At 60.7% G+C, this 112876-nt stretch carries 107 protein-coding genes (2 of these 107 only partly in view); 44 read left to right on the top strand and 63 right to left on the bottom strand.

The window, feature by feature from the left end:
* On the top strand, window positions 1–232 hold the 3' portion of the coding sequence (locus tag QRN60_RS13870) for an FGGY-family carbohydrate kinase (protein WP_162691907.1). Its footprint begins 1343 nt before the window's first position; the window shows 232 of its 1575 coding nt (coding positions 1344–1575); the start codon falls outside the window, past its left edge; the stop codon is at window positions 230–232.
* Between the two features lie 210 nt (window positions 233–442).
* Here QRN60_RS13870 and QRN60_RS13875 read toward each other — a convergent pair whose 3' ends face one another.
* Complete coding sequence (locus QRN60_RS13875) at window positions 443–1276, bottom strand: MurR/RpiR family transcriptional regulator (RefSeq protein WP_111834944.1); 834 nt, start codon at window positions 1274–1276, stop codon at window positions 443–445.
* A 298-nt stretch (window positions 1277–1574) separates the two neighbouring features.
* On the opposite strand from QRN60_RS13875, the gene QRN60_RS13880 reads away from it, so the two are divergent.
* Entirely contained in the window at window positions 1575–2312 is a 738-nt protein-coding gene (locus tag QRN60_RS13880; protein WP_111791378.1) for a sulfate transporter family protein, read from the top strand.
* On the opposite strand, the gene nth is transcribed toward QRN60_RS13880, so the two are convergent.
* A complete protein-coding gene (gene nth / locus QRN60_RS13885; protein WP_111791379.1) occupies window positions 2274–3056 on the bottom strand; it encodes an endonuclease III in 783 nt (260 codons plus the stop codon). The genes QRN60_RS13880 and nth overlap by 39 nt on opposite strands.
* Window positions 3057–3093: 37 nt before the next feature.
* Here nth and QRN60_RS13890 point away from each other — a divergent pair, with 37 nt between their 5' ends.
* A complete protein-coding gene (locus QRN60_RS13890) occupies window positions 3094–3576 on the top strand; it encodes a DUF2244 domain-containing protein (protein ID WP_020809873.1) in 483 nt (160 codons plus the stop codon).
* Window positions 3577–3822: 246 nt separating this feature from the next.
* On the top strand, window positions 3823–4695 hold the full coding sequence (locus tag QRN60_RS13895) for a methylated-DNA--[protein]-cysteine S-methyltransferase (RefSeq protein WP_020809874.1): 873 nt from the start codon (window positions 3823–3825) through the stop codon (window positions 4693–4695).
* A gap of 264 nt (window positions 4696–4959) precedes the next feature.
* Here the strand turns inward: QRN60_RS13895 and QRN60_RS13900 are convergent, their stop codons facing one another.
* Complete coding sequence (locus QRN60_RS13900; RefSeq protein ID WP_003505414.1) at window positions 4960–5934, bottom strand: sugar-binding transcriptional regulator; 975 nt, start codon at window positions 5932–5934, stop codon at window positions 4960–4962.
* Window positions 5935–6139: 205 nt separating this feature from the next.
* Between QRN60_RS13900 and tal the strand changes: the two genes are divergently transcribed.
* Window positions 6140–7105, top strand: coding sequence for a transaldolase (gene tal / locus QRN60_RS13905; protein ID WP_003505415.1), 966 nt, complete (start codon window positions 6140–6142; stop codon window positions 7103–7105).
* A 106-nt stretch (window positions 7106–7211) separates the two neighbouring features.
* Here tal and QRN60_RS13910 read toward each other — a convergent pair whose 3' ends face one another.
* Window positions 7212–7985, bottom strand: a complete 774-nt coding sequence (locus tag QRN60_RS13910; protein ID WP_087746748.1) for an IclR family transcriptional regulator — start codon at window positions 7983–7985, stop codon at window positions 7212–7214.
* Window positions 7986–8184: 199 nt separating this feature from the next.
* Between QRN60_RS13910 and QRN60_RS13915 the strand changes: the two genes are divergently transcribed.
* Window positions 8185–8916, top strand: a complete 732-nt coding sequence (locus tag QRN60_RS13915) for an SDR family oxidoreductase (protein ID WP_003499083.1) — start codon at window positions 8185–8187, stop codon at window positions 8914–8916.
* A 58-nt stretch (window positions 8917–8974) separates the two neighbouring features.
* Here the strand turns inward: QRN60_RS13915 and QRN60_RS13920 are convergent, their stop codons facing one another.
* From QRN60_RS13920 to QRN60_RS13940, 5 genes are all read right to left on the bottom strand, one after another.
* Window positions 8975–9148 (bottom strand): DUF1328 domain-containing protein, encoded by a 174-nt coding sequence (locus tag QRN60_RS13920; RefSeq protein WP_003499086.1) that lies wholly within the window; start codon window positions 9146–9148, stop codon window positions 8975–8977.
* 109 nt (window positions 9149–9257) lie between these two features.
* Entirely contained in the window at window positions 9258–10112 is an 855-nt protein-coding gene (locus tag QRN60_RS13925; protein ID WP_003505418.1) for a metal ABC transporter permease, read from the bottom strand.
* Window positions 10109–10969, bottom strand: coding sequence for a metal ABC transporter permease (locus QRN60_RS13930; protein ID WP_003505419.1), 861 nt, complete (start codon window positions 10967–10969; stop codon window positions 10109–10111). The genes QRN60_RS13925 and QRN60_RS13930 overlap by 4 nt, the downstream gene beginning before the upstream one ends.
* Window positions 10950–11858, bottom strand: coding sequence for a manganese/iron ABC transporter ATP-binding protein (locus tag QRN60_RS13935; protein ID WP_060727311.1), 909 nt, complete (start codon window positions 11856–11858; stop codon window positions 10950–10952). The genes QRN60_RS13930 and QRN60_RS13935 overlap by 20 nt, the downstream gene beginning before the upstream one ends.
* On the bottom strand, window positions 11855–12745 hold the full coding sequence (locus QRN60_RS13940; protein ID WP_003505422.1) for a metal ABC transporter substrate-binding protein: 891 nt from the start codon (window positions 12743–12745) through the stop codon (window positions 11855–11857). The genes QRN60_RS13935 and QRN60_RS13940 overlap by 4 nt, the downstream gene beginning before the upstream one ends.
* A gap of 314 nt (window positions 12746–13059) precedes the next feature.
* Between QRN60_RS13940 and QRN60_RS13945 the strand changes: the two genes are divergently transcribed.
* Window positions 13060–13971, top strand: coding sequence for a hypothetical protein (locus QRN60_RS13945; protein WP_162691908.1), 912 nt, complete (start codon window positions 13060–13062; stop codon window positions 13969–13971).
* A 53-nt stretch (window positions 13972–14024) separates the two neighbouring features.
* Here QRN60_RS13945 and QRN60_RS13950 read toward each other — a convergent pair whose 3' ends face one another.
* From QRN60_RS13950 to QRN60_RS13975, 6 genes are all read right to left on the bottom strand, one after another.
* The gene (locus QRN60_RS13950) at window positions 14025–15728 is read right to left on the bottom strand and encodes a patatin-like phospholipase family protein (RefSeq protein ID WP_411955849.1); all 1704 of its coding nucleotides are present in this window, start codon (window positions 15726–15728) and stop codon (window positions 14025–14027) included.
* A 428-nt stretch (window positions 15729–16156) separates the two neighbouring features.
* Window positions 16157–17656 (bottom strand): lysine--tRNA ligase, encoded by a 1500-nt coding sequence (lysS, locus tag QRN60_RS13955; protein ID WP_129565212.1) that lies wholly within the window; start codon window positions 17654–17656, stop codon window positions 16157–16159.
* A gap of 224 nt (window positions 17657–17880) precedes the next feature.
* A complete protein-coding gene (gltX, locus tag QRN60_RS13960; RefSeq protein ID WP_111834949.1) occupies window positions 17881–19338 on the bottom strand; it encodes a glutamate--tRNA ligase in 1458 nt (485 codons plus the stop codon).
* Between the two features lie 245 nt (window positions 19339–19583).
* A complete protein-coding gene (locus QRN60_RS13965; RefSeq protein ID WP_020812091.1) occupies window positions 19584–21356 on the bottom strand; it encodes an SLC13 family permease in 1773 nt (590 codons plus the stop codon).
* Window positions 21357–21642: 286 nt separating this feature from the next.
* Window positions 21643–22404 carry a TerC family protein gene (locus QRN60_RS13970; protein WP_020812092.1) on the bottom strand — a complete coding sequence of 254 codons (762 nt, stop codon included), beginning with the start codon at window positions 22402–22404 and terminating at the stop codon, window positions 21643–21645.
* Between the two features lie 182 nt (window positions 22405–22586).
* Entirely contained in the window at window positions 22587–23267 is a 681-nt protein-coding gene (locus tag QRN60_RS13975; RefSeq protein ID WP_111834945.1) for a TetR/AcrR family transcriptional regulator, read from the bottom strand.
* A gap of 160 nt (window positions 23268–23427) precedes the next feature.
* Here QRN60_RS13975 and QRN60_RS13980 point away from each other — a divergent pair, with 160 nt between their 5' ends.
* The 6 genes from QRN60_RS13980 (at window position 23428) to xylA (ending at window position 31393) form a co-directional block, all read left to right on the top strand.
* On the top strand, window positions 23428–24642 hold the full coding sequence (locus QRN60_RS13980) for an HlyD family secretion protein (protein WP_111792703.1): 1215 nt from the start codon (window positions 23428–23430) through the stop codon (window positions 24640–24642).
* Window positions 24643–24676: 34 nt separating this feature from the next.
* Window positions 24677–26260, top strand: coding sequence for a DHA2 family efflux MFS transporter permease subunit (locus QRN60_RS13985; protein ID WP_003505432.1), 1584 nt, complete (start codon window positions 24677–24679; stop codon window positions 26258–26260).
* Between the two features lie 232 nt (window positions 26261–26492).
* Window positions 26493–27143 carry a pyridoxamine 5'-phosphate oxidase family protein gene (locus QRN60_RS13990; RefSeq protein ID WP_111834946.1) on the top strand — a complete coding sequence of 217 codons (651 nt, stop codon included), beginning with the start codon at window positions 26493–26495 and terminating at the stop codon, window positions 27141–27143.
* 118 nt (window positions 27144–27261) lie between these two features.
* A complete protein-coding gene (locus QRN60_RS13995; protein WP_111794686.1) occupies window positions 27262–28284 on the top strand; it encodes a LacI family DNA-binding transcriptional regulator in 1023 nt (340 codons plus the stop codon).
* 105 nt (window positions 28285–28389) lie between these two features.
* Window positions 28390–29844: a xylulokinase gene (gene xylB, locus QRN60_RS14000; protein ID WP_129565218.1), complete on the top strand. Its 1455-nt coding sequence runs from the start codon at window positions 28390–28392 to the stop codon at window positions 29842–29844.
* A 238-nt stretch (window positions 29845–30082) separates the two neighbouring features.
* Window positions 30083–31393, top strand: a complete 1311-nt coding sequence (gene xylA / locus QRN60_RS14005) for a xylose isomerase (RefSeq protein ID WP_129565213.1) — start codon at window positions 30083–30085, stop codon at window positions 31391–31393.
* A 212-nt stretch (window positions 31394–31605) separates the two neighbouring features.
* Here xylA and QRN60_RS14010 read toward each other — a convergent pair whose 3' ends face one another.
* Window positions 31606–31746: a hypothetical protein gene (locus QRN60_RS14010; protein WP_020812098.1), complete on the bottom strand. Its 141-nt coding sequence runs from the start codon at window positions 31744–31746 to the stop codon at window positions 31606–31608.
* A gap of 358 nt (window positions 31747–32104) precedes the next feature.
* Here QRN60_RS14010 and QRN60_RS14015 point away from each other — a divergent pair, with 358 nt between their 5' ends.
* The 6 genes from QRN60_RS14015 (at window position 32105) to QRN60_RS14040 (ending at window position 39799) form a co-directional block, all read left to right on the top strand.
* A complete protein-coding gene (locus QRN60_RS14015; protein WP_112965095.1) occupies window positions 32105–33484 on the top strand; it encodes a GH1 family beta-glucosidase in 1380 nt (459 codons plus the stop codon).
* A gap of 364 nt (window positions 33485–33848) precedes the next feature.
* The gene (locus QRN60_RS14020; RefSeq protein WP_003505443.1) at window positions 33849–34478 is read left to right on the top strand and encodes an NAD(P)H-dependent oxidoreductase; all 630 of its coding nucleotides are present in this window, start codon (window positions 33849–33851) and stop codon (window positions 34476–34478) included.
* Window positions 34479–34846: 368 nt separating this feature from the next.
* The gene (locus QRN60_RS14025) at window positions 34847–35887 is read left to right on the top strand and encodes a methionine ABC transporter ATP-binding protein (protein ID WP_113007805.1); all 1041 of its coding nucleotides are present in this window, start codon (window positions 34847–34849) and stop codon (window positions 35885–35887) included.
* Window positions 35877–36545 (top strand): methionine ABC transporter permease, encoded by a 669-nt coding sequence (locus QRN60_RS14030; RefSeq protein ID WP_020009081.1) that lies wholly within the window; start codon window positions 35877–35879, stop codon window positions 36543–36545. The genes QRN60_RS14025 and QRN60_RS14030 overlap by 11 nt, the downstream gene beginning before the upstream one ends.
* Before the next feature lie 33 nt (window positions 36546–36578).
* Window positions 36579–37358, top strand: coding sequence for a MetQ/NlpA family ABC transporter substrate-binding protein (locus QRN60_RS14035; protein WP_114836135.1), 780 nt, complete (start codon window positions 36579–36581; stop codon window positions 37356–37358).
* A 197-nt stretch (window positions 37359–37555) separates the two neighbouring features.
* Entirely contained in the window at window positions 37556–39799 is a 2244-nt protein-coding gene (locus tag QRN60_RS14040) for a bifunctional diguanylate cyclase/phosphodiesterase (RefSeq protein ID WP_162687233.1), read from the top strand.
* 137 nt (window positions 39800–39936) lie between these two features.
* On the opposite strand, the gene trhO is transcribed toward QRN60_RS14040, so the two are convergent.
* From trhO to QRN60_RS14055, 3 genes are all read right to left on the bottom strand, one after another.
* Entirely contained in the window at window positions 39937–40881 is a 945-nt protein-coding gene (gene trhO, locus QRN60_RS14045; protein WP_065695063.1) for an oxygen-dependent tRNA uridine(34) hydroxylase TrhO, read from the bottom strand.
* A 214-nt stretch (window positions 40882–41095) separates the two neighbouring features.
* Window positions 41096–42004 carry a CHAD domain-containing protein gene (locus QRN60_RS14050; protein WP_080864530.1) on the bottom strand — a complete coding sequence of 303 codons (909 nt, stop codon included), beginning with the start codon at window positions 42002–42004 and terminating at the stop codon, window positions 41096–41098.
* Window positions 41988–42476 (bottom strand): CYTH domain-containing protein, encoded by a 489-nt coding sequence (locus QRN60_RS14055; RefSeq protein ID WP_003505452.1) that lies wholly within the window; start codon window positions 42474–42476, stop codon window positions 41988–41990. The genes QRN60_RS14050 and QRN60_RS14055 overlap by 17 nt, the downstream gene beginning before the upstream one ends.
* 170 nt (window positions 42477–42646) lie before the next feature.
* On the opposite strand from QRN60_RS14055, the gene QRN60_RS14060 reads away from it, so the two are divergent.
* From QRN60_RS14060 to QRN60_RS14075, 4 genes are all read left to right on the top strand, one after another.
* Entirely contained in the window at window positions 42647–43285 is a 639-nt protein-coding gene (locus QRN60_RS14060; protein WP_080864529.1) for a 2-dehydro-3-deoxy-phosphogluconate aldolase, read from the top strand.
* A gap of 108 nt (window positions 43286–43393) precedes the next feature.
* Entirely contained in the window at window positions 43394–44089 is a 696-nt protein-coding gene (locus QRN60_RS14065; protein ID WP_003505454.1) for a tellurite resistance TerB family protein, read from the top strand.
* A gap of 297 nt (window positions 44090–44386) precedes the next feature.
* Window positions 44387–45073: a GNAT family N-acetyltransferase gene (locus tag QRN60_RS14070; protein ID WP_129567253.1), complete on the top strand. Its 687-nt coding sequence runs from the start codon at window positions 44387–44389 to the stop codon at window positions 45071–45073.
* Complete coding sequence (locus QRN60_RS14075; protein WP_111791384.1) at window positions 45066–45296, top strand: hypothetical protein; 231 nt, start codon at window positions 45066–45068, stop codon at window positions 45294–45296. The genes QRN60_RS14070 and QRN60_RS14075 overlap by 8 nt, the downstream gene beginning before the upstream one ends.
* Here QRN60_RS14075 and QRN60_RS14080 read toward each other — a convergent pair.
* The 3 genes from QRN60_RS14080 to QRN60_RS14090 all read right to left on the bottom strand — a co-directional run bounded on the left by QRN60_RS14080 (window position 45287) and on the right by QRN60_RS14090 (window position 48257).
* Window positions 45287–46336, bottom strand: coding sequence for a nickel/cobalt transporter (locus QRN60_RS14080; RefSeq protein ID WP_080864526.1), 1050 nt, complete (start codon window positions 46334–46336; stop codon window positions 45287–45289). The two genes, QRN60_RS14075 and QRN60_RS14080, sit on opposite strands and share 10 nt — an antisense overlap.
* Window positions 46330–46971, bottom strand: a complete 642-nt coding sequence (locus tag QRN60_RS14085) for a DUF1007 family protein (RefSeq protein WP_003505458.1) — start codon at window positions 46969–46971, stop codon at window positions 46330–46332. The genes QRN60_RS14080 and QRN60_RS14085 overlap by 7 nt, the downstream gene beginning before the upstream one ends.
* Window positions 46972–47078: 107 nt before the next feature.
* Entirely contained in the window at window positions 47079–48257 is a 1179-nt protein-coding gene (locus tag QRN60_RS14090) for a hypothetical protein (protein ID WP_080864525.1), read from the bottom strand.
* A gap of 270 nt (window positions 48258–48527) precedes the next feature.
* Here QRN60_RS14090 and QRN60_RS14095 point away from each other — a divergent pair, with 270 nt between their 5' ends.
* From QRN60_RS14095 to QRN60_RS14105, 3 genes are all read left to right on the top strand, one after another.
* Window positions 48528–48815 carry a hypothetical protein gene (locus QRN60_RS14095; protein ID WP_003505460.1) on the top strand — a complete coding sequence of 96 codons (288 nt, stop codon included), beginning with the start codon at window positions 48528–48530 and terminating at the stop codon, window positions 48813–48815.
* A 523-nt stretch (window positions 48816–49338) separates the two neighbouring features.
* Window positions 49339–49986 carry an outer membrane protein gene (locus QRN60_RS14100; RefSeq protein WP_003505461.1) on the top strand — a complete coding sequence of 216 codons (648 nt, stop codon included), beginning with the start codon at window positions 49339–49341 and terminating at the stop codon, window positions 49984–49986.
* A 323-nt stretch (window positions 49987–50309) separates the two neighbouring features.
* A complete protein-coding gene (locus tag QRN60_RS14105; RefSeq protein ID WP_162691022.1) occupies window positions 50310–51491 on the top strand; it encodes an MFS transporter in 1182 nt (393 codons plus the stop codon).
* A 100-nt stretch (window positions 51492–51591) separates the two neighbouring features.
* Here the strand turns inward: QRN60_RS14105 and QRN60_RS14110 are convergent, their stop codons facing one another.
* The 3 genes from QRN60_RS14110 to QRN60_RS14120 all read right to left on the bottom strand — a co-directional run bounded on the left by QRN60_RS14110 (window position 51592) and on the right by QRN60_RS14120 (window position 54862).
* Window positions 51592–52584, bottom strand: a complete 993-nt coding sequence (locus QRN60_RS14110; protein WP_003505463.1) for a WD40 repeat domain-containing protein — start codon at window positions 52582–52584, stop codon at window positions 51592–51594.
* A gap of 248 nt (window positions 52585–52832) precedes the next feature.
* The gene (locus tag QRN60_RS14115; RefSeq protein WP_080864522.1) at window positions 52833–53948 is read right to left on the bottom strand and encodes a CobW family GTP-binding protein; all 1116 of its coding nucleotides are present in this window, start codon (window positions 53946–53948) and stop codon (window positions 52833–52835) included.
* Window positions 53949–54061: 113 nt separating this feature from the next.
* Entirely contained in the window at window positions 54062–54862 is an 801-nt protein-coding gene (locus QRN60_RS14120; RefSeq protein ID WP_003505465.1) for a creatininase family protein, read from the bottom strand.
* A 79-nt stretch (window positions 54863–54941) separates the two neighbouring features.
* Between QRN60_RS14120 and QRN60_RS14125 the strand changes: the two genes are divergently transcribed.
* The 3 genes from QRN60_RS14125 (at window position 54942) to QRN60_RS14135 (ending at window position 57933) form a co-directional block, all read left to right on the top strand.
* Window positions 54942–55451: a MarR family winged helix-turn-helix transcriptional regulator gene (locus QRN60_RS14125; protein ID WP_060724477.1), complete on the top strand. Its 510-nt coding sequence runs from the start codon at window positions 54942–54944 to the stop codon at window positions 55449–55451.
* Between the two features lie 133 nt (window positions 55452–55584).
* Complete coding sequence (locus QRN60_RS14130) at window positions 55585–56607, top strand: LacI family DNA-binding transcriptional regulator (RefSeq protein ID WP_003505469.1); 1023 nt, start codon at window positions 55585–55587, stop codon at window positions 56605–56607.
* 363 nt (window positions 56608–56970) lie between these two features.
* On the top strand, window positions 56971–57933 hold the full coding sequence (locus QRN60_RS14135) for a 2-hydroxyacid dehydrogenase (RefSeq protein WP_111791385.1): 963 nt from the start codon (window positions 56971–56973) through the stop codon (window positions 57931–57933).
* Between the two features lie 183 nt (window positions 57934–58116).
* On the opposite strand, the gene QRN60_RS14140 is transcribed toward QRN60_RS14135, so the two are convergent.
* From QRN60_RS14140 to QRN60_RS14190, 11 genes are all read right to left on the bottom strand, one after another.
* On the bottom strand, window positions 58117–59244 hold the full coding sequence (locus QRN60_RS14140) for a Gfo/Idh/MocA family protein (RefSeq protein ID WP_111791386.1): 1128 nt from the start codon (window positions 59242–59244) through the stop codon (window positions 58117–58119).
* A 237-nt stretch (window positions 59245–59481) separates the two neighbouring features.
* On the bottom strand, window positions 59482–60294 hold the full coding sequence (iolB, locus tag QRN60_RS14145; RefSeq protein ID WP_111791387.1) for a 5-deoxy-glucuronate isomerase: 813 nt from the start codon (window positions 60292–60294) through the stop codon (window positions 59482–59484).
* Window positions 60295–60389: 95 nt separating this feature from the next.
* Complete coding sequence (iolE, locus tag QRN60_RS14150; RefSeq protein ID WP_111791388.1) at window positions 60390–61298, bottom strand: myo-inosose-2 dehydratase; 909 nt, start codon at window positions 61296–61298, stop codon at window positions 60390–60392.
* Between the two features lies 1 nt (window position 61299).
* Entirely contained in the window at window positions 61300–63126 is a 1827-nt protein-coding gene (gene iolD / locus QRN60_RS14155; protein WP_129565216.1) for a 3D-(3,5/4)-trihydroxycyclohexane-1,2-dione acylhydrolase (decyclizing), read from the bottom strand.
* The gene (locus QRN60_RS14160) at window positions 63123–65039 is read right to left on the bottom strand and encodes a bifunctional 5-dehydro-2-deoxygluconokinase/5-dehydro-2-deoxyphosphogluconate aldolase (RefSeq protein ID WP_111791390.1); all 1917 of its coding nucleotides are present in this window, start codon (window positions 65037–65039) and stop codon (window positions 63123–63125) included. Before QRN60_RS14160 ends, iolD begins: the two co-directional genes overlap by 4 nt.
* Window positions 65040–65242: 203 nt before the next feature.
* Window positions 65243–66058 carry a MurR/RpiR family transcriptional regulator gene (locus QRN60_RS14165; protein ID WP_020809640.1) on the bottom strand — a complete coding sequence of 272 codons (816 nt, stop codon included), beginning with the start codon at window positions 66056–66058 and terminating at the stop codon, window positions 65243–65245.
* Between the two features lie 253 nt (window positions 66059–66311).
* Window positions 66312–67028: an ABC transporter ATP-binding protein gene (locus QRN60_RS14170; RefSeq protein ID WP_111791391.1), complete on the bottom strand. Its 717-nt coding sequence runs from the start codon at window positions 67026–67028 to the stop codon at window positions 66312–66314.
* Entirely contained in the window at window positions 67009–67773 is a 765-nt protein-coding gene (locus tag QRN60_RS14175; protein ID WP_111791392.1) for an ABC transporter ATP-binding protein, read from the bottom strand. Before QRN60_RS14175 ends, QRN60_RS14170 begins: the two co-directional genes overlap by 20 nt.
* Window positions 67770–68777, bottom strand: a complete 1008-nt coding sequence (locus QRN60_RS14180; protein ID WP_111791393.1) for a branched-chain amino acid ABC transporter permease — start codon at window positions 68775–68777, stop codon at window positions 67770–67772. Before QRN60_RS14180 ends, QRN60_RS14175 begins: the two co-directional genes overlap by 4 nt.
* Before the next feature lies 1 nt (window position 68778).
* Complete coding sequence (locus QRN60_RS14185) at window positions 68779–69642, bottom strand: branched-chain amino acid ABC transporter permease (RefSeq protein WP_060727299.1); 864 nt, start codon at window positions 69640–69642, stop codon at window positions 68779–68781.
* Window positions 69643–69731: 89 nt separating this feature from the next.
* Window positions 69732–70904 carry an ABC transporter substrate-binding protein gene (locus QRN60_RS14190; protein ID WP_060727298.1) on the bottom strand — a complete coding sequence of 391 codons (1173 nt, stop codon included), beginning with the start codon at window positions 70902–70904 and terminating at the stop codon, window positions 69732–69734.
* Between the two features lie 396 nt (window positions 70905–71300).
* Here QRN60_RS14190 and QRN60_RS14195 point away from each other — a divergent pair, with 396 nt between their 5' ends.
* Window positions 71301–71675 (top strand): hypothetical protein, encoded by a 375-nt coding sequence (locus QRN60_RS14195; protein WP_080867288.1) that lies wholly within the window; start codon window positions 71301–71303, stop codon window positions 71673–71675.
* A gap of 76 nt (window positions 71676–71751) precedes the next feature.
* Here the strand turns inward: QRN60_RS14195 and QRN60_RS14200 are convergent, their stop codons facing one another.
* The 7 genes from QRN60_RS14200 to QRN60_RS14230 all read right to left on the bottom strand — a co-directional run bounded on the left by QRN60_RS14200 (window position 71752) and on the right by QRN60_RS14230 (window position 80051).
* On the bottom strand, window positions 71752–72576 hold the full coding sequence (locus QRN60_RS14200; protein ID WP_080867289.1) for an AraC family transcriptional regulator: 825 nt from the start codon (window positions 72574–72576) through the stop codon (window positions 71752–71754).
* A 191-nt stretch (window positions 72577–72767) separates the two neighbouring features.
* Entirely contained in the window at window positions 72768–74501 is a 1734-nt protein-coding gene (locus QRN60_RS14205) for a M14 family metallopeptidase (RefSeq protein WP_080867290.1), read from the bottom strand.
* Window positions 74502–74506: 5 nt separating this feature from the next.
* Window positions 74507–75355 (bottom strand): ABC transporter permease, encoded by an 849-nt coding sequence (locus QRN60_RS14210; RefSeq protein WP_111782092.1) that lies wholly within the window; start codon window positions 75353–75355, stop codon window positions 74507–74509.
* Between the two features lie 6 nt (window positions 75356–75361).
* A complete protein-coding gene (locus QRN60_RS14215) occupies window positions 75362–76285 on the bottom strand; it encodes an ABC transporter permease (RefSeq protein ID WP_003505487.1) in 924 nt (307 codons plus the stop codon).
* 89 nt (window positions 76286–76374) lie between these two features.
* Window positions 76375–77910: an ABC transporter substrate-binding protein gene (locus QRN60_RS14220; RefSeq protein ID WP_026363370.1), complete on the bottom strand. Its 1536-nt coding sequence runs from the start codon at window positions 77908–77910 to the stop codon at window positions 76375–76377.
* Between the two features lie 44 nt (window positions 77911–77954).
* Complete coding sequence (locus QRN60_RS14225) at window positions 77955–79775, bottom strand: ABC transporter ATP-binding protein (RefSeq protein WP_129565217.1); 1821 nt, start codon at window positions 79773–79775, stop codon at window positions 77955–77957.
* A 138-nt stretch (window positions 79776–79913) separates the two neighbouring features.
* Window positions 79914–80051, bottom strand: coding sequence for a hypothetical protein (locus QRN60_RS14230; RefSeq protein WP_162993086.1), 138 nt, complete (start codon window positions 80049–80051; stop codon window positions 79914–79916).
* 327 nt (window positions 80052–80378) lie between these two features.
* Here QRN60_RS14230 and QRN60_RS14235 point away from each other — a divergent pair, with 327 nt between their 5' ends.
* Entirely contained in the window at window positions 80379–80681 is a 303-nt protein-coding gene (locus tag QRN60_RS14235; protein ID WP_111791398.1) for a putative quinol monooxygenase, read from the top strand.
* A 62-nt stretch (window positions 80682–80743) separates the two neighbouring features.
* On the opposite strand, the gene QRN60_RS14240 is transcribed toward QRN60_RS14235, so the two are convergent.
* Window positions 80744–82645 (bottom strand): bifunctional sugar phosphate isomerase/epimerase/4-hydroxyphenylpyruvate dioxygenase family protein, encoded by a 1902-nt coding sequence (locus QRN60_RS14240; RefSeq protein WP_284765674.1) that lies wholly within the window; start codon window positions 82643–82645, stop codon window positions 80744–80746.
* 119 nt (window positions 82646–82764) lie between these two features.
* Between QRN60_RS14240 and QRN60_RS14245 the strand changes: the two genes are divergently transcribed.
* Window positions 82765–83457, top strand: a complete 693-nt coding sequence (locus tag QRN60_RS14245; protein ID WP_111791399.1) for a TetR/AcrR family transcriptional regulator — start codon at window positions 82765–82767, stop codon at window positions 83455–83457.
* Here the strand turns inward: QRN60_RS14245 and aroQ are convergent.
* The 12 genes from aroQ to pcaD all read right to left on the bottom strand — a co-directional run bounded on the left by aroQ (window position 83432) and on the right by pcaD (window position 92701).
* Entirely contained in the window at window positions 83432–83875 is a 444-nt protein-coding gene (gene aroQ / locus QRN60_RS14250; RefSeq protein WP_111791400.1) for a type II 3-dehydroquinate dehydratase, read from the bottom strand. The two genes, QRN60_RS14245 and aroQ, sit on opposite strands and share 26 nt — an antisense overlap.
* Window positions 83872–84741 (bottom strand): shikimate dehydrogenase, encoded by an 870-nt coding sequence (locus QRN60_RS14255; RefSeq protein ID WP_111791411.1) that lies wholly within the window; start codon window positions 84739–84741, stop codon window positions 83872–83874. The genes aroQ and QRN60_RS14255 overlap by 4 nt, the downstream gene beginning before the upstream one ends.
* A gap of 72 nt (window positions 84742–84813) precedes the next feature.
* Entirely contained in the window at window positions 84814–85572 is a 759-nt protein-coding gene (locus QRN60_RS14260) for an amino acid ABC transporter ATP-binding protein (RefSeq protein ID WP_026363367.1), read from the bottom strand.
* A gap of 29 nt (window positions 85573–85601) precedes the next feature.
* The gene (locus tag QRN60_RS14265; RefSeq protein WP_111791401.1) at window positions 85602–86441 is read right to left on the bottom strand and encodes a transporter substrate-binding domain-containing protein; all 840 of its coding nucleotides are present in this window, start codon (window positions 86439–86441) and stop codon (window positions 85602–85604) included.
* A gap of 30 nt (window positions 86442–86471) precedes the next feature.
* Complete coding sequence (locus QRN60_RS14270; RefSeq protein WP_003505503.1) at window positions 86472–87311, bottom strand: transporter substrate-binding domain-containing protein; 840 nt, start codon at window positions 87309–87311, stop codon at window positions 86472–86474.
* 40 nt (window positions 87312–87351) lie between these two features.
* Window positions 87352–88002 (bottom strand): amino acid ABC transporter permease, encoded by a 651-nt coding sequence (locus QRN60_RS14275; protein ID WP_111791402.1) that lies wholly within the window; start codon window positions 88000–88002, stop codon window positions 87352–87354.
* Between the two features lie 10 nt (window positions 88003–88012).
* On the bottom strand, window positions 88013–88681 hold the full coding sequence (locus QRN60_RS14280; protein WP_003505505.1) for an amino acid ABC transporter permease: 669 nt from the start codon (window positions 88679–88681) through the stop codon (window positions 88013–88015).
* A gap of 365 nt (window positions 88682–89046) precedes the next feature.
* Complete coding sequence (locus QRN60_RS14285; protein ID WP_111791403.1) at window positions 89047–90108, bottom strand: 3-carboxy-cis,cis-muconate cycloisomerase; 1062 nt, start codon at window positions 90106–90108, stop codon at window positions 89047–89049.
* 12 nt (window positions 90109–90120) lie between these two features.
* Window positions 90121–90741, bottom strand: coding sequence for a protocatechuate 3,4-dioxygenase subunit alpha (gene pcaG, locus QRN60_RS14290; protein WP_080864506.1), 621 nt, complete (start codon window positions 90739–90741; stop codon window positions 90121–90123).
* A gap of 2 nt (window positions 90742–90743) precedes the next feature.
* Entirely contained in the window at window positions 90744–91484 is a 741-nt protein-coding gene (gene pcaH / locus QRN60_RS14295; protein WP_003505508.1) for a protocatechuate 3,4-dioxygenase subunit beta, read from the bottom strand.
* Window positions 91481–91900, bottom strand: coding sequence for a 4-carboxymuconolactone decarboxylase (pcaC, locus tag QRN60_RS14300; RefSeq protein ID WP_060724453.1), 420 nt, complete (start codon window positions 91898–91900; stop codon window positions 91481–91483). The genes pcaH and pcaC overlap by 4 nt, the downstream gene beginning before the upstream one ends.
* Before the next feature lie 3 nt (window positions 91901–91903).
* On the bottom strand, window positions 91904–92701 hold the full coding sequence (gene pcaD, locus QRN60_RS14305; protein ID WP_111791404.1) for a 3-oxoadipate enol-lactonase: 798 nt from the start codon (window positions 92699–92701) through the stop codon (window positions 91904–91906).
* Between the two features lie 94 nt (window positions 92702–92795).
* On the opposite strand from pcaD, the gene pcaQ reads away from it, so the two are divergent.
* A complete protein-coding gene (gene pcaQ / locus QRN60_RS14310; protein ID WP_080864504.1) occupies window positions 92796–93737 on the top strand; it encodes a pca operon transcription factor PcaQ in 942 nt (313 codons plus the stop codon).
* Between the two features lie 128 nt (window positions 93738–93865).
* On the opposite strand, the gene pobA is transcribed toward pcaQ, so the two are convergent.
* On the bottom strand, window positions 93866–95038 hold the full coding sequence (pobA, locus tag QRN60_RS14315) for a 4-hydroxybenzoate 3-monooxygenase (protein ID WP_284765667.1): 1173 nt from the start codon (window positions 95036–95038) through the stop codon (window positions 93866–93868).
* A gap of 117 nt (window positions 95039–95155) precedes the next feature.
* On the opposite strand from pobA, the gene QRN60_RS14320 reads away from it, so the two are divergent.
* On the top strand, window positions 95156–96079 hold the full coding sequence (locus tag QRN60_RS14320) for a helix-turn-helix domain-containing protein (protein ID WP_003505515.1): 924 nt from the start codon (window positions 95156–95158) through the stop codon (window positions 96077–96079).
* On the opposite strand, the gene QRN60_RS14325 is transcribed toward QRN60_RS14320, so the two are convergent.
* On the bottom strand, window positions 96049–96810 hold the full coding sequence (locus QRN60_RS14325) for an IclR family transcriptional regulator (protein WP_003505516.1): 762 nt from the start codon (window positions 96808–96810) through the stop codon (window positions 96049–96051). The genes QRN60_RS14320 and QRN60_RS14325 overlap by 31 nt on opposite strands.
* Before the next feature lie 136 nt (window positions 96811–96946).
* On the opposite strand from QRN60_RS14325, the gene QRN60_RS14330 reads away from it, so the two are divergent.
* The 10 genes from QRN60_RS14330 (at window position 96947) to QRN60_RS14375 (ending at window position 107455) form a co-directional block, all read left to right on the top strand.
* A complete protein-coding gene (locus tag QRN60_RS14330) occupies window positions 96947–97654 on the top strand; it encodes a 3-oxoacid CoA-transferase subunit A (RefSeq protein WP_111791406.1) in 708 nt (235 codons plus the stop codon).
* Window positions 97651–98346: a CoA transferase subunit B gene (locus tag QRN60_RS14335; protein WP_080864500.1), complete on the top strand. Its 696-nt coding sequence runs from the start codon at window positions 97651–97653 to the stop codon at window positions 98344–98346. The genes QRN60_RS14330 and QRN60_RS14335 overlap by 4 nt, the downstream gene beginning before the upstream one ends.
* A gap of 10 nt (window positions 98347–98356) precedes the next feature.
* Window positions 98357–99562: a 3-oxoadipyl-CoA thiolase gene (gene pcaF, locus QRN60_RS14340; protein ID WP_111829593.1), complete on the top strand. Its 1206-nt coding sequence runs from the start codon at window positions 98357–98359 to the stop codon at window positions 99560–99562.
* Window positions 99563–99997: 435 nt separating this feature from the next.
* Window positions 99998–101026, top strand: coding sequence for a LacI family DNA-binding transcriptional regulator (locus QRN60_RS14345; protein WP_112493844.1), 1029 nt, complete (start codon window positions 99998–100000; stop codon window positions 101024–101026).
* Between the two features lie 281 nt (window positions 101027–101307).
* Window positions 101308–102249 (top strand): sugar ABC transporter substrate-binding protein, encoded by a 942-nt coding sequence (locus tag QRN60_RS14350; RefSeq protein WP_113100845.1) that lies wholly within the window; start codon window positions 101308–101310, stop codon window positions 102247–102249.
* 137 nt (window positions 102250–102386) lie between these two features.
* Window positions 102387–103316: a substrate-binding domain-containing protein gene (locus QRN60_RS14355; protein WP_112998125.1), complete on the top strand. Its 930-nt coding sequence runs from the start codon at window positions 102387–102389 to the stop codon at window positions 103314–103316.
* A gap of 164 nt (window positions 103317–103480) precedes the next feature.
* Entirely contained in the window at window positions 103481–104380 is a 900-nt protein-coding gene (locus QRN60_RS14360) for a sugar phosphate isomerase/epimerase family protein (RefSeq protein ID WP_129565290.1), read from the top strand.
* A gap of 10 nt (window positions 104381–104390) precedes the next feature.
* Entirely contained in the window at window positions 104391–105401 is a 1011-nt protein-coding gene (locus QRN60_RS14365) for a Gfo/Idh/MocA family protein (protein WP_111791534.1), read from the top strand.
* An 8-nt stretch (window positions 105402–105409) separates the two neighbouring features.
* Window positions 105410–106195, top strand: a complete 786-nt coding sequence (locus QRN60_RS14370) for a TIM barrel protein (protein ID WP_113101029.1) — start codon at window positions 105410–105412, stop codon at window positions 106193–106195.
* A gap of 213 nt (window positions 106196–106408) precedes the next feature.
* A complete protein-coding gene (locus QRN60_RS14375) occupies window positions 106409–107455 on the top strand; it encodes a LacI family DNA-binding transcriptional regulator (protein ID WP_284765668.1) in 1047 nt (348 codons plus the stop codon).
* Between the two features lie 9 nt (window positions 107456–107464).
* Here the strand turns inward: QRN60_RS14375 and QRN60_RS14380 are convergent, their stop codons facing one another.
* The 5 genes in view from QRN60_RS14380 to bglB are tightly spaced (at most 2 nt apart) and all read right to left on the bottom strand, a layout consistent with a single transcriptional unit that may run on beyond the window.
* Window positions 107465–108514 (bottom strand): carbohydrate ABC transporter permease, encoded by a 1050-nt coding sequence (locus tag QRN60_RS14380; protein WP_129565172.1) that lies wholly within the window; start codon window positions 108512–108514, stop codon window positions 107465–107467.
* Between the two features lie 2 nt (window positions 108515–108516).
* On the bottom strand, window positions 108517–109512 hold the full coding sequence (locus QRN60_RS14385; protein WP_107676856.1) for a carbohydrate ABC transporter permease: 996 nt from the start codon (window positions 109510–109512) through the stop codon (window positions 108517–108519).
* A gap of 1 nt (window position 109513) precedes the next feature.
* The gene (locus QRN60_RS14390) at window positions 109514–110617 is read right to left on the bottom strand and encodes an ABC transporter ATP-binding protein (RefSeq protein ID WP_111791532.1); all 1104 of its coding nucleotides are present in this window, start codon (window positions 110615–110617) and stop codon (window positions 109514–109516) included.
* Window positions 110617–111969, bottom strand: coding sequence for a polygalacturonase PglB (pglB, locus tag QRN60_RS14395; RefSeq protein WP_113101031.1), 1353 nt, complete (start codon window positions 111967–111969; stop codon window positions 110617–110619). Before pglB ends, QRN60_RS14390 begins: the two co-directional genes overlap by 1 nt.
* Window positions 111966–112876, bottom strand: the 3' portion of a protein-coding gene (gene bglB / locus QRN60_RS14400; protein ID WP_113101032.1) for a beta-galactosidase BglB. The gene runs 184 nt beyond the window's last position; only the last 911 of its 1095 coding nucleotides appear in the window; its start codon lies beyond the right edge, outside the window; it ends in the stop codon at window positions 111966–111968. The genes pglB and bglB overlap by 4 nt, the downstream gene beginning before the upstream one ends.

Consider the following 112876-nt stretch of genomic DNA (forward strand, 5'->3'; position numbering starts at 1 on the left):
GACGGGCAAGCGCATCGTGGTTCCCGCAACCGCCGACGCGGTGCTTCTCGGAACGGCAATGACGGCGGCGACGGCTGGCGGGGTGCATGCGAGCCTTGCGGCCGCCGGGGCCGCCATGTATCCGGGCAATGCGGAAATATCAGGCAACCGGGCGCTCGCCCCCCGTTATGAGCGGGATTATCGTCGTTTCCTCGCCATGTACCGGCATCGGCAGGAACTGGAGAGCCTTTGATTTTCTGAAGGAAAATACAAGGCCGAGTGGGTGCCGCGCGTTTCTTCTCCCCGCCGGGGAGAAGGTGGCCCGAAGGGCCGGATGAGGGGGAACGCGAGCGATGAACGCACTCTAGCCCCCTCATCCCGCTGCCGCGGACTTCTCCCCGGCGGGGAGAAGAAACGAGCGGCAACCGCTCGATCCATATGCTGCCGCTGCTGTTAGCCGCAATCAACCACGCAGCGAGCGTTTCAGGGCGGTTAGGTTCTTTGCCCTTGCCCTGCCGCTATCATCAGCGTTGGCGCCAAGCGCACAGAGGGTGAATTCCAGCAGGGAAACCAGTTGAAGCAGGCCCTGGCCGCCATTCTGCGCCTGCGGCATGGCAAGACAGAGATCGGTGCTTTCGGGGCCCCATTCATAAAAGCGTGTGGTGATCAGCAATGTCCTGTAGCCGCTCTTGCGCGCCATTGCCGACAGGCGCTGCAGCGGCGACAGGCTGCCGCCGCAATCCATGATGACGAGCAGGGTGTGAGCGGGGTCGAAATCCCACAGGGCGACATAGGCCGCGCTGTCGCTGCCGAGATAATGGATGTGGCCTCGGCTCTCCAGAAGCCGCCCGTAAAAATGACGCCCGGCGTCGAGACCTTCCGGGGAGGTTGCCAGAAAGACATCGCCCGCCGTGGCGATCTCGTTCATGGCAAGCCGCCAGATCGACTGGGTCGTCATGTCGAAGGCGGTCTGGATGGCCTGGATCTGCTGGGACAGAAGCTGCGAAAACGGGTTGGACTGGCGTTCGCCGCCTTCTGCCGTTGCTGGCTGGTCCACACCGGCGGTTTCTTCGGCATGGCGCAGATCGGCGCGGATATCGCTGAATTGCCGGTATCCCAGCGAACGCAGGAAACGTCCGACCGTCATCGGGCTGAGACTGAGCTTGGCGGCCAGTGTCTGCGCCGTCTCGAACGGCAATTCGTCCAGATGTTCGATCAGATATTTAGCGATCTTGCGCTCGGAAGGCGTCCCTGCCTTCATGGCGCGTGTAAGGTTCAACAGCAGCTTTTCCACCAACGCCTCATTCTTTTATCTTTATTGAACGATGATGCATGCGCGCGCGCAAACGAGCGTGCGAACCGCAATTTGACGGTGGGGGATAGCTTCTCCGGCCTTGTCCTCCACCGGACCGGTATGCGAATTATAATAGATAGATTATTATATTTTAGAGATACCTTTTATTCAAGAGAAATTCCATCTGCGGTTTAAATCCAGACATCTGGCGCCTTTCCGTCCGTCTTGCAGAGCGGGCGGGCAGCGCTTATCTCTCGCCTGATAAGAGTGTTTCAATGCTAAAGGCGTCGAGGAGTTCCGAATGATTTTTGATGCGGCGAGGCTTGCCTTTCACAATCTCTTTGCCGCCGAAACCCGGTCAGTGTTCTGGAAGGTTCTGGGGCTCACGCTTCTCGTGCTGGCGGCGCTCTGGTTCGCTATTCGCTCGATCTTCATTTATTTCGCCCTGCCGTGGGTGGATACGCTGATACCCGGCGTGCCTGACTGGGCGGGCTGGCTGAGCTTCGTTTTCGCCATTTTCGCCGGAATAGGCCTTGCACTGGCGCTTGCGCTGCTCATCTCGCCGGTCACCGCCGTCATTGCCGGCCTGTTTCTCGATGATGTCGCCGAAGTGGTTGAAAAAAAGAGCTATCCGAACGATCCGCCCGGCGAGGCGATGCCGATCGGCGAGGCCGTGCTGTCGTCCATCAAGTTTTTTGGTGTCGTCATTGCCGGCAACCTCGTCGCGCTGTTGCTGCTTCTGGTGCCGGGCGTCAACCTCATCGCGTTTTTCCTGGTGAACGGTTATCTGCTCGGCCGGGAATTCTTCGAATTTGCGGCGATGCGTTTCCGAACACCCCTGGAAGCTAGGCAGTTCCGCTCAAAACACCGCGCCACCGTCTTCATGGCCGGGCTGGTGATCGCGGCCTTTCTGGCGGTGCCGTTCCTCAATCTGTTGACGCCGCTTTTTGCCGCCTCGATGATGGTGCATCTGCACAAGGCCGTCAGCCGGCGCGATCCCTCACTCGCCGCCGGCCGCACCGAACAGCTGCGCGGGTAGTTCCACCAGCGGCGCCGGAATATCGAAGGTCTTTTCCGGCGACTTGCAGATATCGGCAATCACGCAGCGCTCGCATTCCGGCTTGCGCGCCTTGCAGCAATAACGCCCGTGCAGGATCAGCCAGTGATGGGCGTGGAACAGATATTGTTCGGGAATGATGCGGATCAGCCGGTCTTCAACCTCGTCAGGGGTTTTGCCCGGCGCAAGACAGAGCCGGTTGGCAATGCGGAAGACGTGGGTATCCACTGCAAGGGTGGGCACGCCGAAGGCCATGGACATCACCACATTGGCCGTCTTGCGGCCGACACCAGGCAGGGTCACCAGTTCCTCGCGGGTTTTCGGCACCTCGCCGCCGAAATTGTCGATCAGGATCTGCGACAGGGCAATGACGTTTTTGGCCTTGTTGCGGTAAAGTCCGATGGTCTTGATATAGCCGATCAGCTGTTCCTCGCCGAGCGCCAGCATTTTTTCCGGCGTATCGGCCACCTTGAACAGCGCGCGCGTGGCGCGGTTCACGCCCACATCGGTCGCCTGTGCGGAAAGCGCCACGGCCACCAGCAGGGTGAAGGGATTGGTATGTTCCAGCTCGCCTTTCGGCTCCGGCCGCTGAATGGAAAAGCGGCGAAAGATTTCGGTCAGCTCATCCTTCGAATAGGCTGTTTTCACCCGCGCCGGCTTGCGGGCGGATGCCGGATTTGACTTTTTCAATGTTTGGGTGCTGGATCGTTTTTTGGCGATTGTCATGGTCTATCTATAGCCAGCCCGCCCAAAGGAAAGCAACGTGGATACGCTCAACGACCAGCCGATTTTCGCGGCGGAACTCGTTCCGCACCGTTCGCTTGGCAGAAGGGGTTTCCGGCTGCTCCTGCTTGTCTCCGGTCTGGCCTGCCTTGTCTATGGCGGCTTTTTCCTCGCCACCGGGGCATGGCCCGTCGGCCTCTTCTTCGGGCTGGATTTTCTGCTGCTTTATGTCGCCTTCCGCGCTAATTACCGGGCCGCGAAGGCGCGGGAAGAGGTCAGCGTTTCGCACACCAGCCTGTCGATCCGCAAATTTTCTCCGGCCGGGCGTATGGTGGAGCATCGCTTCAACCCCTTCTGGGCGCGCTTCAGGGTCAGGCGGCATGACGAGATCGGCATCGTCTCCATGCATGTGACGGGCGAAGGCCGGGCGACCGATATCGGGTCGTTTCTCAATCCCGATGACCGTGAAAGCTTCGCCAAGGCTTTCGGCGGTGCGTTGGCGACCGTCAGGCGGCGGATGTGAGGGGATGCTCTGCCGCCCTCATCCCCGTGCTTGTCACAGGGATCCAGCCAGCCCAAGTCCCTGGGCTGAAAGAACTCCTCCTGCCACGCGGACGCGTGTATGCTGGATTCCTGTGACGGGCACAGGAATGAGGGTGAGTGCGTGTTCGGGCTAACGAACATTCCTTGCGTATCGTGATGCCGCGCAAGAAACGGGTGGAGACGAAGTCGCTTTAATGGTTTTCTCTTACCCGTTAGGAGATTTGCGATGAACGCCAATATTACGCTGAACGAAGACATTACCCCCATCGGATCGGACTACGACACGGTGCGCGGGGTCATCGAGCTTTTGACGCTGGATTATCGCGAGCAGCCTTCCCTCGAAGCCATTGCCGCAGAGCTCGGCCAGTCGCCGACGCAATTGCAGAAGACCTTCACCCGTTGGGCCGGTCTGTCGCCCAAGGCCTTTTTGCAGGCCGTGACGCTCGATCATGCCAAGCGGCTGTTGCGCGAAGAGGATCTGCCGCTGCTGGAAACCTCGATTGAGGTCGGCATGTCGGGGCCGGGACGCCTGCACGATCTGTTCGTGACCCATGAAGCCATGTCACCCGGCGAATGGAAGGCCAAGGGCGGCGGGCTGACGATCCGTTACGGGTTTCACGCCTCGCCCTTCGGCCTTGCGCTGGTCATGGTGACTGATCGTGGCCTTGCCGGCTGCGCCTTTGCCGATCCGGGCGAGGAAAGAGCCTGTTTCGAAGATATGGCCGGCCGTTGGCCGAATGCTGACTATGTCGAGGATCGCGAAGCGACCGCGCCCTATGCTGCCCGCATCTTCGATCCGTCCATGTGGTCGGCGGACAGGCCGCTGCGCGTCGTGCTGCTCGGCACGGATTTTCAGGTGCGGGTCTGGGAAAGTCTTCTCAAAATCCCGATGGGCCGCGCCGTCACCTATTCGCACATCGCCTGCGATATCGGTCAGCCCACGGCTTCCCGCGCCGTGGGTGCAGCAGTCGGCGCCAATCCGGTGTCCTTCGTCGTTCCCTGCCACCGTGCCGTCGGCAAAAGCGGGGCGCTGACGGGTTATCACTGGGGCCTGACCCGCAAGCGGGCGATGCTCGGCTGGGAAACGGGGAAGGTGTGAGTTTGGTCGACCGTTCGAGCCCCGCAACAAAACGCACTAAAGAAGATGCGTTGCCGGAGAGTTCGTTACTGCAGAAGAGATCGGCGTTGTTTTGAGCAAATATGCCAAGGCATGAAATGCCCGGAGTTCTCGCGTATCGTCATCCTCGGCCCTGTGCCGAGGATCTAATCACGTAGAATAAAATCAATCGGTTGCAGATCCTCGGGACAAGCCCGAGGATGACGGTGGAGGTTGGATGACTGCCCGAGAATGGCCCGACGAGGCTTAAACCAATTCCATCAACGCCCGGGCCGCTGCCTCGTCCGTTATCAGCGTATTGCACCCGATGCGCTTGATCGTGGCGCGGATGGCGATGGCGCGGTGGGCGCCGCCGGAGGCCAGCACGATGTGTTTGGCCTTGCGCAGCGTATCGAGATCGATGGCCATGGCGCGCTGATTGATCGGGTGATCGACGGAGCGGCCTTCCGCATCGATGAAGTTGAACATGGTGTCGCAGACGCAGCCGGCGTCGATGAGTTCCTGCAGCGTCGCCTTGGAAATGAAACCCTCCGACAGCGAGGTCGAATGCGGGCCGATATCGCCGCAGGAGACGATGGCGAGGTCGAGCGTTTCGGCCAGATCATAAAGCGTCGCCAGCCCGCATTTTTCGATCAGCGCCCGTTTGGTCTCGACGGAATCCACCAAAAGCGGCGCGAGGAACATGTAACATTCCGCCCCGAGCGCGCTTGCCAGCCGCCAGGTGTAATCGAGCGGGTTGGTCTGGTGCACGGCGACGATACCGCCGAGCAGCGAGACGACCTTGCAGTTTTCCCGGCGCGGCGGGCGGAAGCTGGAAAGCGAAGCGGTCATGGTGCGGCCCCAGCCGACGCCGATGGTGGCGCCGTTCGGCACCGCTTCGGAGAGAAATTGCCCGAGCGCCAGACCCACGGCCTTGGCCGTGCCCTCGACGCTTGCTTTATCGGGGGAGGGAATGATGACGGCCTCATCCAGCCCGTAAGCCGCCTCCAGCCGGCCGGCCAGTTCAACGAAATCCTCGATGCCCTCGTTGATCCAGATCTGCACCTCGGAGCGCTTCATCGCCTCGTCCAGAAGGCGGATGACGGTGGAGCGGCTAATGCCGAGCTTCTCGGCGACGTCTTTCTGCGTCATGCCCTGATTATAATAAAGCCATGCGGCGCGCAGCCTCAGCGAAGCCGCTTCCGAATAGGCCGTATGGGTTTCTCTTCTCAGTTTCGCCACGGTTTCCGCCATTCTTTATGTCGGCGGAGTATCGCAGGCGTGAAACTTATGTCAATTGCGATGCGCAAATGTCTTGACTTTGGGCCGTGCCGCTTGCGATAGTCGGAGCCGGACAAACCGCGATTTCGGCCTTGGGCGCACCCATGGTGCGGGAACGAAAAGACGGGTGAGCAAGTTTTCAAGAGATCATGAAGGATCATTCGATATGACGTCCAAACTCGAACAACTTCGCGCCATCACCACGGTTGTTGCCGACACCGGCGATATCGAGGCGGTTGCGCGCCTGAAGCCGGTGGATTGCACCACCAATCCCACCATCGTTCTGAAAGCACTCGGCACGCCTGCCTTTGCGGATGCGGTGAAGGAAGCCGTCGCATGGGGCAAGAAGCAGGGCGGCCAGTCCGACGCCGTTGTTGCCGCCGTTGCCGATCGTCTGGCCATTTCTGTCGGTGCGGCGCTTGCCGGCCTCGTTCCGGGCCGCGTTTCGACCGAAGTCGATGCCGACCTTTCCTTCGATACGGAAGCCTCCATCACCAAGGCGCGCCACATCATCGCGGCCTACAAGGAGCGCGGCATCGAGCGTGAACGCATCCTCATCAAGCTTGCCTCCACCTGGGAAGGCATCAAGGCTGCCGAAGTGCTGCAGTCCGAAGGCATTGACTGCAATCTGACGCTCCTGTTCTCGCAGGCCCAGGCGATTGCCTGCGCCGAAGCCAAGGTGTTCCTCATCTCGCCCTTCGTTGGCCGTATCCTTGACTGGTACAAGAAGTCGACCGGCGAGAACTACACCGCCGAGACCGATCCGGGTGTCGTCTCGGTGCGCAGCATCTACAACTATTACAAGGCCAATGGCATCAGCACCGTCGTCATGGGTGCGTCCTTCCGCAATGTCGGCGAAATCGAAGCGCTGGCCGGTTGCGACCGCCTGACGATCAGCCCGGCGCTGCTGGAAGAGCTGGACAAGGACAGCGGCAAGCTGGAGCGCAAGCTTTCGGCTGACAACGTCAAGGCAGAGCCGCTGCAGTCGCTCGACGAGAAGGCATTCCGCTGGGCGCTCAACGAAGACGCGATGGCCACGGAAAAGCTCTCGGAAGGCATCCGTTTGTTCGCCAAGGATCTGGTGACGCTGCGCGAGATGGTCCGCAAGGAGCTGACGCTGGCTGCGGCCTGATACAAAAAAGGGGGAACCATCCACGTTCCCCCGACGTTTAAGAGATATAATCTCCAGTCACTCAAAACGCGATCGGGTCCCTGCCGGTCGCGTTTTTTTGTGCGTTTCAGGAATTTCCGTTTCCGGTCGCCACTTCGGAAATCCGCTTTGCCGCCTCGCGGATCAGTGCTTCGCAGGCCTCACGTGTCGGCGCCTTGCCGCCAAGCGGTGTGATATAGGGGCAGGTGATGACGGCGAGCGCCGTGCCATCGAGCGTCAGCACCGGCGCGGAAATATTGCGCACGCCGGCGGTCTGAAGGCTGTCCATGGATTCGAAACCGTTTTTGCGCACCTCCGCCAGCCGCTCGGCGAGGGAGGGCGGCACGGTTTCGCCGCTGCCGCGCACCTGCTCGGTTATCATGATCTCACGTTGCGCCTCGGTCTGGAAGGCCAAGAGCACATGGCCGGAGCCGGTGTGGAACAGACTCATCTGCGCGCCGACCCGCATGGACATGGCCCAATAGGTGGCGGATTCCTGCTGGGCGATGACGACGACGCTGCCGCGGTCATAAACGGCCAGATGACAGGCCTGCTCAGCGCTGGCCGAAAAATCGCGCATGACAGGTGCGGCAAAAGAGACCAGCCGGCGTATCGGTGCATGGAAATGCGCCAGCCCGAACATCTTCAGCGTCAGCGAAAACCGGTCGCCGTCAAGTCGCTGCACGTAGCCGCGGCGCACCAGCCGGTCCAGCATGCGATAAAGCTCGTTCGGGCTTTTACCGATAGACTTGGCGATCTCAATCTGCGTCAGCCCGCCATCGGTGCGGGCCAGAAGCTCGAGAATGTCGAGACCCTTGTCGAGGGCGGGAGCGCGATATCTTTCGCTGTCGTCGTCGGTCATCTGGCCTCGATGTGTTTTCTATGAGTGCCCGGTGGAGGCGCCATAAAATATGGTTGCCCGATACCCGACATCCGCGCAAGTTTGCTTGACGCCATATGAATACCGCGTTTACATATGAATTGTCGATCCATATTTGAGATCATCGAAATTCAGCGGTCCGATCCCCGAAGGGCGGGCGCGCCTTAGCGGGAGGCTATTCATGGTGCAGGATTTTAACGGCCGGACAGTGGTGATCACCGCCGCCGGTCAGGGTATCGGCCGGGCGACGGCGGAGCGGTTCATCTCGCTCGGCGCGCGCGTCATCGCCACTGATATCAACGAGCAGGCGCTTTCCACCCTCAAGGGCGCGGAAACCCGAGTTCTGAACGTGCTTGATGGCGATGGCGTCAAGGATTTCGCCGCCGATATCGGCCATGCGGATGTGCTGTTCAACTGCGCCGGCTTCGTTCATTCCGGCACCATTCTGGACTGCGAAGAGAAGGACTGGGACTTCTCCTTCGATCTCAACGCCAAGGCCATGTATCGTACCTGCCGCGCCTTCCTGCCCGGCATGCTGGAAAAGGGCAAGGGCGCGATCGTCAACATGTCCTCGGTTGCATCAAGCGTGAAGGGCGTGCCGAACCGTTTCGCCTATACCGCTTCGAAAGCGGCCGTGGTGGGCCTGACAAAGGCGATTGCCGCCGATTTCGTCACCAAGGGCATTCGTTGCAACGCCATCTGCCCCGGCACGGTCGACAGCCCGTCCTTGCATGACCGCCTGCGCGCCACCGGCAATTACGAACAGGCTCTGGCCGATTTCATCGCCCGCCAGCCGATGGGCCGTATCGCCACACCGGAAGAAATCGCGGCGCTCGTCACCTATCTTGCTTCTGATGAGGCAGGCTTCACCACCGGCCAGATCCATGTGATCGATGGCGGCTGGACTGGCTGAATTCCGTTACGGGAGAGAGGAGAGGCGACCGGCGTAAAACCCGGTCGCCTTTTTTCATTCAGACGACGGCGCTTCCGGCCATCAGTGCAAGCACGAGGAAGACCAGGAAGATCACCACGGCGATGAAGAACAGGATACGGGCCACGCCCGCCGCGGCTGCCGAAATGCCGGTAAAGCCGAACACGCCTGCGATCAAAGAAATGACAAAGAAAATAAGAGCCCACTTCAGCATGGTGCTTCCCCTTTTGCATAATTTTCCCGAGCCCGCCGCCCCGCGACTGGCTCAGTAAAATGACGCGCAAAAGGGGAAAATGTTCCACACGCCCGCAAAAATCGTTGTTTTAGAAGCCTGTTTCCCCCGCCGCGTCGATCCGCCGGGCCTTCCAGGTGGTGCGGATGAAGGTGGCAACGAAAGCAAGGCTCATGAACATGACGATGGTGGGGGCCGGCGCACTGTCGATCAGGAAGCTCAGCCATATGCCCGAAAGCGATGAGGCGACCGCCACCGCCATGGCCACCAGCAGCATGGCGGAAAAACGCCGGGTCAGCAGGAAGGCGATTGCGCCCGGCGCGACAAGCATCGCGACCGAGAGGATGATGCCCACCGCCTTCAGCGCGCCAACCACGGTCAGCGACAGAACCATCAGCAGGCCGTAATGCAGGATACGCACCGGCAGGCCGATGGCTTTGGCGTGCTGCGCATCGAAGGCGTTGACCAGCAGGTCCTTGCGCAGGATACCGAGAAACAGCGTGGCGAAAAGCGCGATCAGGCCCGTCTCCAGCATGTCTGAGGGCGCAATGCCGAGCATGTCGCCGAAGAGGATGTGATCGAGATGCACGTCGCTCTGCACCTTCACATAAAGCACCAGCCCCAGCCCGAACATGCCGGAAAAGACGATGCCGAGCACCGTGTCTTCCTTGATGCGGCTGTTTTCCTTGATGAAACCGGTGCCGAGCGCACAGATCATGCCGGCGATGAACGCGCCGATGGAAAGCGGGATGCCGACAATATAGGCCACCACCACGCCGGGCAGCACGGCGTGGGAAACCGCATCGCCCATCAGCGACCAGCCCTTCAGCACCAGAAAACAGGAGAGCATCGCCATCGGCACCGCGATCATCAGCGTGATCACGAAGGCATATTGCATGAAGGGCAATTGAAACGGCAGGATGGCGAGTTCGAGATAGTCGCTCATGGCGTTTCCTCCAGCGCCTTGCGGGCCTTGGCCCTGGAAGCGAGAAGCCCGTGTTTGGGCGCAAAAACGAAGGCGGCAAGGAAGATTGCCGTCTGCAGCACGACGATGACGCCGCCGGTCGCACCATCGAGGAAATAGCTGAGGTAAGCACCGACGAAGCTGGTGGCCGCGCCGATGATCAGGCTCATCAGGATCAGTCGCTCGAAACGGTCGGTCAGGAGATAGGCGGTGGCGCCCGGCGTCACCACCATGGCAACGACGAGGAAGGCCCCGACCGTCTGAAGGGCGGCAACCGTGGAGGCGGCCAGCAGGGTGAAGAAGATCACCTTCAGCACTTCCGGTTTCAGCCCCACGGTGCGGGCGTGGTTCTCATCGAAGAACACCACCATGAAGTCACGCCATTTCAGCGCCAGCACGATGAGGCTGATACCGCCGATCAGCGCCAGCTGGATCGTGTCTTCGGTGGTGATCGCGAGAATATTGCCGAGCACGATGGTCTGGATATTCACCGAGGTGGGCGAGAGCGACACCATGAACAGCCCGAGCCCGAAAAACGAGGTAAAGATCAGCCCGATGATCGCGTCTTCCTTCAGCCGCGTCTTCTGGTTCAGGAACAGCATGGAGCCGGCCGCAAGCCCGCCGGAAAGGAACGCACCGAGCGAAAAGGGCAGGCCCAGCATATAGGCGCCCGCAACGCCGGGAACGATGGCATGGGAAAGAGCATCGCCGATCAGCGACCAGCCCTTCAGCATCAGATAGGCCGAGAGGAAACCGCAGACGCCGCCTACCAGCGCGCTGACCCAGATGGCGTTCAGCATATAACCATAGGTGAAGGGCTCAAGAAGGCTGTTTATCATCGACTTTTTCTTTCGGAGCCTCAGGATCGTGCCCGTTCTGGCCGTTCTTGCCGTAGATCACAAAGGGCCGCTCATCATCGGTAATGACCTTCACCCGCCGCGGATCGGCGTCGTTATGCAGGTCGGCCCCGCCAAGCACGAAGTGGCGAAGGCTGCCGCCAAAGGCCTTTTGCAGGTTCTCCTCGTTGAAGGTATCCGCCGTCTTGCCCGATGCCAGAACCGTGCCCTTGACGAAGACGGCGCGGTCACAGAATTCCGGCACGCTGCCGAGATTATGGGTGGAGACCAGCATGACCCGGCCCTCGTCTCGCAGCGCCTTCAGAAGCGTGACGATCTGCTCTTCCGTTGTCACATCGACACCGGTGAAAGGCTCGTCCAGCAGGATCACCTGACCCTCCTGCGCCAGCGCGCGGGCCAGAAACACCCGCTTCTTCTGCCCGCCCGAGAGCTCACCGATCTGGCGCTTGCGATAATCGAGCATGTTGACGCGTTTCAGCGCCTCTTCCACCATCTGGTGGTCGCGTTTCGAGGGGATGCGCAGGAAATTCATATGGCCATAACGGCCCATCATCACCACATCCTCCACCAGCACCGGAAAACTCCAGTCCACCTCCTCGGCCTGCGGTACGTAGGCGACGAGGTTTTTCCTGAGCGCTTCCTTCACCGGCAGGTCGAAGATCGAGACGGAACCGGCGGCCAAAGGCACGAAACCCATGATCGCCTTGAAAATCGTGGACTTGCCGGCGCCATTGACGCCGACAAGTGCAGTGATCGTTCCGCGGGGGATGGAAAAGCTGGCATTTCTTAATGCGGTGTGGCCGTTTCGATAGGTCACTGTCGCATTTTGAACCGTCAGGCCGCCGCCTGATTTTTTACTGCCCATTCTCATGAAGACAGCCCCTTGGCGATGGTTTCGCTCGTCACGCGCAGGAGGTCGAGATAGGTCGGAACCGGACCATCGGCTTCGCTCAGCGAATCCACATAAAGAATGCCGCCATAGGCCGCACCGGTTTCCTTGGCCACCTGCTGGGCGGGATCGGCGGAAACCGTGCTTTCGCTGAAGATGACGTTGATATTGTGCTCGCGCATGGCGTCGATCACGCCGCGAACCTGCTGCGGTGTGCCCTGGCTGTCGGCATTGACCGGCCACAGGAACAGTTCCTTCAGGCCGAAATCACGGGCGAGATAAGAAAAAGCGCCTTCGCTCGTTACCAACCAGCGCTTGTTTTCAGGCAGGACGGAAAGCGTGTCGCGGATCGGCTGCACGGTGGCCTTGATCTTGTCCGAATAGGCCTTGGCATTGGCGGCATAGACATCGGCATGGGCGGGGTCGATATCCGTCAGGCCCTTGCGGATATTTTCCACGTAGATCAAGGCGTTATCGGGCGACATCCAGGCGTGCGGATTGGGCTTTCCCTGGTATGCCCCGCCGCTGATGGCCATGGGTTTCACGCCCTCGCTCACCGTCACGCTCGGCACGCCGGAAAGGTTGACCAGGAACTTCTCGAACCACAATTCCAGATTGAGGCCGTTGCGAAGCACCAGATCGGCCTTGCGGGCTTTGAGAATATCGCGCGGCGTCGGCTGGTAATTGTGAATTTCCGCACCCGGCTTGGTGATGCTTTCCACCTCGGCCGCATCGCCCGCCACGTTGCGCGCCATATCCGCGATGATGGTGAAGGTCGTCACGACAACAGGTTTTTCCTGGGCAAGGGCCGCACCGGGGAGGAAAAGCGAGAAGGCGAAAACTGCATGCCGGATTTTTTGAAAGTTCACGGGACTCACCAGATTTTGTTGCGATTAATTCGCAATACCATCTGTTATAAAATCACCCTTGTCAACGCTATTGCAAATCATTCGCAAATTAGTGGATTTCAAGAATGTCTGAAAATGGTGCGTTTTTGCCGGCGACGCGCCAGTGGGATTAAACTTTTTTCAATGAGAAAGCGGCACTATCGCAGGGCTCGGACAGCGTGGTCCGTAGCTTGTCCCGCGTGTGTTCCTCATCCATCGAGCCACGTTTTGGGATGAGGGCGTAAGACGGGGTACTTGATGTCAGGATGTTGCGGGTGAAAGCTGTATTCGGACGAATGCGGTTTTCGCGCAAGCTCGTTATGATTGGAGGCGGGATCCTGCTTTTGGCGGGTGCGACCGGTTCTGCTGCCGTATTCATCGGCAGCGATCGGCTGCTTGGTCCATCCTACGCTTCCACCAACGGGCTCTCCTGCGACGCGGTCCAGACAGTCAACATTCGCAAGAACGGTTCTTTATGGGTCCGTAAATTCATTCGTACCCAGGGCGGTGATGGCACAGAGCGGCTGAAGACCGCACTGCGCGTCGCCCAGGCGGTTTACGACAAGCAGAAACCCGATCTGGTTCAGGTCTCCGTGCTCGACAAGAACGGTCCGCAGCTGCGCTCGGAAATGCGCGGCCGCGCCATTGCCGCACAGGTGGTTTTCATTCCGGACCTCGCCAAAATCCCTGAGGGTGCGGAGGCGCGGCGTTATTCGGCTTTTTATTACGATGGCGTGGCAAACGGCGCCGGGCAATTTTACGGGCTGCGCATCGATTTGCCGCTGGAAGATACCGAAGCGCTGGCGGCAAGCCTCAGCGATTCAGCAGATTGTGCGACCCCGGCTCTGGATGCCGGCTCTGAAGGCCACGACGCAAAACCCGCAAAGAGCGCGACGGGCCACGGCGAAACCAAGGATGATGGCGCAGGCGGCCACGGCGGCGCGCCGGCGGAAACCAAGGAAGGCGGCGCCGGTGCGGAAGCCCATGGCGAAACCCCGTCTCCCGAAGCGCATGGCGAACCCACCGCCGATGAACTTCTGACCTCGACACCGGAAGCCGATGGCGGCAGCATCTTCAGCCTGTCCTACCTGAAATCGCTGATCTTCGGAAAAGGCTCGACGACCGCACAGGCGGCGGAAGAGAAGCCGGCGACCGAAAATGCGCCCGCGGAAGAACCGGGTGCGGAGAAAAAGGCCGCAAGCCACTAAGCGGGCGAGGGCGGTTCTCGGAGAAACCTTCCGGCGACCTTGCCCCGGTCGCGTCAGATATCGGGTCCGATCCGCAGACGGCCAGCCGGATTTGGAAATTTCTTGCGCTTGTTGACGATTGCCGGAGAGAAACTCTGCGACAGGGCGGCAAAGGCGGCAATTCGGGCGATCAGCTTTTCCCGCTCACCCTTTGTCACGGCTTCGTAGCTTTTGATCTCGTCAATGTAACCCGTCAGCCATTCTTCATATTTGCCTTCGCTCCACAGACGCTCAGTCGCAAACACCGCGTCTTCCAGCCGATCATAGGCAACAAGCGTCCGTCGCCAGCGATGCTCGTCGAAATCCAGCGCGCCATTTGCAAAAAGCGATCCGACCTCGAGGCCGTAGCTCATCAGTTTTGCCGAGCGTTCCGGCGGCATGGTGAGGTTTAGCCCGCCTTCCTCCTCATTGAGGAAAACGCGGGCGATGCGCTCCCTTTGGCCGGGCATGGTGGCAAGGGATTGGTCCTGCCAGTCTTTCGCCGAACTGAGGATGCTGCCCAGGAAGCCGCTCATTTTTTCCATCTTGTGAACGGGCACGCCTATCCCTTCGCCGGCCGCCTGCGGGATAGTGACGCGCTTCATGCTGCCGGCGATGGATTTCGGCAATTCATCAAGGCTGAGGGCGAAGGTCGGACGTGACGGAAGCAGGGCGTCGAAAAGATGAATGGGAAAGTTGCTGCTGATGCCGCCATCGGAGAACCAGATTTTCGCCTTCATGACAGGCCGTGCGTCGCCGCTGATACGTCGCACGATATCCAGTGTGCCGCGATCATTGGTATAGGCCGGAATGGCCTTGAACAGGACCGGGAAACTCAGGCTCATGCGTGTTGCGATGATGACGGGCAGCTGGGCGGGCTCCGGAAAAGCCTTGAGTTCAGGAAAGGGGCCGCCCGGTGTCGCGATCTGCTTCAGCCAGTCCATCACGCCAGCGGGAAACAACTGGCTCCATTCCTTCGGGTCGTAAGCCACCATGAGATTCGTGGTCGGAAGCGTGTGCGGCCGCCGCATCGACAGGTTCGTCGTGACCATCTTCAGGTTTATGACCGGCTTCTCCGGCTCCGCACCAATGAGATCGCCGAAGGTCAGCGGCGGCGCCGTTGCGGCGTCGCTGCCGAAAGCGATGTCCTGGATCGAGGCATGCAGCCATTCCGTCAGGCCCGGAACCTCCCGATCGGAAACCGTCAGTCCTGAACAGAAGCCGAAGCCGTCCTTCGGCAACCGGTGAAAAACCAGCCACAGCATCTGGCCAAGGATGCCGGCCAGCATGCCCACCAGCCCGCCGAGAATGGACCCGGCGCAACCGCCACCCAGAGCCCACAAGATGCCGGCGCCGATGACAATGCCTGCTATGGCTGCCAGCGGAAAAGCCATGGGCAAGCCCAAAACCTTGCCCGGCCAGCCACCGGCCTGCGCCCACAGCAGATAACGCATCAGGGGGCGAAAACGGCGCTCCGGCTGGAAAAGCCTGTCCAGAATAGTGGGTATCGTGTCGCAATGGGCCTGCAGGCGGGTGAACCCGTCAGGATCTTTCCTGACTGTGCGGGAATATTCCGCCGCAGCCGCGAAAGCGGCGGCAATCGCCCCGGCCGATGTGCCGCCAATCGAGCGGAAACGGTATCGGCGCGCCAGTTCCAGAACCGCATAGGGATAAACGACACCGGAGGTGATGCCGCCCTTCATCACCACGTCGCATTCCTTTTCAGGTGTTGCGAACATATCGGGCTGGTATCTGGGAAGCTCATTCTCGGGCATGCGTATCTCCCCCGGCGGCCCTTGATCGAAAGCCGTCAAACACAATGCGAATGATGCGGAATGGGTATCACAAGTTGAGGCGATGTCGCCAGTATATTCTACTAAAAGTTATATGAATTTATTCGATCCGCTCACAGATGGCCGGATAGTTACTTGCCGTGTCTATGTATGGAGAGGAAAACCGACAGGCAAACGGAGCGAAATCTCGCCACACACTCCGGCGTCATCCTCGGGCCTGTCCCGAGGATCTGCAACGGATTGACTTTATTGGACGTGATTAGGTCCTCGGCACAGGCCCGAGGATGACGCTGAAAAAATACGTCCCCTTCGCCACCAGCGAGACAATCGGGGAGCGGCAGGCGGCCGCGAGGCCGCCCCCGGGTTTCGTCCGATCAGTCCGCCTTGTTGCGGCGGGCCGGGAAGAGGATGACGTCGCGGATCGAGGGCGCGTTGGTCAGAAGCATGATCAGACGGTCGACGCCGATGCCGAGGCCGCCGGCGGGCGGCATGCCCTGGTCGATGGCGTCGAGGAATTCGTCGTCGAGCTGCTTGTCCTTTTCGCCGCGGGCATGGGCCTGCTCCAGCTGCTCCACCATGCGGCGGCGCTGTTCTTCCGGATCGTTGAGTTCGGAGAAGGCGTTGCCCACTTCCCAGGCGTTGCAATAGCTTTCGAAACGCTCGACGAGGCGCGGTTCGCCCGGTACTTCCTTGGCAAAGGGCGAAATGTCCTTCGGGAAATGCGTGACGTGGCTCGGCTGGATCAGCGTGCCTTCCACCTTCTCTTCGAAGATGAAGGCAAGGCATTCGCCCCAGGTCCAGTCCTTCTCGACGGCAAAACCGGCGGCCTTGGCAGCAGTGCGGGCTTCTTCATCGGTCTTGATGGCGAGGAAGTCGATACCGGTCGCTTCCTTTACCGCGTCAGGCATAGGCACGCGCTTGAACGGACCCTTGAAGGAAATCGTCTGGCCCTGGAATTCAACCTCGGTCGTGCCGTGCAGGGCAATCGCCAGCGTCTCGAACAGCCGCTCCACGAGACCCATGATGTCTTCGTAGTCGGCATAGGCCCAATAGCACTCCATCATGGTGAATTCAGGATTGTGCCTTGTGGAAACGCCTTCGTTGCGGAAGTTGCGGTTGATTTCGAAGACCTTGTCGGAGAGGCCCGATACCAGCGTGCGCTTCAGGAACAGTTCCGGCGCGATGCGCAGATACATGTCCATCTTCAGCGTGTTGTGGAAGGTCTTGAACGGATCGGCCGTCGCGCCGCCATAGACGGTCTGCAGCATCGGCGTTTCCACTTCGAGGAAGCCTTCGGCTTCCATGAAACGGCGGATGCCCGACAGGATCTTCGAGCGCTGCAGGAAGCGCAGCTTGGATTCTTCGTTGGCGAGAATATCGAGATGGCGCTTGCGGTACCGCAGCTCGATGTCCGAGACGCCATGCCACTTCTCCGGCATCGGCAGCAGCGACTTGGTCAGCATGGTGATTTCTTCGGCGTTGATCGTCAGCTCGCCGCGCTTGGTGCGACGCACCTTACCGGTCACGCCGATGATGTCGCCGATGTCGATCATCGGCAGAAGATTGCGCGCCGTTTCCGGCGTCGTATCCTTGTGGCTGAAGATCTGCACCTTGCCCGAGGCATCATGGATGTCCATGAACATGCCGGAATTGCGCGAGGAATAAACGCGGCCCGCCACCGTCACCGTGTCGCCGGTTTCGACGTCGGCGTCGATATCGGCATATTTTTCCGCCAGCTCCGCATTGGTCAGCGTGCGGTGGAAATGCGCCGGGTAAACGTCGCCGATCTGCTCGCGCAGCAGCGCAAGTTTCTGGCGGCGCACTTCTGTCGCGTCGGAGGAAAGGGCGGTGGTTTCGGTTGTCTTGTCGTTCATCGTATTCGCCTTTATGGGCACATTGTTCTGTTTGCTGCTGCGGTCGCCAAATGCGCCCACACTTTCCACATCCGTCATCCTCGGGCTTGACCCGAGGATCCATTCTCCAGGCGGTACGTCGTCCTGTCGGAGCTCATCGAAACCGGCGTGGATCCTCGGGTCAAACCCGAGGATGACGACCGTTGATGAGCGGGGCCGACAATCAAAAGCCTCGCCGCTTTGTCTTACGTTCCGCTGCCAACCATCGTGGCCACAACGGCAATCGCCGCCTTCAGCCGCTGGCGCACCACGGAGCGGCCGAGCAGCGCCATACTGTCAAACAGCGGCAGCGAACGCGAAGAACCGGACATGGCGACAAAAAGCGGCGGCGTCACGACGCGCAGCTTCTTGCCGGTGCGTTCGGCGACATCGCGCAGTTCGGCCTCGATCGCTTCTACATTCCAGTCCGGCATTTTTTCCAGATCAACGGCAACGGTGGTGAGGATTTCGTGGATTTCCTCCGGCTTGCTCTTCAGGCCCGCAAAGGAGGCCGGCGTCAGGCCGGCATCGCTTGCCAACAGGAAGCCTGCAAGGTTGGGCAATTCGCCGAGCTTGGAAATGCGGCTCTGCGCAAGCTTCAGGCCTTCGGTCAGGCGTGCATTCTCCATCGCCCATTCCAGCGTGCGGGAGATGAACTCTTCCGGCGAAAGCTTTTCGCGCAGCCAGCGGCCGTTCAGCCAGTCCAGCTTCTGGATATCGAAGATGGCGCCGGCCTTGGAAAGCGCTTCCGGGTCGAACTTCGCCGCCAGCTCTTCCATGGTCAGCAGCTCTTCGCCTTCGGCGATCTGGATGAAGAACAGGCCGAGGAAGTTCATCAGCGCTTCCGGCAGGTAACCGAGAGCGGAGTAATAGGAGATCGAGGTCGGGTTCTTGCGCTTTGAAAGCTTGGACTTGTCGGCGTTGCGCATCAGCGAAAGATGCATGAACACCGGCTGCTCCCAGCCGAAATAACGATAAAGCAGAATGTGCTTGGGCACGGAAGCCAACCACTCCTCGCCGCGCGCCACATGGGTGATCTTCATCAGATGGTCGTCGATGACGTTCGCCATATGATAGGTCGGCATGCCGTCGGCCTTGACCAGTACCTGCATGTCAACCGAGTCCCACGGAATCGAGACATCGCCGTAAACGCCGTCATGGAAATCGCACGAACCTTCGGTCGGGATCTTCATGCGCACGACGTTGGCTTCGCCGGCGGCGACGCGGGCGGTCACTTCCTCGGCCTTCAGGTGGAGGCAAAGGCCGTCATATTTCGGCGGCTTGCCGGCCGCGCGCTGCGCCTCGCGCATCTGCTCAAGCCGCTCGGGCGTGCAGAAACAGCGGAAGGCATGGCCCTTTTTGAGCAGCTCTTCGGCATGGGGCCAGTACATGGCTTTGCGCTCGGACTGGCGATAGGGACCATAGGGGCCGCCGACATCCGGCCCTTCCGACCAGGTGAGGCCGGTCCAGCGCAGCGCCTCGAGCACCTTCTGCTCATATTCCAGCGTTGAGCGGGTGGCGTCGGTATCCTCGATGCGCAGGATGAACTCGCCACCGTGTTTCTTGGCGAAGAGATAGTTGAACAGCGCGATATAGGCGGTGCCGACATGGGGCTCGCCGGTGGGGGAAGGTGCAATACGGACGCGAACGCCGGAAGTGGTCATGAAATTCACTCGTCGTGACGTGGCAGTGACATGGGGGCGAAGTCGCCCTTATATCACGGAGTTTTCGTTTGAATGCGGCAGGAAATCATGCGGAAAGGCGCGTGTCACGCGCGCTTTTGCACATTCCCGTTCGGCATCGGCTTAGGCCATATTATGCCGCAGGCGTCAAGGAAATAAGGATATTTACCGTCTTGCCTCAACGCATTGCTGCGATGCAAGGATGCCGCGCTTTTCCTCGAAAAGTTTCAGGAAACCGGCCAGACGTAAAGCAGCATCGGAATGCTGGCGATGACGATCATGATCGACAGCGGCAGGCCGAGGCGCGGGTAGTCGCTGAAGCGGTAACCGCCGGGGCCCATCACCAGCGTGTTGCACTGGTGGCCGATGGGGGTGAGAAAATCGCAGCCCGCGCCGATCGCCACCGCCATCAGGAAGGCTTCCGGCCTGAAGCCGAGTGTAGTGGCGAAACCGGCGGCGATGGGGGCCATGACCAGCACGGTTGCGGCATTGTTGAGAAAGGGCGTGACCGCCATGGCGGTGAGCAGGATCATGCCGAGCGCCGCAAAGGGCGGCAATCCCTGTGCGGCATGGCCGAGCCAGGCGGCGATCAGTTCGCTCGCCCCGCTGGTGCGCAGACTGTCGCTGACGGGAATGAGGGCGGCGAGCATGACGAGGATCGGCCCGTCGATGGATTTATAGACCTCTGTGAGCGGGATCGCGCCGACGAGGATCATCAGGAAGGCGGCGGCGAAGAATGCGACCGAGACCGGCACCAGTCCGCTGCCGGCGGCGATCATGGCGGCGGCGAGCACGATGACGGGTAGCAGCGCGCGGCGCTGCACTCCAAGCAGGATTTCCCGCTGCGCCAGTGGCAAGAGCGAAAATTCCTGCAGGACCTGCGGCAGGTTCTTGCGGCTGCCCTGCAAGAGAATGACGTCCCCCGCCTGCAAAGTCAGCTCGGAGAGCCGCTGGCTGACGCGCTGGCCGCGGCGGTTGACGGCGATCAGATTGACGCCGCGCGTATAGGAGAGCGAAAGCTCGCGCGCCGAAATGCCGCTCAGCACCGATTCATTGCTGATGACCGCTTCCATGGAAATGAGATCGACGGTCTTCTGGCCGTTCTCCATCAGCGGCTTGCCTGACAGCAGCAGCTTTGCTTGCGAGACGATGCGGTCAAGCCCTTCGGGGCTGCCTTCGAGAAGCACGGTGTCCCCGGCCTTGAGCTTCACATCGGGGAAGGGGGAGATGCGTCTCGGCCCGCGCAGGATGGTGCTGGCGATGACGTCGCCATCGGCCTGTTTGAGCAATTCGCGCAGCGGCTTGTCCGCATAGGTGCTGTCGGCGGGCAGCGTCGCTTCGGCGGTATAGGCCGACTGGTCGAGAATATCCTCCACCGATGCCTGCTGGCGGTTGCGCACCGGCAGAAGGCGATAACCGAAAGTCAGGAAGATGATGCCGATGACTGTCAGTCCCGCGCCGACGGGGGTGAAGTCGAACATCGAAAAGCTCTGCCCGGTCATCTCCTCGCGCAGCCGCGAGACGACGATGTTGGGCGAGGTGCCGATCTGCGTCATCAGCCCGCCCAGAAGTGCGGCAAAGGCCATGGGCATCAGATAATAGGAAACGGGGCTGCCGGATTTGCGGGCAAACTGGAAAGCGACCGGCATCATGATGGCGAGCGCGCCGATATTCTTGATGAAGGCCGACATGACGGCGACGACGATCATCAGGAAGGCAAGCTGCAGGCTCTTGGAGTGCATTTCGGGAAAATATTTCTTGATCGTCATATCGACGATGCCGGAGCGCGCCACGGCCGAACTGACGATCAGCGCGCTGCCGACGATGATGACGATGTCATCCGAAAAACCGGAGAAAGCCTTCTCGAAAGGCACAACCCCCACCGCCACCGCCACCAGCAATGCGCTGCAGGCGACGACATCGTAACGTAACCTGTCCCAGATGAACGCGACCATCATGCCGGCGATCACGGTGAAGGCGAGGATCTGGTCGGTTGTCATGCTGCCTGTTTGCTTTCGAAGGAGAAAAACGCGCCGTCGCCGGGCGTAAGGCGAGGATGCATTGAAACGCAAGCCGCGGCTTTGAGGTTCCGGACGGAAATAAAGAGTCCGATTGGTGGAAGCCTGCTTCGCGCATAAGGCTTTGGATGGCCGCCTATCGGCCTAAAGCTTTCGTCATCCTCGGCCTTGAGCCGAGGATGACGTGGAGTATGAGGAGCGGTCCTTCCTCAATCCGAGACCCGTCTGCAAACGGGCCTCGGAAAATCAGGGAAACGTCACGGCAACATCAATGCACGTCGCCGGCGGCCTCCGCCTTCTTTCGACGCCGCGCGTTGCGGGCCAGCATGTTGAGCAGTTCCACCAGCGCCGAAAACGCCATGGCGGCATAAACGTAGCCCTTGGGAACGTGGAAGCCCATGCCTTCGGCAATCAGCGTCGTGCCGATCATCATCAGGAAGGCGAGGGCCAGCATGACGATGGTGGGGTTGCGCTCGATGAAGTTGGCAAGCGGCGTTGCGGCCAAAAGCATGACGGTGACGGCGACGATGACAGCGACGATCATGATCGGCAGATGCGGCGTCATGCCAACGGCGGTGATGATGCTGTCCACCGAGAAGACGAGGTCGAGCAGCAGGATCTGGCCGATGGCGGCGCCGAAATTCATGCCTACAGGGCCGCCGACCATGTCTTCCTTGTGGTCTTCCGGGTCGACATTGTGGTGGATTTCCTTGGTGGCCTTCCACATCAGGAAAAGACCGCCGGCGATGAGGATCATGTCCTTCCATGAGAAGGCGTGGCCGAAGAGCTCGAAGACCGGCGTGGTGAGCTGCACGATCCACGCGACGGTGCCGAGCAGGCCAAGCCGCATGACGAGCGCAAGACCGATGCCGATCTTGCGGGCTTTTTCGCGCTGTTCAGGCGGCAGCTTGTTGGTGAGGATCGAGATGAAGATCAGGTTGTCGATACCAAGCACGACCTCCATGACGATCAGGGTGACGAGCGCCACCCAGGCGGCGGGGTCGGACAGAAGAGGGAGAACGGACTCCATCAGGGAATTTTTCCTTTCAGCAACAAGGTCACCCGAAACATTCGGTGGGTGGAATTTATAGCGCAATACGCGAGAAACAAGGAGACCGCCCCTGTGATGGGCAAGATTTCATCGAAATTTCGCGCAAACCGCGCATCGGGCACTGTCCCGTTGCCGGTCCGGTCGCCCGTTGCTGAATGATTTCAGGCCTTGTCGGTTCCGTAAGCCGCCATAAACACATTGACGGCGCTGCCGATTATCCGGTCCAGTTCCTCTTCGGGAACTGGACCTTCGAGTTCCCCGAACAGGCGCAGTTTGAAGAAGGTGCCGGTGGAAAGCTCGATATATTGCCGGGCGGCCAACTCGGGGTCATCCACCTTCAGATGGCCGATCTTGACCTGATGTTCGATGAAATCCAGGAGCACCGTGCGCACATTGTTCGGCGCAGAGAGGAAAAAACGCTGCGCCAGCTTCGGCATACGATCGATGACACCGATCACCGAGCGCATGGCGGGGATCATGTCGGAACAGATCATCTTGTTGGCAAAAGCCTTGCCGAACTGTTCCAGCCCCTCGCGTACCTCCTCGGTGCCCTCAAGAATATGGCGCATGGAGGTAGCGAATTCGTTGCGGTGATGGTCGACGAGCGCAACGAACAAATCTTCCTTGTTGGAGAAGTAGACATAGATCGTGCCCTTGGAAACGCCCGCTTCCCGGGTGATGTCGTTCATGCTGGCCGCATCGAAGCCCTTGCGCTTGAACACGCGCCAGGCGCCGGCCAGAATCTGGTCGCGTTTGGCCGGGTCTTCGCCCGCCGCAAAACGCCCAGCGGTATTGCCCGGACAGCCCGTTTCCGTCTCCATATCCCTGTCTTCACCTGCCATCACTGCCGCCTCTTAGCATCGTAATGACGTAAAAAAAATTAACCGAACGTCGAACCAATCGGTTCGATGACACTTGATATGTGTCAGGAAAGAGATTATGTCAATCGAACCGAACGGTTCAGTTCGAAAAACTTTCTTCAATTTATCACGGTACATTCTCATGTCGGCCCAGAAGAATAGCGCGGTTCGCGCCGTCAACGATGCGGAAGAGGCGGATATCTCTGCCAAGGCCGAGACCTCTCCCGCAAAGCCGGCCGAGGCCGCGCCGCAGCAGCCGTCCCAGACCGTTGCAGCGCCGAAGGCCAAGAAGCGTTCGCCGCTTCTGCCGGTCTTCGCCCTTGCCATTCTCGCCGGCGCCGGCTGGTATGGTTACAACTGGTGGGTCGATGGCCGTTTCATGGTGTCGACGGATGACGCCTATATCGAAGGTGATATCGCCGTCATAGCGCCGAAGGTTTCGGGTTACGTCGCCAAGGTGAACGTGGTCGAGAACCAGGAAGTCAAGGCGGGTGACCCGCTGGTGACGCTTGATGATGGCGATTATCGCATCGCTCTGGAACAGGCCGAAGCCCAGATCCGCACCGAGGAACTGTCGCTGAAGCGTATCGACGCGCAGATCATCGGCGGCGAAGCCGCGCAGGAACAGGCCGTTGCCCAGAAGGGTGCGCTGGATGCCGCCCTTCGCGGCGCGGAAATCACCCAGAAGCGCGCCAGCGAGCTGCAGGCGAAGGATGTCGGCACGGTTGCCGCTTCCGACAGCGCCCAGGTAGCGCTCGATCAGGCCAGGGCGAATGTCGTGGCGGGCGAGGCGGCGATTGCGTCGGCCAAGGCCAATGTCGAGCTTCTGCGCGCCCAGCGCGAGGAAGCTGAAAGCACCATCCGCTCGCTGCAGCTTTCCAAGGACAAGGCTGCCCGCGATCTGGCCTTCACGGTTCTGAAGGCGCCTTATGACGGCGTCATCGGCAATCTCGGTGTGCAGAACGGTGATCTGGTGTCGGTCGGCAAGCGTCTGGCTTCGTTGGTGCCGATGAACGAGCTTTATATCGACGCCAATTTTAAGGAAACGCAGCTTGCCCGCGTCGTGCCCGGTTCGAAGGTGCGCGTGCATGTCGACGCCTTTGACGACGCGACGATCGAAGGCACAGTGCAGTCGATCTCGCCCGGTTCGGGCTCGGTCTTCTCCATGCTGCCGCCGGAAAATGCGACGGGTAATTTCACCAAGGTCATCCAGCGTGTGCCTGTTCGTATCGTCTTCTCCAAGGAAGACCTTGAAAAGCACAATCTTCGCGCCGGCCTCAGCGTCGTTGTTGATGTCGATACCCGCACGGCGCCGGAAACCACCAGAACGGCGCAAGTCAACCCGGAAGCCAAGTAAGGCGCGTCTTTGACGCACCGTTGAGGGCAAGATCATGGCGGCTACGGTTGTCGGAACGGGCGGGGCGTCCATCCCCGCCGATCCCCCGATGGACAGGCGCAGGCTCATCGCGTTCTTCGCGATGGTCTTCGGCATGTTCATGTCCATTCTCGACATTCAGATCGTCTCCGCCTCGCTGGCGGAGATCCAGGCCGGCCTCGGCGCCGGCTCGGACGAGATCGCCTGGGTGCAGACTTCCTATCTGATCGCCGAAGTGATCATGATCCCGCTTTCGGGCACGCTGGCGCGCATTCTCTCCACGCGTGTGCTCTTCGCCACCTGTGCTGCGGGCTTCACGATTTCGAGCGCTCTGTGCGCCACCGCCACCAATATCGACCAGATGATCGTCTATCGCGCGATCCAGGGCTTTATCGGCGGCGGCATGATCCCGTCCGTCTTCGCGGCCGCCTTCACGATCTTCCCGCCGTCCAAGCGTTCGGTCGTCTCGCCGATCATCGGTCTGGTCGCGACGCTTGCACCCACCATTGGCCCGACGGTCGGCGGTTATCTCTCCAATGCCTTTTCCTGGCACTGGCTGTTCCTCGTCAACATCATTCCCGGCATCATCGTCACCATCCTCACCTGGAGCCTCATTGATTTCGACAAGCCGGAGCACTCGCTCTGGAAGAAGTTCGACTGGTGGGGGCTGATCTCCATGGCGGTCTTCCTCGGCTCGCTGGAATATGTGCTGGAAGAGGGCAACAACAAGGACTGGTTCAACGACGAGCATATCGTCCTTGGATCGGTGGCCATGGTCATCGGCGCGGTGGTCTTCTTCTGGCGTGCCTTCAAGGTGGAATTCCCCGTGGTTGACATCCGCGCCTTTGCGGATCGCAACTTCTCCATCGGCTCGCTTTTCTCCTTCGTCATGGGCATCGGGCTTTACGGCCTGACCTATCTCTACCCGCTCTATCTTGGCCGGGTGAGGGGTTACGATGCGCTGATGATCGGCGAGACCATGTTCGTGTCGGGTCTTGCGATGTTCTTCACCGCGCCGATTGCCGGCAAGGTTTCGACCAAGCTCGATCCGCGAGCGATGATGGCGATCGGCTTCATCAGCTTCGGCTGCGGCACCTGGATCATGACGCATGTGACGACCGACTGGGACTTTTACGAGCTGCTGATCCCGCAGATCCTGCGCGGTTTCGGCCTGATGATGTGCATGGTGCCGATCAACAACATCGCGCTCGGCACCTTGCCGCCGGCCCGTATCCGCAACGCGTCGGGCCTGTTCAACCTAACCCGTAACCTCGGCGGCGCTGTCGGTCTTGCCGTTATCAACACCATGCTGTCGCAGCGCACCGACGACCATTATGTGCGGCTGGCCGAACATATCAGCTATTCCAACCCGCAGGCGCTGGAATGGCTGAACAATGTCGGCGCCAACTATGATTCCTACGGTCTTGATGGCGCCTCCGTCGCCGTCAAGAAAATGGTCGGCATGGTTTCGCAGCAGGCCTGGATCTTGGCCTTTGCCGATGTGTTCTTCGCACTGACGATTTTGTTCTCCAGCCTGATCTTCATGACCGTGCTGATCCAGAAACCCAAGGCAGCGCCGCCGCCAGACGCGGCGCACTGATAACAATCCCCTCCCATCCACCGCAGAGCTGGGGCCGTCGGAAATGACGGCCCCTTTTTTATCTCCTGCCGAAAATCCCGATTCCGCCTGTTGATCGCAGCGGGCAAGCCATGTATATCAATTATTGAGGTACGTACCTCAAATATGCTTGAGAGGGAGCGAAAACGGGGCCGGGAGGACGGCTGACCCGGATTTCGGCCGCTTGGGCGGGGGCAGTTCAGAGGGGGAGATCATGACGGCCTTGGAACTCAATCCAGACTTTGCAATCACGGATGAGCAGTCGCTTCGCGGGCTGTTCGAGCCGACACATGCCTTGGCGGTACAGAAGTGTCAGGACAGCCTCGGCGAACATGCGCAGGAATTCATAAGGCGTTCGCCGTTTCTCTGCATCGGCACCCAGAATCTCGAAGGAAAGGCCGATGTCAGCCCCCGGGGCGATCCGGCGGGCTTTGTAAAGGTTCTCGACGGCCGCACCCTGGCGATCCCTGACCGGCCGGGTAATAATCGCCTTGATACCCTCAGCAACATCATCGCCAATCCTGTTATCGGGCTGTTGTTCATCGTGCCCGGTTTCGACGACACCCTGCGGGTGAACGGGCGCGCGACACTGAGCAATGACCCTGAACTCCTGAAGCTCATGAGCATTGCGGAACGCACTCCAAAACTCGCCATCGTCGTAAAGGTGGACGAGGTTTTCATGCATTGCGCCAAGGCGTTCAGGCGCTCCCGCCTGTGGGATCCGGCACATTTCCAGGTCCGGTCGGAAATGCCCTCGCTTATCAAGATCATTCTTGATGAGACGACAGGTGCGCCGACGAACGGGGATGAGATGCAGAAGATGGACGAGCAGCTGGAGCAGGACTACCGGCGGACCCTTTATTAGCCGCAGCGCATGCCGCTCTTGATATTCCGCAGCCATTTGATGAATTGTGAGGTACGTACATCATTTTTCGATTTACGACGGCGGCAAAGCTGGATATGCAAAGGGGGAGGGAGGAGCCATGAAGCCCACAGTTCACGATATCGCCGAGCGCGCGGGCGTCAGTCTCGCCACCATCGACCGGGTGCTGAACATGCGCCCGGGCGTGCATGCGGCAACGCGGGCGCGGGTGGAAGCGGCCATTGCCGAGCTGGGTTATGTGCGCGATATCGCGGCCGCCAACCTGGCCAAGGGCCGCAATTACTCCATGATCTTCATCCTGCCCGGCAATGACAATTCCTTCATGGCGACGCTGCGCGCCGAGGTGCGGGCTGCCGCCAGCCGCTCGCATCTGGAGCGCACGGCCATCCGTGTCATCGAGGTGCCGCCGTTTAATGCCGCTGCGTTGACGGAAGCTCTGGAAGTTGCGCGCCGGGAAAAACCCTCCGGCGTCGCCTTCGTCGCCACCGATTCCGAGGATGTGGCCGAAGCCGCCGACCGGCTGGCGGAAGACGGCATCGCCACTGTGACGCTGGTCTCCGATCTCTCCGGTTCGCGGCGCGATCATTATGCCGGTGTGGACAACGTCGCGGCCGGGCGCACGGCGGCGAGCCTGATGGGGCGTTTCCTTTCCGGACGCGGCGGCGATGTCGCTGTTGTTGCCGGCTCCATGCTGGTGCGCGACCACCGTGAGCGTCTGGAAGGATTTCGCGCCGTGATCGAATCTGAATTTCCCCAGCTGCGGCTGTTGCCGGTGCTGGAGGGCAGGGACGATCCGCTGACCGTCGAGACGCTGGTGCGCGAGGCGCTCGGCAACGCCTCACTTTCAGGCATCTATAGCCTCGGTGCAGGTAATCGCGGCCTCATCCGGGCGCTTGGGGCCGCAGATGACGAAAGAGCGCTTTCGGTCATCGCCCATGAACTGACGGAAAACACCGCCAATGCGCTGCGGGAAGGGCTGCTTGATGCCGTGCTCAACCAGGATGCCGGCCACGAGGTGCGCAGCGCCATCCGCGTGTTGAAGGCGCGCGCCGATGGCCTGCCCGTCATCGCCGCGCAGGAACGGATCCGTATCGACATATTCCTCAGGGACAATCTGCCCTGACGAGAGCATTTCCAGGAAAAGTGGCCGCTGGTTTTCCGTCCGGAAATGCGGCGACTTTTAAAAAACGCTGAAAGCGGCGCATGGCGCGCCGGAATGGAGAAATACATGTATCTCGGTCTCGATCTTGGCACTTCAGGCGTCAAAGCCCTGCTGATGGACGGCGATCAGAAAATCATCGGCTCGGCCAACGGCTCGCTGGACGTCTCGCGCCCGCATCATGGCTGGTCCGAACAGGACCCGGCGGACTGGATTGCTGCCACGAAAACCGCCGTTGCCGGCCTGAAGCAGAAGTTTGCGAAAGAGCTTGGCGCCGTCAAGGGCATAGGCCTTTCCGGCCAGATGCATGGCGCAACGCTTGTTGATGCTGATGGCAAGGTGCTGCGCCCCTGCATCCTGTGGAACGACACGCGTTCTCACGCCGAGGCCGCCGCGCTGGATGCCGATCCGCGTTTCCGCAAGATCACCGGCAACATCGTTTTCCCCGGCTTCACCGCGCCGAAGCTTGCCTGGGTGGCGAAGAACGAACCCGATATCTTCGCGAAAGTGGCCAAGGTATTGCTGCCGAAGGATTATCTGCGTCTGTGGCTGACCGGCGAATACATCTCGGAAATGTCTGACTCCGCCGGCACCTCCTGGCTCGATACCGGCGCGCGCAAATGGTCTTCCGAACTGCTCGCCGCCACCGGGCTGGATGAAAAGCACATGCCTTCGCTGGTGGAGGGCACGGATGAGGCGGGTGTGCTGCGCGCCGAACTTGCTTCCGAATGGGGCATTTCCGGCCGTGCCGTCGTTGCCGGCGGGGCGGGTGACAATGCGGCTTCCGCCTGCGGCATGGGCACGGTGAAGGAAGGCCATGCCTTCGTGTCGCTCGGCACGTCAGGTGTGCTTTTCGCCGCCAATGCGTCCTATCTGCCGAAGCCTGAAAGCGCCGTGCATGCCTTCTGCCACGCGCTGCCCAACACCTGGCACCAGATGGGCGTCATCCTTTCCGCGACGGATGCGCTGAACTGGTATTCGCGCCTCACCGGGCAATCCGCCGCCGATCTGACCGGTGAACTGGGCGAGACGCTTCTTGCGCCGACCGGCGTCACCTTTGCGCCCTACCTTTCCGGCGAGCGCACACCGCATAACGACGCCGCCATCCGCGGTTCCTTCATCGGCCTTTCACATGAAAGCGACCGCAAGGCGCTGACGCAGGCCGTGCTGGAAGGGGTTACCTTCGCGATCAGGGACAATCTCGAAGCGCTGAAATCGGCCGGCACCTCGATTTCCCGCGTTACCGCCATCGGCGGCGGCTCGCGCTCGGCCTATTGGCTGGCCTCGATCGCCACGTCGCTCGGCGTGCCCGTCGATATTCCGGCCGAGGGCGATTTTGGCGCGGCCTTCGGCGCCGCCCGCCTCGGCCTCATCGCCGCGACGGGGGGCGATCCGGTTGCCGTTTGCTCGCAGCCGGAGACGGCACGGACGATCGAGCCGGTGGCCGATCTGGCCGGTGCCTATGAGGAGGCTTACCGGCGGTATCATGCGCTTTATCCGGCTATTCGGCCGCTTTCGCATTGAGACGCGGAGTGTGCGGCTTCACCCTCCCTCTGCCCTGTCGGGCATCTCCCCCTCAAGGGGGGAGATCGACCTGCGGCGAGGTCTCGCCCTTCTCCAGCTTCGAGAATGAAATGACGAGACCGCGTCTTGCTGATCTCCCCCCTTGAGGGGGAGATGTCCGGCAGGACAGAGGGGGGTGAGCCGCACCCTCCAACACATCCCGAACAACACCCAAACCCACCCCAGAGGAGGACCACCCATGAGTACAGGTTTTTTCGGCGATATCGCCAAGATCAAATATGAAGGCCCTGACAGCACCAACCCGCTGGCCTTCCGCCATTACAACCCGGACGAAGTCGTCGCCGGCAAGCGCATGGAAGATCACCTGCGTTTTGCGGTCGCCTATTGGCACACCTTCACCTGGCCGGGCGGTGACCCCTTCGGCGGCCAGACCTTTGAGCGTCCGTGGTTCGAAGACACCATGCAGGCGGCAAAACTGAAGGCAGATGTGGCTTTCGAATTCTTCTCGCTGCTCGGTTCGCCGTTTTACTGCTTCCACGACGCCGATGTGCGCCCGGAAGGCAAGAACTTTGCCGAAAACACCAAGAACCTCAACGAGATCGTCGATTATTTCGCGCAGAAGCAGGCCGATACCGGCGTGAAGCTTCTGTGGGGCACGGCGAACCTCTTCTCAAATCGCCGTTTCATGTCCGGCGCCGCCACCAATCCCGATCCGGATGTCTTCGCCTTCTCCGCCGCAACCGTGAAGACCTGCATGGACGCCACCAAGAAGCTCGGCGGCGCGAACTATGTTCTCTGGGGCGGTCGTGAAGGTTACGAGACCCTGCTCAACACCGATCTTTCGCGTGAGCTCGACCAGCTCGGCCGCTTCCTCAATCTGGTGGTGGAATACAAGTACAAGATCGGTTTTGAAGGCACGATCCTGATCGAGCCGAAGCCGCAGGAGCCGACCAAGCACCAGTACGACTACGATGTCGCCACCGTTTATGCCTTCCTGCAGAAGAACGGTCTGGAAAAGGAAGTGAAGGTCAATATCGAGCAGGGCCACGCCATCCTCGCCGGCCATTCCTTCGAGCATGAGCTGGCCATGGCCAACGCCTTCGGCATTTTCGGCTCCATCGACATGAACCGCAACGATTACCAGTCCGGCTGGGATACAGACCAGTTCCCGAACAACGTGCCGGAAATGGCGCTTGCCTATTACCATGTTCTGGCCGGCGGCGGCTTCAAGAATGGCGGCACCAACTTCGATTCCAAGCTGCGCCGTCAGTCGCTCGATCCGCAGGACCTGCTGATCGGCCATATCGGCGGCATGGATTGCTGCGCCCGCGGCCTGAAGGCGGCGGCGAAGATCATCGAGGACGGCGCGCTTTCGAAGCCGCTTTCCGAGCGTTACGCCAAGTGGGATTCGGCTGAAGCCCAGAAGATGCTGCGCGGCGAGTTGAAGCTCGAGGAAATCGCAGCGCTGGTCGAGAGCCAGGATATCAACCCCGAGCCGAAATCCGGTCGTCAGGAATATCTCGAAAACGTGGTCAATCGTTACGTTTGACGGGGTCATAGATTCTCAAAAGGAAGCGGGAGAATATCTCCCGCTTTCGCCGTTTCGGGTTGACGATCGCCGTCACGACACACTCGACGTCATCCTCGGGTCAAGCCCGAGGATGACGTCGAGTGTGGAGCAAGGCAGGCCCTAAGGATCGTATGAGGGGACATGCTCTCCGTTATCCACCCAAAGCGGGGAAGGCTTTCCGCCACCGCTCCTCACTTTTCAGCAGCTTCCAAGAAAATACGTTCCCGTCCGTCCCCATCAGCCATTTCCACCGCATCATTCTCCCGCAACCGGAACGGAAGGGCGAGACGCGCGGCGCCTTTCGCGAACCGGCTGCCGGCATCGACAAGCATGGTTCTGGCAGACCGTGTTTTTGAAAGGCATCCCGCCGGGCCAGAGGCGGGAAGGGCTGATCGGATAGGTGCCGTGAAAAGTCTGTGACCGAGGGGCCGCGATTGCGGTCCCGATGCGGCGGCCCGGTGAATGCAACAACTTCCACCACTTCCCATTTCCCCCGCATTCGCCGGGCCGATGCCTTTCGCCGCCGGCAAACCGCTGCGGCGGCATTGGCGCATGCAAAGCGCTTTGGACTTGTTAACTGCGCAGCCTGAAACGTTGTAGATTCTTTGCGGCCCGGCTGTACCTCGCAGGCGGCATGGTCTAAACCGCTGCTGATCTTTTCACACCCGATGGACGACAAGGGCCTCTCCGATGACCGATCCAAAAACGCTAGCAGCCCGATTCCCCGGCGACTTCCTGTTCGGCGTCGCGACTGCCTCGTTCCAGATCGAAGGCTCCACCAGGGCGGATGGCCGCAAGCCCTCCATCTGGGACGCCTTCTGCAACATGCCGGGCCATGTCTTCGAGCGTCACAATGGCGATGTCGCCTGCGATCATTACAATCGCTGGGAACAGGATCTCGATCTCATCAAGGACATGGGTGTCGAGGCCTATCGTTTCTCCATCGCCTGGCCGCGCATCATTCCCGATGGTTTCGGGCCGATCAACGAGAAGGGTCTGGATTTTTATGATCGCCTCGTTGACGGCTGTAAGGCGCGCGGCATCAAGACCTATGCGACGCTTTACCATTGGGACCTGCCGCTGACCCTGATGGGCGACGGCGGCTGGGCCTCGCGCTCCACGGCGCACGCCTTCCAGCGTTACGCCAAGACCGTCATGGCCCGCCTCGGCGACCGGCTGGATGCGGTGGCGACCTTCAACGAACCCTGGTGCGCGGTGTGGCTCAGCCATCTCTACGGCATTCACGCGCCGGGTGAGCGCAACATGGAGGCGGCCCTTGCCGCCATGCACCACATCAACCTCGCCCACGGTTTCGGCGTGGAGGCATCCCGCCATGTCGCGCCGAAGGTGCCGGTGGGACTGGTGCTCAACGCCCATTCCGTCATCCCGGCTTCCGATAGCGACGCCGATCTCAAGGCGGCGGAGCGGGCCTTCCAGTTCCACAATGGCGCGTTTTTCGATCCTGTCTTCAAGGGCGAATATCCGGCCGAGATGATGGAAGCGCTTGGTGACCGCATGCCTGTCGTGGAGGCGGAAGACCTCGCCATCATCAGCCAGAAGCTCGACTGGTGGGGTCTGAATTATTACACGCCGATGCGTGTCGCCAACGATGCGACGCCGGGCGCGGAATTCCCCGCGACCACACCGGCCCCCGCCATAAGCGATGTGAAGACCGATATCGGCTGGGAGGTCTACGCGCCGGCGCTCAAGTCGCTGGTGGAGACGCTCTACAAGCGTTACGACCTGCCGGAATGCTACATCACCGAAAACGGCGCCTGCTACAATATGGGCGTTGAAAACGGCGAGGTGAATGACCAGCCGCGTCTCGATTATTACGCCCAACACCTCGGTGTCGTCGCCGATCTCATCCGCGACGGTTACCCGATGCGCGGTTATTTCGCCTGGAGCCTGATGGATAATTTCGAATGGGCCGAGGGCTATCGCATGCGTTTCGGCCTTGTGCATGTGGATTACGACACGCAGGTGCGCACGCTGAAGAACAGCGGCAAGTGGTACAGCGCACTGGCCTCGGGTTTTCCGAAGGGGAACCATGGCGTGACGAAGGGGTGAGGCTTCCCCCCATCCCTGTGCTCGTCACAGGGATCCAGCCAGCCCAAGTCCTTGGACTGAGAGGAGTCTTTTCGCCACGCAGACGCGTGTCGGCTGGATTCCTGTGACGAGCACAGGACTGAGGGTTGGGGGCGGGCGTGCATGAACTTTACGCGCCGTATCCGGTAGCAGGCGATGCGTCACCGCTCTCTGCAATAAAGTTCTGCTCCCTTATTATCAGTTTTCCCAACTTTTTTACCGGTTACCGCGCGGTGCCTGCTTGCACGCGCCGTCCCGTCTCCTATGTCAGGCGGGCTACGGCGGCGTAGCGTCCGTTCTGCCGGTCAAGGGGCAGGGCGGGATGGTCCTCCCAGGGAAAACGAACATGCTTATCGAAAAACTCAACTGGCGTTATGCCACAAAGAAAATGGATCCTTCCAAGGCCGTGTCTGAAGACAAGGTTGAACGGATCGTGGAAGCGGCGCGGCTTGCGCCCACCTCCAGTGGTCTGCAGCCCTTCGAAGTGATCGTTGTTACCGATCCTGAAGTGCGCGCAAAGATCCGCGAGATCGCCTGGAACCAGGCGCAGGTGACCGATGGTTCGCATCTGCTGGTCTTTGCAGCATGGGACAATTACACCGAAGAGCGGATCAACCACATGTTCGATCTGGTCAATGAAGAACGCGGCATCAAGAATGAAGGCTGGGAAGCCTATCGCCAGATGCTGCTCTCCACCTATCCGCAGCGCGAGCAGCAGGTGAATTTCGAACACGCCGCCCGTCAGGCCTATATCGGCTTCGGCATGGCCGTGGCGCAGGCCGCTTTCGAGGGCGTCGATTCCACCCCCATGGAAGGTTTCGATCCCGCGAAGCTCGATGAAATCCTCGGCCTGCGTGAAAAGGGTCTGCGCTCCGTCACCATTCTGCCGCTCGGCTACCGTGAACCGGAAGGCGACTGGCTGGTGAACCTGAAGAAGGTGCGCCGCCCGGCCGATGAATTCGTCAGCCGCGTCTGATTTTACGCCGCTCGCAAAAGCTTGACTGCCGCAGGGCCGCCTTGGCGGCTTTGCGGTAGATTTTTTCTCTCTTTTCAGATAATTGAAAAAACATCCCTGTTAAAAGGTGGCGTGTGCAGGCAAGTATGCGCCATCGAATTGCCGATCCCCGGCATTTCTGAGTGAAAGCCTGACGAAATGACCCGGAAAATCAGCTGTAATCGAATGTGCCCGAAGGCTGCATGAAGAGAGCGGTTCAGCACCGCAACAGGATTTTTTGAGACCCGATCCGTCACGCATTCCCAGAGTTCACAATGAGTTTTCCATCCAGTGCGGCATCGCCCGCGCGTTCAGAACAGGCGGTCCCGGAAGGGGCGGCAAAGGAGCCGATGGTCACGTTTGAAGGCGTGACCAAAACCTTTGGCGGCGCCGACGGCAAGCCCGGCTTCGCAGCCCTTGCCGGTATCGATTACATCGTGCCGAAAGGCTCCATCACCGGCATCATCGGCCGCTCGGGTGCGGGCAAGTCCACGCTGATCCGCCTCGCCAACGGCCTTGAGAAGCCCTCGACCGGCCGTGTGGTCGTTGATGGCGTCGATGTCGCGGCGCTCGATGAAAAGAGCCTGCGCACGCTGCGCCGTTCCGTCGGCATGATCTTCCAGCACTTCAACCTTTTGTCGTCGCGTACCGCTTTCGACAATGTGGCGCTGCCGCTCGAAATCGCCGGCATGGGCAAAAGGGAGATCGAAACCCGCGTTGCGCCGCTGCTCGATCTCGTCGGGCTTTCGGACAAGGCCAATCGTTATCCGGCGGAACTCTCCGGCGGCCAGAAGCAGCGTGTCGGCATTGCCCGTGCGCTCGCCACCCAGCCGAAGCTGCTCCTTTCCGACGAGGCGACATCGGCGCTTGATCCGGAAACGACCCAGTCCATTCTTGAACTTCTGAAGCGCATCAATGCCGAACTGGGCCTCACCGTGCTGCTCATCACCCATGAGATGGAGGTGGTGAAGACCATCGCCTCGCAGGTGGCTGTCATCGACAGGGGCCTGATCGTCGAGGAAGGCACGACCTTCGATATCTTCACCGCGCCTAAACACGAGACGACCCGCAGCCTGCTGTCGTCCTCGGTCGGCGTGAAGCTGCCGCACTGGGTTACCTCAGGGCTGAAGCCTGAAGCCACGGAAGGCGATCGTGTTCTGGTTCGTCTGGTGTTCTTCGGCGAAACGGCTTTCCAGCCGCTCACGGCCCGACTGGTTGCCGAAATCGGCCCCGACGTGAACATCCTTGCAGGCACCATCGAGGAAATTTCCGGCCAGCCCTTCGGCTCGCTCGTCGTCTCCTACCCGGCCTCGACTGAGGTCACTGCCCGCGCCAGCCGCTTTTATGCTGAGACCGGTCTTCACACGGAGGTGCTCGGTTATGTCGCCTGATATGCTGTTCAACCTTCTCTCCAAGGGCCTGTGGCAGACGCTGCACATGGTCGCGGTCGCCGGCATCGTCGGCTCGCTGATCGGCGTGCCCATGGGCGTTTTCCTTGCCACCAGCGGCAAGGGCGAACTGTTTCCCGCGCCGATGACCAACCGCATCCTCGGCCTCATCGTGAATGCGGCGCGCTCCACACCCTTCATCATTCTTGTCGTGGCGATCATTCCCTTCACCCGCCTCGTTGCCGGCACGTCGATCGGCACCAGCGCCGCCATCGTGCCGCTGACCGTCGCAACTGTGCCCTTCATCGCAAGGCTGGTGGAAGCGGCGATCCGCGAGGTGGACAAGGGTCTCATCGAGGCCGCCCGCGCCATGGGCGCCACCCCGCTGCAGATCGTCACCAAGGTACTACTGGCGGAGGCCAAGCCCGGTATCACGCTGGCGCTCACGCTCACGCTGGTCAGCCTCATCGGCTATTCGGCCATGGTCGGCGCAGTCGGCGGCGGCGGGCTGGGCGACCTCGGCATCCGCTATGGTTACCAGCGCTTCATGCCCGACGTGATGCTGGCGGTGGTTCTGGTGCTGATCGTGCTGGTGCAGCTGGTGCAGAGCGCCGGCGACAGGCTGGCGCGCAGCTTCGACAAGCGGACCCGCAAGAATTAACTGCGTTCATAATAACAACCCAAGGAGACACCCATGAAGAAACTCATCCTCGCGGCTTCGCTCGCCGCTCTCTTCACCGCCGGTCAGGCGCTGGCCGAGACCATCAAGATCGGCGTAACCCCCGCCGAGCATGCGCAGATCATGGAGCAGGTGAAGAAGATCGCGGCCGCCAAGGGCCTCGATATCGATATCATCGAATTCTCCGACTATGTCGTGCCGAACCAGGCGCTGGCCGATGGCGAGCTGCAGGCCAACTCCTTCCAGCACCAGCCTTACCTCGACAACCAGATCGCTGACCGCAAGTTCGATCTCGTCAGCGTCGGCACCACCATCACCACGCCGATGGGGGTCTATTCGAAGAAGGTGAAGAGCCTTGACGAGCTGAAGGAAGGCGCAACCGTCGGCATTCCGAACGACCCGACCAATGGCGGCCGCGCACTGCTGGTGCTTGCTTCCAAGGGCGTCCTCAAGGTCAAGGAAGAAGCCGGCCTGAAGGTAACGCCTGCCGACATCACCGAAAACCCGAAGAACATCCAGATCGTCGAACTTGACGCCGCCCAGCTGCCGCGCTCGCTTGATGACACCGACGCTTCGGTCATCAACACCAACTATGCGACGGCAGCCGGCCTGAACCCGAAGAAGGACGCCATCGCCATCGAAAGCGAAAAGTCCCCTTACGCGAATGTCATCGCCGTTCGTGCGCAGGACAAGGACAAGCCCTGGGTGAAGACGCTGGTGGAATCCTACCAGAGCCCGGAAGTGAAGGCCTTCATTCTGGAAAAGTACAACGGCACGGTCATCCCGTCCTGGTAAGCCGCTCCGGCACTGTAAAAAATGACAACCTCTCCCGTTCGCGGGGGAGGTTTTTTGTTTCCGGGCGGGCGCAAATCCGTGTTCCATGAAAAGCCCGGGACATTTCAGGGAAGAATTTTTCAGAGTCGCTGCCGGACTGTCGTTTTATACCCGTGTTTTTTTGGGGCGGAGCCACGATGCGGTTTAACGGCTTCTGAATGTTTCCTTCGGAAGATGATGCTTTCGAAGGGGATTTTATGCGGATTGCGCCGCGCAACATTGGGGACTATTTGCCGGTCGGGCGCAGAACCGCCGTGGGCGTCGTATTGTCCACCTTCGCGCTGGTGCTTCTCATCGTCACCGCGCTGGTCCTGTCCGCCCTCAGTCAGGTGCGTGAAAAGGCGAATTCGCTCGATAATGCCCGTTCGCGCGAGACGACGGCGGGTGCTCTCGTCACCTTTCGCGAACAGCTCGGCGCAACGCTGAATGATTACGCCGCCTGGGATGATGCCGCCGAATATGTCTATGCCCCCGACCGTTTTGACTGGGTGGCGAGCAATTACGGCGAGATGACGGTCAATAACGATCTTTTCGATACGGCCGTGATCATCGACGAGGATGACAGGGTCCGCATGGCCTATCAGAACGGCAAGCCGGCGACATGGAGACCAAACGCCTATTTTGCCGGCGGCCTTAAGGAAATGATCGATCGCGTGCGTTCCATGCGTCCCGGCATTACCTCGCAGGTCACGGGTTTCGTCAAAACCGGCGATGGCATCGCTGCAGCCGGCGTCGCGCTCGTGCGGCTGAAATCCGGGGCGCTGCCGCCGGTTGATGCGGAGCGGCGCTATCTGGTTTTTGCCCGTCACCTCAAGCAGGCGACGGTGGACAAGCTTGCCCGCAACTACGTCATCGAGGGGCTGGAACTGCAATATGGCGACGGACCTGCCGCCAACCATGTGGATATCGTCAATCCCTTAGGCGAGGTGCTGGCGCGGCTCGTCTGGCGCTCGCACCTGCCGGGGGATGTCAGCTTTCATGAGGCGCGGCCGGTAGTCTTCACCGCGCTTGGCATTGCCGGCACGTTTTTCCTCGTGCTGCTCATCATCGGTTCGGCCACGCTGGACCGGCTGAAAGCGGATGAGGCGGCAGCGCGGGAGGAGGCGCTGCGCGACCGGTTGAGCGGGCTCAGCAACCGCGCGGGTCTCTTTGCGAAATTGAACCGCATGGTCGACAACGGCCGCCACGACAAGACGGATATCAAGCTTCTCTATCTCGATCTCGACGGCTTCAAGGAAATCAACGATTCCTACGGCCATGCCGCCGGCGACCGGCTGATCAAGGGTGTGGCCGCGGCGCTCAGGGTGCTGGTGCCGGAAGGCGCTGTCCTGGCGCGGCTCGGCGGCGACGAATTCGCCATTGCCATCCAGGGCAACGACGTCTGGTCTGAAGGCCGAAAACTGTGTCTGGCGCTTCTCGAACTCTTTACCGAGCCTTTCAGCATCGGTGAAAGGGTGGCGAGCATCGGCTGCAGCATCGGCACCTCGGTTTCCCGCGCCGGCGATATCAATGGCGAGGAATTGCTGCGGCGTGCCGATATGGCCATGTATCAGGCCAAGGAAAACGGACGCGGGCGTTACGTTTCCTATGAACTGAAGATGGATGCGCTGCGCGAGGAAAAGCTGCAGCTTGAAGCCGATCTTCGTTCCGCCATCCTGAACGACGAGATACAGGTGGTTTATCAGCCGGTCGTCAGCGCCGCCACGCGCTGCATTACCGGGGTGGAGGCGCTGGCCCGCTGGCAGAGGCCGGGATATGGTTTCGTGCCGCCGGATATCTTCATTGCCGCTGCCGAAACCAGCGGGCTGATCGACCGGCTCGGCCTTCTCGTTCTGCACAAGGCCTGCGAGACGGCGCAGCAATGGCCGTCCATCAAGCTCTCGGTGAATATCTCTCCCGTGCAGTTCCGCAATCCGGCCTTCTCCGGCCATATCGCGGATATTCTTGACGCGACGCAGACACCGCCCGAAAGGCTGCGGCTGGAAATGACGGAAGGTTATTTCATCCAGCATCCGGAGCGGGCGAGTGCGGCGATCGACAAGCTGAAACAGCTCGGCCTGCATATTGCGCTCGACGATTTTGGCGCCGGCTTCGCCAGTGTCGGATATCTGCGCCGCTTCGGTTTCGACCGGATGAAGATCGACCGTTCGTTGATCATGGCGCTCGATAAGGGCGGCCGGTCGCTGGAAATGCTGCAGGCCACCGTGGCGCTGGCGAAGTCGCTCGATATTCCGGTCACGGCCGAAGGCGTGGAAACGGAAGAGCAGGCGGCCATCCTGCATCTGTGCGGCTGTGATGAATTGCAGGGTTACCTGTTTTCGAGGCCGGTCGCAGCCGAGGAGATTACCGACATGCTGGATGGGCAGGATGCACCGTTATTTGCTCTGAGAGCGGGGGCGTGAGAGGCGCACCGATGTCGTTTAGCAATTCTTGATCAACTGAGATTGCCGCCCATTTTCTTCTCCCCGGCGGGGAGAAGAAATACGCGGCACCCGCTCAATCGAACCCCGGCTCCTGTGCATTCTGATGCTGACCCGGTTTACCGTCCCAGATGCTGTTCGCCGCGCTTCTTTGCCAGTTCGATCTGCTGCTGCCGGTCGCGGAACCGCTGGCGGTCTTCTTCGCTACGGTCGTCGTAGCAGCTCGGGCAGGAGACGCCTTCCTCGAATTTCGGAGACAGGCGTACTTCCGGCGTGATCGGGTTGCGGCAGGCGTGGCAGAGCTCATGATCGCCTTCGGCAAGGCCGTGGACAACGGAGACACGCTCGTCGAACACGAAGCAGGCGCCTTCCCACAGGCTTTCTTCTTCCGGCACCTCTTCCAGATATTTCAGGATGCCGCCCTTGAGGTGATAGACCTCGTCGAAACCCTGCTCCTTCATGAAGGCGGTGGCCTTTTCGCAGCGAATGCCGCCGGTGCAATACATGGCGATCTTCGGCTTGTTGTGCAGGCCGGGATTGTTCTTCACCCAGTCGGGAAACTCGCGGAAGGTTTTGGTCTTCGGATCGACCGCGCCCTTGAAAACGCCGATGGCGGTCTCGTAATCGTTGCGGGTGTCGATGACGATTGTGTCAGGGTCGGAGATCAGCTCGTTCCAGTTGCGCGGCTCGACATAGGTGCCGACGATGCGGTTCGGATCGATATCAGGCACGCCCATGGTGACGATCTCTTTCTTGAGCTTCACCTTCAGCCGCACGAAGGGCATGTGCGAGGCACGGCTTTCCTTGTGCTCCAGCGCGGCAAATTCCGGCTGGGCGCGCAGGAAGGAGAGCACGGCGTGAATGCCCGCATCCGGCCCGGCAATGGTGCCGTTGATGCCTTCGGCGGCAAGCAGCAGCGTGCCCTTGACGCCGTTCTTCTGGCAGAGCTCGAACAACGGCTCGCGCAGGCTCTCGAACCGCGGCAGGCGGGCGAAATGATAAAGCGCGGCCACAAGGAAATCACCAGAGGTTTCCGGGCGGGGGAGAATGGTCGTGTCGGTCATGGGCGCTGAAATACAGCGACGGCGGCCGCAAAGCAATATTTATCAACGGGTCCGGTCATTTTGAAAATCGTCAAATCGGGAGGGTTTGGGGGCTTCCAGCCGACGCGCGTCTGCGCGGCGGAGAGAGTCTTTTCAGCCCGAGGACTTGGGCGGGCTGGATTCCGGCTCAAGGCCGGAATGACGGAGGTGGTGAGCACCGAACGAGAAGTTTGGGCTACTTCGCCGCCCGCCGCCACAGCAGGCCGATAATGCGGCTTTCGGTGCGGGCGGATTCGGAAAACACCTCGCCTGCCAGCGCAAGCCCTTCCGTGCGCAGCGCCTGCTGCCGCTGGATGATGGCGTCGAGCAGCAGAGCCAGCCGCTCGCCATTGCCGAAACGGTCCGGCTCGCGGTCGGCGACGGCGGCGAGAACCGAAAGATCGTGCTCGTGACCAAGAATGTCGACCAGCCGCTTGGTATCGGCCCGCTTGGCGCGCATGGCGGAAGGCCAGAGGCGGCGCATCAGGCCGAGATGCATCCAGTAGGCCTGCCCGGCCTTGCGCAATTCGTGGAAATGTTCGACGTCGGCCTGTTCGTGGCAATCGGTGAGCGCCTTGCGCGCCCTTTTTCGCTGTTTCGCCCAGGCGGTTCTTATCAGCCGGGCGGTGTCTTTCAACTCATCCGGCAGCGACAGGGCCTCGAGCTTCCTGCGCGCTTCCCCGCAGCCGGCGATGGCGGCGGCAATGGCCTCGTCGAGGCCGGCCTCATGTTCTATGGCGTCGTCGCGGCGCTTGCGCAGCATCGCGGTGATCGATCGCAACGCTTCGCCCTGCGCGTCCGAGCGCGCGAAGGTCTCGAGATATTCCGCCGTCTCCACCAGCGCCGTCGCATCCCGCGCAAAGGCGAGGGAGCGGGCGATATCGCGAATACGGGCATTTTCCTCGCGGCCGAAATCCGGCGCCGCCTCGCGGATCAGGCGGTAGAGGGCGCGCAGCCGCTTGAAACGCTTGCGGGCCTCGTGCACCGCCTCGTGCGATCCCGATGGCTGATCGCGCAGGATCGTGATCGCATCGTCGATCAGTTCCAGCCCGGCGCGACGGATTTCGTCGTCGAAGGGCTTTTTCGGGTCAATTCTGAAGGGCATCCGACAGGTCTCCGTTCGGACAGTCCATGGCGAGCGACTGGTTGGAGAAGCGCTTGTCCCCGGTTACTTCGCGGCCCAGCCATGACGGCAGAGCGGGATCGGCATTCTCGTCATTCATTTCCACTTCAGCCACGATCAGCCCGTGATATTTCCCTTCGAAAACATCCACCTCCCAGGTGAAGCCGCCGTGATCGACGGTGTGGCGGGTTTTCTCGATCACCACGCCCGGCGCGCTTGCCATCAGCTCTTCGGCATCCTTGAGGGGTATGGAATATTCATATTCGTCGCGGACAAGCGCGCTTGCGCCGATCTTGATGGTCAGGGTCGCGTCACGCTGGTCGACGATCCTCACCCGAACCGAACGGTCTTCCACCGAGGCGACATATGCCTGCCGGAAAGCCATGCTATGCGTTACCTCATTACGCCATTCACCGCCTGCAACCAGAAACTTCCGTTCAATTTCCTTGGCCATGCTGTCTCCGCGAACTGGTGCTGCAGATTATCGCACTATGACATTATGATGAAGCGAATTGATTGAAGTATCTGGATAAAAATGCGGCTGGCGCGCCTCGACATGAAAGCCGAGGCAGGCTAATCCGTAGACGGAATTTCAATCGTTTCAAACGCGCAAGGAGGCTCATCTTGGCCCAGGACTCCGAAAAACTGCTCTCCATCCTCAAGCTCCAGCCGGTCGTGCCGGTGCTGATCGTGGATGACGCCGCTTCCGCCGTGCATTTGGCGCGCGCTTTGGTCGCAGGCGGCCTGAAGGCGATCGAGATCACCATGCGCACGCCGGCGGCGCTCGACGCCATCCGCGCGGTTGCAGCGGAAGTGGAGGGCGCCAATGTCGGCGCCGGCACCATTCTCAACGCGAAGGATTTCGAAGCGGCGGCCGAAGCCGGCTCCACCTTCATCGTCAGCCCCGGCATCAATAAAAGCGTGCTGGAAGCCGCGCGCGGTTCCAAGGTGCCGTTGCTTCCGGGTGCGGCTACCGCCAGCGAAGTCATGGCGCTGCGCGACGAGGGTTACAAGGTGCTGAAGTTCTTCCCGGCCGAACAGGCCGGCGGCGCACCTTACCTCAAGGCGCTGTCTTCGCCGCTCGCCGGCACCGTGTTCTGCCCGACCGGCAGCGTGTCGCTCAAGAACGCCAATGATTACCTCTCCCTGCCGAACGTCGTCTGCGTCGGCGGTTCCTGGGTTGCCCCGCGTGAGCTGGTGGCGACCGGTGACTGGGCGGGCATCACCAAGCTTGCCGCCGAAGCCGCCGCACTGCGCGCCTGATTTGCGTCTCGTCAAACCCGTTCACGAAGGCGTGAGCGGGTTTGACATTTGTATTCGGCCCACGACTTCCTATCTCCCCTGTAGATTTGACCTTTACAGGAGATTTTGATGTTCGACGCCAAGAAGCTTCTTGAACAATTCCTCGGCTCTCAGGTGCCGGGCCTTTCGGGAAGCGTCCGTGACAGAGCCGGGCAGGCCGCCGATATCGCCAAAAACAATCCCCTGAAGGCCGGTGCGCTCGCCGCCGCCATCTTAGGCACGAAGACCGGCCGCAAGCTCGCCGGCAATGTCGCCACCATCGGCGGTGTGGCTGCGATCGCCGGCCTCGGTTATCTCGCCTACAAGAATTACAAGTCCGGCCAGGCCCCGGAAGCCGCGCCGAAACCCGAGCCGGAGCTTCTCGCCCCGCCCGCCGATTCCGCCTTCCACCCGCAATCGCCGGCCCTTTCAAATGATTTCGCGCTGAAACTCATCCAGGCAATGATCGCTGCCGCGAAGGCCGATGGTCATATCGATGAGAAGGAGCGCGCCAATATCATGGACAAGGTGCAGGTCTCCGGCATCGATGATGAAGCCGAGCGGTTCCTCGAAAAGGAACTGGCCGATCCGCTCGACATCGACGCGCTGGTGGCCGCCGCCCGCACGGAAGAGCAGAAGGTGGAGCTTTACACCGCCTCGCGCCTTGCCATCGAGGCCGATACGCGGGCGGAGCGGGGGTATCTCGACCTTCTTGCCGGGCGGCTTGGGTTGCCGGATGCGCTGGTGGACCATATCGAGGCGACGGTGGTGGCTGCGAAGGTTTGAGGTAGTGCTTTAGGCTTGGGTATGAAGGTTTGAGCGTGTGGCTCACCCCCCTCTGCCCTGCCGGGCACCTCCCCCACAGGTGGGGAGATCGGCAAGACGCTCTTTCGCCACTTCCTTCTCGAACGTTGAGATGGGCGAGACTTTACCGCAGGTAGATCTCCCCCCTTGTGGGGGAGATGCCCGGCAGGGCAGAGGGGGTGAGCCACACCCGCCGAGACCACCGCATCCCACCCCACATGCCCTGTTGTCATCCCGCCCCGCTTGCCCTAATCCTTCTCCCAGCAAATGGGGAAGAGAATGCGCGATCTGAGTGATTTTAGGGGATGTCCGCCGCCGCAGCCGGTGGTGCTGAAGGGCCGTTACGTCACGGCCGAGCCGTTTGATCGCGAAAAACACCTCGCAAGGCTCTGGTCAGCCCTTGGCGGCGAGGGCACCAATGCGCTTCTCAAATATTTCCCGCAAAACGCCTTCCCTGATGCCGACGCCTTTGGCGACTGGCTCATCGGCGCGGGGCAGAAGCTTAACTGGGTCACGCTGGTCTTCGTGGAAAATGCCACTGGCGATATCGTCGGCATGGCGAGCTATATGCGGCCCGATCCGGCCAATGGCGTGGTCGAGGTCGGCTCCGTCGCCCATGGCGCGAAGATGAAGCGCTCGCCTCTTGCCACTGAAGCGCATTACCTGATGGCGAAACATGTTTTCGAGGATCTGGGGTATCGCCGTTACGAGTGGAAATGCCACAATGAAAACGAACCCTCCAAGATCACGGCGAAGCGTTATGGCTTCACCTTCGAGGGCGTTTTCCGTCAGCATTTGATCTCGAAAGGCCAGAACCGCGATACGGCGTGGTTTTCGATGATCGACGGCGAATGGCCGCTGATCGGCAAGGCCTTCGAAGCGTGGCTTTCGCCTGACAATTTTGCAGCCGACGGGGTACAGAAGCGCAAGCTTGAAGATATCCGCGCGGAGCTTGCCAATGCCTGAAAAACCGACATCGGGGAAAAAGGACTGGTCGCCGGCAATTGCCGCCGCCCTCATCATCGTCGGTTTCGGGCTCGTGTTCTTCGTCATGCCTGATATCATGTTGTGGCTGGGTGATTATTCGCCGTGGCTCGCCGCCGCCTTCGGTTCGGTTGCCGTGCTGTGTTTCTTCCTGCTGTTCTGGCTGCGCGCTCGTTACCAGCGCCGCCGCGATGATCAGAGCTGAAGCGAAGCGCCGAGCAGCAGCAGTCCCATGATCAGCACGAAAAGCGCGCCGGCGATTTCGATCGCGTGGCTGATGCCGGCCGCCTTGCGGCTGCCGGGGCCGGCGAAACGCACGGCGAGCCCCTTGGCCGAGACGGCCATGATGGCGAGGGCCGACACCGTTATGGCGGTGCCGAGCGACATGGCGAGCACGGAGAGCACGCCGCCGAGATAAAGCCCGTTCAAAAGCGCGAAGCTCATGACGATGATCGCGCCCGAGCATGGCCTGAGGCCGACCGCAATGATGGCCGACCATGCTTCATGCAGGCTGAAGTTCTTGCCCTTCAACAGCATGGGGTCCGGCGCATGGGACTTTCCGCAGGCGTTGCAGAGATCGCCGGTGCCGTTATGCTCATGATCCGCGAAAACCGGCTTGCCCTGAAAGCGCAGCCCCGTGCCCATGCCGGTGGTTCTGCCGGCCGTGGCTTCACCCGCCGTGGCAAAGACGGGGACGGGTTCCCGCCGGATGCGCAGTGACCAAAGCTTCCGCACCAGGAGCCAGGCGCCGAACAGCGCCACCATGGCGAAGCTGGCGATCTCCATCGCCTGCGTCGCCTTGGTCATGGTGATGGAGGTGCCGCGCAGCACCAGCCAGGCGGCCCCAACAAGGCCGATGGCCATCAAACCCTGAATGAGGGCCGAGACGAAGGAAATGAGAATGCCGCGCTTTAGCTGCGTTTCATTGGCGATCATGTAGGACGAAATGACCGCCTTGCCGTGGCCGGGACCGGCGGCATGGAAAACGCCATAGGCAAAGGAGAGGCCGATCAGCGAGCCGAGTGCCCAGCTGTCCTCGCGCATGGCCTTCAGCGCCCCGGTCAGCGCCCGGTAAAACATCTGCTGGTGCACGTTGATCCATTGCATCAGCGGTGCGAAGGGGCCACCAACGGAAAAGGAAGGCTCGGCCGAGCCGATGCCGAGCGGCGATTGCGCGTGGGCGACACTGGCCACGGTGATGAGGCCGATGGCGACGGCGGCAAGGCGTGCCCTGCGGCTCAGCATGAGACCTCCAGCCGGGTGGCGAAGAGCTTGGTCATGTCGGTGCCGGTCGGATCGTTGAAAAAGGCGTCGGTCAGCGAACCCTGGTTCTGCGAGATTACCTCGTCGGGATCAGGGCGGACGATATGATGCTTGCAGGCATTCAGATCCTTGCCCTGTGTCGCGATATCGCTGTCCTTGGCGAAATCGATCGCCGTATACATGGTCGGATCCCAGGCGCCGAAGCTGAGCTTGCCCTTGACGGCGAGCGGCTTGGTCGGCTTCACGGAGAAGAACATCAGGATCTGCTGGTCCTTGTAGTCCACGTGAATGGCGTCGGGCTTGGAGAACTCCACCGGTTTTCCATTGGCGGTGATGAAGGTGTAATAGGAATATTCGGCGAGCGATTCCAGCACCGTATTGCCGATCTCGGCCAGCTCGTCCTTGTCCAGCTTCAGATCGCTGTTCTTGTCGTAATCCATCACCACGCTTGCCGAAAACATCTCGTCGAAACGCCAGATATTGCGCACTTCCTGAACGGTGCCGTTCGGCCCCTCGACGATTTCCATGCGGGCTTCGGCAAAGATGTGCGGATGCGCAGCAGCCGCGACGGGAACGCAGGCGAGGCCGGCCGCGAGGAGCAAAAAGCGTCTGTTCATTATCCGGTCTGTCCTGCCTTCGAATCTTGAAGACCCGACTCTAGCAGAAATTGGGACCGAATTTCGACCTGATGCGTCTGATCCTTCGCGCGGGCCGTCAAGGGATTTCAGAAGGTGCCGCTGAAACGCGACGTGATGCTGGAGCCGCTATAGGCGAGGTCGGTCTCGCGCTCACCATGCAGCAGGCGGTTGAACTCCAGCTCCAGCTTGCTGTTCTTGCCGGTATCGAAGGACAGCGTGGCGACCAGCCTGCGCTCGCTGGTATCGTAATTATAATAGATCCAGTCCTTGTGGACCCGGTTCAGGGCAAGATCGAGCCCGACCTTTTCGGTGAGCCTGCTTTTCACGACGAGTTGCCAGCGACGGTGAAACTCGGCGATCGGATCATCCGGATCGAAAAGCGCATAGTCCTGCGAATAGCCGACGCCGAAGGCGATGCGCTCGGTGGCCTTCACCTCGGCTTCAGCCCGGAGATAGGGCCGGGTACGCTTTACCTGGTCGCTGATCTCGTCACCGGAAATGGATGTGAAGCCCGCCTCGGCCAGAACCGCGAAACGATCGGAGAACTTGTAACCATAGGCCAGCGAGCCGCGCAGCGTATTGGCAGGGAAACGTTCATATTTCTCCTGCTGCCCCTCGGGCACGACGATACGGTCATAAGCAAGCGTCAGGCCCGCCTCGCCGCTGGCCAGCGGCCGCGCATGTTCGGCCTTCAGTGATAAAAGCGCCTCGTTTGCCTCCAGCCGGGTGGGCATGAAATAGGCCGGACGGAACCGCGCCTTGCCCTTCATCAGGCTGGCAAAGCTTGCCGTCAGCGTGTTCTTGCCGCCGAGTGCAAGGATGCCGAGCTGGGAAGAGGCCTCCAGCTTGTGATCGAGCTGCCGGTAACCAATGTCTTCTTCGGGCAGATGCAGGAAGATGTCGCCGGCATCGCTGCGGGTGCCGCGTAGCTCGATGGCCCATTCCAGCTTTTCGGAAAACCGTTTCGTCAGTCCCAGCGCCGCGATGGTGTTGTGTTCATTGGCGAAGCGGTAACGGGGGAGGCGGACCTCCTCGTGTTCGAGCGAATAACGCAGTTCCGCACCATCAAGCACGACCTTGCCATTGAGCCCGAAGCCGGCACGCAGCGAAATTGCGCTCAGCCTGTTGGTGTCGGCGAAATAATTGGTGTCATAAGCAATGCCGGACTTATAGGTGACATTATGCTCATCGGCTTTTTCACCCGCCCACGCGCCGCAGGGGCAGGCAAGGCCGAGAACAAGCGCGATATATCCCCCCAGCCGCATTCGCATCTCCGGTCGCTAATTAAGCAATATCTTATATTTGGATGGTTAATAAAGTCTCCCGCGCCGTTTTACTTTCGTAACCGAAATTCAGTGCGCCAATACCGGAATAGAGGTAGCGGATTCCATAAGAAGATATGTAAAATTCTATTAAAATCACCAGTATTAAAGTTAACTGTTTATTGTAGTATTAGCATTTGCTTGAATTAGAATCCTCTAAATATACAGTTCAGTTACGCCAGATGGCGTGATCAAATAAAAGAGGAGAGAGAAATGATTGCAAAGTTCGCTTGTGTAGCCGCTATTCTTACTGTCGCTTCCGTTGGTCAGGCCAATGCGGGCGGTCTTCTGGGTGGCATCCTGTCCGGCAACAGCAACAAGGGCGGCGCCCTTGTCGTCGTCTCGCCGAGCATCGATCTCGGCGTCAGCGGCATCCTGTCCAATAACGGGATTCTGAACGGCAACAAGACCGGTATCCTGAACGGCCTGCTGAACGGCAACAAGACGTCAGTCGATGTCATCGACAACAAGAATGACGGCGGCAAGAAGCGCCGGCACTAACTGAAATTTGGAACGGGATGGCGAAACCATCGGGCTTTTCTCCATCCCGCTCCAACGGGACAGCTCGAAAATCATCAGGGATTTTCGACACAGACGATGCGCAGCGCATAAGCCGGCAATGATCCTCGAGTTGCGTGTGTTTGACGCATGGCATTTCCGGCAAGAACAAACGGCGCATCGCGTGACTGGAAGGGGGCCTTGCGGCCCTCTTTTTTTGTTCAGGATGGTCCATCAGCATATTGTGTTCGCCGATCCGTGACAACTTTGGGGAAAAGCGGTGCATGCTAATATAGTTATATTTATAGATTCTAATTTGTATTTAGATAATAAATAAATTTATAAAGTAAAAATCTGATTATATTTTCAGTGCTTTCATTTTTTCTGTCGTTGTTACTTTCTTTTAACTTTTGGATGCTTCAATTAGCACGTGCCCCCGGCTCGCCATTTGTGATTGTGATTTCGGTGGCGGGTATGTTCGCGGCCCGCATTTTGGCGGGTAAGGAAGTTTTGAAGGAGCTATTTCATGTTGAAACAATCATTTCTCGCACTCGCCGCGCTCGGCGTTCTTTCCGGCGCAGCCTTTGCTGCAGATGCCGTCAGCGACGTTCCCGCGGCGCCTGTCGTCGACGATGCCGCGCCTGCCTTCTCCTGGGACGGTTTTTACGCCGGTGTTTCGGGCGGTTATGGCTGGAACCGGTTGAAAACGACTGAAGACGGTGAGACCGACAAGCATAGTTTCGATGGTGCTCGTTTTGCGGGCTTTGCCGGTTACAATGCCGAAGTCGCGCCATCCGTCATTCTCGGTGTCGAGGGTGATCTCGGTTATGCATGGGGCAACAAGACGATCGACCTCAGCAAGGTGTCCTCGGGCCTGAACGGTTCCGCGCGCCTGCGTGCCGGCTATGCCGTCGACCGCGCCCTGATCTACACCGCCGGTGGTTACACCGCGACGGACAGCGAGATCAAGACTCCCTTCGGCAATGCCAGCAAGATGCTGAATGGCTGGACGATTGGCGCCGGTATCGACTACGCCTTCACTGACAACGTATTCGGCCGTCTCGAATATCGTTACAACGATTTCGGCAAGGAAACCTACACTGTCCAGGGCATTTCCGCCGATGGAAAGCTCAGCGAACATGTCGTCAGCGTCGGTCTCGGCGTGAAGTTCTGATCGACGGATTTTCGTTTCCGGAGAGGGAGCGCCCGTCTTTGCGACGGCCGCATCGGGGGCGACAGTCCGGCACAATATCGATCCATAACCTGCCCGGCGGCGAGAACATTCCCTGGGCGGGTGCTTTTAATTGAGCGACAAGGGCTTGCGGTTGGGGGGCGTCCACCCCAGGTCGATAGACACACCCAGCGTAAATGAAGCGGTTTCGTCTTCATCTGCAATGAAACCGCATCCGGCTTTCCGAACAGGCTTGAACCGCAGAGCATTTTGGTGTGATGGTGGGTTCCAATCCACTCCCGCTTGCCAGTCTCCAGTCGATTCCCATGCTACAGAAAAGCACTTCGCCGGGCGCTTTTGACCGTCAGGCCTATTTGATCGCGTTGCTGGTTTTCATCGCCGGCAGCACCAATGCCGCCATCGTACCGTTTATCGGTTTTTACATCATTCAGGTGCTCGGCCATCCGCCGGCGACGCTCGGTCTCTACAGCGTGACGGCGATGGTGGCCTCGATCGTCGCCAGCCGTCTTTATGGCGAGCGGGTGGATGCCGGCGTGCGGATCAAGCCGCTGCTCATGCTCTCCATTGCAGGTGCTTTCGTGGCGGCGGCGGCCGCGAGTTTCGGGCATCTGGCGCTGCTGGTGGCGGTAACGGCGACGGGCATGGGGCTTTCCAACGCCGCCACCACCCTCGTCTTCAGTTATGGCCGGTATCACGGCCGGGTGGAGGCGCTCGATACCACTGCTTATAACGCCTTCCTCAGAATGATGGTGTCGCTGGCCTGGATGTTGCTGCCGGCCGCAGCCTTTCTGATCGTCGATTTCGCCGGCGCAAAAGCTGTCTTCGTGAATGCGATGCTGATGGCGGCCATCTGGGGGGCGCTTGCGCTTGCCATCGTGCCGCGTGGGCAGACTTGCCCCATGGAGCGGCGGGATGAGGGCGGAGCCGATGCGGGGCGCAACCTGCCGCTGCTGATGGCGACGACGGCCAGTTTCTGCATGTCTTTCGCCCATGCTCTCTGCGCCTCGGCCCTGCCGGTATTTCTGGTGCGTGAGGTGGGCCTGCCGGACTATGCGCCGGGCCTGTCGCTCAGCGTCAAATGCGCCATGGAAGTCCTGCTTATCCTGCTCGCGCCGAGGATCATGCGCCGGATCAGCGCGCGGCTGCTTCTGAGCATCGCGGCGGTGACGGCCATCGTTGCTTTCAACATCATCGCTTCGGTCACGACCCTGCCGGCCATGCTGGTGGGGGCTGCCATGGAAGGTTCCTATTACGGCCTTTTCGCCGGCACATCTCTCACCTTCGTGCAGGGCTTTGCCCGCGGGCGCACGGCGCGGGCGACGGCGCTCTACATGAATTCGATCTTCCTTGCAGCACTTTTTGCGGTGCCGCTGATGGGGTTCGTGTCGCAATATGCAAGCTTCGGCACCTCGATCCGGCTTGCTTCGGTCGGTGCGGGTGCTGCGCTGCTGCTCTTGTTTCTGACGCGGCGGCAGGTGGCGGATTAGGCTGTTCGGGCGGGGGTAGGGAGGATTTCATCTGGCCTTGCGGCCCGATCATCCCTCATTCCTGTGACAAGCACAGGAATGAGGGGCAGGGTGTTGGCCCTCACGCCGAAATATCGATGATCCCGCAATCGCCCGCTTCCGAGGCGAAGGCGAGCAGCTTGCCGGTGGCGCTCCAGTCCATGGCTGTAATGGCGCCCTTGCCGGGGCGGCGAAGCAGGGCTTCCTTGCCGTCGGCCAGGCGCACACCAAGAATCATACCGTCGATGAAGCCGATGGCGAGCACGTCTTCCACGGGGTGGAAGGCGACATTGGTGACCATGATGTTGGCGCGGCTGCCGAGTTCTTCCGGAGCCTTGCCCATCGGGCCGTCCTTGCCGGCAAATGGCCAGACAATGGCGGCTGGCGCACCTGATGAGGCGAGCCATTTGCCCTTTGCCGACCAGGAGATGGATTTCACCTTGGCGGGATAACCGGTCATGCGCATGTGGCGGGCTTCCATGCCGCCCTTGGTCGCTTCCATCTTCCAGCCATGCAGGGCATTTTCCTGCATGGTGGTGACGAGGAACTTGCCATCGGGCGAGAAGGTGACGCCGGTATGCGCGCCCTTCCATTCCAGATCGACCGGATCGCCCGCACTTGCCACCCAATGCAGTGTCACGCCGTTATAACGGGCAACAGCAATGCGCAGGCCCTTCGGCGCAAACGCGATGGCCTCCACTGTGCGCTCTTCCTTGAATTCCTTGACCGTACCGTCGGATAGCCGGACAAAACTGGACTTGCCGACGCCATAAGCCACCGCCTTCTGCGGCCCGCCGGCAACGACGCCGACCCATTTGCGCGGCACATTGGCGAGCTCACTGATGCTGCCATCATGGCCGATGCGCAGCACACGGCCGTCTTCGCCGCCGGAAAGCAGCGTGGCGCTGTAGGGATCGCGAATGCAGGTCAGAAGCCCGTCATGCGCCTGCGTCACCTTCTCGCCGCCATCCAGGCGGTGAATAGTGCCGGCGGCGGTGGCAAACAGGGGAATGTCGCCGAGAAAATGGGTCGAGACCACGTGGCCTTCGATATCAAGCGGGGCAACAGTCGGCATGGGGCATCGGTCTTTCGTATGTGCGTTTTTCGTTTGATGGATTTCGGTCGCTGACCAAGGTCGGGAGGACCCGTTGGTGCGGTTTCAACCCGTGGCGTCATGGTCGGCCCCCCGGGGGCAGGCCCGTGGATGATCCGACCATCCATATGCTGGCGGCAATGGGTCCTCGGGTCAAGCCCGAGGATGACGTCGAGAGTGAGGAAGGGCACCAAAAACGCCAGGAGCGGCGCGGTGCCCCGTCAGAGGTGTCAAGCCGTGGCGAGGCAGGCGTTGAAGCTCTTTTCCAGCTTCTCACGGTCCAGTTCGCGGCCGATGAAGACGAGGCGGCTTTCGCGCTTTTCGTCTTCCTTCCACGGGCGCTGGTGGTCGCCCTCGATGATCATGTGCACGCCCTGCACCACGTAACGCTCCGCATCACCCTTGAAGGCGATGATGCCCTTGAGGCGCAGAATGTTGGGGCCGTCTGTCTGGGTGACCTTCTGGATCCACGGGAAGAAGCGTTCGGGGTTCATCTCGCCGCCGCGCAGCGAGACAGACTGCACCGTCACGTCATGGATCGGCGAAACCGCGCCGTGGTGGTGATCGTGCCCATGGTCGTGATCGTGGTGGTGATGCCCGTGATCATGGCCATGATCGTGATGATGGTGGTCGTGATCGTGGTGATGATGATCGCAATCGGGGCCGCAGACGTGGTCGTCATGGCCGTGCTCGAGGAAATGCGGATCGTTTTCCAGCGCGCGCTCCAGATTGAAGGCGCCCTGGTCGAGAACGCGGGCAAGATCAACACCGGAACGGGTGGTCTTGTAGATGCGCGCGGACGGGTTGATGGCGCGGACGATATCCTCGATGCGGGCCACTTCCTCAGGCGAAACGAGGTCGGTCTTGTTGACGACGACGACATCGGCAAAAGCGATCTGGTCTTCAGCCTCGCGGCTGTCCTTCAGGCGCAGCGGCAGGTGCTTGGCATCGACCAGCGCCACAACGGCGTCAAGCTCGGTCTTGGCGCGCACATCGTCATCCATGAAGAAGGTCTGGGCGACGGGCACCGGATCGGCAAGGCCTGTCGTTTCGACGATGATGCCGTCGAAACGGCCGGGCCGGCGCATCAGGCCTTCCACGACGCGGATCAAATCGCCGCGCACCGTGCAGCACACGCAGCCATTGTTCATTTCGTAGATTTCTTCATCAGACTCGACGATCAGATCGTTGTCGATGCCGATCTCGCCGAATTCATTGACGATGACAGCGTATTTCTTGCCGTGGTTCTCGGAGAGAATGCGGTTGAGAAGCGTCGTTTTGCCGGCGCCGAGATATCCCGTCAGGACGGTGACTGGAATGGGCTTGGCTGGTGCTGTTTCGGTCATGGAAAACCCCGCGTGGAGAGAGGCTATCAAGCCTCAGGAAGATGTGTCGTCGTCCATATAGGCGCGACGCCCTGGCAGTTCAAAGAGATTTTGGCCGAATTCGGCCATGTCACTCAAATTTTGTTATGAAATAACGTTATGTCAAAAGCGTGGATATCTTCAAGCAGTTCGACAAGGCCATTCACAGCGTGGGAAATCAGCCTTTCGCCCTTTTCCGCTGTCGCGGCGGCGGCGTTTCCGGCAGCCCCGTCAGGGTTGAGATCGCTCATCAGCCAGCCGAAGGCGTGTGGGCCATAGGCGCGCAGGTGTTTGAAGCGGCTGGCGAAATCGCTCTGGCGGGAGGCGAAGCTGGCGGCCTTTTGCATCGCCACCCGCTCGGGGTGAAGCGCTAGCATGACGGATGTCTCGATATCGCCGCCGTGAATATCGATCGCCTTGTCCTCCGGCTTCACGATATCGGCCGGCACGCCGAAACGGGTCCAGCTTGTGGCGACCGCCAGCATGCCGAAACGGGCGCGGGCCTCGGTGGCGACAATGGTCATCAGCGGTGAATTGCCGCCATGGGCGTTCAGCATCACGAATTTGCGCACGCCCTTTTTATATTCCGCCTCGGCAATGCCGAGCCAGCGCTCGATGGCCTCATCGTAACGCAAGGTCTTGGTGCCCGGCACATTCATGTGTTCGATGGAATATCCGACCGGTTCCACCGGCAGGAAGGAGACGGGCAGATGGCCGGGCAGGGCGGCGGCGAGACGGGCGACAATGCCTTCGGCAATCAGCGTATCGGTCTCGAAGGGCAGGTGAGGCCCGTGCTGTTCATGCGCGCCGAGCGGCAGCACGGAAATTGCACCTGTTGCGCGAAGATGAGGGTCTGTTACGTTTTCGTCGTGATAATGCGTGTATGAGTTTGGCATCTGGCAGTCCGCACGTGTATTCGGTAAGGATTTCCAGCAACATATATCGGTTCCGCCACAGGGTAAAAGGCACTCGCATATGAGCAAGGACAAATCCGGGCATAAGGACAAAGGCGCCAAGAAGGAAAAGGGCAGCAAGAAGGTAAAGGACGCCAAAAAGAGGGATGAGAACTTCAATCCCGAGGAGCTGGCGCAATCCATTACCCAGGCCGCCCGCTCCATGCGCACGGCGCTGAGCCACAGCCTTGCCGAAAGCGGGCTTTATGCCGGGCAGGACGGCGTTATCCTGGCGCTGGCGCAGGAAGGCAGCCTGACGCCGGGGCAGATCGCCCAGAAACTTGGCGTCAAGGCGCCCACCATGACGCGCACCATCGGCCGCATGGAAGCCCAGGGTTTCGTGGAACGCAGTGGCGACGACGAGGATGGCCGCGTGACGCTGGTGAAGCTGACGGAAACGGGCCTGAAAAGCGTCGACCACATCAACACCTCGATAGCGGATTGCGGAGCAAGGGCGATAGAGGGGCTTTCGGCCAAGGATATTCGCAACGTTGTTAAACTTCTCAAGGCAATCGACGCCAATCTTCAATAATTTTGTTGAAATTTTTAAAAGAACCATCTGTTTTGTGGGTATTCCTTAAACGGGTTGCGGATTTTGTTTAAATTGTTTAATTGCAATTTAAACGGAGACATCCGTCAGTGACACGCGTTTGGGGAGGAATGCCGTGGCCCAAAAGGTCAAACTGTCTACGATTGCCGAAAGCCTCGGTCTTTCGACCGCCACCATTTCCCTTGCATTGCGCGATAGCCCGCTGGTCGCTGCCGATACGCGGGACAAGATCAAGGAACAGGCGCGGGCGCTGGGTTATATCTATAACCGCCGCGCCGCCAGCCTGCGCACCTCGCGCTCCGGCATTGTCGGCGTGGTGTTCCATGATGTGATGAACCCGTTTTACGGGGAAATCCTCAAAGCCATCGAAAGCGAGCTGGATCGCAGCCGCCAGACCTTCATTCTTTCCAACCATTATGATTCGGTGGAAAAACAGCGCACCTTCATCGAGACGCTGCTGCAGCTCGGCTCGGACGGTATCATCATGTCGCCCGCCATCGGCACGCCGATCGAGGACATGACGCTGGCCGAAGAAAACGGCATGCCTGCCATTCTGGTCGCCCGTTCCATGGACGGTGTCGATATGCCGACCTATCGCGGTGACGACAGCTACGGCATTTCGCTCGCCACCAACCATCTCATCAGCCTCGGCCACCGCACCATCGCCATGGTTGGCGGCACCGACCAGACCTCGACCGGCCGTGACCGTTACCAGGGTTACGTCAATGCGCTGCGCAAGGCCGGCATCGAGGTTGATCCGAACCTGCGCATTCCCGGCCCCCGCTCCAAGCAGGGCGGGTTTGAAGCGGCGGTGCATTTCCTGTCACTGCCGCAGAAGCCGACCGCCGCCGTCTGCTGGAACGATCTTGTCGCCATCGGCCTTATGAACGGCATTTCCCGCGCCGGTCTGGTGCCGGGTGTCGATATCTCGGTAACCGGCTACGACGATCTGGAGGAAGCGGCCATCGCCACGCCGGCGCTGACCACCGTTTCCAACGGCCAGGCCGAGGTGGGGCGCTTAGCGGCGCGCGCGCTGCTGGACAGGCTGGCGGGCAGCCATGAGCCTGACGGCATTCACCTCATCAAGCCGGAAATGCGCATTCGGCAATCGACCGGGCCGGTGCGGCCGCGGGTGTGAGCTCGTTTGCGACTCTGAGCCGGCTGACCGCGCGCCCATAGTCGTCGTCGGCGTTTCCTTCCCTCGTCATGCCGGCCTTGAGCCGGTATCCAGCCAGCCCAAGTCCTTGGGCTGAAAGGATTGTTTTCGCCGCGCAGACGTGTGTCGGCTGGATTCCGGCTCGAGGCCGGAATGACGAAGCTATATAGCGACGCCGCAAAAAAATCGGCATGAAACTTCCGTCTGCCCCCATAGCATCCCCTTATTGCCCTTTTCACGGCCGCCGTTGTTTGAAAAGATCGCCGCCCAGAGGAGTGGTATGGCGAGCAGTTCGCTTGAAAGCCACTCCGGCTATCGGAATGTTATCAGGAGGAATATCCGCTCATGTCTGACAAAAAGGCCGTCGTTCTCGTGCCCGGCAAGATAAACCCGCGCGTTCTCGAGCGCCTCGAAGGCAAGGTCGAGATCGTGACAGTGCCTGCCGGTGCCGAGCCGGTTCTGCCTGAGGGTGCGGCTGAGCGCATCAATGCCATCGCCGTTTCCGGCGTCGTCAACGCCAAATGGATCGATGCGCTGCCGAAGCTCGAGATCATCGCCAATTTCGGTGTGGGTTATGATGGCGTGGATGCCAAACATGCCGCCACGCGCGGCATCGTGGTGACGAATACGCCAGATGTGCTGAACGACGAAGTGGCCGATACGACGATTGCGCTGCTGATCAACACCGTGCGCCGGCTCTATCAGGCCGAAAACTGGCTGCGTGACGGCAAATGGGTTGGCGAAGGGCCGTTTGCCCTCTCTCCCTTCTCGCTTCGCGGCCGCAAGGTTGGCCTGTTCGGCATGGGCCGCATCGGCCAGGAAATCGCCAAGCGGCTGGAGCCCTTCAAGGTGGAGATCGGCTACCACACCCGCAGCAAGCGGGATGGCCTCTCCTATACCTATTACGGTTCGCTGAAGGAGATGGCGGAAGCTGTCGACATCCTGATCTGCATCGTGCCCGGTACGCCGGAAACGCATAAGGCGATCAACGCCGAAATCCTGACGGCGCTTGGGCCTGAGGGCGTGTTCATCAATGTCGGGCGCGGCTCCAGCGTCGATGAGGATGCGCTTCTTGAGGCTCTGCGGAGCGGTGCACTCGGGGCTGCCGGTCTCGACGTGTTCTATGCCGAGCCGAAGGTGCCGGAAGCCTTCCTGTCGCTGCCGAATGTCTCCCTGCTGCCGCATGTTGCCTCCGCCTCGGTTCCGACGCGCAACGCCATGGCGGATCTCGTGGCCGACAACATTCTCGGCTGGTTCAAGGATGGCACGGTGCTGACACCGGTGCCGGAAACGCCGGTGAAGGGGTGAGGTTCCGGCGATACTATGATGGGCTGCGGGAGACAGCCCATCCAGGTTTCTAAGAATGCGCCAATCTCTCATCCGTCATCCTCGGGTCAAGCCCGAGGATGACGTCGAGTGCAAAGGTTCAATGGTCATGTCCGAGAACGGAGAGAGGGCTCGGCGTCAGCTAGGACGCTTTTACGCCAACCCCTATTCCGCAATCTCCTCCGCCGTCACCCAGCGCCCTTCGGCAAACGACCGGGCCATGGCGTGGATGCTGCGCTCGATCTTCAGCCCTTCCTCGAAATCGATGATATGGGCCTTCTTTCCCTCGATCGCCGCTATCAGTTCGCGGCATTCGATCACCTTCAGATCATTGAAGCCGAGTCCGTGGCCGGGGGCGGGGATGAAGCGGTCATAGGGCTTGTGGTGGGGGGCGGCGAGGATGGTTCTGAAACCCTGCTCCTCGGGGCGTCCATCCGTGGTGTAGAGCTGGAATTCGTTCATCCGCTCCTGGTCGAACAGGATCGAGCCGGTGGAGCCATAAATCTGGATGGCGATGCGGCCCTTGCGGCCCCAGGCGGAGCGGTTGGCGATGAGCACGGCGGAAATGCCGCCCTCAAGCTTCAAGAGAACGCTGGCAAGATCATGCGTCTCGACGGCGCGCTCGCCGCCGCCGGCAAGCGGGCGGGTCTCATAGGGTTTCACCATATCGGTGATGGCGCTTTGTGCGTGGCCGAACAGGGCAAAGAGCAGCGATAACGGATGCACGGCGAAATCATCCAGCGCGCCGTAACCGGAGGACGCCTCGCTCTTCCAGTAAAAGGGCTGGGTGGCATCGGCCATGAAGTCCTCATCCATCTCGGCGCGGACATGGTAGACCTTGCCGATCGCGCCTTCGTCGATCAGGCGGCGCATGTGGCGGATTATTGGGTTCTGGATGTAGTTGTAGCCCATCGCCGCCGCCTTGCCCGACCGCCGCGCCGCATCGCGCATCTTCACCGCGTCAGTAAAGGCGGGCGCCATCGGCTTTTCGCACCAGACATGCTTGCCGGCCTCAAGGGCGGCAATCGCCATGTCCGGGTGGAACGCATTCGGCGTGGTGACCGAGATGACGTCGATCTCGGGATCGGAAAGCAGATCGCGCCAATTGCCGGTGGAGCGGGCAAAACCGAACTCGGCCGCCTTTTTTGCTGCCAGTTCGGAATTGACTTCCGCCAGCGTCACGAGGCGCGGGCGCTCCACATCGCCGAAGACGCTGGTGACATTGTTCCACGCGAGCGCGTGGCATTTGCCCATGTATCCCGTGCCGATAAGGCCCACGCCAAGAGCGGCCATGGTATTTTCCTCCCGAAATTATATTAATTAATTCAATTCGTTAATTGCGTTTGTTGTGTGCCGAGACAGTCTCAAGACGTATTTTCGCGCACTCCCTCATTCCTGTGCCTGTCACAGGAATCCAGCCGACGCGCGTCTGCGCGACGGAAAGAATCCCTTCAGCCAAAGGACTTGGGCTGGCTGGATCCCTGTGACAGGCACAGGGATGAGGAGGCTGCGGTTTTTGCCTAAAATGCCTTACGGGTTATCCCGCTTGAAAATCCAGTCATGATCCGGGTGGTTCTTGAAGCGCCATTTGCGCATCGGCCCCGCCATCACGTTCAGATAATACATCTCGTAACCATAGGGCGCGCCGCAGGGGTGATGGCCCTTCGGGACGAGCACGACATCGCCATCCGACACCGCCATGGTCTCGTCCAGCGAGCCGTCTTCGGTAAAGACGCGCTGGAAGCCGAAACCCTGCGCCGGGTTCAGCCGGTGATAATAGGTCTCTTCCAGATAGGTCATGTCGGGGTAGTTATCCTCGTCATGCCGGTGCGGCGGATAGGATGACCAGTTGCCTGATGGCGTGAAGACCTCCGTTACCAGCAGGCTGTCGGCCACGTCGCGTTCTTCCATGGCGATGGGGAAGATATAACGGGTATTGGCGCCCTTGCCGCGTTCGGTCAGCTGCACACCGGTTGGGCCGATCTGCTGCGCCTCACGGCTGCCTTTTTCGCCGGGTGCGGTGCAGACGCCGACGGTGCAGTCGGTCGTGGCCGTCAGCGACCATTCGGAGCCGGCGGGAACATAAACGCAATGCGGCGGCTTGCGCTCGAACACATTCATGCGGTCGCCAAGTTCGCCGAACTCCTTGCCGCCTGCGGAAATCGTCGCCTTGCCTTCGACCAGCACGAGGATGACTTCCGTATCGCCGGTCTTCTCCGCCGCCGTTTCGCCCGGCTTCAGGCGGTAGAGGCCGAAACCGACATAACCCCAATCCGCGCTTTGGGGCGTGATATCGTGCACCTTGCCGCTGGTCGCGACCGGCTTGCGCAGAAGTGAGGTCATGGTGGTGTTCCTTTTTGGTCAGTCGTACAATTTATCGGGCGGCTGTTCCGACGTTCCCTCATTCCTGTCCCGGGGAACAGGAATGAGGAAAGGCTTCAGGCAGCCTCGGCCTTGTCCAGCCCCGCCTCGCGCGCAAACGCCTTCAGCGATTTCAGTCCAAGGCTCTGATATTCGAACGGGTTGCGCACATCAGGATCCTGTTCTGCCTCGATGACCAGCCAGCCGCTGTAACCATGCTCGGCCGCCACTTTCAGCACCGGCGGGAAGTTCACGCCGCCTTCGCTATCGCCCGGCACGGTGAACACGCCGCGGCGAACGCCTTCGAGGAAGGAAAGCCGTTCGCGCCGTACCTGATCGGCAATGGCAGGGCGCACGTTCTTGGCATGGATATGGCCGACGCGACCCATGTATTTCTGCGCGACGCGCACGGGATCGCCGCCGCCGAACAGGCAATGGCCGGTATCGAGCAGCAGGTGAGTCTTCGGACCCGTGTGTTTCATCAACAGGTCGATTTCCTCTTCGCTCTCCACCACCGTTCCCATGTGGTGATGATAAACGAGGGTGATGCCCTGTTCGGCGGCAAAGGCGGCCAGCGCCTCGACGCCCGCGCCGAATTTCGCCCAGTTCTCGGTCGCAAGGCGCGGACGGTCGACCAGCGCCTTCCCGTCATCGCCGTGGATGGCGTTGGAGGTCTCGCAGACGATGATGACCTTCGAGCCCATGGCCTTCAAGAGATCAAGCGCCGGCTGCATGGCCTTTTTTTCGGATTCGATGTCGTCGGTCAGAAGGTTCAGCGAATGCCAGCCGGAGACGAAAGAGAGGCCGCGCGGCGAAAGCACGCCCTTCAGGCCTTCCGGGTCGGTCGGGAACTTGTGGCCCTTCTCGATGCCGTCGAAGCCGATTTTGGCGGTTTCATCAAGGCACTGTTCGAGGCTGATATGCGCACCCAGCGTGCGGTCGTCGTCGTTCGACCAGGCGATCGGGTTGGTTCCGTAACGGATCATCTTACTGTCTTTCCTTGACATGGTTTTCATAACGTGCGCGGGCCGGGCCGATTTCGGCGCGGTCGGACACTTCCGGCACCGCGACATCCCACCAGTGACCGCCGGCCTGCGGCGTCGGATAGGGATCGGTATCGATGACGATCACGGTCGTGCGGGTGGATTCCCGGGCGCTGGCGAGCGCTGCTTCCAGCTCGGAAATGGTGGAGACCTTGCGAGCATCCGCCCCCATCGAGCCGGCATGGGCCACGAAATCGATGGCGATCGGGTTGACGTTGGTGTGGGCGTAGAGATTGTTGAACTCCGCGCCGCCGGTTTCCATCTGCAGCCGGTTGATGCAGCCGTAACCCCTGTTGTCGGTGATGACGAGCGTGATCTTGACGCCCATGGCGACCGATGTGGCAAGCTCGGAATTCATCATCATATAGGAGCCGTCGCCGACCATGACGATCACGTCGCGGTCCGGTTCCGCCATCTTGATGCCGAGGCCGCCGGCCACTTCATAACCCATGCAGGAGAAGCCGTATTCCATGTGATAGGAGAGCGGCAGCTTGGATTTCCACAGTTGATGCAGCTCACCCGGCATGGTGCCGGCCGCGCACATGACGACGGTATTGTCACGCGACTGGCGCTGCACCGCGCCGATCACCTGCATATCTGTCGGCAGGCTGTTGGCGTTGTCCTCGCCCGGCGCTGCCGTATCGGCATCGGCCTTTTCGAACCATGCAGCCTTGAGACCGGCATCCGGCGCTGCGAAACGGTGGCTGCCGAGTGCTGCGGAGAGTTTCTCAAGCCCGATCTTCGCATCCGCCGTCAGGCTGATCGCATCATGCTTGGCGCTGTCATAGGGCTGAACGTTGAGCGCAAGAATTTTACGGTTCGGGTTCTTGAACAATGCCCAGGAGCCGGTGGTGAAATCCTGAAAGCGGGTGCCGACGCCAAAAACGAGATCGGCCTTCTCGCTGATGATATTGGCGCTTTCCGCACCGGTGACGCCGACCGGGCCGAAATTGAGATCGTGGTCCCAGGCAAGCGCCGATTTACCGGCCTGCGTTTCGACGACCGGAATGGAATGGGTTTCGGCAAAGCGCTTCAGCGTTTCGGTTGCGCCGGCAAAATGCACACCGCCGCCGGCAACGATGATGGGGTGCTTGGCCGCCGTGAGCGCAGCGACGGCCTCTTCGAATTCCACCACATCCGGTTCAGGGCGGCGCTGACGCCAGACCCGCTTTTCGAAGAAACTTTTAGGGTAATCATAGGCTTCAGCCTGCACATCCTGGCAGAAGGCCAGCGTCACGGGGCCGCAATCGGCCGGGTCCGTCATGGTGCGCATGGCGCGGGGCAGGGCTGTCAGCAACTGTTCCGGCCGCATGATGCGGTCGAAATACCGGCTGACCGGACGGAAGCAGTCATTCACCGTCATGGTGCCGTCGCCGAAATCTTCCAGCTGCTGCAGCACGGGGTCGGGGCCGCGATTGGCGAAGACATCGCCGGGGATCAAGAGTACCGGCAGGCGGTTGACATGCGCAAGCGCTGCCGCCGTCACCATGTTCGCCGCACCGGGGCCGATGGAGGAAGTGACCGCCATGGCGCGGCGGCGGCGCAGCTGCTTGGTATAGGCAATGGCCGCATGGGCCATGGATTGCTCGTTCTGGCCGCGATAGGTCGGCAGCTCGTCCCTGATGCCATAAAGCGCTTCGCCGATGCCGGCGACATTGCCGTGGCCGAAAATGGCCCACATGCCGGCAATATAGGTTTCGCCATGTTCATTCATCTGCGCCGCCAGGTAACGAACCATGGCCTGCGCAGCCGTCAATCTGATTGTCTTCACGCTGCCTCTCCCTTTTTGGCGCGCGCCTCATCCCAAATACGGCACAGGCTGGTGTAACGCTGCGCCATATCCCTGACCGCATCCTCATCGGTCATCTTGCCGGAAAGCCAGCCGCGGGCGGCGTCGGCAAATATCGTGCGGCCAACGGCGAAACCTTTGACCAGATCGAAACCGGCGGCAAGACGGAAGCTTTCTTCCAGCTCGCTTTGCGGTGCGTCGAGGCCGAGAACGACGATGCCGCGCACATAAGGATCGTTGCGATGCACGGCGTCGCAGGCGTTCTTCCACGCGGCGCGGGTCTTCATCGGCTCAAGCTTCCACCAGTCAGGATAGACGCCGATCTCATAAAAGCGCTCGATGATGCGGGCGGCGGTCAAATCGTCGGTCGGGCCGACCTTGGAGGGAATGACCTCCAGCAGCATTTCCAGCCGGTTGCGACGTGCCGCCTCGAACAGGCGCATCACGGTCTCTTCCTGCGCGGCGCGCATCTCCTCGGTATCATCGGGGTGATAGAAACACAGAACCTTGACGACATTTTCAAGCGGCCATTCCGAAAGGCCGCCGAAATCCTTGCCGAGATCGGGTTCCAGCGTCAGCGGGCGCGAGCCCGGCCATTCCACCGGACGGCCGATCCACAGGCCGGAGCCGCTGGCGGCAAACAGCGCATCGCGGCCAAGACGGCCATCGCAGAGAATACCATAACCCGCCTCACCGCCGGCAACCTGCTGTGCGGACTGAAGGCAGAGTTTCTTGAAGGCGCCGATCTGCTCGTGCTTGACGCCAAGCTCGTCGGCGATCGCCTCCAGCTGCATACGGTGATCGAAGGCGAAGACGCGCATCGTCTCCCAGTCGCCCTTGCGGTTGGTGGACCAGTGCACCTGCTCCAGCGCTTCGTCCTTGCGCAGCGCCCTGTTGCGGATGCCGGCCTTGAAGAAATATTGCAGTTCTTCCCAGCTTGGATAGGCCGGGGTGCAGCCATGACGGGAGACGGCGAAAGCGCCGCAGGCATTGGCGTATTTCAGCGTTGTCGGCCAGTCCTCGCCGCGCAGCCAGCCGCGGAACAGCCCGGCCATGAAACCGTCACCGGCACCCAGAACGTTGAAGACCTCGATCGGGAAACCTTCACCCGTCTCGCCATCATCGAGGCTATCAGGAATAGCGCCGGTGAAGACGACGGCGCCCATCGGTCCGCGCTTGCACACCAGCGTCGCATTCGAGACCTTGCGCACGGCGTTGAGCGCGGTGAGCGTATCGGTGGAGCCGCCCGCGATGTGGAACTCCTCTTCCGTGCCGACGATCAGGTCGAACAGATGCAGGGTGGATTGCAGCTTGGCGGTAACCTTCTGCGATTCCACAAAACGGCTTTCGCCATCGCCATGGCCGGCCACACCCCAGAGATTGGGGCGGTAATCGATATCGAGCGCGGTCTTTGCGCCATTTTCACGGGCGAGTTTCAGTGCTTTCAGCACTGCCGCTTCCGTTTTCGGATGCGACAGATGCGTGCCGGTGGCGCAGATGCAGCCTGCCTCGGCAATGAAAGCGGGATCGATATCGTCTTCGCTGAGCGCCATGTCGGCGCAGTTTTCACGATAGAAGATCAGCGGGAACTGGTTCTGGTCACGAATGCCGAGCAGCACCAGCGCGGTCAGCCGCTCCGGGTCCGTCTTCACGCCGCGCACATCGACGCCTTCGCGCACCAGCTGTTCTCGGATGAAGCGGCCCATATGCTCGTCACCGACGCGGGTGATGACGGCGCTGTTGAGCCCCAGGCGCGCCGCGCCGGCGGCGATGTTGGTGGGCGAGCCGCCAATATATTTGGCAAAGGAGGCCATGTCCTCCAGACGGCCGCCAACCTGCGAGCCGTACAGATCGACAGACGAGCGCCCGATCGTGATAAGATCAAGTTTTTTCAAAAGCTTCCTCCTTAGCACCGCGCTTTTGCGCGGTGTGCCTCATGGTGTCGGGCGGATCAGGCAATCATGCCGCCACCTATCGCCATCCCGTTTCGGTGAGCCTCCTCCGCTCACATATCCCGTCACGAGACGGACGATTATGGAACGCCCGTTTCATGGATTTGGATCATAAATTCTATTTTTTCCGTTTTCAATAAAAATATTCAGGCCGTCTTGCGTGTTCCCACAGCAACCGCCAGCGTGATGGCGAGACAGAGCGTGGCGGAAAGCGAGCGGAACGCGCCGAAATCGATCTCCGTCACGGTCAGCAGCGTCGCGCCTGACTTCCGGAGCGGATTGACGGCGGAATCGGAAAGCGCCACGACCGGAATGCCGTTGGCGCGGGCATTTTCCGCAAGTTCCAGCGTTTCCGCGGAGTAGGGGGAAAAGGTGATCGCGATCAGGGCGTCGTCGCGGGAAATGGCGCTGATATTGCCGAGCCCGCCGACGGCGCTGTGCAGAACCGCCGGCACCTTCATCTTCTCAAAGGCATAGGCCAGATAGCTGGCAATAGGAAAAGAGCGCCGCAAACCGATGATATGCACGGTGCGTGCTTTTGCCAGTGCAGAAACCGCCTCGTCAAGCTGCCGCGTATCGACCGATTTCAGCAGCATTTCCAGCGAGGAACGGCCGGCTTCCACAAATTCCGCCAGCAGGCCGGATGCGCTTTCATCGCCCTTTTCACGCAGATGGTCGAGCCGTGTGGCATAATCCGGCCAGCCGCCGACATAGGAATCGCGGAACAGGCGTTGCATTTCCGAAAAGCCGGAAAAACCCATGATCTGGCAGAAGCGCATGAAGGCCGAAGGCTGCACGCCGGCGCCTTCGGCCATTTCGGCGACGGTGGAAACGGCGATGCGATCCTGATTGGAAGCGACATAATCGGCGCATTGCCGCAATCGTTTCGGCAAACCCTCCGCGACCTGGAGCAGCCGCTCCTCAAAAGCCTTTACGGAGTCTGGCGCCTCGATTGCCGTCATTGTCATTCCCTCATGCAGACTGAAATCGTGTGCACTTTAACTGCAATGGAATTTTTATTCCATTGGGTTTTTTAAGGTATGAGTGATGGACGGGATTTGGGGCAGGAATGGGCAGCATACTCTCCTCATCCCTGTGCTCGTCACAGGGATCCAGCCGCCGCGCGTCCGCGCGGCGAGAGAGTCCTTCCAGGCCAAGGACTTGGGCTGGAAGGATTCCTGTGACAAGCACAGGAATGAGGGTGGTGAGGGGGACTCAGTGCAGCCCGCCAACCCCAAGGTGCGTATCGATAATACCAGGGTTCTCCGCAAGATCGCTTGATGGCCCTTCCCAGACGATGCGGCCGCGTTCCATGATGATGGCGTGGTCGGCGAAGTCGATGGCCATCTGGATGCGCTGTTCGACAAGAAGAATGGTCATTTCGCCGGATTGGGCGAGCTTGGAGAAGGCCGCCATCAGTTCTTCGCAGATGACGGGGGCGAGGCCTTCGAGCGGTTCGTCGAGCAGCAGCACGCGCGGCTGGCCGAGAATGGTGCGGGCGGTGGAAAGCATCTGCTGTTCGCCGCCGGAGAGCTGCGAGCCGAGATTGCGGCGGCGTTCCTTCAGGCGCGGAAACAGCGTGTAGGCTTCCTCGATGGCCGATTTCGGCCTGCCCTTGAGGCCGACGAAGAGGTTTTCCTCAACGGTCAGTGTGGGGAAGACATCGCGGGTCTGCGGCACGTAACCGAGACCGGCTTTGGCGCGGGCGGCACTCGGCAGGGTGGCGATATCCTGTCCGCCGAGGCGGATATCGCCGGCGAAGCGTTTCGTCTGGCCGGCCAGTGTGGCGAAGAGGCTGGTCTTGCCGACGCCGTTGCGGCCGAGCACGGCAAAACGCGAGCCCGATGGCACCGAAAGCGACAGGCCCTCGATGACCCTTGTCGGGCCGTAACCGGCGGTGAGGTTGGTGATTTCAAGCGGCGCTGCGGGCATCGGCGTAACTTCCCAGATAGGCTTGGCGGACTTGCGCATTGCTGGTCACTTCATCCGGCGAACCGTCGAAGATGACCGCGCCTGCGGCGAGCACCACCACACGTTTGGCAAAACGGAAGACCAGATCCATGTCGTGTTCGATCATCAATATGGCGAGATCGGCCGGCAGCCGGTCGAGCGCCTGTTCGATCCGCGCCGTCTCCGTGGAAGGCACACCGGCGGCCGGTTCGTCCAGCAGCAGGATTTTCGGGCGGAGCGCCATGGCGAGCGCGATCTCGATCAGCCGCTGCTGGCCATAGGCGATTTCGCGCACCCGGGTTTCGGCAAGGCCAAGCAGACCCAGCGTGCCGAGAATGTCGCGTGCTTCGCTCATCACCGAGGGCATGGCGCGGTATCGGCCGAAAATCCGGCCCGTCTTGCCTTCACGCTGGAGAATAGCGAGGGCCACATGTTCCTCCGGCGTCATGTCCTGAAACAGCCGGGTGACCTGGAAGGAACGAACAAGGCCGCGCTTCACCCGCTGGCTGGAACTGAGGCCGGTCACGTCCTCACCGGCGATGCGTACTGTGCCCGCCGAGGGCTTGAGGTTGCCGGTGACGAGATTGACGAAGGTTGTCTTGCCGGCGCCATTGGGGCCGATCAGCACCGTGCGGTCTCCCGGCGAAAGCGACAGCGACACATCATTGGTGACGACGAGCCCGCCGAAATTTTTCTGCAGGCCAGAGACTTCGAAAATGGCGCTCATTTGTGGCCTCCGCGGATGCGCGTGATGATCTGTTCACCCGCGCCATAAAGCCCGCGCGGCGCAAAAAGCACGACGGCAATTAGCAGCAGGCCGACAATGGTGAGCCAGTGGAACGGGTTGGCGGCGGAAACCACGTCCTCGAACCACATGAAGGTGGCGGTGCCGATCAGCGCGCCGTAAAGCGAACCTGCGCCACCGAGCACCAGCATGACCAGCCCTTCGGCAGAGAGTGTGAAGCTGAGGCTGTCGAGACCGACGACCTGGGTGGAGATGGCGTTCAGCGCGCCGCCAATGCCGGCCACGATGCCTGATATGACAAACATCTTCAAAATAGTGCCGTTGACCGAACCGCCCATGGCCTGGATGCGAGTGCTGTCCTGCTTGACGCCACGGCACAACATGCCGAAGGGCGAATTGACCACGACCTTGAGGGCGAGGAAGACGAGGAGCAGCAGACAGACGCCATAGATATAGGCGGTGCGGCCGAAAAGATCGAATTCGAAAGTGCCGAACAGGGCGTCGGGAGAGACGCCCGATAGCCCGTCGCTGCCGCCGGTCCAGCCGGAGGCCTTGTTGGCGGCCTCGTGGAACAGGTGAATGACGGCGATGGAGAGAACGAGCTGCGGCAGGCCGTGGGCGCGCAGCAGAACGGTGCCGGAGACCAGCCCGGCCACACCGCCCGCCGCCGCGCCGATGGCGGTCATCAGCAGCGGATCGGTGATCTCGAAATGGGCCGCGGCAATGCCGGCGGCATAGGCGCCCGCGCCGAAGAGCGCGGCATGGCCAAGTGTCGCGACGCCGCAATAACCGGTAACAAGATCGATCGACAGCACCAGCAGCGCGATGGCGATGATGCGGGTCAGAAGCGCCAGATTATCCGGAAACAGGTAATAACCGGCAATCGCGGCCATAATGATTAGGAGCGGTCCCGCAAGCGTGCGCAGCGGTGAACGCGCCTTCGGGATTTCTGCCGTTTCAGTCACGTCGTTCATGAGCACCGCCATCTCATTTCGCCCTTCCGAGAAGGCCGCGCGGGAACAGCGTGATGATCACGATGACCGCCAGGTAAAAGAAGAATTCGCCATATTCGGGGGCAAGATACCGTCCGGTCGTGTCGATCGCGCCAAGCAGCAGGCAGGCGATCAGTGCGCCGGGAATGGAGCCCGCACCGCCCACCGAGACCACCACGAGGAAGGTGACCATGTAGCGCAGCGCATAATAGGGTTCGACCGGCAGCAGTTCTGCACCGATGACACCGCCCATGGCGGCAAGGCCGACGGCGATGGCGAAGCTGACGGCATAGATGATTTCGGTGCGCACGCCGAGTGCTGCCGCCATGGCGGCATTATCGACGGCCGCGCGCAGCTTGATGCCGAAGGCCGTCTTTTCGAAGGTGAACCACAATGCGCCGGCCACGGCCAGCCCACAGGCAATGGCGAAGATGCGGTGGGTGGCGATGGTGCGGAAACCGAGATCGGTGGGGCCGGCCAGCTGCTGCGGCAGCGGGATGGTCTTCAGCGTCGGGCCGAAAACGAAATTGGCGATACCGATGATGCAGAAGGTGATGCCTATGGTCATCAGCACCTGTGTCAGCTCCGGCGCGCCATAGATGCGGCGATAGAGGAAACGTTCGAGCGGAATGGCGATGACGATGGTGCCGACAATGGCGACGAGGATCGCCACCGCATAACCGAGACCAAGGCCGTGGGCGGCATAAGAGGCGAGATAACCGCCGATCATGGCGAAGGCGCCATGCGCCAGATTGACCACCCGCATCAAGCCCATCGTGACCGAAAGGCCGATGGAGATGATGAACAGGACCATGCCATAGGCAAGCGCATCGATAAGGATGCTGAAGACCGTCTGCATGCTGAAAAACTCCTCCCGGTGCTGCAATGCCCATCCGGGCCGGAGACGGGCCGCTATTGGCGGCCCGACAACGTCGTCAAAGCTGTCCTTTACTTCGCAGCGGCGAGGCCCGGATCGCCCTGTTTTTCGAAGGTCTGGACTTCCTTGTTGTAATAGGCGCCGTCATCGGCCTTGGCCACTTCGCGCAGATAGATGTTCTGCGTGATGTGGCGGCTTTCCGGATCGATGCTGACAGGGCCGCGCGGGCTTGTCCAGGAAAGACCCTTCACCGCATCGACAGCCTTTTCCGCATCCTGCTTGCCGCCGGTGGCCTCAATCATCTTGCTGATGACATACATGCCGTCAAAGGCGCCGACGGAAGGGAAGGATAGTTCCTTCGGATTGCCGATCGCCTTGGTGGCGGCTTCCACGAAGGTCTTGTTTTCAGGCGAATCATGCGAGACGGCGTAATGGAAGGTCGTCTGCATGCCGAGTGCGGCTTCGCCAAGCGCCGGCAGGTCGGATTCCTGCGTCAGATCACCCGGTGCGAAGAGCTTGACGCCTGAAGATTTCAGGCCGTTATCGTTGAAAGCCTTGACGAAACCGAGCGTCGTCGGGCCAGACGGCAGGAAGGCGAAGACGCCTTGAGCGCCGGAATCCTTCACGCGCTGCATGATCGGGCTGAAATCATTGGTGGAAAGCGGCATGCGGATGGTTTCCACCACCTCGCCGCCGGCGGCCGTAAAGGCTGCCTTGAAGGCATTTTCGGCATCGACGCCCGGGCCGTAATCGCTGACCAGCGAAATGACCTTCTTCACGCCGCCGTCAAACGCCACCTTGGCGATGGGGGTGGAGGTCTGCCAGGTGGTGAACGAGGTGCGCACCACATAGGGGCTCTTGGTCACGATGGCCGATGTCGCGGCGTTCATGATGACCATCGGCACATTACCCTGCTTCAGAAGCGGCGTAACGGCCATGGCGTCGGGGGTGAAATAAAAGCCGGCGAGATATTGCACGCCTTCCTTGACCACCAGTTCCTGCGCCAGCGCCTTGGACTGCGCCGGATCGGCCTGCGGCACGTCGCGATAAACGACTTCGACCGTGTCGTTGCCGATCTTGTTGCCGTGAAGCGCAAACCAGGCGTCTATGCCGGCCTTGAAGTTCTTGCCCTGCAGCGCGAAGGGGCCGGAGAACGGACCGACCACGCCCACCTTGATCGTGTCGGCATAGGCAACGGAACTAAAACAAATGGCCGCGATGGCGGCGGTGATCCGTAGTTTCATAACTTCCTCCCAATTGATCCGTGGCTCCCATCCACCGATCCAAGCTGTCAGATTGATGACTGAGGTGGCCAAAGTAAAATGAAATAAGGGGGGTAATAGATAACCTGACGGTTATCAATGGCGCAGTTTATCGTTCCGTCTGCGGATGCATCATCATGCAACGCGATTTGAGGGTTCCTTGCCTTCGCATCTACTGCTGCCGTCATGCTGGCTCGGGGCCTGAATGACGGCAGGCACTGCAACAGCCCGAAGGCCGTATTTTGGGGTGAGAACAGTTTCGCGCAAACTCAACACGGGATAGTGAGAATGTGAAGACGAAACCAATGCCTTAACCAGTTCTAAGGGGATTGTTCGTAGTCTCGCGAAGCATATTTTGGATCTTTATTTGGTGTCTTGATGGGCGAATATCAAAATAAAGCTGTTGAGCTGATGCGGAATCGCGCTGGAGATAAGATGCTCAACAACAGGATCGAGCGTCGTGAGGCGTTCCTGCGCAAGGCGCTCACGCTCTATCAGGCCATGGGCGGAAGCGTGGACGACATGCAGGCCGCCGTAAAGGGCGCCGCGTCCACATCCGCGCCGACCATCGACGTCGCCGTCGGAGACGTCATGTACAAGCTTGCTGCGATCGGGCACGTCGCCGATATCGATATTATTCAGGCCGCCTATAACAAGCTGGATGCCGCGAACCTGCATATTCTCGACAGGGGCAAAAAGCTGCTGAAGAAGCAGCGGGACCAGAAGCCTGCCGCCGCCATGACGGCGAAATAGGGCAGCCTCATTCTGTTTTTTGTTGAACGTATGCCCCAGCGCCCGGCCGGAGCATACGCTTTCATGTGTCCGTGCTTCAGGCGATGACTGGAACCCAGATTTCGACGATTCCCCGCCCGGTCTGCGGATCGAAGCGCCGGTCATAAAGCTCGAAATCGGGAGAGGGCGCGGTCTTCAGCCCGGCATCGGGCAGCGCCTTGTTCCAGATCGTATAGGCTGTTCTCGGAAGATCCGAGACGTGGCCGTTATGGACAAAAACCGCATAGGATTGCGCGGGCACCTCGATATGGTCCATGCCCGGTGTTTTCCTGAGCGCCTTCACGCCGGCAAGATATTTGCAGTTGCCGGCGTCGTCGGCAACGCTGCAGACCCCGTAAGCGGCTCCGGCCACGGCTGCCTCGACTTCGCTTTCGCGCAGGTTGAAGGCCTGCCACAGCGCTGGAATGGCGCCGTTGTTCTCCAGTGAGCAGGCGGTGCTGAGGCCGACCACCATAAAGGCGTCGGCGCGGCGAATTTCCGGCGGCTGGAGATCGACGAACATGTCTTTCTTCATTGTGATTGGCTCCATGAGATCAAGGGATGACGTTGATCGGGCCTTGCGAACAATGCTCGGTAATGTGTTGAAATAATTCGCAAAGGCTCGTGTGAACGCCTCATGGGACCCGTATCCCGCACCAAGCGCGACGGTGAGGATGTCAGCATCGCACTGCGCGATGGTTCTGGCCGCCTCGGAAAGCCGGCGCGCCCGGACATAGGACATGATCGACAGGCCCGTGGAAAGCTGGAACAACCGGCACATGTGATGTGTGCTGATCGCGCAGCGGTCCGACAGGACCGTCAATGTCAGGTTTTTATGCAGGTCGCTTTCGATCTGCCAGATGAGCTTGTCCAGAGCGGGCATGGGGTCTCCTGTGGTTCACGCCCGCATCATGCAAAACCGCTCCGCTCAACGCTTGATCGGGTTTGACTTGTTGTCGCGTGTGAGCCCGACCTTACAGGAGACGGTTTGTCGAATGTTGCGTCTTTTCACAGATTCGCCGGCCAGCGCGCCCAAAGGCGGGCGTGCCAGCCTGGTCGTTTCTGGGTGCGATGTCAGGCGACTTGCGGCGACAGAATCTCCTGCCACGCCTCATAGGCGGAGAGAACCGTTTCCATCTGTGCCGTGTGGCCGGTGATGAAATCGTCGCCGTAGATCGTTTCATCGGGATATTCGGTGATCAGCGTCATCGGCACGGTGTGGCGGTCGTCGATGGAGGACAGGCACGGAAAGCCGTTGATGATGCGAAAACCGGTTTCGCCGGCATGGGTCTCGTAAAGTGCGATCTGGCGGTTGTTGTAATCGAGCAGGCCGGGAATGGCGCCAAGATGGCGGGTCACCCGGTCGAGCAGGGCCTCCGCCTGGCTTTCCCAGTCCGCATGGTGGCGGATGATGAGGAAGAAGCCTTTCGGCAGCGTCCACATGGCGAAATTGCGCGGCACATAACCTGATAGTGGCCGGGTCCATTCATGCGAGGGATAACCGTGCAGGTTCACATGCAGGCTGGCGCCGCTCATCTCCTGCGCCTTGAAGCGGATTTCCTTCTCGTTGATATGCCTGCCGGAATTTTCCGGCGTGCGATATTCGAGATCATCGCCAAGCGCCGTGTAACGCGCCGCATGGTGCATATGGCGGGGATTGTCGACGCGCAGGCGCTGGTGCAGGGCGTAACCGTCGGGGTTTTCCAGCGGCGAAATGGTGAAATGCGCGCCCTTGCGCTCTGCAAGCTTGCGGGCCGCGCGGATGGCGCCAACGATGCCTGTCGTCTCGTTGGGGTGCTGACCGCCGCTGATCATGACGGCGGCATCGCTGCCTGCCACGTAACGGGCGGCAAGAATGCGACCGGAGCGGGAGCGGGCCTCGAAGGCCTCGCCGCCGATCTCTGTCAGTAGCGTCGCGAGCTGGCCTGCGGCGACCGGTTCGCGGGCCTCATCGATCCGCTGCTCGCCGCCGTCGAAGAAGGCGGTGGTGAGCGCGCGGGTCTCGATACGGAGGGAGACTTCGCCTTCGCTTTTCACGATTTCCGGTACGATCTGGCCGGGTTTCAGGCCCCGGTCACCCAGCGGCCGGCCGGACTTTTTCTGGAAGAATTCCAGCAGCGAGAAATAGAAATCCTCATGCAGCGCTTCACGCAGGCTGATGACCTCATCGCCGACGGAAAGCGCCAGATCTTCGGGCGGATGCGCGACGCGGATGTTCAGCTCTTCGAAATAGGGCTCTTCATCGCCCCAGCCGTGGTTGGCGACGGCATTGATCGCCGCTTCGAAAAGCCGCTCGTAATCCGTTTCCAGCCGCTTGCCGGCCGCGTCGCCCGCAAGCCGGAACCAGCCGGTTGGCGAGACATTGGTTTCGCCGACGATATCGGTGTGAACCCGGTTTGGGGCCAGAACCTTCAGGGTTTCCTTCTTGCCGTTGCGGCTCAGCGTAACATCATAATGGAACGCGTCGTCTTCGCGGGCGATGAAATCGATTCTCGCATCGCCCACCAGAGCCGCCAGCGGATAGGCTTCCAGCCGGAAGCGGTTGGCCGGTGCATTGGCATGCACCGGGTAACGCACCTCGATGGTATCGACGCCATCTAGATTGATCTCTTCCAGAAAGGTGAAGAGGAGCGGCTTGTAGCCGCTTCGGATGCGGGCGCTGACGCCTTTTTTCTTCAGCCTGTTTTCGGCATCGCGACGGTTTTTGGCGTCATCGAAGGTCCATGCTTCGAAGGACTGGCCGGGCTCGGCATTGGCGACGAGAGCATCCAGAGTGCGCTCGAAGGTCTGGTCGAAAATCTGGCTCATCGTTGTTACCTCGAGGTTCTGCCGGTGGGATCGAGGCTGTCGCGCAGCCAGTCGCCGAGAAGGTTGAGGCCAAGCACGGTGAGCAGAATGGCGAGGCCGGGGAAAACGCTGACCCACCATGCCGTCTGCAGATAGGTGCGGCCATCCGCCAGCATGCCGCCCCAGCTCGGAATTGTCGGATCGACGCCGAGGCCGAGGAAGGTGAGGCTGCTTTCAAGCAGGATATTGTTGGCGACATTGAGCGTCATCAGCACGATGACAGGGCCGATAAGGTTCGGCAGCAGGTGCTGGAGAATGATGCGCCAGTCCTTCACGCCGATGGCGCGGGCGGAGAGAATGAATTCCCGCTCCCGCAGCGTCAGCACCGAGCCGCGCACGAGACGGGCATATTGCACCCATTGCGAGACGATCAGGAGGATGATGGTGTTGGTGAGGCTGCCGCCGACAATGGCGATGAAGGTGATGGCAAGCAGAATGAAGGGCATGGCGAGCTGGATATCGGCAAAGCGCATGACCAGCATGTCCCAGAAACCGCGATAATAACCAGCCACCAGGCCGACCGCGACGCCGAAGATGACCGCGCCGATGACCGAGGTGAAGCCGACCAGCAGCGAGATCTTGCCGCCGGCGACGACACGGGCAAGCACATCACGGCCGAGCGGATCGGTGCCGAGCGGATGGGCGGCGTTGGCAAAGGGTTTCGCAAGGCGCGCCATCAGGTCGATCTTGTCCGCGCCTCCGGGAAACAGCACGTCGGAAAACACCACCGCAAGGCAGATGACTGTCGTGAGCGACGCACCGAGGATGAATTCGAGATTGGTGAAGCGCGACAGGCGCGAGGTTTTGGCAGCCATCGTCACTTACTCCGTGCGGATGCGCGGATCGACAAGCCCATAGGCGATATCGACCAGAAGGTTGATGCCGACGATCATCAGCGACAGCACGGTGATGACGGCCTGAAGCACGGGATAGTCGCGCGCGCCCACCGCATCGAAGGCAAGCGTGCCGAGGCCCGGCCAGTTGAAGACACGCTCAATGACGACGATACCGCCGAGAAGCCCGCCGAATTGCAGGCCGAAATAGGTGATGAGCGGAATGGCGCAGTTGCGTAGCGCGTGTTTGTAGAGAACCTTGCTTTCGCTCAGGCCCTTGGCGCGCGCCACCATGACATATTGCGAGCGCAGCGTATCGAGCATGGCCGTGCGCACCAGACGCACATTGGTGGCTGTCAGGATCACGCCCATGGTGACTGATGGCATGATGTAGCTTGCAAAGCCGCCCATGCCGCTTGGCGGCAGCCAGCCGAGCGTGATGGAGAACAGCAGCACCAGCATGGTGGCGAGCCAGAAATTCGGGAAGGACAGGCCAACGAGCGAGAAGATGCGGATCACCTGATCGGCCGTCTTGCCGCGCGAGGTCGCTGCTTTGATGCCGAGCGGGATGGAAAGCGCAATCGACACCGCCATGGAGATGAAGGCGAGCAGCAGCGTCGCGGGCAGGGCATCGGCGATGAGGCGCGAGACCGGTGTGCTGCCGGTGAAGCTGCGGCCGAAATCGAGCGTCACCAGACCCTTCAGGAAGCTGAAATATTGCACGAAGAACGGCCGGTCGGTGCCCAGCGCTGCGCGAATGCGCGCCAGATCGTCTTCCGTCATGCTGCCGCCGCCCTGGAACATGGTGACAGCCGGATCGCCGGTAAGGCGAATGGCGAAAGAAACGAGAAGGGTGATGGCGATGACGACAAAAATCGCCTGCAGCAATCGCTTGATGAGGAAACCGGCCACGTTTTTTACCTTGCGAGGAAACGGGGGAAGAGAAATCCCGCCTTGCCCGCGAGAGGCGGACAAGGCGGCGTGTCAGAGGATCAACCCGCTTATTCGACGGTCACGTCGGTAAGCTTCAGGCGGTTATCCGGCGGCGCGACGAAACCCTTGACCCGCTTGTTGATGCCGTAAATGGCATTGGTGTTGTAAAGCGGGATTTCCAGCGCGCGTTCGGCGGTATAGCTGCCGATTTCCTTGAGGATTTTTTCGCGCTCGGCACGGTCGGTCAGCGGACGCTGGGATTCCAGCAGCTTGTCCAGCTTCTCGTCCTTGTCATAGGGGTTCCACTTTTCACCCGAGTGGTACATGGAATAGGCCGTGTTGTCGTAATCGAAGGTCCAGCCGCCCCATTTCTGCTGGAACATCGCGCCGGTCTTGCCCTGCGGGATGATGTCGTTCAGCAGCACGTTGGTTTCATAGGGCTTGATGGTGGCGGTGATGCCGACCATGGAGAGGTAGCTGGAAATGACCTGCGCCACCTCGTTCATCGTCGCGTCATTGCCGCGGATGTCGATCTGCAGCGCCGCACCCGGCTTGACGCCGGCTTCCGCGAGCAGCTTTTTCGCACCTTCGGGATCGTAAGGCAGCGGCTTCAGTTCCGGATCGTAACCGAAGGACAGCGCGCTCTGGAAGCTCGCGATCTCCGATGCCTGGCCGGCAAGGATCGACTTGACGATGGTGCCGCGGTCGACGGCCATGATGATGGCCTTGCGCACCTTCGGATCGGCGGTGATGCCGTCACGGGTGTTGAAACGCAGCGCATCGACCGTCGGGCCGGGCACGCTGACGATTTCAAGCTTGGAATCGCCCTCGATAACCGGGATCATGCCGATCGGGATGGTGGGCGGAATGACGAGATCGACGCGGCCGGCCTGCAACTCGGCAACGGCGGTCGCCGGCTCGGCGATGAAGCGGTACTCCAGTTCGGAAAGCTTTGGCGCACCGCCCCAGTAATCCGGGTTGGCTTCCAGCTTGATATTGGTCTTCGGTGCGTAGGAAACGAATTTGAATGCGCCGGTGCCGACTGGGTTGAGGTTGAAATTGTCCTCACCCTTTTCCTTGATATAGGCAGGCGGAACGATCATGCCGCCATAACCGGCAAGCTTGGTCAGCAGCACCGGATCGGGCGCCTTCAGCTTCATGTCGACGGTGTAGTCGTCGATGACATCGACACTTTCGATAGCGACATAGTTGGAGCGCTGCGGGCCCTTGGCACCCTGTTCGCCGAGAAGGCGCTCGAAGGTGAACTTGACGGCGGCGGCGTTGAAGGGCTCGCCATTGTGGAACTTGACGTTCTGGCGCAGCTTGAAGCGGATGCGCTTGCCTTCATCCAGCTCTTCCCAGGATTCGGCAAGGCCGGGCACAACCTTCAGATCCGGGCCGCGATAGGTCAGGCCGTCGAAGATGTTGGTGGCGACAGCCGCCCATTGCACGAGGAAGGTGTCGATTGGATCCCAGCTGCCCGGATCCTGCGGGCTGGAAATGGTCATCTTGCCGGCGGCAAGAGCCGGTGCGGCGGTAAAGGCCGTGGCGGCCATGGCAAGTGCGACGAACGTTGTCGTCATCCCCTTCTTGATTATTGTCATCTACCTGTTCCTCTTCAGATGGTTGTTGCGGTTCTGGTTGTTATTCAGGCGCTCTTCGCGATGAAGTGGCCCGGATTGATTTCCTCATGGGCGAGAATGGCCGGCTCGTCGCCGACACGGCGCACGGGATTGGGTATTTCGCCCTCGATCATGGCGATGCGACGCTCGATGGTCGGATCGGCGACCGGCACGGCCGAAAGCAGGCGGCGGGTATAATCATGCGTCGGCGTTTCGAACACCTGCCGACGGCTGCCCATTTCCATGATCTGGCCGAGATAAAGCACGGCGACGCGGTGGCTCATCTTTTCCACGACAGCCATGTCGTGGCTGATGAAGAGATAGGCGAGCCCGCGTTCGGCCTGCAGGTCCATGAACAGATTGATGATCTGCGCCTGGATGGAGACGTCGAGCGCCGACAGCGCCTCGTCGGCGATGATGAGCTTCGGATCGGAAGCCAGCGCACGGGCAATGCAGACGCGCTGGCGCTGACCGCCGGAAAACTCGTGCGGATACCGCGCGGCATGTTCGGAGCTGAGCCCCACGCGTTCCAGCAACTCATCCACCCGCCGCCGTACAGCCTTCTGATCGTTGATCAAACCGTGGGTGTTGATCGGCTCGGCAATCGAAAAACCGACCGTCTTGCGCGGATCGAGCGAGGCGAAGGGATCCTGGAAGATATATTGCACTTCCTGGCGCATGCGGAAGCGCTCTGCCGCTGACATCTGCGAATAGCTGCGGCCATTGAAGGCAATTTCGCCTGATATGGCCGTCTGCAGCTGCTGGATGGTGCGGCCGATGGTGGATTTGCCGGAACCGGATTCGCCCACCAGCGCCAGTGTTTCGCCGGCATGAATATCAAAGCTGACCTTCTGCACGGCGCTGCAACGGTGGGTCGCCTTGCCGAACAGGTTCTTGCGGATATCGAAACGCACGAACAGGTCCTTCACCGACAGCAGCGGCTTGGCGTCATATTTCGCGGTGTTTTGCACGCGTTCCTCGCCGATCACGACCGGCTGGCCATCCTGCAGCACGGTAAGCGGCAGGCGCTTCGGAAACTCTTCGCCTTCCATGCTGCCGAGGCGCGGAACGGCGGAAAGCAGGGCGCGCGTATAGGGATGCTGCGGATTGGCGAAGATATCCTTGACCGGGCCTTCCTCGACCTTCTTGCCTTTCCACATGACGACGACGTCATCGGCCATTTCCGCCACCACGCCCATATCATGGGTGATGAAGACCATGCCCATGCCGAGCTTCTTCTGCAGGTCGCGCATGATGTTGAGGATCTGCGCCTGAATGGTGACGTCAAGCGCCGTGGTCGGCTCGTCGGCGATCAGAAGCTTCGGCCGGCAGGCGAGCGCCATGGCGATCATCACGCGCTGGCGCATGCCGCCGGAAAGCTGGTGCGGATAACGTTTCAGAAGCTCGGCCGCATCGGGCAGGCGCACCATTTCGAGCAGCTTCTGTGCTTCAGCCAGCGCCGCCTGTTTACCCATCTTTTCGTGCAGGACAAGCACTTCGCAGATCTGGTCGCCGATGGTGAAGACGGGGTTGAGCGAGGTCATCGGCTCCTGGAAGATCATGGCGATCTCCTTGCCGCGGATCGAGCGCATCTCTTTCTGCGAAGCCTTCAGCAAGTCCTTGCCTTCAAACAGGATTTTGCCGGTGGGGTAGGTCGCGCCCATCATGTCCGCAAGGCGCATGGTGGACAGCGATGTGACCGATTTTCCCGATCCGGATTCGCCGACGACCGCGACCGTGCGGCCGGGCTTCACGCTGAAGGAGATATCGTCCACGACGCGGCTATTGCCGAACTCGACGCTCAGGCCTTCGACCGAGAGGAGGGCGTTTGCGTGTGCGGCAGTCATGTCAGCGTCTCCGGCGTGGCGCACGCGGCAAAGCTGGCGCGGCCATCTGAAAATGGGGAAGGGTAAAATGTCTCGGGCAGGCGGGTGCTGGACGACGCCATGGGCAAGGACGGGGATGTCGCGAGGAGCTGCATGTCTTCAGGCCGTTTTGTCGGCGGAATGCACATAGGCCGTCGCCCGCAGACGCGGCACATTCGATGTCACCGAAGCGCCGAAGGCAACCTCATCAGTACCGGCCGGATGATTGGCGTCGGCCGCAGATTCGACGATGCGCATGAAACTTAAATTCCCCACCCTTGTTTTGCCGAAAAAGCTAACAAAACCGAACAATCATGTCCAGAGTGTTGAACAATTTTTGTGTACTGCTCTACAAATGCGCAGCTGCATCGATTTTGAGCGCGGGTTCCTGAAGAATGCTTCGCAATGATGCGTGTATTCCAGGATAATTGTCGTTAAAAACCGTGTGGCCAGGCGCAGTCAGGCGGATAAACCTATAGTGAGCTTGCAAAGCTGGGGAGTGTGGCGGTATTCGCGCGCCGTCCCGGCCGATCGTGACGAGCCGGCCGCCGCTGACAAAATGGATGAAGAGCAACGGAGAATGAAATGCCGGGCGTGAACAACAAGGCAGGCGCAGTCAGGCTGAGGGGTTTTCTACGGTGTTTGTCCACGGATGATGTCGAACTTGTCCGGCGCCATCTTCCCGAACATCTTCGCCTGACCAGAGCGGAACCCGGCTGTATCTCCTTCGACGTGTCCGAGACGGACGATCCCTTGATCTGGGAGGTGGAGGAGCTTTTTGCCGATCGTGCCGCCTTCGATTTTCATCAGCAGCGGACGCGGGCGTCGGAGTGGTTCACAATGACTTCCGCCATTCCACGCGACTACGAGATAACGACATTGGCGTGAATGAAAACAGGCCGCAGCGGCGTTCCTGCCGGCTGCGGCTTGTTCCGATTCTGCGCCGGGACTTATTCCTTCGGCATGCCGACCGGCGGGGCAAGCCGTCGTTGTGCGGCAATACGGAAGGGCGCGTTCATTGCGCCATAACCGCCATAGGCCCCGCGCCTTTCGATGATTTCGAAGAAGAAACCCTCGCCGAAGGTGCGGCTGTAGATCTGGAAATATTCGCCATTGTCGTCGCGGTCATAGAGAATGCTCGCGGCACGCAGCGCGTCGGAAAATTCCGGCTCCAGCCCGAAACGGGCTTCCAGATCGTCGTAATAATTGCGTGAGATCGGCAGGGCGTGGAAACAGCGCGCCTGCATCGCTTTGGCCGTCGCGAAAATATCGTCGGTGGCGAAGGCGATGTGCTGGATGCTGGTGCCGAAACCTTCGGCCAGAAATTTGCCGGCGAAGGTCTTGCGATTGTCCGCACCGTTCATGGTCAGGCGGAAATGCGGCGAGGGAACGCTTTCGATGGCCTGGCTGCGTACCAGCCCGCCCGGATCGACCACATCGACCATCGGCGTGCGGCGGGTGGAAAACAGCGAGGTGTAAAACAGAAGCCAGGTCAGCATTTCATCATAATGCGTTGTTTGCGCGAGATGATCGATGCGCTTTAACCCGGCATCGCCCTCGGTTTCCGGGGCGCCCGTGGAGACGAATTCCTTGTCCCAGATGGAGGCGAGCGCCGGCGAAGCATCAAGGAAATAGATGACGCCGTTGCCCACACCCTGAATGGCGGGAACGGCGACTTCGCCTGATTTGCGCGGCTCGGCGAAGGTGGGCGCGCCGAGCGCTTCGGCCCGGGCAAGCGCTGCCCCGGCATCATCCACCTTCAGTCCGAAGGCATAGGCATTGGTGCCGTGGATAGAATAGGACGCACCGGCGAAACTGTCGCCGTCATCGCTGGTATTGATGACGATGCGGATGTCACCCTGCGTATAAAGATCGACATTGCGATTGCGGTGCCTTGCGGTTTTCTCAAAACCAAGCGTGGCAAGCAGGGCCTCCAGATTGGCCTTTTCCTCCGGCGCGGTGGTGAATTCCACGAACTCCACGCCCTGCGTCTCAACCCGTTCCGGCATGGCGGGCACATCGATGCGGATATCCGGTTCGAGACGCCGCACCTGATCCATGAGGTTGATGAGCGAGCGGTGACCGTCTTCGGCAAGCAGGCGGGCCGAGCCGCCGCGGAACTGGTCGTTGAAGATTTCGAGCGACAGCGGGCCGCTATAACCGGTTGCGGCGACGGCGCGCATGAAATCCACGACCGGCAGATCGCCTTCGCCCGGCATGTTGCGGAAATGGCGGCTCCAATAGAGCAGGTCCATGTCGATCAGCGGCGCATCGGCCAGTTGCACGATGAATATCTTGTCGCCGGGAATGGAGCGGATCGAATTGGGGTCGATCTTGCGCGACAGCGTATGGAAACTGTCGAGGATGATGCCGACATTGGCGTGGTCGGCGCGGCGCACCACTTCCCAGGCATCGCGGTGATCGCTGATATGGCGGCCCCAGGCCAGCGCCTCGTAACCGACGCGCACACCGTGTTTTGCGGCCAGTTCACCAAGCTTATGGAAATCGGCGGCGGCGCGGTCGATGCCGCCGAGCGAGACCGGCGAGACATTCGAGCAGATCAGCATCAGATCGGTGCCGAGTTCGCCCATGATATCGAACTTGCGCTGGGCGCGTTCGAAGGCGCGGGCGCGGTGTGGTTCCGGCATGCCCTCGAAATCGCGGAATGGCTGGAAGAGCGTGATATCCAGCCCGTGATCGGCGGCCAGCTCCTTCACCTCGCGCGGGGAAGCGTCATAGGCCAGGAAATCATTCTCGAAAATTTCCACGCCGGAAAAGCCCGCCTTGGCGATGGCCGCCAGTTTTTCCGGGAACTCGCCGCTGATCGACACGGTTGCGATGGATGTGCGCATTGGCATGCCGTGTCTTGTTGTGTCATAGCTCGCCATATTGCCTTCCTTTTCAGCCTTATGTACTAATTGGTTAATAAAGGGGACGCCGCCGGATGGCAGCCCCGTCCAGGGAATGAAGCATGAGCAAAAGCACGACCTTGAGCGGCGCCCGCGATACGCGGCAGGCGAAACGCGACCCGGAAGGGGTGCGCCGGGACATTCTTTCGGTCGCGATGGAAGAGTTTTCGCAAAACGGCCTGTCGGGCGCGCGCATAGACGAGATCGCGGCCCGCACGCGAACCTCCAAGCGCATGATCTATTATTATTTCAGCGACAAGGAGAGCCTTTACCAGCGTGTGCTGGAAGAGGCTTATGCCAAGGTGCGCGGCGGCGAAAGCGATCTGGAGCTGGACGATCTGGAGCCGGCGGCGGCGCTCGACAAGCTCTGTCGGTTCACCTTCGATCACCACAGGCGTAATCCGGCCTTCATCCGCATGGTGATGATCGAGAACATCCATCATGGCCGGCACATGCAGTCTTCCGAAACGATCCGCCAGTTGAACCGCCCGGCCATCGATGCGCTGGAAAGTGTGCTGTTGCGCGGCCAGAAGCGCGGCGTCTTTCGCGAGGGCATCGATGCACTGGAACTGCACTGGCAGATCAGCGCGCTGTCCTTTTTTAACGTTTCGAACGCTGCGACCTTCTCGTTTATCTTTGGCGACAGCCTCTTCACCAGTGACGGCCAGGAGACCTTGTCGCGGCATGCCAGCGACATGGTGCTGCGTTATGTGCTGACGCCCGCCCATATCACGACGATCGTGAAAGGCGCTTGATGAGATGGCTGAGCGCCACTTCGTAACCTTCGATGCCAAGGCCGGCAATCACTCCTTCCGCTCGGGGCGAAATATAGGAATGGTGCCGGAAGGCCTCGCGCTTGTGAATGTTTGAGATATGCACCTCGATCACGGGCGCCTCAAAGGTATTCAACGCGTCGAGGATTGCCACCGAGGTATGGGTAAAGGCGCCGGGATTGATGACGATGCCGGCCGATTTGCCACGAGCTTCATGGATCCAGTCAATCAGCTCATATTCCCGGTTGCTCTGGGCAAAAAACAGCTTGTGGCCAGCGGCATCAGTGATAGCGCGGCAATTGGCCTCGATATCGGCAAGAGTTTCGTAGCCGTAGATTTCCGGCTGGCGCTGGCCAAGCAGGTTGAGGTTGGGACCATTCAGGATCGTAAAAAGGCTCATGCTACGCCCTCCGCCATGCAAAGCTCGGTGAAATGCGCGGTCATGCGCCCGGCATCCGGTTCGCGGCCGCAGAAGAGGCGGAATGCACCGACGGCCTGAAACACCGTCATGCCGCCGCCGGGCAGGGTGCGACAGCCCTTTTTCGCCGCCGTCGCCAGCAGCTCGGTGACGAGCGGCATATAGACTATATCGGCCACCCAGTGCCGCTGTTCGATGAGATCGGCCGCGACCGGCATGCCGGGATGGGCGGGCATGCCCATAGGCGTGGCGTGAATCAGGCCATCGGCAAAGGGCAGCGAGGCGGCGGGATCGTTCACGGCATGCGCGCGGCCCTCGCCGAAACGGGCATTGAGCTCCCGGGCCAGTTGTTGCGCCCGCGGGAAATCCCGGTCGAAAATGTCGAGACTGATAATATCGAGCTTCAACGCGGCATGGGCGACCGCCACACCCGCGCCACCGGCGCCGACCAGAAGCGCCCGGTCACGCTTGGCATCCGGCAGGCCGCGAACGAAGCTTTCGTAAAAGCCGTACCAGTCGGTATTGTGGCCGATGCGGCGTCCATCCTTAAAGACGACGGTGTTGACCGCGCCCAGCATGCGGGCATCGTCCGACAGTTCGTGCAGATGCGGTATGACGGCCTGCTTGAAGGGATGGGTGATGTTGGTGCCGGCAAAACCGCGCGCCTCCAGCTCGTCCAGCAGGTCGGGAAGGGCGCTGGCCGGCAGTTTGCGGGCGGTGACATCGACAAGCTCGTAGGAATAGTCGAGACCATGGGCCGCCCCTTCGCGCATGTGCAGCGCGGGCGATTTGGAAAGTTGTATATCGGCGCCTATCAGGCCGACCTTGAAGGATGTTTTCTCTGTCATGATCACGTGTCGCTCATCGGACGGTGTGGGAGAGGCGGGATTATTCCCGCCCGCCTTAAGAGCGCGCGAACCTCAGTGGTGGGCGAGAATTTCGCCGAGGAACGTGCGCGTGCGCTGGTGCTTGGGATCGCGGAAGAATTCCTCCGGCGGGCCTTCCTCGATGATCTCTCCTTCCGACATGAAGATCACCCGATCGGCCACCTGCCGTGCGAAGCCCATTTCATGGGTCACGCAGATCATCGTCATGCCGTCGCGGGCAAGGCCGATCATGGTGTCGAGCACTTCTTTCACCATTTCCGGGTCGAGCGCCGAGGTCGGCTCATCGAACAGCATGGCCTTCGGTTCCATGCACAGCGCCCGGGCGATTGCCGCGCGCTGCTGCTGGCCGCCGGAAAGCTGGGCCGGGTACTTGTCGGCCTGGTTGAGAATGCGAACGCGTTCCAGATATTTGCGCGCCGTCGCCTCCGCATCGGCCTTGGAAAGACCCTTCACCCGCATGGGTGCCAGCGTGCAGTTTTCCATGATGGTCTTGTGCGGAAAGAGATTGAAGCTCTGGAACACCATGCCCACTTCGCGGCGAACCGCATCGATGGCGCGGCTGGAATCCGACAGCGTCGTTCCCTCGACCGTGATCTTGCCCTCCTGGATCTCCTCCAGATGGTTGATACAGCGGATGAGCGTGGATTTACCCGAACCGGACGGGCCGCAAAGGACGATTTTTTCGCCTTTGCGCACCGTCATATTGACGCTTTTAAGCGCGTGGAAGGCTCCATACCACTTTCCTACCCCTTCAAGGGCGATCAGCGGAGCCTGAGCGGCGGATTGCGGCATGGAACTTTCCTTCATGCTTGGCATCAGTTTTAGTTGACGGTGTAGGGAATGTCGGGAAGCGAGGCCGGAAACTGCGGCACCGGGCGCTTCATCCATTTGGCGTAGACTTTCGCGAGGTCGCCATTGGCCTTGATCTTGTCCAGATAGGCGTTCAGCGCTTCGTTCCAGTCCTTTTCGCCGGGGCGCGTGGCGGCGCTGTTATAGAGGGTCACGAGGTCGAACTTCACCTCGTAATCCTTCCCGCCGGCGGCCGAAAGCCGGTCGCCATAGAACTGGTTGCCGCCGATCGCCTCGATCTGGCCCGACAGGATCGCCTGAATGGTGGCGGCGTCGTCATCGAAACGAAGGATATTCGCTTTCGAACCCGCGCCGGCGGTCAAGGCCGTGTCCATCGGGCTGGATTTCGGCGCACCGACGGTCATGCCCGTCAGGTCGTCGAAACTGGCGATCTTCTTGTCCTTGGTGGCATAGACCGACATGACATTATGCGCGTAAGGCTGCGCATATTGCACGTTCTTCGCGCGCTCCGGCGTCATCCCCATCGATGCGAACAGGGCGTCGACCTTGCCGGTGCGCAGCGAAGGAATGCGGTTGGCGACTGCGAGCGGCACGAATTCCACCTTCAGCCCCAGATAATCTGCAAACCCCCTCGCCAGATCGGCATCATAGCCTTCCTGAACGCCGGTGGAATTGATGAAACCCCAGGGCGAATTATCGCCCTGGATACCGATTACGACCTTGCCGCTGGCTTTTGCCTCGTCAAGGGTTCTGGCATCCGCCGCTGCGGGCGTCAGAACCGGCAGCAAAGCTGCCGCCAGTCCCGCCGCAACGGTTGCTCGCCAACCCGTGAGGGCTTTCAAGATCCTCATTGCTTTTCTCCTCCCAAATCCAGACAGCCGTTACTTCACGGTGAATGGGATATCGGGCAGGCTGTCCGGGAAGGCCGGAACTTCGCGCTTCATCCACTTGTCGTAGATCTTGGCGAGCTGGCCGTCGGACTTGATCTTGTCGAGGAAGGCGTTGACGGTTTCGTTCCAGTCCTTTTCACCCGGGCGGGTGCCGGCGCCGTTGTAAAGCGTCGTCAGGTCGAACTTCGGTTCGTATTTGCCTTCGGCAGCCTTGTTCAGGCGGTCGCCGTAGAACTGGTTGCCGCCGACGACCTCGACCTGGCCTGAAATCAGCGCCTGAATATTGGCGGCGTCATCATCGAAGCGCAGGATATTGGCCTTGGAGCCGGCGCCGGCGGTAATCGCCGTATCCATGGCGCTGGATTTCGGCACGCCGACGTCAATACCGGTCAGATCGTCATAGCCGCCGATTTTCTTGTCCTTGGGGCCGTAGACGGAGAGCACGTTGCCGGCATAGGGCTTGGAATATTGAATGGTCTTGGCGCGTTCTGCCGTCATGCCCATGGTCGCAAACAGGAGGTCGACCTTGCCGGTCAGAAGTGCGGGAATGCGGTTGGCCACGGCGAGCGGCACGAATTCCACCTTGACGCCGAGATAGTCGGCAAAGGCCTTGCCGATATCGGCATCGAGGCCGTCCTGCACGCCGCTGGAATTGACGAAGCCCCACGGCGAGTTGTCGCCCTGAATGCCGATGACGACCTTGCCCTTGGCCTTGGCCTCTTCCACCGTGCCGGCGAAAGCATCGACCGGTACGACGAAGGGCAGGGCAACCGTTGCCGCGGCGAGCGCGAGCAGGGCGCGACGAGAGAGTTTCATGCTGGTGGTTTTCATCTTTGGCTCCTCCTTACAAAGCTGATGAGTTCTTCACGACTTAGCGGGTTGCGGTCTGCAGCCGCTTTTCAACGCTGGCGCCCCACAGGGAAAGCGGCCAGCAGATCAGGAAATAGATGATGCCGACGAGGGCGAAGACGGTGAGCGGGCGGAACGTCTGGTTGGAGACGATCTGGCCGGCACGCGACAGCTCGACGAAGCCGACAATGGCCGCAAGCGAGGTGCCCTTGATGAGCTGCACGAGGAAACCGATGGTGGCCGGCAGCGAAATCTTGAATGCCTGCGGCAGGACCACGTCCTTCATGCGCGATATATAATGCAGGCCAAGCGCATTGGCGGCTTCCGTCTGGCCCTTCGGCACCGCCTGGATGCTGCCGCGCCAGATTTCGCCGAGAAAGGCGCTGGCATGCAGCGTGAAGGCGATGGCAACCGCGATCCACGCATCGACATTAAAGCCCGCAAGCGCCACGCCGTAATAAACCACGAAAAGCTGCATCAGGAGCGGCGTGCCCTGGAAAACGGCGATGTAACCGGTGCTGGCGCGCTGGATTGCCGGGCTGTCCGCGACGCGGGCAAGCGCCACGCAAAGGCCAAAAACGCCGCCGCCGATAAAGCCGATGATGGTCAGCGCAAGCGTCCATTTCAGGCCTTGCAGCAGGAAGAAGAGTTCGTTGGGGCCGATGGATGCCATTGTCTTTTCCTCACTTGACCGGATAGCTGAAGGATGCACGGGAGATGAGCGAGAAAATGCCCATCATCAGCGAGGAAATGACCAGATAAAGCAGCGTGATCGAGAAATAGACCTCAAAGGACCGGAACGTATCCGCCTCGATCTTCTGCGCCACCGAGGTCAGTTCGTAAGCCGCGATCGAGGTGCAGACCGAGGTGGTCAGCGTCAGCATGATGAACTGGCTGGTGAGCGACGGGTAGACTGCCCGCAGCGCCGGCTTCAGGATGATATGGCGGAAGATCTGCGTGCGGTGAAGACCGAGCGCCAGTCCCGCTTCAACCTGACCCTTGGGAATGGAATCGACACCGCCGCGAATGATTTCAATCGCATAGGCGCCGCCGTTCAGAGCCAGCGCGATGATGGCCGTCACCGTCGGGTTGAGCTTGATACCGATCTGCGGCAGGGCGAAGAAGATGAAGAATATCTGCACCAGAAACGGCGTGTTGCGGATGGCTTCCACAAAGCCGATGACGAGCCCGCGCAGCAGCTTGAACCGCGAACGGCGGGCAACGACGCCCAGAACGCCGATGACGGTGGCGAGTGACATGCCCGCAATCGCAAGGCCGATCGTCGCCAGACACGCCAAAAGCAGCTCGGGCAGGCGGTCTATGACCGCCGAAAAATCGAGACTGTAAGACATTCTTCCTCCCAACCCGTTCGGGTCCGGACAGGCGTTTCGCCTTGCCCGCATCGCCTTGGAAACCTTGCGGCGCCAAAGCCCTCCATTTGTCGGTGCCGCTGCAGGCTTCAAACCCTTGTCGGCGGCGTCCTGTTAATCTTAATGTTTGTACCAGTTAGTTCATTTTTGTGTCAAGCGATATGTCCGGTTAAAAAAGCAGCTTCCGCGCTGTTTTTTCATTCTCTTTATTTCTGAATAAAGTCTTTTTTATCAATGACTAACGTGAAGTGGCGCAAGCGCTTTCCACACGTCGTCGCGCCGCCTCCGGCCTGCCGTTCGGCAGCGCCCGGAAGCCCTGTCTGCACACCAAATCGACCGCCTTGCGGCTAGTTTTCGCCTGCGCCCAGCCTGTCTATCTGCCCCGCCAATCGCTCGGCGATCAGCAGCGAGGCGCCCGTTGCCGTCACCATTTGCGGAAGCGACAGCCATTCCAGCATCCAGCCTGCGCCCGACCTTTCCTGTTCGTGCACCAGCGACTGGTGCAGCGCCGATATCTGCACGGCATTAAAGCGTGCGAGCGTCACCAGCGTTTCGGCATTGACCGGGTTCTGTTTGTGCGGCATGGCAGAGGAGCCGCCGCCGCCGGAGAGAAGGATTTCGCCACCGAGTTCGGCCATCAGCGCGATATCCTGCCCGAACTTGCCGAGCGTACCGGTGATAAGCGAGAGAATATTGCCAAATTCGGCGATGCCGTCGCGCTGGCTCTGCCATTGCTGTCTGTCTGCAAGGCCGAGCCGTTTTGCAAGATCGGCGCGCACCGCTTCGGCATTGTCGCCGAGCTTTTCCAGCGTGCCGGCAGCCCCGCCGAACTGCAGGGAAAAACCGCCCTGCGTGAAGGTTTCCAGACGCAGCAGGTGACGTTCCAGCGGCGCGATCCAGCTTGCCGCCCGGTCGGCCACGGTGATGCCGATGGCGGCCTGCATGCGGGTATAGCCCGTCAACGGGTTATGGCCGTCGCGGGCCGCAATGTCTCCCAGCGTGTCGATGAGGTGACCGAGCCGGGCAGCGATGATTTCCGCCGCCATTTTCAACCGCAGCATCAGGCTGGTATCGATGACATCCTGGCTGGTCGCGCCGAAATGCACCTTGTCCGCCGCCTGACCGGCGACCGCGGCCCGCATCTGCCGGATGAGTTCGGGAACCACAACCCCGTCCTTTGCGACGCCGTTGCGAAGCCCGGTCATATCGGCGGCAAAGTCCGAAAGCCCCGAGACGATCGCTTCCGCCACATCCCCGGAGATGATGCCGGCCTCCGCTTCCGCCTGCGCCAGCCCCGTCTCGAAACGGACCATGGCGTCGATATCCGCTCTTGCCGAAAACAGTTCGACGATTTCACTGTCGCCGAAAAGGCCGGACAGAAACGGATGCTCGAAGGGGGAAAGGCTCATCTTCCGTCTCGCTCAAATATCGAAGAACACGGTTTCGCCTTCGCCCTGAAGGCGGATATCGAAACGATAGACGTTACCTTGCTCCTTCTGGGCGACAAGCGTGGCGATGCGGCTCTTCTGCTCAACACGGGCAAGAACCGGATCGGCGGCGTTGGCCTCCTGTTCTTCCGGGAAATACATGCGGGTCTGAAGGCCGATATTGATGCCGCGTGCGACGATCCAGAAGGTGATGTGCGGCGCCATCGGCCGGCCGTCGCGGAACGGCACCGCACCAGGCTTGATCGTCTCGAAAACGAATTCGCCGGTATCCATGTCGCCGGGCGAGCGGCCCCAGCCGATGAAATTCGGGTCGGCCTTGCCGCGCGTTTCGCTGGGGCTGTTGTAATACCCATCGGTATCGGCCTGCCAGATTTCGATCAGCGCGTCTTTGAGCGGCATTCCCGCGCCGTCATAGACCGTGCCGCGCACGCTGATGCGTTCGCCGCGCGCCTTGTCGTTATAAAGCGGGCCGGAACCGAGATCTTTTTCGAACACGCCTTCGATGCCGACGAAGTTGGGCGTGCAGCCGATATGCACATAGGGGCCGGCCGTCTGCGAGGCGGTTTCCTTGAAATAGTTGAGCGGCTGAACCATGGTCAGTTGCCCTCCATGCGGTTTTCGAAAAGGGTCGAGCGGCGGCCGCGCAGGACGATATCGAACTTGTAGGCGAGCATATCCATCGGCAGCGTCGCATTCATGTCCAGCGGCGCGATCAGTCTTCTGATCGCGTCCTCATCCGGAATGGTCTTGACGATCGGACATTTCCAGATCAGCGGATCGCCTTCGAAATACATCTGGGTAATCAGACGCTGGGCGAAACCGTGGCCGAAGACCGAGAAATGGATGTGGGCCGGCCGCCAGTCATTGACGCCGTTCGGCCAGGGATAAGCGCCCGGCTGGATGGTCTTGAACCAGTAATAGCCGTTTTCATCGGTGATCGTGCGGCCGACGCCGCCGAAATTCGGATCGATGGCGGCGAGGTAGCTTTCCTTCTTGTGGCGGTAGCGGCCGCCGGCATTGGCCTGCCAGAATTCCACCAGTGCGCCATCCACGCCGCGGCCGCGTTCGTCCAGCACCCGGCCGTGCACCAGAATGCGGGGGCCAACAGGCATCTCGCCGGGGCGGGCATAGTTGAGGATGAGATCGTTATCCAGCGGGTTCAGCATGCCATGGCCGAAGACCGGCCCGGTGATCTCGCTCTTGGTGCCCTCAAGCGAAATCAGAGCGCGCTGCGGCGAGCGCAGGATCGAGGTCTTGTATCCGGGTGCATAGGCCAGCGGGTGAATATCGCGGTTGCGCGCGAAGAACGGCCCGGTTTCGGGCGGTTGGTTGCTCATTTTGTCTCCTCCTCGCTGGAACTATCGGCTTTCATACCTGCCAGGGCAAGCTTGGCGATCTTGAAAGCGTGGTTGGCGGCGGGCACGCCGGCATAGATCGCCACATGCAGCAGCGCCTCGCGAATATCCGCTTCGGTGGCGCCGGTATTGGCGGTGGCGCGAACATGCATGGCCAGTTCCTCATCCTGACCGAGCGCGGCGAGCAGGGCGATGGTAACCATCGAGCGCTCCCGCTTCGTCCAGTGGTTGCCGGACCACACAGTTCCCCAGGCGGCTTCGGTGATGAGCTGCTGGAAAGGCTGGTCGAAACCGGACGTCATGGTCTGCGCCCGGTCCACATGGGCGTCGCCGAGCACGGAGCGGCGGGTTTTCATGCCCTGTTCGAATCTTGCGTTCTTGTCGATATGGTCCGCCATCGGTCAATGCTCCGGCAATGTCTTGATAAAAATGGTGGCTGCCTGCGCGTAAGCGAGCGGCTGCTCAAGGCAGGGAATGTGGCCGCAGCCGGCGATGGTGACGAAGCGGCTTGCGGGAATGAGACCCGCCAGCGATTGCACCAGTTCCGGCTGTGTCGAGCCGTCCTGATCGCCCGCGATACAAAGCGCCGGCACGGCGATACGCCCGGCCTCTTCGGTAAAATCCGCATCGCGGATGGCGGCGCAGGTGCCGCTATAACCGGCTTCCGGCTGCTGCGAGAGCATGTTGCGCGCGCCGGCATAGGCGGCATTGTCAGGCTGGCGGAAGGCGGGCGTGAACCAGCGCTCCATGACGGGATCGACCAGCGAGGCGAGGCCATCGGCGGCGATCTTGTCGATGCGGGCATTCCACATCTCGGCTGTGCCGATCTTGTGGGCGGTGTTGCTGAGTATGAGCGCGCGCACCAGATCGGGACGGCGGGCATAAAGCCCCTGCGCGATCAGGCCGCCGACGGACAGACCCCAGATGATTGCGCCTTTCACGCCGAGATGATCGAGCAGCGCGATCAGGTCACCGGCGTGATCGTCGATGGAATAGGGGGCATGCCCGACATCCGAGAGCCCGTGGCCGCGCTTGTCATGCAGCAGATAGGCATAATCATCGCCAAGCGCTTCGATTACCGCATCCCAGATGCGGAAATCGGTGCCGAGCGAATTGATGAAGGCGATGACCGGCTTGCCTGTGTCCAATCCCTTGGCGCGATAATGGATCACGGTCTCGCCGCAGCGCAGAAAATGCATGATGTGCTCCTCCTGCCAAGGATATTGCAAGCGTGTTCCGGTTAAGTAAAATGACATTATCGATGAAAATCATAACCTGTGGATTATATGAGCGATGGTCGATCAGCGTATCAAGTTCCGCCACCTGCAGACTTTCGTTGAGGTGGCGCGGCAGAAAAGCGTCATCCGCGCTGCGGAAATCCTGCATGTCAGCCAGCCGGCGGTGACGAAGACGATCCGTGAGCTGGAAGATATTCTCGGTGTCTCGCTGTTCGACCGGGAGGGGCGCGGCATCCGCATCAGCCGTTATGGCGAGGTCTTCCTGCGCCATGCCGGTGCGACAATGACGGCGCTGCGGCAGGCGGTTGATTCCGTTTCGCAGGAGGCGGCGCGCGCCGGTCCGCCGGTGCGGGTCGGCGCTCTGCCTACGGTTTCGGTGCGAATCATGCCGAAGGCGATGGCCGGGTTTCTGGCGGAGAAAACCGGCAGCCCGGTGAAGATCGTCACGGGTGAAAACGCCGTGCTGCTGGAACAGTTGCGGGTCGGCGATCTCGATCTTGTTGTCGGCCGTCTGGCCGCGCCGCAGAAAATGGCGGGCTTTTCCTTTGAGCATCTCTATTCGGAAAAGGTCCGCTTCGTGGTGCGCACCGGCCACCCGCTGTTATCGCCCGGCCTTTCGGTGTTCGATCACCTGCATGAATATCCGGTGCTGATGCCGACACGGCAATCGGTCATCGGCCCCGTCGTCGAGCAGTTCCTGATCGCCAACGGCGTTCCGGCCCTGCCGATCCGCATCGAAACCGTATCGGACGCCTTCGGCCGCGCCTTCCTGCGCACCAGCGATGCGATCTGGATCATCTCGGAGGGTGTGGTGGCGGCGGATGTGGCGGATGGTATTCTCGCAATCCTGCCTGTTGAGACCGGCGATACCAGCGGCCCGGTGGGGCTGACGGTGAGGGCCGATACGCAGCCCACGCTGCCGCTTTCGCTGCTGATGCAGGCCATCCGCGAGGCGGCGGGCGAGTTGCTGGATGGGAGGCCGGAGGCTGGTTCCTGATACGAGGGGCGGGGGTGGAAAAGTCTGAGAAGCTTTCCTCCGTCATGCCGGACTTGATCCGGCATCCAGCCCCGGCGTGACAGGTGTGGAAACGGTGCAGATAAAAAGCCGCGTGTCTGGTGGACCTCCTAATAGGGAAGCCCGACATAATTCTCCGCAAGCGCGGTCGACGCCGCGCGCGATTGCACGAGGTAATCCAGCTCCGCCTCCTGTATGCGCTGGCCGAAATCTCCGGTATCGGGGAAACGATGCATCATCGTCGTCATCCACCACGAGAAACGCACGGCCTTCCAGACGCGGGACAGCGCCTTCTGCGAATAGCCGTCGATGCCGGCCTCTGACCGGTCGCGGTAAAATTCGATCAGCGCCTCGCTCAGATAATGCACGTCGCTGGCGGCGAGGTTGAGGCCCTTGGCGCCGGTGGGCGGCACGATGTGGGCGGCGTCTCCGGCAAGGAACAGTCGGCCGAACCGCATCGGTTCGCAGACGAAGGAGCGGAGCGGCGCGATGGACTTTTCAAAGGACGGGCCCGTCACCATGGCATCCGCATGATTTTCCGGCAGGCGGCGGCGGATTTCGTCCCAGAAGCGCTCGTCGCTCCAGTCCTCCGGCCGGTCATCCAGCGAACATTGGATGTAATAGCGGCTGCGCGTGTGCGAACGCATGGAACAGAGCGCAAAACCACGCGGGTGGTTGGCATAGATGAGTTCGTGGTTGACGGGGGGCACGTCAGCGAGAATGCCGAGCCAGCCGAAAGGGTAGACCTTCTCGAATTCCTTGATGGCACCCTGAGGCACCGATTTGCGGCTGACCCCGTGAAAACCGTCGCAGCCGGCGATGAAATCGCAATCGATCCGGTGGCTTACGCCATCTTTCTGATAGGTGACATAGGGGCTTTCTCCGTCGAAATCATGCGGCTCGACATCAGATGCATCGTAAATGGTGACTAGGGCGGCCGCTTCGCGCACATCCATCACGTCATGGGTCACCTCGGTCTGGCCATAGACCATTACACGCTTGCCGCCGGTCAGGTCGAAGAGATCGATACGGTGATCGCGGCCGTCGAAGGTCAGCGAAAAACCGTCATGCGGCAGGCCTTCGCGGCGCAGGCGCTTATCCGCGCCGACCTTTTCCATGAGCTGCACCGTGCCTTCTTCCAGCACGCCGGCGCGGACACGGCCGAGGATGTAATCCTTGCTGACCCGGTCGAGAATGACGGTCTCGACGCCTTCTCTGGCCAGAAGCTGGCCAAGCAGAAGCCCTGACGGGCCGGAGCCGATGATGACGACCTGAGTGCGCATTGTTTCCTCCCGAACTTGTCTCCTATCAAGAAATTGCCGAGGGGATGCGGAAAGCTCAATGGACTTTCTGATCCGCAAATTGCACAATCCGACCATTGTGAGGAGGAGCGAAGGAACATGCGGCTTGCTGCAAGCGAAGGTTTGTATGGCGAGGAAGCGGTGCAAGGCACTGATTTCCGCTTTCATTGCGAGACGCTTTTTTCCAGAAGCAGCCTGTACCGCTTTGAAATCGGCCTGCACCGTCACGCTGCCTTTCAACAAATCTTGTACATTTGGGGCGGTGAGGGCGATGCCCTGCTGGATGGCCGCATCGAGGCGATCCGCCCGCCGGTCGCCATTGTCGTCCCGCCGGGTTTCGAACACGGCTTCCGGTTTTCTCGTGATATTGGCGGGGTGATCGTCACCGTGCTGCCGGGCGCGTTGCCGGCATCGGTGCAGGCGCTGTTGCTGCGGAATTTCCAGCGGCCGGTCCTGTTGCCCCTGCGGGATTTTACCGATGGCGAACGCCTGCGCAGCGGGTTCGAACAGATTTCCGCCGAATATGAAACCCGCGAAACAGGCCGGGATGCCATCATCGAAGGTCAGTTCGCCATCGTGACAGCGCTTCTGGCGCGGGCGGCGCGGCCGCTCCTGGAAGGAACCGGCGAAGGCCTTGCGGAGCAGCGTTTCGAACTTTTGCTGTCACTGATTGCGCGCCATATTCGCGAGCCGCAGAAAGCGGAGTTTTATGCGAAGAAGCTCGGTCTTTCCGAGACACATCTCAATCGCCTCGTCCGTTCCGTTTCCGGCCTCAGCCTGCAGCGGCTGATCGCCAGACGCCAGATCGAGATTGCCCAGCAGGAACTGATCTTCACGGTCTCGAGCGTGCAGATGATTGCGGAGGGACTGGGTTTTGCCGATCCGGCCTATTTCAACCGGTTCTTCAAGCGCGAGACCGGCATGACGCCGCGTGCCTGGCGGTTGGCGGAGCAGCGGAAAATGGGGGATTCCGGCGTTCGGCAGGTGCCGTCTCAGACCAGCATTCTTGCCAGTTCGCGCTGAACGGCAAGAAGGGCGGGCAGGTATCGCTCCACCAGATCCTCCATCGAGGCGACCGAGGCGGCAAGCCCGACATTGAGCGCGGCAACCGTCTGGCCGCGCACGCTTTTCAGCGGCACGGCGATGGAGCGAAGGCCGATCTCGACCTCCTGATCGATCAGCGCATAACCGCGATGGCCGGTGGCCTCGATTTCGGCGAGCAGGGCGTCCATGCCAGTAATGGTCTTTTCCGTGCGCGCCACCAGCCGGGAGGCTTCGAGAATGTCGCGCTGCCGCTCGGCTGTCTGCGCCGAAAGCAGAACGCGGCCCATGGAGGTGCAATAGGCGGGCAGGCGCGAACCCGGCATCAGCGCAATCGACATCACCCGCTGCTGCGCGGCACGGGCCACATAAACGATTTCGGTCTCGTCCAGAATGGAGACGGAAGTGCTCTGGCCGATCTCTTCCGACAGTCGGTCGAGCAGCGGCTGCACGATGCGCGGCAGCGGCATGGTGGCAAGACAGCCGGTGCCGAGCCGCAGCACCTTCGGCGTCACGGTAAAGAACTTGCCGTCGTAAGCCGCATAACCGAGTTCAGAAAGCGTGAGCAGGCAACGCCGCGTCGTGGCGCGGTCCAGTCCGGCAATCTCGGCGGCATCGGAAATCGACAGGCGCGGCCGCTCGGCGCTGAAGGCCTCGATAACCCGCAATCCCTTGGCGAGACCGCCCATCATGTCTCTTTCGTTGACGGCCATGTCGCGGCTCCATTTGTGCGATATACGAACAAAAATCATATAACGCACAAAATCCTTGCCGTCGAGGTGGTTTCGGATTTACCTCACGGTCAGGCAGCCTTGCGGGTTCCATCCGTCCGGCTGGATGGAGGTTTTAATGGACAAGACAATCACGAGCGCTGAAGAGGCGCTTTCCGGGATCGGTGATGGTGCGACGATCATGATCGGCGGTTTCGGCGGCTCCGGCGCGCCTATCGAGCTGATCCATGCGCTGATCGACAAGGGGCCGAAGAACCTGACGGTCATCAACAACAATGCCGGCAACGGCCGCATCGGCATCGCCGCGATGATCGACGCGGGCATGGTCAGGAAGATGATCTGCTCCTTCCCGCGCTCGTCCGATCCGCGCGCCTTTACCGACCGGTATCTGGCAGGCGAAATCGAGCTGGAACTGGTGCCGCAGGGCACGCTTGCCGAGCGCATCCGCGCCGGCGGTGCCGGCATTCCGGCCTTCTACACCCCCACCGGCTTCGGCACGGAACTGGCTGAAGGCAAGGTCATCGCGGAGTTCGACGGGCGATCCTACGTACAGGAGCGCTGGCTGAAGGCGGATTTCGCGATTGTGAAGGCCGAGCTTGGCGATACCTATGGCAACCTCACCTACAACAAGGCTGGCCGCAATTTTAACCCGCTGATGTGCATGGCCGCGAAGACCACCATCGCGCAGGTCTCGAAGATCGTCGCCGCCGGCGAGATCGACCCGGAGCAGGTCGTCACGCCCGGCATTTTCGTGAACGGCGTCGTGGAAATCCCCGATCCGCAACAGGAAGAAGTCCTCATTCGCGCCGGAGTAGCCTACGCATGACCACGACCATCGACACCCGCGAAGACATCAAGCTTTCCAACGCCCAGATCGCCTGGCGTGCGGCGCAGGACATCGAGGACGGTGCTTACGTCAATCTCGGCATAGGCTTTCCGGAAATGGTGGCGCGTTACCAGCCGCCCGGCCGTCAGGCGATTTTCCACACTGAAAACGGCATCCTGAATTTCGGCGAAGCGCCGCCGGAAGGCGAAGAGGACTGGAACCTCATCAATGCCGGCAAAAAGGCCGTCACATTGAAGCCGGGTGCAGCCTTCTTTCATCATGCCGACAGCTTCGCCATGGTGCGCGGCGGGCATCTGGATGTGGCGATCCTCGGCGCCTACCAGGTGGCGCAGAATGGCGATCTCGCCAATTGGCGCGTCGGCTCCAAAGGCGTGCCGGCCGTGGGCGGCGCGATGGATCTGGTGCACGGTGCCAAGCAGGTCTTCGTCATCACCGAACATGTGACCAAGAATGGCGAGCCGAAGCTGGTGGAAAAATGCAGCTTCCCGCTGACCGGCGTCGGCTGCATCACCCGCATCTATACCAGCCATGCCGTCATCGACGTGGTGGATGGCCGCTTCGTGCTGCGTGAAAAACTGCCGTCGATGACGTTTGAGGAATTGCAGGCCATGACCGGCGCGCCTTTGGCGGTCGATGGCGAGGTCGTTGATCTCGTCGCCCCGGAACTGTGAGGAAAAACCGATGACCGATGCATTCATCTGCGACTATATCCGCACGCCGATCGGCCGCTTCGGCGGTGCGCTTTCTTCGGTGCGGGCCGACGATCTCGGTGCAATTCCCCTGAAGGCGCTTGTCGAGCGCAACCCGTCCGTTGACTGGGAAGCCGTCGAAGACGTGATCTTCGGCTGCGCCAACCAGGCGGGCGAGGATAACCGCAACGTCGCACGCATGTCGCTGCTGCTCGCCGGTCTGCCGGTTTCGGTTACCGGAACCACCATCAATCGCCTTTGCGGTTCGGGCATGGACGCCCTCATCGCGGCCGCTCGCGCCGTGAAATCAGGCGAGGCGGAACTGATGATCGCCGGCGGCGTCGAAAGCATGAGCCGCGCGCCCTTCGTTCTGCCGAAGGCGGAGAGCGCCTTTTCCCGCAATGCCGAAATCTATGACACCACCATCGGCTGGCGCTTCGTCAATCCGCTGATGAAGGCGCAATATGGCGTCGATTCCATGCCGGAAACCGGGGATAACGTCGCCATTGATTATCAGGTCTCCCGCGAGGATCAGGACGCCTTCGCCGTTCGCAGCCAGCAGAAGGCGGCCGACGCACAGGCCAATGGTCGCCTGGACAGGGAAATCGTGCCGGTGACGATCCCGCAGCGCAAGGGCGATCCGCTGGTGGTATCGAAGGATGAACATCCGCGCGCCACAAGCCTCGAATCGCTGGCGAAGCTGAAGCCGGTCAACAGGCGCGAAGGCGCGACGGTGACGGCGGGCAACGCATCAGGCGTCAATGACGGTGCGGCCGCACTCATCGTCGCATCGGCGGAAGCCGCGAAGAAATACGGGCTGACGCCGATCGCCCGCATTCTCGGCGGCGCCGCCGCCGGCGTGCCGCCGCGTGTCATGGGCATCGGCCCGGCCCCGGCCTCGGCCAAGCTTTTGGCGCGGCTCGGGCTGAAGCAGGAACAGCTTGACGTGATCGAGTTGAACGAGGCTTTCGCCAGCCAGGGCCTTGCGACGCTGAGGCAGCTCGGTATTGCGGATGACGATGCGCGGGTGAATGCGAATGGCGGCGCCATCGCGCTTGGCCATCCGCTCGGCATGTCCGGCGCCCGTATTGCCGGCACCGCGGCGCTTGAACTTTCGCTGACCGGCAAGCGTTTTGCGCTCGCCACGATGTGCATCGGCGTCGGGCAGGGTATTGCCGTGGCGCTGGAGCGGGTCTGACGGGACAGCGGCATTCGGCGTCGTGAGAACGGTGCGAATGTCGCCGTAAAACGATACGAATGCCTGCTGCCGCAGCTTCCTTACGTGTGACAGTGGCCATTCAGGTTACTCGGCAGGTGATTTTTTCGCTCTGACACATCCCAGCCCCCGCATTCCTGTGCTTGTCACAGGAAGCCAGCCGACGCGCGTCTGCGCGGCGGAAGGACTCCTTTCAGCCCAAGGACTTGGGCTGGCTGGATATCTGTGACAAGCACAGAGATGAGGGGAGGAGGCGTGCTGGGCCAAGCAAGCCGGCCCTGCGATGCAGGCCCCGGTCGATTATTCCCTGATAAAGTACTCCACGCCCTTATCCCTTTGCACATGTTGGATTCCATCACCATCCGTGACATGTTTTGCAAGACATGACAGGAATCTTTCCGTCTATTGGGTGCCCGCATGAAACGTCCCACCATCACAGATGTCGCAAAGGCCGCAGGCGTCAGCGTCGCCACCGTCGACCGCGTGCTGAACGGTCGGCTGCCAGTGCGTGAGGAAACCTCCCGGCGGGTGTTCGAGGCGGCGGAGAAGATCGGTTTTCACGCAACCAACATCATTCGCCAGCGCATGCTGGCCGATCTGCCTTCCTATAGTCTCGGTATCATCCTGCGCAAGGAACGGCACGCCTTCTACCAGACCTTTGCCGACGAGTTGGAGCTTGCGGCGCGCAACGTCCGGGATCGCCATCTCAATCTGCGTATCGAATTTGCCCAGTCGGGCGAGCCGAGCGAGCTTGCAGCCCTTTTAACGGGCATGAAGGGCCGTGTGCAGGCCGTGGCGGCCACCGGGCCGGACCATCACGATGTCACTGCCGCCGTGGAGGCCCTGAAGGCGAAGGGCATTCCCACATTTTCGCTGCTTTCGGATTTCGCCCAGGGGGTACGGGAAGCCTATCTCGGCGCCAACAACATGAAAGTGGGGCGCACGGCGGCCTGGATGATCTCGCGGCTGGCGCGCAGCAAGGGCAAGGTGCTTCTGCTGCTCGGCGGTCACCGCTTTCACGGCCATTCGCTGCGCGAGACCGGCTTTCGCAGCTATATGCGGGAATATGCGCCGGAATTCGAGGTGATGGACGCGCTGATCACGCTGGAAACCCGGCGGCTGACCTATGAGCTTGTCATGGACACCATCGCCAAACACAAGGATCTGGTCGGCATCTATTGCGTCGGCGGCGGCATGGAAGGCGTGATAGAGGCCCTGCAGCAGGAAAACCGGCAGGAGAGCATCGTCTGTCTTGTCAACGAACTGACGCCCGAGTCACGTCAGGCGCTGCTGGAAAAGCGTATCAGCGGCATATTCCAGACGCCACTTCGCGAACTATGCACGGACCTCGTCTCCACCATGGTGCACACCATAGAACATGGCATGGCGGAAACGCCGGGGCAGCGGTTTGTGCCCGCCCATCTATGGGTTCCTGAAAGCCTTTGATGGTTTGATGGATTCTATCATAAATTCCGCGTCTCTTTCTATCAGCCTTGATGGTTTCGGCTGGCGCTGACCCGTTGACGCCGGGCGCGGACTGGGAAATCTTGGGCGCATGTGGAACGGGCAGGAGGCTGGTCCACGACACCAACGATGTTTCAGGATTGCCGCACGCCGCAGATGACCGTCTCCGGTGACCGGTATTCCTTTGCCGGTGCGCGGTTGCAGCACGATGTGACGAAGGTTGCGTGGCCGGCTTCTTTTCAAGGGTTTTGGAGGAGAACGACATGAAAAGACATTTAGCGATTGCAACGCTTGCCACCATGCTGGCGACCACCGCGTCGGCTGAGACCATCGGCGTTTCGATGGCCCTGTTCGATGACAATTTCCTGACCGTGCTGCGCAATGGCATGGTCGACTATTCCAAGGGCATGAGCGGCGTTTCGCTGCAGATCGAGGATGCGCAGAACGATGTCGGCAAACAGCTGAGCCAGGTGCAGAACTTCGTCGCCGCCGGCGTCGACGCCATCATCGTCAACCCGGTGGATACGGATGCGACCGTGGCCCTTTCGCAGGCCGCCGCGGCCGCCGGCATTCCGCTCGTCTATGTCAACCGCCAGCCGGTCAATCTCGACAGCCTGCCGGAAAAACAGGCCTTCGTTGCCTCCGATGAAAAACAGTCGGGCACCCTGCAGACGCAGGAAGTCTGCCGTTTGCTGAAGGCGGCCGGCAAGACGGAAGCGAAGGCGGTGGTGATGATGGGCGAGCTTTCCAACCAGGCGGCCCGCATGCGCACGCAGGATATCAAGGATGTGGTGACCACCCCCGATTGCAGCTTCATCAAGCTTGTCGAGGAACAATCCGCCAACTGGTCGCGTACTCAAGGGTCGGATCTGATGACCAACTGGCTCTCTGCCGGGGTGCAGTTCGATGCCGTCATTTCCAACAATGACGAAATGGCCATCGGCGCTATTCAATCTCTGAAGGCGGCCGGCCGGTCGATGGACAGCGTCATCATCGCCGGCATCGACGCCACGCAGGACGCGCTTGCCGCCATGGCGGCGGGTGATCTGGATGTGAGCGTTTTCCAGAATGCCGCCGGGCAGGGCAAGGGTGCCCTGGATGCGGCGCTGAAACTCGCCAAGGGCGATGCGGTCGACAAGAAGGTCTTCGTTCCCTTCGAACTGGTGACGCCGGCGAACCTCAAGAACTATCAGGCCAGGAATTGAGCCATGGCCTCGCCCAGGCGGCTTCTCCGCTCCCGGGGAGCGCCGCCGGGCGGGCCGAACGCGCCGGAGCCGGCGGAATGGCCGGCTCCGGCGACACAGAATGATGCAACCAGCGGCGATTTCCGCGGGAGGAAACCTTGAAAAAATTACTGATGGCGACGGCGCTCTGCATCTTCGCGACGCCGGCCCTTGCCGATACCCGCATCGCAGTCTCGATGACGTCTTTCGACAACCCGTTTCTGACGATCCTGCTCAACGGCATCAGGGCCGAGGCCGGGCGCGATAAAAATATCGAGCTTCTGGTGGAAGACGCCCAGCTCGATCCCTCGAAGCAGCTCAATCAGGTGCAGAATTTTATCGCTAATGGCGTCGACGCGATCATCGTCAATGCCGTTGACGGTGACGCCACGGCGGCGATCACCAAAGCCGCGTCCGCCGCAAAAATCCCTCTCGTTTATGTCAATCATCCTCCGGCCGAACTGGAAACCGGCCTGCCTGATGGTACTGCCTTTGTCGGCTCCAACGAACTCGATTCCGGCACCATGGAGGCGGAAGCGGCCTGCAAGCTGATGGGCGGCAAGGGGAAGGCCGTCATCCTGATGGGGCCATTGGAAAACCATGCGGCGCTGGTGCGCACCAAGGATGTGGAAACGGTGTTTTCCCGGCCGGACTGCAAGATCGAAATCCTCGAAAAGCAGACGGCGAACTGGAGCCGCACGCAGGCGCAGGATCTCGTCTCCTCCTGGCTGACGGCGGGTGTGCAGTTTTATGCGGTGATTGCCAACAATGATGAAATGGCGATCGGCGCCGCGCAGGCGCTGAAGGCGGCGGGCGTTTCCATGAAGGACGTCGTCATCGCCGGCATCGACGCCACGCCTGACGGTCTTGCCGCCATGCAGGCGGGTGATCTCGATATCACCGTCTACCAGAACGCAACGAAGCAGGGCGAAGTATCCGTTCAGACGGCGGTGAAAGCCGCTGCCGGTGAAAAAGTCGAAAAGACCCTCTGGGTGCCCTTCGAACTGGTGATGCCCGAAAACCTCGGGAACTATCAGGCCCGGAACTGAACCGGAGTTTTGGCCGGAATGCTGACCGAATGCCGTCAGCAGAGCACAAACATGGCCGCCCACGAAAAAGCCGGCCAAAAGCCGCGGTCTCCTCTCTCGGACCGCGGCCTCGCATAACCTGCCCGCAAGGGCCTTTCGACAGACAATAAGAGAAGGAAGCGTATATGCGCATCGCCATCGACCCTTTCATGCACCGGCATCTCAGCCTCGAAGCCCTCCCGGCCAAAGTGAAGGAACTTGGTTTCGACTGGATCGAACTCAGCCCGCGCGCCGATTTCCTCGAATGGTTCAAGGCGCCGCGTGTGTTTCCCGAGCGCATCCGGTCCTTCAAGAGGGCTTTGAAGGAGGCCGATGTCGGCATCGCCTCGCTGCTGCCGATGTATCGCTGGGCCTCCAATGACGAGACCGAACGGCAGGCGGCGGTCAAACACTGGAAACGCGCCATCGAGATCGCCATCGAACTGGAGGTCGACACGATGAACTCCGAATTCGGCCGCGGTCCGCATCCCGACAAGGGCTCCTGTTATTGCTGCCATACCGGCTCGATGATCGAGGCCTGCGAGGATGCCTGGTGGCGCTCGATGGAAGAGCTGGTGCCGATCTTCGAACGCGAAGGCATCAGCCTGCATGTCGAACCGCATCCGGAAGACTGGTGCGAGACGCTGCAGCCGGCGCTCGACATCATCCGCACCGTCAATTCGAAGAACGTCAAATTCCTCTATTGCGCGCCGCATACCTTCTATTTCGGCGACGACACCAGGGCGATGCTGCGCGAGGCCAGGGATGTGCTGGCGCATGTGCATGTGGGCGATACCTTCAACCACAAGGCCAGTTCCGGGCTTCGCTACATTCTCAACCCGCCCGGCACGCAGGCGCGAGTGCATCAGCATCTGAATATCGGCCAGGGCGAAGTGCCGTGGGACGACTTCTTCGGCACGCTTTCCGAAATCGGTTTCGACGGCATCATGACCTCCTGCGTCTTCGCCTGGGAGGACAGGGCGGATGAGTCGGGCCGGTTCATGTGTGCTGAGATCAACAATTACATCGAAAAATACCGGAAGTGAGGTTTTGAAAATGACTGTGAGAATTGGTGTTATTGGCACCGGCGCCATCGGCCGCGACCATGCCCGCCGCATCAACAAGGTCCTCGGCGGCGCAAAGGTCGTCGCGCTGAGCGATGTCAATCATGGATCGGCAGAAGCGGTGCGCAATGACATCGCCCCGGATGCGGAAATCTTCGCCACCGGCGAGGAGCTGATCGCCTCACCCGATGTGGATGCCGTGCTCGTCACCTCCTGGGGCGCGACGCATGAGCAATATGTGCTGGTGGCAATCGCCGCCGGCAAGCCGTGCTTTTGCGAAAAGCCGCTGGCGACAACGGCGGAAGGTGCAAGACGCATCGTCGATGCCGAGGTGGCCCATGGCAGACGGCTGGTTCAGGTGGGCTTCATGCGCCGTTATGACGCCGGTTATGTCGCGCTGAAACAGGCCGTCGACAGCAGGATCGGCGCGCCGATCATGGTGCATGCCGCCCACCGAAACCCGGCGGTTCCGGAGCAATATGTGACCCCGATGGCGATCCACGACACGATGATCCATGAGATCGACGTGTTGCGCTGGCTGCTTGATGATGACTATGTTTCGGCGCGGGTCCTCTTTCCCCGCTCGGCGGCCAGAAGCCATGCGCGGCTGAAAGACCCGCAGATCGTCATTCTGGAGACGGCGAAGGGCACGATCATCGACGTCGAAATCTTCGTCAATTGCCATTACGGCTACGATATCCAGTGCCAGGTGGTGGGTGAGGACGGTATTGCCAGCCTGCCGGAGCCGATGTCGGTGCAGACACGGCTTGGCGCCAAGCTGCAGAACGACATCCTGACCGACTGGAAGGATCGCTTCATCGCCAGTTACGATGTCGAATTGCAGGACTTCATCCATGCGGCGGTAAAGGGCACGGCATCGGGGCCCAGCTCCTGGGATGGCTATGTGGCCGCCATCACCGCCGACGCCTGTGTCGCTGCGCAGGAGACCGACGGAGCAGCCGTCGCAATTAAGCTTCCCACGCGTCCCGCCCTTTATCAGTGAGGTCTTTCATGCGTTTTGCCATCAATCACATCACCGCGCCGAAGCTCTCCCTTGAGGAATTCTTCGCGACAGCCCGCGAACTCGGCCTCACCGAAGTTGAAATCCGCAACGACCTGCCCGACATCGTCGGCACGGTGCAGCCGGCTGCCGTGAAGGCGGCGGCCGAAAAGGCCGGCGTGACGATCATCTCGATCAACGCGCTTTATCCCTTCAACGTCTGGTCGGGCGACCTACCTGCACGGGCTGTTGCCATGGCGGACTATGCAGCGGCAAGCGGTGCGAAGGCGCTGGTCATGTGCCCGCTCAACGACGGCACGGCGGTGTCTTTTGACGATCTCGTCACGGCGCTGAAGGCCATGAAGCCGATCCTTGAGGAACGTGGACTGACCGGCCTTGTCGAGCCGCTCGGTTTTCCTGTCTCGTCGTTGCGCACCAAGGCCGAGGCCATCAAGGCCATCGACGCGGCAGGCGGCGGTGATGTCTACAGGCTGGTGCACGACACCTTCCACCATCATCTTGCGGGCGAGACAGAGTTCTTCCCCGAACGTACCGGCCTCGTGCATATTTCCGGCGTAACCGACCCCGCCGTCTCCGTTGCCGATATGCTGGACGCCCACCGTGTGCTGGTGGATGGCGGCGATCGCCTGGAAAATATCGCCCAGATCAGGACGCTTCAGGCGGCCGGTTATAACGGTCCTTACAGCTTCGAACCCTTTGCGTCGGAAGTGCACGAGCTGAAGAATCCGGCCGCTGCCTTGAAGGATAGCATCGACCATATCTCCCGGGCGCTTTGACCGCCTTGCCGCCCGCGGTTTGCTGCGGGCGGCGTTCCCGGGGGATAAACGATCGGTAAAAACCCAGAGAAATCAATTCCGCATTTACGGATGATGCTGTAGTCTTCCGCTGACTAGAGAACAGTAAACAGGCACGGGTATTCTTCAGATCGACTGCGCGAGGCAGGCTTTCTGCCCGCACCGTCTGAAGAAGAGTGGTTGAATTTTCCCTATATGAAAGCGGATAGGAAAACGACGCTTAAGGACGTGGCGCGGGAGGCGAATGTTTCGCTGAGCACGGCGTCGCACGCCATCAATGGCACCGCACCCTTGACCACGCAGGTTCGCGACCGGGTGCTGGAGGCGGCCCGCACGCTCGGCTACCTCGAAAACCGCCGGCAGAAGGCGACGATCGCCACCCTGCGCGTCGTGTTGCTCGCCATGACCAATGATGCGGCACCGCAGAGCGATCTTAACATGGTCAGTTGGACGATGCTGAACGGCTTCCGGCGCGAATGCGAGCGGCGCGGCATTCGTATCGTTCCCTATGTGAGCGCGACGAGCCGGCTCGATCCCGCCTTGGTGGCAGCGGCAGCGGACGCAGACAATGTCGATGGCATCGTGATCCTGAATGATGACAGGCCGCAGCTGGTCGAGGCGCTGTCGGCGCTTTCGCGGCCGGTGGTTCTGATCAATGGCGAGGATCCGGCCATGATCGTCGATACGGTGACGGCCGAGAATCGTTTTGGCGCGCGGCTTGGTATCGAGCATCTGCTGTCGCTCGGGCATCGCAATATTCTGCACATTACCTGGAAGGGCCGCACGACGATCCGCCGCCGATATGACGGTTATAGCGACGCCTTTCTTGCGGCGGGCCTGACAGTTCCCGCCGATATGGTCATCGAGGTGGAAAGTTACGAGCCCGAATGGGGGGAGGCCGCCATCCGCCGTCTGCTGGCCGAAGACAAGCCGCTCAGAAACGCCACCGCCATTTTCTGCGCCGCCGACAATCTGGCGCTCGGTTGTCTGAAGGCCCTGACGGAGGCAGGAATTCGGGTGCCGGACGATATCTCGGTGCTGGGGTTTGACGATATCATGCCGGCAGCCTTCAGTGCGCCACCGCTTAGCACCATCCAGTTGCCCGCTGACAGGCTGGGCGGTGCGGCGCTTGCGCTGCTGGAGCAGCGGCTTATGGCGGCCGATCCGACACGTCCGGCGCACCGGCTCGAGCTCGGTTGTCGGCTGGTGTCGAGGGGCAGCATCGCACCGCCCCCCAAGTGATGTCAGGGTTTATTTCATTCCCGTGCCGGCAATGCCCGTCGTGATGTAGCGCTGCAGGAACAGGAACACGACGGTGACAGGCGCCAGGCTGAGGAAGGTCATGGCGAGAATATAGTGCCATTGCACCGAGAACTCGCCCTGGAAGGCATTGAGGCCCACCTGCAGCGTGAAGTTTTCGCGGCTGCTGAGAACGATCAGCGGCCAGAGGAAGTCATTCCAGCGCCAGAGCACCGAAAAGATGGCGAGAACCGCGAGCGCCGGGGCCGTCAGCGGCAGGATGATGCGCCAGAAGATGCGGAATTCACTGGCGGCATCGACGCGCGCCGCCTCGATCAGCTCGTCGGGGATGGTCAGCATATATTGCCGGAGCAGGAACACGCCCGTCGGCGTTGCGACGGTGGGGATGATGACACCCCAGAGATTGTCAACGAGGCCGACACCGACGATGACAAGATAGGCCGGCACCATGACGACGGTGAGCGGGATCATCAGTGTCGAGATGATCAGCACGAAGATCGCCTTCTCGCCACGGAAACGGTATTTGGACAGTGCAAATGCCGCCATGGCGTTGACGATCAAGGTCAGGACCGTTGCGACAAAGGTGACGAAGACCGAGTTCTTGAGGAAGGTCAGGAAGCTGAACCGGGTCAGCGGATCGGTGAAGTTCTCCGTCGCAATGGTCAGTTTCTGAACCGGCGTTATTCCGCGCGTGTCGACGCTGACGGGCGGGCCGGGATTGGCCGGGTCGACCATCTGGGCTTTGAGGCCGACGCGGCGGATCATGGCCATTTCCCGCTCCATGCCATCGATGCTGGCTTTCCACAGGCTGAGCGGCTTGTCGTAACCCTGCACTTCCACCTGCACGGCGGCGCGCGGCAGGAGGCTCGGCGGAAACCGCGTGATCTCTGCTTCCGGTTTCAGCGAAGACATGGCGGCCCAGACGACCGGGATGAGGACGGCGAGCGTGCCGCCGATGAGCCAGACCCAGGAGAGGATATCGGTGAGGCCGATCCGGCCGGGGCGGCGGGTGCGCGTGAGGAAAGAGACGGCGTTGGACATGGTCAGGACTCCATCTTTTTGCCAAGGCGCAATTGCACGAGCGTCAGCGCGAGGAGCACAAGGCCCATGAGAACCGATGCGGCGGAGGCAAGACCGAACAGCCTCAGATCGCTGCCGAAGGCCATCTGGTAGATATATTGCACCACGAATGTATTGGCCGTGCCCGGCCCGCCGCCATTGGTGAGAACCCATGCTTCATCAAATATTTGCACCGAGCGGATCATCAACAGGATGAGCACGACGAGCAGGTTGGGACCAAGCAGCGGAAGCGTGATGCGGAAGAGCGTGCGCCGGGGCGAAGCGGCGTCGATGGCGGCGGCCTCATAGAGGTCCTTCGGGATGGCCTGAAGGCCGGCCAGCAGGATCAGCGTATAAAAGCCCATGTGGAACCAGACCGAGACCACCACGACGAAGAAACGCGACCAGCCGACATCGAGAAGGAAGATTTCCGGCGGTACGCCGAGCATCTGGAAAAAGGCGTTGAGCAGGCCGTTGCGGTCGAGGAACCATTTCCAGATGAGGCCGATGACGACGGGTGACAGCAGCACCGGGTAAAAGAACATGGCGCGGAAGAAACCGCGCGCGGCGATCGCCCGGTTGAGGATGAGTGCGGTGATGAGCGCGACCAGCAGCGTGGCGATGACGTTGAAGCCGACGAACCACAAAGTGTTCCAGATCGCCGTCCAGAACAGGGATTCCCGGCAGCTGCCGGGGTCCATATAGCTCTGGCAATCCAGCAGCTTGCCGAAATTTTCGAAACCGACGAAGGGGCGGTCGGTGATCAAAAGTTCGGTGCCGCCGGTGAAGGCGTAACCGACGGCAATGGCAATCGGCAGGAAGGTGAAGATGCCGAAGAGAACGAGGTTCGGCATCAGGAAAATATAGGGCATGCGCCTTTTGCCGATCAGCCGCTCGATGAAGTTGAGCGGTACTTCGGCAATCGCCATCACGGCATCGAGCACGCGGTCAGACAGTCTGGCAAGCGTCGGATTGGCCATGCTAACCTCTCCCTTCGCTCGCAAGGCGCGGCAGCGCCAGTTCGGTGGCGGGATCGAAGACGTGCACCTTTTCTCGCGCAGGCGTGATCTTCAGGACCGAGCCGGAAGCAGGTGCGAAATGGCCCGCCTGATGCACGATGATCTGCTCCTTCTCACCCTTGATATTGCCGTAGAGATAGGTCTCGGTGCCGAGGCTTTCGTGGTACTGCACCTCGAAGGGCAGGCCGGCATCCGTGATGGTAAAATGCGAGGGGCGTATGCCCGCCAGAACCGCCTGTCCGGGGCTGACGGTTGCCGGATCCACGAGGCAGGGCAGGGACACGCCGTAGCCGGCGTCGATGGCGATGCCGCCGTCTTCGCCCTTGGTGATGGTGCCCTTGAGCATGTTCATGCGCGGCGAACCGAGAAAACCGGCGACGAATAGGTTGCGCGGATTGTCGAATAGCTCGAGCGGGCTGCCCACCTGCTCGATGCGCCCGGCGCGCAGCACGACGATCTTGTCGGCCATGGTCATGGCTTCCACCTGATCATGCGTGACATAGATCATCGTCGTCTTGATATCGCGATGCAGCCGGGTGATTTCGGCGCGCGTCTGCACGCGCAGCGCCGCATCGAGGTTGGAAAGCGGCTCGTCGAACAGGAAGATATCAGGTTCGCGCACGATGGCGCGGCCGATGGCGACGCGCTGGCGCTGGCCGCCGGAAAGCTGTTTCGGCTTGCGGTCGAGATAGGGCTCGATGGCGAGCATGCGCGCCGCCTCGTTGATGCGATTTTCGATTTCCGCCCGCTTGAAGCGCAGGTTTTCCAGACCGAAGGCGAGGTTCTTGCGCACGCTCATATGCGGATAAAGCGCATAGGACTGGAAGACCATGGCGATCTTGCGCTCGGCGGGAGAAAGCGCGCTGACATCGCGATTGCCGATGGCGATGGTGCCAGATGTGACGTCCTCGAGACCGGCGATGATGCGCAGCAGCGTCGATTTTCCGCAGCCCGAGGGGCCGACGAAAACGACGAATTCGCCGTTTTCGATCTGAAGATCGATGTCGTGCAGCACATGAACGGCGCCGAACGCCTTGTTGAGGTTTTCGAGTTTCAGACTTCCCATCACCTGCTCCCTTTATCCGAGCTCGTCGTCGCGACGATCTCCTGCCTGTTCCAGCCCTCGGGCAAGGGCATCGCTCTCTTGATGGCGACATCATGCGCCGAAAATCCGTGAACGCCCGAAAGGTAGATCGCGGGCATGCCGCCCGGATAATCCTCCATGCCGACGATCCGGCCCTCAGCATCCTGCGTCCAGGCATTGGCGCGGCCAGCCGCATCGGCGCTTGGCGCAATATCGGCATTGGTGGGGCGCAGGTCATATTGCAGGCCGGTGCCGAGCTTGCCGGGTTGCTGCGCAAGCGTGATGCGCTCCAGCCGGACATTGTGAATGCCGGCCTTCGAGGTGGCGACGAGGTTGATCGCGCCTTCCATCGAGCCGCTCAGGTCTTCCACGATCAGATTGTCCACGCTGCCGGCCTGCCGTTCGGGGCGACGATCTACAACGGTGACGGTGACCGCTTCACCCGAACCCCAGAAGCCGCCCGGTGTTTCGTGGCACTCGGTGTTTATCCGTGAAAAGCGGATGTTGCGCATCGCGCCGCCATCGCGGGAGAAAAGGCCGACGCCGCGATTGGACTGGACGATGCTGCAATCCTCGAACACGACATTGGTGAAGTCACCGAAGGATTCCGTGCCGAGTTTCAGCGCGCAGCTCATGCTGGAAACGGTGCAACGGCGAACGGTGATATCGGCGCAGACCCCCACCGCCTTGCCATCCGGTCCGGCGCTGGTCTTCAGGCAGATGCCGTCATCGGCAGTCGAGATGAAACAATCCTCGATCAATGCGCGCCGGCAGGCGTCCAGCACGATGCCGTCGGTATTCGGCAGGCGGCGGTCGTTTTCGATGCGGAGATTGCGGAAATGGAGGTCTTCGCAATCGACCATATGCAGCGTCCACATGGGTGAAGCGCTGACGTGGAGGTTTTCAAGGCGCACGTTGCGGCAGGCTTCCAGCACCATGACGCGCGGGCGTTTTTTGGCCGGAACATAGGTGCCCATGGCCTTGTCGTCGCCGATGATGAAGTTCTTACCGCCAGCCTCGATGCGGCCGGGACCGGTGACGGCGACGTCATGCGCGCCGCGCGCGATGATCATGCCGCGGTTGGAATCCTCGGCGATGACCGAAACCGTCGTATCCGCATAGGCCTCGTAATCGGAAACGGGTGCAAGTACCGCGTCTTCGGCAAGGTGCAGTTCCACGCCGCTTTTAAGAACAAGGCCGCCGCTGACATGGCGCCCGGCTGCGAGCGATACACGCCCGCCGCCTGCGGCCGAGACGGTGTCGATTGCCTGCTGGATGGCGGCAGTGGCGTCGCGGCCATCGGCTGCGGCTGTGATTTCTTGGTTCATGCTCATGATGCCTGCGGCCTTTTCAGAAAAACGTCGATCAAAAGCAGCATCGTCAGCGCCTGCCCGTAGGGTGTGGGCAGATTGGGAATGCGGCGGTAGAAGTCGAGATCATGACCCATCGGCGTACCGTCGGAAACGCCGTGGACGACGCCCTCATCGTCGATATTGCCAAGCACCGCCTTCAGCGCGCGTTCCGCATGCGGCCGGTTCTCTTCGCCGAGGATGCCGGCCTCAATGCCGCGCAGAATGCCATAGGCGATGCCTGCCGTCGCCGATGTCTCGACCGGCGATGTGGGATCGTCGAGCAGCGTGTGGAACATGCCGTCCTCACGCTGGTATTGCCTGAGCGACCGCACCTGGCTCGCCAGTACATTGGCGAGGAAACGTTTGTCCTTTCCGGCAAGCGTCGGCACCAGTTCGAAGAGTTCGGGAATGGCGACGGTGATCCAGGAATTGCCGCGCGCCCAGAAGGCGTCAGCGAAATTATGGCGGCCGTTGAAGGTCCAGCCGTGATACCAGAGGCCGGTGACGGGGTCCGACAGATAACGCGCATGGATCATGAACTGGTAGACCGCCTCGTCCACCCAGTCCTGGCGTTTGCAGACGACGCCGGCGCGGGCGAGGAACAGACAGGCCATGAACAGCGTGTCGTCCCATAATTCGCCTTCATTCAGCCGTTCCTTGACGACGTGCTGGAAGCCGCCATCTTCGGTTTTCGGCAATTCGTGCACCAGCCAGTCGGCCCAGTCTTCCACCAGCGCACGGAAATCCGGCCGGTCGACATGTTCGGTCAGGATGACAAGCGGCAGCATCGGCGCGGAACTGTTGATCTGGCGCGGCGGCAGGCCACGCTCGATCTGCCAGCCATACCATGTCACGAGGTCGTCCAATGCCTTCTGGTCGTTGGCGGCCA

The organism is Agrobacterium sp. CFBP2214 (assembly GCF_030209895.1).
GTDB lineage: Bacteria > Pseudomonadota > Alphaproteobacteria > Rhizobiales > Rhizobiaceae > Agrobacterium > Agrobacterium radiobacter.

Excerpts from the sequence above, each read along its gene's own strand:
- QRN60_RS13880 (WP_111791378.1), top strand. The coding sequence starts at position 1,575 with ATGATTTTTGATGCGGCGAGGCTTGCCTTTCACAATCTCTTTGCCGCC.
- nth (WP_111791379.1), bottom strand. The coding sequence starts at position 3,056 with ATGACAATCGCCAAAAAACGATCCAGCACCCAAACATTGAAAAAGTCA.
- QRN60_RS13895 (WP_020809874.1), top strand. The coding sequence starts at position 3,823 with ATGAACGCCAATATTACGCTGAACGAAGACATTACCCCCATCGGATCG.
- tal (WP_003505415.1), top strand. The coding sequence starts at position 6,140 with ATGACGTCCAAACTCGAACAACTTCGCGCCATCACCACGGTTGTTGCC.
- QRN60_RS13910 (WP_087746748.1), bottom strand. The coding sequence starts at position 7,985 with ATGACCGACGACGACAGCGAAAGATATCGCGCTCCCGCCCTCGACAAG.
- QRN60_RS13915 (WP_003499083.1), top strand. The coding sequence starts at position 8,185 with ATGGTGCAGGATTTTAACGGCCGGACAGTGGTGATCACCGCCGCCGGT.
- QRN60_RS13920 (WP_003499086.1), bottom strand. The coding sequence starts at position 9,148 with ATGCTGAAGTGGGCTCTTATTTTCTTTGTCATTTCTTTGATCGCAGGC.
- QRN60_RS13925 (WP_003505418.1), bottom strand. The coding sequence starts at position 10,112 with ATGAGCGACTATCTCGAACTCGCCATCCTGCCGTTTCAATTGCCCTTC.
- QRN60_RS13930 (WP_003505419.1), bottom strand. The coding sequence starts at position 10,969 with ATGATAAACAGCCTTCTTGAGCCCTTCACCTATGGTTATATGCTGAAC.
- QRN60_RS13935 (WP_060727311.1), bottom strand. The coding sequence starts at position 11,858 with ATGAGAATGGGCAGTAAAAAATCAGGCGGCGGCCTGACGGTTCAAAAT.
- QRN60_RS13945 (WP_162691908.1), top strand. The coding sequence starts at position 13,060 with ATGCGGTTTTCGCGCAAGCTCGTTATGATTGGAGGCGGGATCCTGCTT.
- QRN60_RS13950 (WP_411955849.1), bottom strand. The coding sequence starts at position 15,728 with ATGTTCGCAACACCTGAAAAGGAATGCGACGTGGTGATGAAGGGCGGC.
- lysS (WP_129565212.1), bottom strand. The coding sequence starts at position 17,656 with ATGAACGACAAGACAACCGAAACCACCGCCCTTTCCTCCGACGCGACA.
- gltX (WP_111834949.1), bottom strand. The coding sequence starts at position 19,338 with ATGACCACTTCCGGCGTTCGCGTCCGTATTGCACCTTCCCCCACCGGC.
- QRN60_RS13965 (WP_020812091.1), bottom strand. The coding sequence starts at position 21,356 with ATGACAACCGACCAGATCCTCGCCTTCACCGTGATCGCCGGCATGATG.
- QRN60_RS13970 (WP_020812092.1), bottom strand. The coding sequence starts at position 22,404 with ATGGAGTCCGTTCTCCCTCTTCTGTCCGACCCCGCCGCCTGGGTGGCG.
- QRN60_RS13975 (WP_111834945.1), bottom strand. The coding sequence starts at position 23,267 with ATGGCAGGTGAAGACAGGGATATGGAGACGGAAACGGGCTGTCCGGGC.
- QRN60_RS13980 (WP_111792703.1), top strand. The coding sequence starts at position 23,428 with ATGTCGGCCCAGAAGAATAGCGCGGTTCGCGCCGTCAACGATGCGGAA.
- QRN60_RS13985 (WP_003505432.1), top strand. The coding sequence starts at position 24,677 with ATGGCGGCTACGGTTGTCGGAACGGGCGGGGCGTCCATCCCCGCCGAT.
- QRN60_RS13990 (WP_111834946.1), top strand. The coding sequence starts at position 26,493 with ATGACGGCCTTGGAACTCAATCCAGACTTTGCAATCACGGATGAGCAG.
- QRN60_RS13995 (WP_111794686.1), top strand. The coding sequence starts at position 27,262 with ATGAAGCCCACAGTTCACGATATCGCCGAGCGCGCGGGCGTCAGTCTC.
- xylB (WP_129565218.1), top strand. The coding sequence starts at position 28,390 with ATGTATCTCGGTCTCGATCTTGGCACTTCAGGCGTCAAAGCCCTGCTG.
- xylA (WP_129565213.1), top strand. The coding sequence starts at position 30,083 with ATGAGTACAGGTTTTTTCGGCGATATCGCCAAGATCAAATATGAAGGC.
- QRN60_RS14010 (WP_020812098.1), bottom strand. The coding sequence starts at position 31,746 with ATGCTTGTCGATGCCGGCAGCCGGTTCGCGAAAGGCGCCGCGCGTCTC.
- QRN60_RS14015 (WP_112965095.1), top strand. The coding sequence starts at position 32,105 with ATGACCGATCCAAAAACGCTAGCAGCCCGATTCCCCGGCGACTTCCTG.
- QRN60_RS14020 (WP_003505443.1), top strand. The coding sequence starts at position 33,849 with ATGCTTATCGAAAAACTCAACTGGCGTTATGCCACAAAGAAAATGGAT.
- QRN60_RS14025 (WP_113007805.1), top strand. The coding sequence starts at position 34,847 with ATGGTCACGTTTGAAGGCGTGACCAAAACCTTTGGCGGCGCCGACGGC.
- QRN60_RS14030 (WP_020009081.1), top strand. The coding sequence starts at position 35,877 with ATGTCGCCTGATATGCTGTTCAACCTTCTCTCCAAGGGCCTGTGGCAG.
- QRN60_RS14035 (WP_114836135.1), top strand. The coding sequence starts at position 36,579 with ATGAAGAAACTCATCCTCGCGGCTTCGCTCGCCGCTCTCTTCACCGCC.
- QRN60_RS14040 (WP_162687233.1), top strand. The coding sequence starts at position 37,556 with ATGTTTCCTTCGGAAGATGATGCTTTCGAAGGGGATTTTATGCGGATT.
- trhO (WP_065695063.1), bottom strand. The coding sequence starts at position 40,881 with ATGACCGACACGACCATTCTCCCCCGCCCGGAAACCTCTGGTGATTTC.
- QRN60_RS14050 (WP_080864530.1), bottom strand. The coding sequence starts at position 42,004 with ATGCCCTTCAGAATTGACCCGAAAAAGCCCTTCGACGACGAAATCCGT.
- QRN60_RS14055 (WP_003505452.1), bottom strand. The coding sequence starts at position 42,476 with ATGGCCAAGGAAATTGAACGGAAGTTTCTGGTTGCAGGCGGTGAATGG.
- QRN60_RS14065 (WP_003505454.1), top strand. The coding sequence starts at position 43,394 with ATGTTCGACGCCAAGAAGCTTCTTGAACAATTCCTCGGCTCTCAGGTG.
- QRN60_RS14070 (WP_129567253.1), top strand. The coding sequence starts at position 44,387 with ATGCGCGATCTGAGTGATTTTAGGGGATGTCCGCCGCCGCAGCCGGTG.
- QRN60_RS14075 (WP_111791384.1), top strand. The coding sequence starts at position 45,066 with ATGCCTGAAAAACCGACATCGGGGAAAAAGGACTGGTCGCCGGCAATT.
- QRN60_RS14080 (WP_080864526.1), bottom strand. The coding sequence starts at position 46,336 with ATGCTGAGCCGCAGGGCACGCCTTGCCGCCGTCGCCATCGGCCTCATC.
- QRN60_RS14085 (WP_003505458.1), bottom strand. The coding sequence starts at position 46,971 with ATGAACAGACGCTTTTTGCTCCTCGCGGCCGGCCTCGCCTGCGTTCCC.
- QRN60_RS14090 (WP_080864525.1), bottom strand. The coding sequence starts at position 48,257 with ATGCGGCTGGGGGGATATATCGCGCTTGTTCTCGGCCTTGCCTGCCCC.
- QRN60_RS14095 (WP_003505460.1), top strand. The coding sequence starts at position 48,528 with ATGATTGCAAAGTTCGCTTGTGTAGCCGCTATTCTTACTGTCGCTTCC.
- QRN60_RS14100 (WP_003505461.1), top strand. The coding sequence starts at position 49,339 with ATGTTGAAACAATCATTTCTCGCACTCGCCGCGCTCGGCGTTCTTTCC.
- QRN60_RS14105 (WP_162691022.1), top strand. The coding sequence starts at position 50,310 with ATGCTACAGAAAAGCACTTCGCCGGGCGCTTTTGACCGTCAGGCCTAT.
- QRN60_RS14110 (WP_003505463.1), bottom strand. The coding sequence starts at position 52,584 with ATGCCGACTGTTGCCCCGCTTGATATCGAAGGCCACGTGGTCTCGACC.
- QRN60_RS14115 (WP_080864522.1), bottom strand. The coding sequence starts at position 53,948 with ATGACCGAAACAGCACCAGCCAAGCCCATTCCAGTCACCGTCCTGACG.
- QRN60_RS14120 (WP_003505465.1), bottom strand. The coding sequence starts at position 54,862 with ATGCCAAACTCATACACGCATTATCACGACGAAAACGTAACAGACCCT.
- QRN60_RS14125 (WP_060724477.1), top strand. The coding sequence starts at position 54,942 with ATGAGCAAGGACAAATCCGGGCATAAGGACAAAGGCGCCAAGAAGGAA.
- QRN60_RS14135 (WP_111791385.1), top strand. The coding sequence starts at position 56,971 with ATGTCTGACAAAAAGGCCGTCGTTCTCGTGCCCGGCAAGATAAACCCG.
- QRN60_RS14140 (WP_111791386.1), bottom strand. The coding sequence starts at position 59,244 with ATGGCCGCTCTTGGCGTGGGCCTTATCGGCACGGGATACATGGGCAAA.
- iolB (WP_111791387.1), bottom strand. The coding sequence starts at position 60,294 with ATGACCTCACTTCTGCGCAAGCCGGTCGCGACCAGCGGCAAGGTGCAC.
- iolE (WP_111791388.1), bottom strand. The coding sequence starts at position 61,298 with ATGATCCGTTACGGAACCAACCCGATCGCCTGGTCGAACGACGACGAC.
- QRN60_RS14165 (WP_020809640.1), bottom strand. The coding sequence starts at position 66,058 with ATGACGGCAATCGAGGCGCCAGACTCCGTAAAGGCTTTTGAGGAGCGG.
- QRN60_RS14170 (WP_111791391.1), bottom strand. The coding sequence starts at position 67,028 with ATGCCCGCAGCGCCGCTTGAAATCACCAACCTCACCGCCGGTTACGGC.
- QRN60_RS14175 (WP_111791392.1), bottom strand. The coding sequence starts at position 67,773 with ATGAGCGCCATTTTCGAAGTCTCTGGCCTGCAGAAAAATTTCGGCGGG.
- QRN60_RS14180 (WP_111791393.1), bottom strand. The coding sequence starts at position 68,777 with ATGGCGGTGCTCATGAACGACGTGACTGAAACGGCAGAAATCCCGAAG.
- QRN60_RS14185 (WP_060727299.1), bottom strand. The coding sequence starts at position 69,642 with ATGCAGACGGTCTTCAGCATCCTTATCGATGCGCTTGCCTATGGCATG.
- QRN60_RS14190 (WP_060727298.1), bottom strand. The coding sequence starts at position 70,904 with ATGAAACTACGGATCACCGCCGCCATCGCGGCCATTTGTTTTAGTTCC.
- QRN60_RS14195 (WP_080867288.1), top strand. The coding sequence starts at position 71,301 with ATGGGCGAATATCAAAATAAAGCTGTTGAGCTGATGCGGAATCGCGCT.
- QRN60_RS14200 (WP_080867289.1), bottom strand. The coding sequence starts at position 72,576 with ATGCCCGCTCTGGACAAGCTCATCTGGCAGATCGAAAGCGACCTGCAT.
- QRN60_RS14205 (WP_080867290.1), bottom strand. The coding sequence starts at position 74,501 with ATGAGCCAGATTTTCGACCAGACCTTCGAGCGCACTCTGGATGCTCTC.
- QRN60_RS14210 (WP_111782092.1), bottom strand. The coding sequence starts at position 75,355 with ATGGCTGCCAAAACCTCGCGCCTGTCGCGCTTCACCAATCTCGAATTC.
- QRN60_RS14220 (WP_026363370.1), bottom strand. The coding sequence starts at position 77,910 with ATGACAATAATCAAGAAGGGGATGACGACAACGTTCGTCGCACTTGCC.
- QRN60_RS14225 (WP_129565217.1), bottom strand. The coding sequence starts at position 79,775 with ATGACTGCCGCACACGCAAACGCCCTCCTCTCGGTCGAAGGCCTGAGC.
- QRN60_RS14230 (WP_162993086.1), bottom strand. The coding sequence starts at position 80,051 with ATGCGCATCGTCGAATCTGCGGCCGACGCCAATCATCCGGCCGGTACT.
- QRN60_RS14235 (WP_111791398.1), top strand. The coding sequence starts at position 80,379 with ATGCCGGGCGTGAACAACAAGGCAGGCGCAGTCAGGCTGAGGGGTTTT.
- QRN60_RS14240 (WP_284765674.1), bottom strand. The coding sequence starts at position 82,645 with ATGCGCACATCCATCGCAACCGTGTCGATCAGCGGCGAGTTCCCGGAA.
- QRN60_RS14245 (WP_111791399.1), top strand. The coding sequence starts at position 82,765 with ATGAGCAAAAGCACGACCTTGAGCGGCGCCCGCGATACGCGGCAGGCG.
- aroQ (WP_111791400.1), bottom strand. The coding sequence starts at position 83,875 with ATGAGCCTTTTTACGATCCTGAATGGTCCCAACCTCAACCTGCTTGGC.
- QRN60_RS14255 (WP_111791411.1), bottom strand. The coding sequence starts at position 84,741 with ATGACAGAGAAAACATCCTTCAAGGTCGGCCTGATAGGCGCCGATATA.
- QRN60_RS14260 (WP_026363367.1), bottom strand. The coding sequence starts at position 85,572 with ATGCCGCAATCCGCCGCTCAGGCTCCGCTGATCGCCCTTGAAGGGGTA.
- QRN60_RS14265 (WP_111791401.1), bottom strand. The coding sequence starts at position 86,441 with ATGAGGATCTTGAAAGCCCTCACGGGTTGGCGAGCAACCGTTGCGGCG.
- QRN60_RS14270 (WP_003505503.1), bottom strand. The coding sequence starts at position 87,311 with ATGAAAACCACCAGCATGAAACTCTCTCGTCGCGCCCTGCTCGCGCTC.
- QRN60_RS14275 (WP_111791402.1), bottom strand. The coding sequence starts at position 88,002 with ATGGCATCCATCGGCCCCAACGAACTCTTCTTCCTGCTGCAAGGCCTG.
- QRN60_RS14280 (WP_003505505.1), bottom strand. The coding sequence starts at position 88,681 with ATGTCTTACAGTCTCGATTTTTCGGCGGTCATAGACCGCCTGCCCGAG.
- QRN60_RS14285 (WP_111791403.1), bottom strand. The coding sequence starts at position 90,108 with ATGAGCCTTTCCCCCTTCGAGCATCCGTTTCTGTCCGGCCTTTTCGGC.
- pcaG (WP_080864506.1), bottom strand. The coding sequence starts at position 90,741 with ATGGTTCAGCCGCTCAACTATTTCAAGGAAACCGCCTCGCAGACGGCC.
- pcaH (WP_003505508.1), bottom strand. The coding sequence starts at position 91,484 with ATGAGCAACCAACCGCCCGAAACCGGGCCGTTCTTCGCGCGCAACCGC.
- pcaC (WP_060724453.1), bottom strand. The coding sequence starts at position 91,900 with ATGGCGGACCATATCGACAAGAACGCAAGATTCGAACAGGGCATGAAA.
- pcaD (WP_111791404.1), bottom strand. The coding sequence starts at position 92,701 with ATGCATTTTCTGCGCTGCGGCGAGACCGTGATCCATTATCGCGCCAAG.
- pcaQ (WP_080864504.1), top strand. The coding sequence starts at position 92,796 with ATGGTCGATCAGCGTATCAAGTTCCGCCACCTGCAGACTTTCGTTGAG.
- pobA (WP_284765667.1), bottom strand. The coding sequence starts at position 95,038 with ATGCGCACTCAGGTCGTCATCATCGGCTCCGGCCCGTCAGGGCTTCTG.
- QRN60_RS14320 (WP_003505515.1), top strand. The coding sequence starts at position 95,156 with ATGCGGCTTGCTGCAAGCGAAGGTTTGTATGGCGAGGAAGCGGTGCAA.
- QRN60_RS14325 (WP_003505516.1), bottom strand. The coding sequence starts at position 96,810 with ATGGCCGTCAACGAAAGAGACATGATGGGCGGTCTCGCCAAGGGATTG.
- QRN60_RS14330 (WP_111791406.1), top strand. The coding sequence starts at position 96,947 with ATGGACAAGACAATCACGAGCGCTGAAGAGGCGCTTTCCGGGATCGGT.
- QRN60_RS14335 (WP_080864500.1), top strand. The coding sequence starts at position 97,651 with ATGACCACGACCATCGACACCCGCGAAGACATCAAGCTTTCCAACGCC.
- pcaF (WP_111829593.1), top strand. The coding sequence starts at position 98,357 with ATGACCGATGCATTCATCTGCGACTATATCCGCACGCCGATCGGCCGC.
- QRN60_RS14345 (WP_112493844.1), top strand. The coding sequence starts at position 99,998 with ATGAAACGTCCCACCATCACAGATGTCGCAAAGGCCGCAGGCGTCAGC.
- QRN60_RS14350 (WP_113100845.1), top strand. The coding sequence starts at position 101,308 with ATGAAAAGACATTTAGCGATTGCAACGCTTGCCACCATGCTGGCGACC.
- QRN60_RS14360 (WP_129565290.1), top strand. The coding sequence starts at position 103,481 with ATGCGCATCGCCATCGACCCTTTCATGCACCGGCATCTCAGCCTCGAA.
- QRN60_RS14365 (WP_111791534.1), top strand. The coding sequence starts at position 104,391 with ATGACTGTGAGAATTGGTGTTATTGGCACCGGCGCCATCGGCCGCGAC.
- QRN60_RS14370 (WP_113101029.1), top strand. The coding sequence starts at position 105,410 with ATGCGTTTTGCCATCAATCACATCACCGCGCCGAAGCTCTCCCTTGAG.
- QRN60_RS14375 (WP_284765668.1), top strand. The coding sequence starts at position 106,409 with ATGAAAGCGGATAGGAAAACGACGCTTAAGGACGTGGCGCGGGAGGCG.
- QRN60_RS14380 (WP_129565172.1), bottom strand. The coding sequence starts at position 108,514 with ATGTCCAACGCCGTCTCTTTCCTCACGCGCACCCGCCGCCCCGGCCGG.
- QRN60_RS14385 (WP_107676856.1), bottom strand. The coding sequence starts at position 109,512 with ATGGCCAATCCGACGCTTGCCAGACTGTCTGACCGCGTGCTCGATGCC.
- QRN60_RS14390 (WP_111791532.1), bottom strand. The coding sequence starts at position 110,617 with ATGGGAAGTCTGAAACTCGAAAACCTCAACAAGGCGTTCGGCGCCGTT.
- pglB (WP_113101031.1), bottom strand. The coding sequence starts at position 111,969 with ATGAGCATGAACCAAGAAATCACAGCCGCAGCCGATGGCCGCGACGCC.